Source organism: Arenibacter sp. F20364, assembly GCF_023015905.1.
Classification (GTDB): domain Bacteria; phylum Bacteroidota; class Bacteroidia; order Flavobacteriales; family Flavobacteriaceae; genus Arenibacter.
Genome location: NZ_JALKBD010000009.1, coordinates 115,343 through 197,077 on the forward strand (window position 1 = coordinate 115,343; position 81,735 = coordinate 197,077).

The 81,735-nt window shown below is 39.1% G+C and carries 74 protein-coding genes, 1 other RNA gene and 1 pseudogene; 41 read left to right on the forward strand and 35 right to left on the reverse strand.

The annotated features are described in order from the left end of the window. Positions 1 to 124: 124 nt before the first annotated feature. Positions 125 to 793: a tRNA (5-methylaminomethyl-2-thiouridine)(34)-methyltransferase MnmD gene (mnmD, locus tag MWU84_RS09490; RefSeq protein WP_246901016.1), complete on the reverse strand. Its 669-nt coding sequence runs from the start codon at positions 791 to 793 to the stop codon at positions 125 to 127. Between the two features lies 1 nt (position 794). Then, complete coding sequence (locus MWU84_RS09495) at positions 795 to 1,298, reverse strand: DUF4920 domain-containing protein (protein ID WP_246901018.1); 504 nt, start codon at positions 1,296 to 1,298, stop codon at positions 795 to 797. 105 nt (positions 1,299 to 1,403) lie between these two features. Between MWU84_RS09495 and MWU84_RS09500 the strand changes: the two genes are divergently transcribed. After that, positions 1,404 to 2,477 carry a branched-chain amino acid aminotransferase gene (locus MWU84_RS09500; protein ID WP_246901020.1) on the forward strand — a complete coding sequence of 358 codons (1,074 nt, stop codon included), beginning with the start codon at positions 1,404 to 1,406 and terminating at the stop codon, positions 2,475 to 2,477. A gap of 88 nt (positions 2,478 to 2,565) precedes the next feature. Here the strand turns inward: MWU84_RS09500 and MWU84_RS09505 are convergent, their stop codons facing one another. Beyond that, a complete protein-coding gene (locus MWU84_RS09505; RefSeq protein WP_246901023.1) occupies positions 2,566 to 2,955 on the reverse strand; it encodes a nucleoside triphosphate pyrophosphohydrolase family protein in 390 nt (129 codons plus the stop codon). Between the two features lie 669 nt (positions 2,956 to 3,624). Here MWU84_RS09505 and crcB point away from each other — a divergent pair. The 4 genes from crcB (at position 3,625) to MWU84_RS09530 (ending at position 7,089) form a co-directional block, all read left to right on the forward strand. Continuing rightward, a complete protein-coding gene (gene crcB / locus MWU84_RS09515) occupies positions 3,625 to 3,990 on the forward strand; it encodes a fluoride efflux transporter CrcB (RefSeq protein ID WP_246901025.1) in 366 nt (121 codons plus the stop codon). Positions 3,991 to 4,290: 300 nt separating this feature from the next. Continuing rightward, the gene (locus MWU84_RS09520; RefSeq protein ID WP_246901029.1) at positions 4,291 to 4,629 is read left to right on the forward strand and encodes a P-II family nitrogen regulator; all 339 of its coding nucleotides are present in this window, start codon (positions 4,291 to 4,293) and stop codon (positions 4,627 to 4,629) included. A 30-nt stretch (positions 4,630 to 4,659) separates the two neighbouring features. After that, positions 4,660 to 5,910 (forward strand): ammonium transporter, encoded by a 1,251-nt coding sequence (gene amt / locus MWU84_RS09525; RefSeq protein WP_246901032.1) that lies wholly within the window; start codon positions 4,660 to 4,662, stop codon positions 5,908 to 5,910. Between the two features lie 114 nt (positions 5,911 to 6,024). Continuing rightward, positions 6,025 to 7,089, forward strand: a complete 1,065-nt coding sequence (locus tag MWU84_RS09530) for an outer membrane beta-barrel protein (RefSeq protein WP_246901033.1) — start codon at positions 6,025 to 6,027, stop codon at positions 7,087 to 7,089. A 57-nt stretch (positions 7,090 to 7,146) separates the two neighbouring features. Here MWU84_RS09530 and MWU84_RS09535 read toward each other — a convergent pair whose 3' ends face one another. From MWU84_RS09535 to MWU84_RS09545, 3 genes are all read right to left on the reverse strand, one after another. After that, positions 7,147 to 7,788, reverse strand: coding sequence for a DUF1684 domain-containing protein (locus MWU84_RS09535; RefSeq protein ID WP_246901034.1), 642 nt, complete (start codon positions 7,786 to 7,788; stop codon positions 7,147 to 7,149). 498 nt (positions 7,789 to 8,286) lie between these two features. Beyond that, positions 8,287 to 9,699, reverse strand: coding sequence for an alpha/beta hydrolase (locus MWU84_RS09540; protein WP_246901036.1), 1,413 nt, complete (start codon positions 9,697 to 9,699; stop codon positions 8,287 to 8,289). Between the two features lie 208 nt (positions 9,700 to 9,907). Next, positions 9,908 to 10,360: an Lrp/AsnC family transcriptional regulator gene (locus MWU84_RS09545; protein WP_246901037.1), complete on the reverse strand. Its 453-nt coding sequence runs from the start codon at positions 10,358 to 10,360 to the stop codon at positions 9,908 to 9,910. A 118-nt stretch (positions 10,361 to 10,478) separates the two neighbouring features. Here MWU84_RS09545 and MWU84_RS09550 point away from each other — a divergent pair, with 118 nt between their 5' ends. Then, complete coding sequence (locus MWU84_RS09550) at positions 10,479 to 10,871, forward strand: hypothetical protein (RefSeq protein ID WP_246901038.1); 393 nt, start codon at positions 10,479 to 10,481, stop codon at positions 10,869 to 10,871. A gap of 107 nt (positions 10,872 to 10,978) precedes the next feature. On the opposite strand, the gene MWU84_RS09555 is transcribed toward MWU84_RS09550, so the two are convergent. After that, complete coding sequence (locus MWU84_RS09555; protein WP_246901039.1) at positions 10,979 to 14,437, reverse strand: methylmalonyl-CoA mutase family protein; 3,459 nt, start codon at positions 14,435 to 14,437, stop codon at positions 10,979 to 10,981. A 254-nt stretch (positions 14,438 to 14,691) separates the two neighbouring features. Between MWU84_RS09555 and purU the strand changes: the two genes are divergently transcribed. Continuing rightward, on the forward strand, positions 14,692 to 15,543 hold the full coding sequence (gene purU / locus MWU84_RS09560) for a formyltetrahydrofolate deformylase (protein WP_246901041.1): 852 nt from the start codon (positions 14,692 to 14,694) through the stop codon (positions 15,541 to 15,543). A gap of 55 nt (positions 15,544 to 15,598) precedes the next feature. Continuing rightward, positions 15,599 to 16,300: a DUF4197 domain-containing protein gene (locus MWU84_RS09565; protein ID WP_246901042.1), complete on the forward strand. Its 702-nt coding sequence runs from the start codon at positions 15,599 to 15,601 to the stop codon at positions 16,298 to 16,300. A 263-nt stretch (positions 16,301 to 16,563) separates the two neighbouring features. On the opposite strand, the gene MWU84_RS09570 is transcribed toward MWU84_RS09565, so the two are convergent. Beyond that, a complete protein-coding gene (locus MWU84_RS09570) occupies positions 16,564 to 17,343 on the reverse strand; it encodes an alpha/beta hydrolase (protein ID WP_246901044.1) in 780 nt (259 codons plus the stop codon). A gap of 188 nt (positions 17,344 to 17,531) precedes the next feature. On the opposite strand from MWU84_RS09570, the gene MWU84_RS09575 reads away from it, so the two are divergent. Further along, complete coding sequence (locus MWU84_RS09575) at positions 17,532 to 17,729, forward strand: hypothetical protein (RefSeq protein WP_246901046.1); 198 nt, start codon at positions 17,532 to 17,534, stop codon at positions 17,727 to 17,729. A gap of 5 nt (positions 17,730 to 17,734) precedes the next feature. Here MWU84_RS09575 and pyrF read toward each other — a convergent pair whose 3' ends face one another. After that, positions 17,735 to 18,553 (reverse strand): orotidine-5'-phosphate decarboxylase, encoded by an 819-nt coding sequence (pyrF, locus tag MWU84_RS09580; RefSeq protein WP_246901048.1) that lies wholly within the window; start codon positions 18,551 to 18,553, stop codon positions 17,735 to 17,737. Positions 18,554 to 18,558: 5 nt separating this feature from the next. Continuing rightward, the gene (prfA, locus tag MWU84_RS09585) at positions 18,559 to 19,635 is read right to left on the reverse strand and encodes a peptide chain release factor 1 (RefSeq protein WP_246901050.1); all 1,077 of its coding nucleotides are present in this window, start codon (positions 19,633 to 19,635) and stop codon (positions 18,559 to 18,561) included. 387 nt (positions 19,636 to 20,022) lie between these two features. On the opposite strand from prfA, the gene MWU84_RS09590 reads away from it, so the two are divergent. Then, on the forward strand, positions 20,023 to 20,685 hold the full coding sequence (locus MWU84_RS09590) for an ATP-binding cassette domain-containing protein (protein ID WP_246901052.1): 663 nt from the start codon (positions 20,023 to 20,025) through the stop codon (positions 20,683 to 20,685). Here the strand turns inward: MWU84_RS09590 and MWU84_RS09595 are convergent. The 4 genes from MWU84_RS09595 to MWU84_RS09610 all read right to left on the reverse strand — a co-directional run bounded on the left by MWU84_RS09595 (position 20,674) and on the right by MWU84_RS09610 (position 25,858). Beyond that, positions 20,674 to 21,627 carry an FAD:protein FMN transferase gene (locus tag MWU84_RS09595; protein WP_246901053.1) on the reverse strand — a complete coding sequence of 318 codons (954 nt, stop codon included), beginning with the start codon at positions 21,625 to 21,627 and terminating at the stop codon, positions 20,674 to 20,676. The genes MWU84_RS09590 and MWU84_RS09595 overlap by 12 nt on opposite strands. Positions 21,628 to 21,914: 287 nt before the next feature. Continuing rightward, a complete protein-coding gene (locus MWU84_RS09600; protein ID WP_246901055.1) occupies positions 21,915 to 22,355 on the reverse strand; it encodes a Rieske 2Fe-2S domain-containing protein in 441 nt (146 codons plus the stop codon). A 49-nt stretch (positions 22,356 to 22,404) separates the two neighbouring features. After that, complete coding sequence (locus MWU84_RS09605; protein WP_246901056.1) at positions 22,405 to 23,583, reverse strand: AIR synthase related protein; 1,179 nt, start codon at positions 23,581 to 23,583, stop codon at positions 22,405 to 22,407. 88 nt (positions 23,584 to 23,671) lie between these two features. Continuing rightward, a complete protein-coding gene (locus tag MWU84_RS09610) occupies positions 23,672 to 25,858 on the reverse strand; it encodes a glutamine synthetase III (RefSeq protein WP_246901057.1) in 2,187 nt (728 codons plus the stop codon). 197 nt (positions 25,859 to 26,055) lie between these two features. Here MWU84_RS09610 and MWU84_RS09615 point away from each other — a divergent pair, with 197 nt between their 5' ends. Continuing rightward, positions 26,056 to 27,069, forward strand: coding sequence for a glutamine synthetase beta-grasp domain-containing protein (locus tag MWU84_RS09615; protein ID WP_246901059.1), 1,014 nt, complete (start codon positions 26,056 to 26,058; stop codon positions 27,067 to 27,069). Between the two features lie 75 nt (positions 27,070 to 27,144). Here MWU84_RS09615 and MWU84_RS09620 read toward each other — a convergent pair whose 3' ends face one another. Together MWU84_RS09620 and MWU84_RS09625 are read right to left on the reverse strand one after the other, a co-directional pair. Beyond that, positions 27,145 to 28,758, reverse strand: a complete 1,614-nt coding sequence (locus MWU84_RS09620; protein WP_246901061.1) for a carboxypeptidase-like regulatory domain-containing protein — start codon at positions 28,756 to 28,758, stop codon at positions 27,145 to 27,147. A gap of 22 nt (positions 28,759 to 28,780) precedes the next feature. Beyond that, the gene (locus tag MWU84_RS09625; protein ID WP_246901064.1) at positions 28,781 to 29,719 is read right to left on the reverse strand and encodes a calcium/sodium antiporter; all 939 of its coding nucleotides are present in this window, start codon (positions 29,717 to 29,719) and stop codon (positions 28,781 to 28,783) included. A gap of 361 nt (positions 29,720 to 30,080) precedes the next feature. On the opposite strand from MWU84_RS09625, the gene MWU84_RS09630 reads away from it, so the two are divergent. Genes MWU84_RS09630 through MWU84_RS09640 form a run of 3 tightly spaced genes read left to right on the forward strand, consistent with a single transcriptional unit; the run spans position 30,081 to position 32,757 of the window. After that, positions 30,081 to 31,097: a bifunctional oligoribonuclease/PAP phosphatase NrnA gene (locus MWU84_RS09630; RefSeq protein WP_246901066.1), complete on the forward strand. Its 1,017-nt coding sequence runs from the start codon at positions 30,081 to 30,083 to the stop codon at positions 31,095 to 31,097. Further along, a complete protein-coding gene (gldI, locus tag MWU84_RS09635) occupies positions 31,094 to 31,639 on the forward strand; it encodes a gliding motility-associated peptidyl-prolyl isomerase GldI (protein WP_246901069.1) in 546 nt (181 codons plus the stop codon). Before MWU84_RS09630 ends, gldI begins: the two co-directional genes overlap by 4 nt. Positions 31,640 to 31,650: 11 nt before the next feature. Beyond that, positions 31,651 to 32,757: a peptidylprolyl isomerase gene (locus tag MWU84_RS09640; protein WP_246901071.1), complete on the forward strand. Its 1,107-nt coding sequence runs from the start codon at positions 31,651 to 31,653 to the stop codon at positions 32,755 to 32,757. Between the two features lie 156 nt (positions 32,758 to 32,913). Here MWU84_RS09640 and MWU84_RS09645 read toward each other — a convergent pair whose 3' ends face one another. Beyond that, complete coding sequence (locus MWU84_RS09645; protein ID WP_246901074.1) at positions 32,914 to 33,375, reverse strand: CBS domain-containing protein; 462 nt, start codon at positions 33,373 to 33,375, stop codon at positions 32,914 to 32,916. Positions 33,376 to 33,542: 167 nt separating this feature from the next. Then, complete coding sequence (locus tag MWU84_RS09650; RefSeq protein WP_246901077.1) at positions 33,543 to 35,003, reverse strand: aminoacyl-histidine dipeptidase; 1,461 nt, start codon at positions 35,001 to 35,003, stop codon at positions 33,543 to 33,545. A gap of 72 nt (positions 35,004 to 35,075) precedes the next feature. Between MWU84_RS09650 and MWU84_RS09655 the strand changes: the two genes are divergently transcribed. Continuing rightward, on the forward strand, positions 35,076 to 36,143 hold the full coding sequence (locus MWU84_RS09655) for a DUF3810 domain-containing protein (protein WP_246901078.1): 1,068 nt from the start codon (positions 35,076 to 35,078) through the stop codon (positions 36,141 to 36,143). A 159-nt stretch (positions 36,144 to 36,302) separates the two neighbouring features. On the opposite strand, the gene MWU84_RS09660 is transcribed toward MWU84_RS09655, so the two are convergent. After that, positions 36,303 to 37,106, reverse strand: coding sequence for a DUF6503 family protein (locus MWU84_RS09660; RefSeq protein ID WP_246901079.1), 804 nt, complete (start codon positions 37,104 to 37,106; stop codon positions 36,303 to 36,305). Between the two features lie 75 nt (positions 37,107 to 37,181). On the opposite strand from MWU84_RS09660, the gene MWU84_RS09665 reads away from it, so the two are divergent. From MWU84_RS09665 to MWU84_RS09725, 13 genes and pseudogenes are all read left to right on the forward strand, one after another. Further along, on the forward strand, positions 37,182 to 37,991 hold the full coding sequence (locus MWU84_RS09665) for an RNA methyltransferase (RefSeq protein ID WP_246901080.1): 810 nt from the start codon (positions 37,182 to 37,184) through the stop codon (positions 37,989 to 37,991). Positions 37,992 to 38,058: 67 nt separating this feature from the next. Continuing rightward, positions 38,059 to 39,291 (forward strand): M48 family metallopeptidase, encoded by a 1,233-nt coding sequence (locus tag MWU84_RS09670; RefSeq protein ID WP_246901083.1) that lies wholly within the window; start codon positions 38,059 to 38,061, stop codon positions 39,289 to 39,291. A 44-nt stretch (positions 39,292 to 39,335) separates the two neighbouring features. Then, positions 39,336 to 41,540 (forward strand): RelA/SpoT family protein, encoded by a 2,205-nt coding sequence (locus tag MWU84_RS09675; protein ID WP_246901171.1) that lies wholly within the window; start codon positions 39,336 to 39,338, stop codon positions 41,538 to 41,540. 41 nt (positions 41,541 to 41,581) lie between these two features. Further along, complete coding sequence (locus MWU84_RS09680; protein ID WP_246901085.1) at positions 41,582 to 42,037, forward strand: transcriptional repressor; 456 nt, start codon at positions 41,582 to 41,584, stop codon at positions 42,035 to 42,037. A 16-nt stretch (positions 42,038 to 42,053) separates the two neighbouring features. After that, positions 42,054 to 43,325: an adenylosuccinate synthase gene (locus tag MWU84_RS09685; RefSeq protein WP_246901087.1), complete on the forward strand. Its 1,272-nt coding sequence runs from the start codon at positions 42,054 to 42,056 to the stop codon at positions 43,323 to 43,325. A 147-nt stretch (positions 43,326 to 43,472) separates the two neighbouring features. Further along, a pseudogene (locus MWU84_RS09690) lies at positions 43,473 to 45,035 on the forward strand (OstA-like protein); the annotation flags it as partial. Positions 45,036 to 45,460: 425 nt separating this feature from the next. Then, entirely contained in the window at positions 45,461 to 46,642 is a 1,182-nt protein-coding gene (locus tag MWU84_RS09695) for an aspartate aminotransferase family protein (RefSeq protein WP_246901091.1), read from the forward strand. A 95-nt stretch (positions 46,643 to 46,737) separates the two neighbouring features. Next, positions 46,738 to 48,138, forward strand: a complete 1,401-nt coding sequence (locus MWU84_RS09700; protein ID WP_246901095.1) for a tetratricopeptide repeat protein — start codon at positions 46,738 to 46,740, stop codon at positions 48,136 to 48,138. Between the two features lie 28 nt (positions 48,139 to 48,166). Further along, positions 48,167 to 49,084, forward strand: a complete 918-nt coding sequence (locus MWU84_RS09705; RefSeq protein ID WP_246901098.1) for a DUF368 domain-containing protein — start codon at positions 48,167 to 48,169, stop codon at positions 49,082 to 49,084. Between the two features lie 14 nt (positions 49,085 to 49,098). Then, on the forward strand, positions 49,099 to 50,112 hold the full coding sequence (locus MWU84_RS09710) for a DUF368 domain-containing protein (RefSeq protein ID WP_246901100.1): 1,014 nt from the start codon (positions 49,099 to 49,101) through the stop codon (positions 50,110 to 50,112). Beyond that, positions 50,090 to 50,842, forward strand: coding sequence for a shikimate dehydrogenase (locus MWU84_RS09715; protein ID WP_246901103.1), 753 nt, complete (start codon positions 50,090 to 50,092; stop codon positions 50,840 to 50,842). Before MWU84_RS09710 ends, MWU84_RS09715 begins: the two co-directional genes overlap by 23 nt. 151 nt (positions 50,843 to 50,993) lie before the next feature. Next, complete coding sequence (locus MWU84_RS09720; RefSeq protein WP_246901105.1) at positions 50,994 to 53,192, forward strand: DUF349 domain-containing protein; 2,199 nt, start codon at positions 50,994 to 50,996, stop codon at positions 53,190 to 53,192. A 61-nt stretch (positions 53,193 to 53,253) separates the two neighbouring features. After that, positions 53,254 to 54,108, forward strand: a complete 855-nt coding sequence (locus tag MWU84_RS09725; protein ID WP_246901108.1) for a hypothetical protein — start codon at positions 53,254 to 53,256, stop codon at positions 54,106 to 54,108. A gap of 129 nt (positions 54,109 to 54,237) precedes the next feature. On the opposite strand, the gene rny is transcribed toward MWU84_RS09725, so the two are convergent. The 4 genes from rny to MWU84_RS09745 form a co-directional block, all read right to left on the reverse strand. Beyond that, positions 54,238 to 55,803 carry a ribonuclease Y gene (gene rny / locus MWU84_RS09730; protein WP_246901110.1) on the reverse strand — a complete coding sequence of 522 codons (1,566 nt, stop codon included), beginning with the start codon at positions 55,801 to 55,803 and terminating at the stop codon, positions 54,238 to 54,240. Between the two features lie 54 nt (positions 55,804 to 55,857). Then, positions 55,858 to 55,967: non-coding RNA, 6S RNA (gene ssrS / locus MWU84_RS09735), on the reverse strand. Between the two features lie 54 nt (positions 55,968 to 56,021). Continuing rightward, a complete protein-coding gene (locus MWU84_RS09740) occupies positions 56,022 to 56,318 on the reverse strand; it encodes a cell division protein ZapA (RefSeq protein WP_246901114.1) in 297 nt (98 codons plus the stop codon). Between the two features lie 14 nt (positions 56,319 to 56,332). Further along, positions 56,333 to 56,623 carry a hypothetical protein gene (locus tag MWU84_RS09745; protein WP_246901117.1) on the reverse strand — a complete coding sequence of 97 codons (291 nt, stop codon included), beginning with the start codon at positions 56,621 to 56,623 and terminating at the stop codon, positions 56,333 to 56,335. Positions 56,624 to 56,818: 195 nt separating this feature from the next. Here MWU84_RS09745 and MWU84_RS09750 point away from each other — a divergent pair, with 195 nt between their 5' ends. The 3 genes from MWU84_RS09750 (at position 56,819) to MWU84_RS09760 (ending at position 61,755) form a co-directional block, all read left to right on the forward strand. Next, a complete protein-coding gene (locus tag MWU84_RS09750; RefSeq protein WP_246901119.1) occupies positions 56,819 to 58,507 on the forward strand; it encodes a M23 family metallopeptidase in 1,689 nt (562 codons plus the stop codon). After that, on the forward strand, positions 58,461 to 60,980 hold the full coding sequence (locus tag MWU84_RS09755; RefSeq protein WP_246901121.1) for a carboxypeptidase-like regulatory domain-containing protein: 2,520 nt from the start codon (positions 58,461 to 58,463) through the stop codon (positions 60,978 to 60,980). The genes MWU84_RS09750 and MWU84_RS09755 overlap by 47 nt, the downstream gene beginning before the upstream one ends. Before the next feature lie 121 nt (positions 60,981 to 61,101). Continuing rightward, positions 61,102 to 61,755, forward strand: a complete 654-nt coding sequence (locus tag MWU84_RS09760; RefSeq protein WP_246901124.1) for a hypothetical protein — start codon at positions 61,102 to 61,104, stop codon at positions 61,753 to 61,755. On the opposite strand, the gene MWU84_RS09765 is transcribed toward MWU84_RS09760, so the two are convergent. Further along, complete coding sequence (locus tag MWU84_RS09765) at positions 61,752 to 62,900, reverse strand: cysteine desulfurase family protein (RefSeq protein WP_246901128.1); 1,149 nt, start codon at positions 62,898 to 62,900, stop codon at positions 61,752 to 61,754. The genes MWU84_RS09760 and MWU84_RS09765 overlap by 4 nt on opposite strands. Positions 62,901 to 63,033: 133 nt before the next feature. Between MWU84_RS09765 and MWU84_RS09770 the strand changes: the two genes are divergently transcribed. After that, entirely contained in the window at positions 63,034 to 63,543 is a 510-nt protein-coding gene (locus MWU84_RS09770) for a hypothetical protein (RefSeq protein ID WP_246901130.1), read from the forward strand. Here the strand turns inward: MWU84_RS09770 and MWU84_RS09775 are convergent, their stop codons facing one another. Together MWU84_RS09775 and MWU84_RS09780 are read right to left on the reverse strand one after the other, a co-directional pair. Then, a complete protein-coding gene (locus MWU84_RS09775; protein WP_246901132.1) occupies positions 63,544 to 64,092 on the reverse strand; it encodes a Smr/MutS family protein in 549 nt (182 codons plus the stop codon). Continuing rightward, positions 64,092 to 64,289, reverse strand: a complete 198-nt coding sequence (locus tag MWU84_RS09780; RefSeq protein WP_246901133.1) for a hypothetical protein — start codon at positions 64,287 to 64,289, stop codon at positions 64,092 to 64,094. The genes MWU84_RS09775 and MWU84_RS09780 overlap by 1 nt, the downstream gene beginning before the upstream one ends. 101 nt (positions 64,290 to 64,390) lie before the next feature. Between MWU84_RS09780 and MWU84_RS09785 the strand changes: the two genes are divergently transcribed. Genes MWU84_RS09785 through MWU84_RS09800 form a run of 4 tightly spaced genes read left to right on the forward strand, consistent with a single transcriptional unit; the run spans position 64,391 to position 65,722 of the window. Beyond that, the gene (locus MWU84_RS09785; RefSeq protein WP_246901173.1) at positions 64,391 to 64,651 is read left to right on the forward strand and encodes a DUF2752 domain-containing protein; all 261 of its coding nucleotides are present in this window, start codon (positions 64,391 to 64,393) and stop codon (positions 64,649 to 64,651) included. Positions 64,652 to 64,660: 9 nt separating this feature from the next. Beyond that, positions 64,661 to 64,999 carry a CCC motif membrane protein gene (locus MWU84_RS09790; protein WP_246901135.1) on the forward strand — a complete coding sequence of 113 codons (339 nt, stop codon included), beginning with the start codon at positions 64,661 to 64,663 and terminating at the stop codon, positions 64,997 to 64,999. A 35-nt stretch (positions 65,000 to 65,034) separates the two neighbouring features. Next, positions 65,035 to 65,319: a CD225/dispanin family protein gene (locus MWU84_RS09795; RefSeq protein WP_246901136.1), complete on the forward strand. Its 285-nt coding sequence runs from the start codon at positions 65,035 to 65,037 to the stop codon at positions 65,317 to 65,319. Continuing rightward, positions 65,309 to 65,722 (forward strand): DUF2752 domain-containing protein, encoded by a 414-nt coding sequence (locus MWU84_RS09800; RefSeq protein WP_246901137.1) that lies wholly within the window; start codon positions 65,309 to 65,311, stop codon positions 65,720 to 65,722. Before MWU84_RS09795 ends, MWU84_RS09800 begins: the two co-directional genes overlap by 11 nt. 190 nt (positions 65,723 to 65,912) lie before the next feature. On the opposite strand, the gene rocD is transcribed toward MWU84_RS09800, so the two are convergent. From rocD to MWU84_RS09820, 4 genes are all read right to left on the reverse strand, one after another. Then, the gene (gene rocD, locus MWU84_RS09805; RefSeq protein WP_246901139.1) at positions 65,913 to 67,193 is read right to left on the reverse strand and encodes an ornithine--oxo-acid transaminase; all 1,281 of its coding nucleotides are present in this window, start codon (positions 67,191 to 67,193) and stop codon (positions 65,913 to 65,915) included. A gap of 145 nt (positions 67,194 to 67,338) precedes the next feature. Then, positions 67,339 to 68,262 carry an endonuclease/exonuclease/phosphatase family protein gene (locus MWU84_RS09810; RefSeq protein WP_246901141.1) on the reverse strand — a complete coding sequence of 308 codons (924 nt, stop codon included), beginning with the start codon at positions 68,260 to 68,262 and terminating at the stop codon, positions 67,339 to 67,341. Between the two features lie 13 nt (positions 68,263 to 68,275). Continuing rightward, positions 68,276 to 69,562: a glycoside hydrolase family protein gene (locus MWU84_RS09815; RefSeq protein ID WP_246901142.1), complete on the reverse strand. Its 1,287-nt coding sequence runs from the start codon at positions 69,560 to 69,562 to the stop codon at positions 68,276 to 68,278. Between the two features lie 16 nt (positions 69,563 to 69,578). Then, a complete protein-coding gene (locus tag MWU84_RS09820) occupies positions 69,579 to 71,045 on the reverse strand; it encodes a sulfatase (protein WP_246901144.1) in 1,467 nt (488 codons plus the stop codon). 224 nt (positions 71,046 to 71,269) lie between these two features. Between MWU84_RS09820 and rlmD the strand changes: the two genes are divergently transcribed. From rlmD to MWU84_RS09835, 3 genes are read left to right on the forward strand one after another with little or no spacing between them, the layout of a single operon-like run. Continuing rightward, complete coding sequence (gene rlmD, locus MWU84_RS09825; protein WP_246901145.1) at positions 71,270 to 72,685, forward strand: 23S rRNA (uracil(1939)-C(5))-methyltransferase RlmD; 1,416 nt, start codon at positions 71,270 to 71,272, stop codon at positions 72,683 to 72,685. An 11-nt stretch (positions 72,686 to 72,696) separates the two neighbouring features. After that, the gene (locus MWU84_RS09830; RefSeq protein ID WP_246901146.1) at positions 72,697 to 73,227 is read left to right on the forward strand and encodes a DUF6452 family protein; all 531 of its coding nucleotides are present in this window, start codon (positions 72,697 to 72,699) and stop codon (positions 73,225 to 73,227) included. Then, the gene (locus MWU84_RS09835; protein WP_246901148.1) at positions 73,208 to 74,029 is read left to right on the forward strand and encodes a DUF6048 family protein; all 822 of its coding nucleotides are present in this window, start codon (positions 73,208 to 73,210) and stop codon (positions 74,027 to 74,029) included. Before MWU84_RS09830 ends, MWU84_RS09835 begins: the two co-directional genes overlap by 20 nt. On the opposite strand, the gene MWU84_RS09840 is transcribed toward MWU84_RS09835, so the two are convergent. Further along, complete coding sequence (locus MWU84_RS09840) at positions 74,007 to 74,237, reverse strand: hypothetical protein (RefSeq protein ID WP_246901151.1); 231 nt, start codon at positions 74,235 to 74,237, stop codon at positions 74,007 to 74,009. The two genes, MWU84_RS09835 and MWU84_RS09840, sit on opposite strands and share 23 nt — an antisense overlap. 32 nt (positions 74,238 to 74,269) lie before the next feature. Continuing rightward, the gene (locus MWU84_RS09845) at positions 74,270 to 75,433 is read right to left on the reverse strand and encodes a THUMP domain-containing protein (protein WP_246901153.1); all 1,164 of its coding nucleotides are present in this window, start codon (positions 75,431 to 75,433) and stop codon (positions 74,270 to 74,272) included. A 90-nt stretch (positions 75,434 to 75,523) separates the two neighbouring features. On the opposite strand from MWU84_RS09845, the gene MWU84_RS09850 reads away from it, so the two are divergent. Continuing rightward, entirely contained in the window at positions 75,524 to 76,195 is a 672-nt protein-coding gene (locus MWU84_RS09850; RefSeq protein WP_246901155.1) for a ZIP family metal transporter, read from the forward strand. A 1-nt stretch (position 76,196) separates the two neighbouring features. Continuing rightward, positions 76,197 to 76,625 (forward strand): DUF4268 domain-containing protein, encoded by a 429-nt coding sequence (locus MWU84_RS09855; RefSeq protein WP_246901158.1) that lies wholly within the window; start codon positions 76,197 to 76,199, stop codon positions 76,623 to 76,625. Here the strand turns inward: MWU84_RS09855 and MWU84_RS09860 are convergent. The 3 genes from MWU84_RS09860 to MWU84_RS09870 form a co-directional block, all read right to left on the reverse strand. Beyond that, positions 76,622 to 77,239, reverse strand: coding sequence for a hemolysin III family protein (locus tag MWU84_RS09860; RefSeq protein WP_246901160.1), 618 nt, complete (start codon positions 77,237 to 77,239; stop codon positions 76,622 to 76,624). The two genes, MWU84_RS09855 and MWU84_RS09860, sit on opposite strands and share 4 nt — an antisense overlap. A gap of 81 nt (positions 77,240 to 77,320) precedes the next feature. Then, positions 77,321 to 79,279, reverse strand: a complete 1,959-nt coding sequence (locus tag MWU84_RS09865; RefSeq protein ID WP_246901161.1) for a plastocyanin/azurin family copper-binding protein — start codon at positions 79,277 to 79,279, stop codon at positions 77,321 to 77,323. A 16-nt stretch (positions 79,280 to 79,295) separates the two neighbouring features. After that, positions 79,296 to 81,197, reverse strand: coding sequence for a DUF1080 domain-containing protein (locus MWU84_RS09870; protein WP_246901162.1), 1,902 nt, complete (start codon positions 81,195 to 81,197; stop codon positions 79,296 to 79,298). Between the last annotated feature and the right edge of the window lie 538 nt (positions 81,198 to 81,735).

Below are 81,735 nucleotides of genomic sequence, written 5' to 3' on the forward strand. Positions count from 1 at the left end.
CTTGCTATCTTTCTATCAACTTTTATATAAATATATGGGTTTTTAAAATTTCTAAGGTTGAATTTAATTTAGGTTTAACAGTCCAAGCCCCCTAGGTGTTAAGTGATCCATAATAATAGTGTCATTATTGGGAAACCTTTATAGCTCGGAGCATTTCCCTTTTCCCTGGAGGCCCTGGCAAACGTTCCACAACAAATCCTACAGCCTGCATAGCTCTCCTTACGCTTCCCTTTGCAGAATAGGTAACCAGCACACCATCTTTTTTCAATGACCTGTACATTATGGCAAAAACCTCTTCCGTCCATAGTTCTGGTTGGACCCTGGCACCAAAGGCGTCAAAATAGATTAGATCAAACACATTAATATCTGCAATTTCCCTAAAATCACTCTGTTGCTTTATTAAAGAAAAATTTGTCGCTATTGCATGTAATTCCTCCCAAGAAGTTTGGTGCATCTTTATAAAATATTGTTCTAAATCCCCTGCTTCCAATGCTTCAGCATATTCCAATTGCTCCAGTTCCTCCGGGACAACTGGGTAGGCTTCTACACCTTTATAACTTATATCCAATCCTCGTTTCTCCGACTCCAACAAAGTTATAAGGGCATTCAATCCTGTTCCAAAGCCAATTTCCAAAATAGATAATTGTCGGTCATCGAATAACGACAACCCGTTCTTTATAAAAACGTGATAGGCCTCTTGGATAGCGCCATGTGTGGAGTGGTATTGCTCGTTCCAATCTTCGATCTGAATCGTCTTGGAACCATCTGCCGTAGTTATAATTTTTCTTTTCAATTTAGTTTTTTATCAATACCCCATCTGCCTCAAAGGCATATTTCTTCCTTACCTGCTTTATACGGGCAATCTCCTCTTCCGATCTCCCTCCATCACTGGCAAAATGTCTTTGGTCCTTAACGCTCATTTCCTCTACAAAGGCCAAACCATTGACAATTACTTCCTTACCAACAAGTTCCTGGGGCACAAAAAATCCATAATCCTTAAATTTAACCATGGTCTCCTCTCCATTCCCCATTCTCAATTTCATCCAACATCCTTTTGCCATGCAGACTTCCGTTACCAGGCCGGAAAATTTGGATACAAGTGTATCCGTCCTTGACATTTTTTCATAATTCTCAAGCATCTTCCCACTGTTTATGGCGTTGGAATCAGCAAATTGGGTGCCAAAATACTCATATCTTTCCTTTGTTAGTGGCGTTTTTGTTCCATCCAAGGGTTTATTCTGAGCTAAACAAGTCGAAAACACCATAAAAGTCACAATCAAAATGTTAAAAAGTTTCATAATAGCCAAAATTTAAATCCCTTTACAAAACTGGGTATTTTTAGACGAAAAAAGAAGAACTACTAATGATATTTGCTTAATTTTATTGCTTTAAATAAGATTTCTATGCAAACTGTTTCAAATTCAATAATAGTTGAGAAAGTTAAAAACTCGAAAATTGATAAAGTAGATTTTAATAATTTATCTTTTGGAAAATATTTTACAGACCATATGATGGTCTGCGATTATAAGAATGGCGCCTGGGAAGTACCGAAAATAGTTCCTTATCAGCCCATTACGCTTGACCCATCCGCAAAAATCTTTCATTACGGACAATCTGTTTTTGAAGGAATGAAAGCCTATAAGGACAAGGACAAAAATGTTTGGCTGTTCCGTCCCTTGGAAAACCAAAAGCGGATCAACATATCATCCAAAAGATTGGCTATGCCAGAATTTCCAGAGGATTACTTTATGAATGGCTTAAAAGCGCTTTTAAAATTGGACCATAAATGGATTCCCACCGCGGAAGGAAGTTCCTTGTACATTAGACCTTTTGTATTCGCCTCAGGAGGCGGATTCCATGCTTCCCCCTCGGAAGAATACAAGTTTATAATTGCCTGCTCCCCATCCGCATCTTATTTTGCAGGTAAGGTAAAGGTTTTGATTGAAGAGAAATATTCACGATCGGCCAATGGTGGTGTGGGTTTTGCAAAGGCCGGCGGTAATTACGCAGGACAATTTTACCCTACCCAATTGGCAGTTGAAAAAGGTTACAATCAAGTAATTTGGACTGACGACAATAAGCACGAATATATAGAGGAGGCCGGTGCAATGAACATATTTGTAAGGATAAACGACACTCTGATCACCAGTCCTACAAGTGACAGAATATTGGACGGAATAACCAGAAAGAGCATTATAGACATTGCCAAAGATGAAAACATAACTGTGGAGGTTAGAAAAATCACGGTAAAGGAAGTGGTCGAAGCTTCAAAAAATGGCAGTCTCAAAGAAATGTTCGGAGCAGGGACCGCGGCGGTAATTTCACCTATTGCCACTTTTGGCTACCAAGAAAAGGATTATGACCTACCGGAACTAAAAGAGAGTTATGCAGCCCTATTAAAGAAGCGCATTACGGACATACAATATAACAAGGCCGAAGATAAATTTGGCTGGAGATATAAGGTGGATGTAGAATAATGACCAGAAACAATGATTTAAAAGCCCCTCTTTTTCAAGAAAACAGGGGCTTTTTTATTGTTTAAAGTGATTTCTAAAAAAAAAGGCCCTACTTTTTATCCAAAATATCCACAATGTTAGGCTTAAAATAATTAGGCCCCTTGAGGACTTTTCCATCTTCACGATAGATAGGTTTACCGTCTTCCCCCAATTTGCTCATATTACTTCTCTGTATTTCCTCAAAAACCTCCTCTATTTTGTATTGCATACCGTGTTCCAATATCGTTCCACACAATATATACAGCATATCGCCAAGTGCATCTGTAACTTCCACCAAATCATCATTGTTTGCCGCCTCAAGATATTCCCTATTCTCTTCATCCATCAAATTAAAGCGAAGTAAATTCTTGGCTTCGCCCAAATTGGCTTTGATTTCTTTGGAAACTCCCAACCCAAATGAATTATGGAACAATTCTACAGCACTAAGTTTACTTTTCATAATTGTAATTATTTAAGTTAGATTTGCGTAAAAATAGAAATATGTTCAGTACGGGACAATTAATTTTTGCCGGCCTTTTTTTTGTTGCTTTTGTAGTAATAACCATATTTTCCTATCGAAAAGATAAAAAAACGCACAAAAAAAACTATAAAGGCGTTAAATGGGTAGGACTTTTCTTCACATTATTCATAGTAATATTATTTCTTATTAAATTTTTCCTTAAAAATTAACAGTATTTTCCCTTAGACCATAAAAAGTACCCTTGCTCACAACATTCCGGTTTTTTACAACGTTTAAGATACGAAAAGGCGTAATTTTGCGTTAGGTAACTAAATCATTTAGTTGTATGGTAACTTTTTTTAGTATTTTATCAGTTCTTATTGCTATAAATGTTCTATTATTTTTAGTCAGTTTTAACAGTAGCCCAAAAAAGAAAGAAAAGTCCGTCAAAAATATTTCAGAATCTACAGCAGTAATCTTCCCCCTAGATTTAATTAACTCGAAATATAAAAAGGCTGTTTAATTCTAGTCTATTAGGAAATATGTGCATATTTGTATTGTTCCAATACTCATGATAGTATTGGTAATACATTAGTGCAAATTATTAACTACCTTATAGATAGGGTAATTTTTATTTGCTTTAATAAAAGGAATAAAAATTAATAAACGATGAAGCAGTTTTTATTGGTCTTTTTAGGAGGAGGCATTGGAAGTGTCCTTCGCTTCCTAATCAGCAAAACCTTTAACAACGCTTTCTCGAATTTCTTTCTTGGGACCTTTATTGTGAATATAATAGGTTGTCTCCTCATTGGCATTATTATAGGACTTTCGTTTAAAAACAATTTACTCACACCAAATCAATCCCTATTGCTAACCACTGGCTTCTGTGGTGGCTTTACCACTTTTTCAACCTTTGCCCTGGAACAGCACTCCTTTTTAAAAACTGGGGATCTTATCAATTTCATCATTTACACACTTGCCAGTCTTATCATTGGAGTCCTTGCCGTAGCTGCAGGATTCTGGTTATCCAAGTAACAAAAATCCAATTACCCAACTTCAACTCATTTTTAGCGTTTCTATCTATTCAGGTAGATTTTGCTGTTTTTCTGCATTATCAACAGCAAATTACTAAAAAAGACACGATTAATTCAGTTTTTCGCCAAAACAGATGTTAAAAGCTTTAACATATTAATATAATATTAAATTTTAATCACTATACCCATAAAATATTTGGGTCATTTTTATATAAAGTGTAATTCTGACGTATATACCCCCCAAAAAATAGGGGGGTATTGTTTTAATACATATTTTTGCTTCATAAATAATAAATCAATTATGAAAAAAATCGAGGCAATTATTAGGAAATCAAAATTTGATGACGTAAAAAAAGCGTTACATCAAGTTGAAGTAAACTTTTTTAGTTACTGGGACGTAACTGGAGTCGGCAATGAGAAAGAAGGTCATGTCTATAGGGGCATTTCCTATAGCACATCCGACATTCAACGCAGGTATCTTTCCATTGTAATATCGGATGAGTACTTGGAGCGCACCGTCAACACTATTTTGGAAACCGCATATTCCGGCAATGTAGGTGACGGTAAAATTTTCGTTTCCGAAGTATTGGAGGCCTACCGTATTAGAACTAAGGAAAGCGGAAAAGCAGGCATTAACTAAAAATTTAATAACCAACAAACAATTTACAACATGGACGTAGGATTATTTACAGCAAATAACGTTTGGATGATGATATGTACGGCTCTCGTATTCTTCATGCATTTAGGGTTTTCACTTTTGGAAATCGGACTTACCAGACAAAAAAACACGATTAATATCTTATTTAAGAACGTATTCATCATCTGTACAGGATTACTTATCTATTATATAGGAGGATTTAACCTAATGTACCCAGGTGATTTTAACGGCTATCTTGGTTTTGCAGGTTTCGGCCTTGAAGCCCCCATACTACCCGATGGTAGCTTAGACCTTACCTATAGCGAAGGGTATACGTATTGGACAGATTTTCTTTTTCAAGGAATGTTTGCCGCAACAGCTGCTACCATAGTTTCTGGAGCTGTGGCAGAACGTATTAAATTAGGTGGATTCATGATTTTCACCGTAATTTATGTAGGCTTGGTCTATCCAATAGTTGGATCTTGGCAATGGGGAGGTGGATTCCTTTCAACACTAGGTGGCGATGCCGGTGGTTTTCACGATTTTGCAGGATCTACCTTGGTACATTCCGTTGGAGGATGGGCCGCTTTGATTGCAATCTACATCTTAGGCCCTAGAATTGGCAAGTTTGGAGAAGATGGCAAACCTAATGCGATTCCAGGACACAATATTCCAATGGCAGCAGCAGGGGTACTTATTCTTTGGTTAGGCTGGTTTGGCTTTAATGGTGGATCAGTATTGTCCGCAGATCCAGCAGGGACTTCAATTGTCTTGGTTACTACATGTTTGGCAGCAGCCGCAGGTGGAATTGGATCTTTTATTTTCTCCACAATACTTTACAAAAACTATGACCTTACCATGATGTTGAACGGTGTCTTGGGTGGATTGGTAGGTATTACCGCTGGAGCCGATTTAATGTCTCCTTTCGAGTCTATTGTGATAGGTCTAATTGCCGGGGTAATCATTGTTCTGGGTGTTGCACTGATTGATAAATTAAAAATGGACGATCCAGTAGGAGCAGTTGCAGTGCATCTTATCTGCGGTATATGGGGTACTTTAGCTGTAGGCATCTTTGGCGTTAAAGCCGGTGTATCTCAGTTTTTATATCAGTTATCCGGAGTAGCCGCAGTTGGAGTATTCTGTTGTCTAACAGCATTTATTATCCTTTTCGCAATCAAGAAAACTTCAGGAATCAGAGTTTCAAAAGAAGAAGAACTGGAAGGCTTGGATCTACATGAGCACGGAATGGATGCTTATGCAGATTTCAGGATGAACCAACATTAATAAATACCCCAAAAGGTAACGGAGCGTTTTGCAGAACGCTCCGTTAATAACCTTCTCATTAGAACAACTCAATAAATACTTAACATCCTGATAAAGGATATAAACAATTGAATTATGAAAACGATTATTTATACAAAATACGTAAAAAATTTACTTTTACTTGCATTTGCACTAGCTTCTACATTGACTTTTGCCCAAGAGGAAGAAGAAAGTAAAAAATTCACCATTAGCGGAAGTGTAGATGCCTATTACAGAACCAACTTAAATGGAGACAATGGTTTTGACGATGGTTCCGGTTTGCCAAATGCCGCTCCTGGATCTTCATTTGCCAATTTACCAGGTTTTGCTTTGGGAATGGCCAATGTGATTGCCGCTTACGAAGGTGAAGATGTTGGGTTTGTTGCCGACCTTGTATTTGGACCTAGGGGAACAGATGCTATTTTTGCTTCTCCTTTATATTCGGCTACGGGAAACATAGTAAACCAGTTGTATGTATACTGGAATTTAAGCGAATCGGTGAAATTGACCTTTGGTAACTTTAATACCTTTTTGGGTTATGAAGTAATTTCTCCTGTAGCCAACTTTAACTATAGTACGTCCTACTTATTTTCTTATGGTCCTTTTTCCCACACAGGTTTGAAGGCAGATTTCACCCTATCTGACGATTTCAGCTTAATGTTGGCGATCATGAACCCAACCGATCAAACTGAATTGAACCCTACCGAAAAATATGCATTCGGAGCTCAATTGGGCTATAGTGGTCAATTCCTAAATTTCCTTGCGGATGACGGGGCATTCGAAATTGACTTTACAGGTGGTTTTGATTTATCCGATGACTTCTTCCTAGGAATCAATGCAGCGCTTTACGATAATGACGACATTGGTTTTGCAGGTGCAGCCCTTTATCCACAATACGCTACTTCCGATAACTTTACCTTGGGATTAAGAGGTGAATATTTTGTAGAAACAGGAGACTATGGCGCCATTGGAACCGGAGTTGAAGATTCCAGTGTTTTTGCAGTAACCCTTACCGGAAGTGCTACAATTGGAAACTTAATAATAAAGCCTGAATTGCGCTTGGACAGTGCATCAGATGATTCTTTTAGCTTCCTAGATTCGGATTTGGCAGCACAAAAGAGTTTATCCTCATTTGTTCTTGCAGCCGTGTACTCTTTCTAAACAAAATTGAGTTTATTATTTATAGCCCCGCTTAATTAAAGCGGGGCTTTTATATTTTTATCCCTTTTTAAAGGCTTTCACCCCAGCCGGGATCGCAACATCCAACCTATTCTGTTTGGGAACCAAGGGACAGGAATATTTTGGATTGTAAGCACAATAAGGATTATAGGACTTATTAAAATCCAAAAGAATTGTATCTCCCTTGGGAATGGTTAAGTCCAAATATCTACCCCCACCATAGGTATCTTCCCCATTGGTAAGGTCTGCAAAGGGTAAAAACAGATAATCTATATATTTCTCCTGTTGCATCAATTCCTGATTTTGGTAGACTTCCAACTGATGGGTACGTCCATTTAGATTAAAAGTCAATATCCCATAAACGACTTCCTCCGTTTCTCTTTCCGTGGTTGTTGGCATCAAGAAAGGTAAAGCCTCTGGCGTACGAGTGAATTTCGCGGTTATCCTATAAGTAGTATCGGGTTCATAAAAATCCAAAGCTGTAAAATCCTTTCTATACCTATCTGGCAAGGGCGACGTTTCAGGATCCTTGAATTCCTCGTTCATTTTTTTCTGAAATCGCATAATATCCTCCAAGGCCCCCGACTCCAGTTTCACCATATTCTCTTGCTCCTGATCATGGTACCTTTTCTCCTTACAGCCTAATGTCAATAAGAATAAAACCAAAAATAAATACTTCATTTTCCTTCTTTTGGCATAAAAATACAACATCCTTTTCTCTGAATAAAAGAATTTAGGAAACCAACGCTACCTAAGCTCGCCCTTATGAAGCAAATCCAAAACCATTTATGGAAGTGTTTTGAAAGAAAAGATTTATGGAGACATATTATCCCTAATTGCAGCAACCAGTTTTAAATGGAAGCAAGGGCGGAATTTTAAGATTAAAAGAATTTAGAAATAAAATACAAGGAACTTTTTCCGTTTCCTGAAATAGAAACTAAATATATGTTTTGGAATCTACCAAAGGGTCAATAGCCTCAACAAAGTCAATTACCTCGGGGCAAGCCCATGAGGCATCAAAAGGAAACTACCAATAACATTTCGACGTCCGTCTTCTGAACGGGGAACGGGCAGGCCCGCCTGAATGGAACGGGCAGGCCCGCCTGAATGGAACGGGCAGGCAAGCTTCTGAGCATTTTAATCTCGATTATGGAGTAAAAAAACCATTTATACGGCACTTTATTCTTCAATGGTTTCGTAACGGGCGTCTTTTAAATATTTGGCTACAATTTCATTGAACTCGGGCGTTATCCGAAGTAAGGCAGTATTTTCCAAGCTATATAATTCCGCTTTGTTTGTAAAGCCGTTCTTCAATAATTCCTCCAAATAAAACAGAGAGGTCCCATAATCTTCCATTTTAGCACTATTGGCTATTATTTTAAGGTAATAACTATGATCCGTTGGATCCGTTATTGTCTTTAGCATCCACAGAAGGCTCAAGACATCCTGATCTGTTTGGTTTCCACTTAATACTAAATCTATATTATCCTCAATTAGCGCATTTACATAGCCCAAAAGGCGTTTTCCCATTTCTCTTTCTGCTTCTATTTTACTTTTATCATACTTTTTCAACTCCCCCATTTGGTAAATCCACCACCCCAAATTATTGTAATTATAGGTAGCCAAATCCTCCTCTAAGTAATACACATAGTCCTCCTTAATAAATGACTCCTTCAACAGGGTATTGTTCTCATTGCGCGTCATAGTCTTAAAAAGCTTACTCCTTTTAAGCTCACGTTTTATCTTCTTGAGGGAATCGGTATCCTTAAAGACCCTATATACGGACATAACTTCATCCAATAAATTATCGGCTTGAATTAAGCTACTGGAACCGATTAAAAGATTTATTTCTTGTAAATTTTTGGCAAAAGTTCCATTTATATAGGCCTCATCCTTCCCTATTTGCCCCTTGGCCATAGCCGACAGAGTAAAAATCTCCATGGCCTTTTCAAGGTATTGGGGGTTGGGCCATTCATGCCCCCCGTTAAAGATTAATAATTGATTGGGAAATTTTAAACGTCCCATCAGGGATTTCCCCACCAACATTTCAGGGTATGCGTAATCTTCCTTTCCTACGATTCCGATAAAATGAAACAAGTTGTTCGCATCCAATATCTCTATATTGGGATATCCTGCACCACAGGAAATTACTCCAGCTATTCCTTTTACAAAAATTGGCAAAACAGATGCAAATCTGGCACCGCTATCAAACCCCGCACTATAGGTTCTATTCTTTTGAACAGGTAACATCTTAATGATATCATTGAACATTCTTCCAGTTATCAGAATATTCTTGGAGGTAGTCAAAGAGTCGTTCACATTGTTCGATGCCGCGAGAATATACCCTTCCTTTTCAGCAGCTTCCGTAAACATTCGCATAGCTTGCCTACCCCTTCCTGCCATATCAAAAACAAACAGGATAGGCCAATTTTTATCCATCTCAAAACTGGTAGGTAGATACAGCGAATAACTTTCAGCTATGGAATCCTTTACGACAATTGAATCGATTACAACACCTTTCTTCAAGGTTATCTCTTGCGCACTACCCAAAAAACCTGCCCCAAGGAATAGAAATAAAATAATTTTTTTCATAGAATTATTGTCATCAAATATCTAGCCAAATTAAAATAGTGTTCCTAGCGTTACGCAACAAAACAGATGTGGGAAACAATTTTAAAAGCGATATACTCTGTTTGTTCTTTCGTCTGGCCGTTACAACACATTAAATTAAATAATAAATTACTCAGCGCCAAAGTGGGCAACCACTTTTAATTGCAAACCTCTTAACACATCGACTCCCTTAGACCTCTCTTTTTTTAATGGGAGCATTGGACACCACATCCGATAGAATAATATGGGTCCGGGTCTCCCCGTACTGTATAAGCTTGTCTATAAATTTTTCTAAATGAAATTGATCCTTCAGGACCACCAACATAATAATATTTTCATTTCCTGTAATCCTATAACAATTAACGACTTCTTCATATGTGTTTACAATTTCTAAAAATGGCCGTAACTTTCCCATAAAAGCGCGCAGGGTAATTATGGCTTTTAATTGATATCCCGTATGCGAATGGGACACGACAGCCTTGTACCCGGAAATGACCCCCATATCTTCCATTTTCTTCACCCTTTCGGCAACAGCAGGGGGCGTAAGCCCCACTTGCCTACCAATATTGGCAAAAGATTCCCGGGCATTTTCCTGAAGTAATTTTAAAATCTTCCAATTAAGGACATCTAACTTTGCATTCAAAATATAATATATTAAAAAAATTAACTTTTAATAGCTAAAGTACAATTTTACTTTGTTATATAAACTCAAATTTGCTAATTTCTACGTAATTTTATATATAAGAAGTTGCTATAAAAAAATGCCTTATAAAAATTTAAATACGATTCCCATTTATCGCAAATCCTTGGATCTTTTACAGATGAGCAGGGAAATTGCGTCGTACCTGTCTTATAACAAGGATTTACTTAAGCTTTACCAATCCAACAGCCTTAGGGATATTATGGTAGATTCCCTATTAACAGATTCTATTTTAATTCCTCAGCAAATTGAAGCAGCGGAGCGCTCCGAGTGCTATGCCGCAAGAATGAGGAGTGCCACTTTTATCAATGTTATTATAAGAAATATAAGCTCATATTGTACAGGTTTGGAAAAAGATGGGGTCAAGGAAAAAGAATACTTAAATCTTTTGAGGAGCGAAATAAAAAGTTTCAGAAGGTTGTACAAAGTATGGAGGCGATCCATTCGCAGTTAAGTCTTATCAATCATAACACCCTGATTTCCAACCTTAATTATACTCGCATTTACCCAATAGTTGTCTTAAGAATAGATCTTAAAAGTAATTAGGTCCAATCCTTTCTTCTACATATTTCTCCTGTACTGCCCCCCTACTGCAAACAGTGCATCCGTAATTTGCCCTAAGGAACACACCTTGGTAACTTCCATTAACTTTTCAAAAATATTCCCGTTTTTAACGGCTATCTCCTGTAATTCCATTAATTGAACCTTGGCAGATTCCCCCATTACGGCATGTAAATTCTTCAGAGTTTCAATTTGAGTTTGTTTTTCCTTATCTGTCGCCCTAATAACTTCCGTTGGTAGCATTGTTGGAGAACCTTTTGAACTTAGAAAAGTATTTACGCCAATAATTGGAAAATCCCCACTGTGCTTTAGGGTCTCGTAATAAAGACTTTCCTCTTGAATTTTAGATCTCTGATACATTGTTTCCATTGCTCCCAGAACACCTCCACGTTCCGAAATACGGTCAAACTCCAATAATACGGCCTCTTCAACGAGATCGGTGAGCTCTTCTATTATAAAGGAGCCCTGTAATGGATTTTCGTTTTTTGCCAAGCCCAATTCTTTGTTTATTATCAATTGAATAGCCATGGCCCTACGAACGGACTCTTCTGTTGGGGTGGTTATCGCCTCATCATAGGCATTGGTATGTAAGGAATTGCAATTATCATAAATGGCATAAAGGGCCTGTAAAGTTGTACGGATATCATTAAAGTCTATTTCTTGGGCATGCAGACTGCGCCCTGAGGTTTGGATATGGTACTTTAACATTTGTGCCCGGGGATCTGCACCGTATTTGGAATGCATTGCCTTGGCCCATATCCTACGCGCTACCCTTCCTATAACGGCGTATTCCGGATCAATTCCATTTGAGAAGAAAAAGGATAGATTGGGACCAAACTTATTGATATCCATCCCCTTGCTTAAATAATATTCCACATAGGTAAAACCATTGGATAAGGTAAATGCCAATTGGGTAATTGGATTGGCTCCCGCCTCGGCAATGTGATATCCCGAAATGGAGACTGAGTAAAAATTACGTACGTCGTTCTTTATAAAATATTCCTGTACATCCCCCATTAGACGCAGTGAAAATTCCGTGGAAAAAATACAGGTATTTTGGGCCTGATCTTCTTTAAGGATGTCCGCCTGCACAGTTCCCCTTACCTTATTTAGGGTATTATTTTTTATTTCATTATAAATACCTTTTGACAATACCAGATCGCCTGTAATCCCCAAAAGCATCAACCCCAACCCATTATGACCTTCAGGTAATTCTCCCCTGTATTTTGGTCGCTCAATACCCCTCTCCTTGTAAATGGCAGCTATTTTCTGTTCCACCTCATTCCCCAAGCCATTTTTCAGAATATATTTTTCACAATTCTGATCAATAGCGGCATTCATAAAATAACCCAACAACATGGGGGCCGGACCATTGATAGTCATACTAACTGAAGTGGAGGGGCTAGATAGATCGAAGCCCGAATATAATTTTTTCGCATCGTCCAAACAACAGATCGAAACCCCTGCATTTCCAATTTTTCCATAAATATCAGGCCTATAATCCGGATTATGACCGTATAGGGTAACGGAATCAAAGGCAGTGGACAAACGCTTGGCAGGCAATCCCAAGCTAACATAGTGAAAGCGCCTGTTGGTACGTTCCGGACCACCTTCTCCCGCAAACATCCTTGTGGGGTCTTCTTCGGTCCTTTTAAAAGGATAAAGTCCGGCAGTATAAGGAAACTCTCCGGGTACATTCTCTTGAAGAGTCCAGGTCAAAATATCGCCCCATGCCCCGTATTTTGGAAGTGCCACTTTAGGAATATTGGTTTGAGCCAAAGATTTTGTACGGGTCTCCATTTCAATTTCCTTCCCCCTTACCTTAAAACAAAAGGTTGGGGATTTATAAAGTTGTACCTTCTTTTCCCAATTCAGTATCAACTCCCAGTTATGGGAATCCAAATTCATTTTTAGTCTATCGAATTCCCTGAACAACAGCTTTATCAAGGACTTTTTATCCTCAGGCAATGACAATTCCAAAATTGCCTCTGTATTTAATCCGTTTTTTTGAAGAAAAGAATTAAAACCTTGCTTGACATCTACCTGGGATACGGCCTGAATAGCCTTAAAAACACCAAATAATCTTTGGGCCAACTCAGCTTGATGAAGGACCTTTTTATCATATGCCCGGTTGTTTTCTGCTATTTCGGATAAATAGCGCGTGCGCGAAGGGGGAATTATAAAAACCTTCTCTTCATCCGCATTCCCAATTTGGAAATGGGAATTCAAGGTTGCTCCAGTTTCGGAAACCAACTTATCCATGACAGATTTATACAAACGATTCATTCCCGGGTCGTTGAACTGCGAGGCTATGGTCCCAAAAACGGGTAGTTCTTCATTCTTAACCTCCCACAGGCCATGATTGCGCACATATTGCTTTTTAACATCCCTCAGAGCATCCTGAGCCCCTCTTTTATCGAACTTATTAATAGCCACTATGTCTGCGAAATCTAGCATATCTATTTTTTCCAACTGGGTGGCAGCCCCAAATTCGGGGGTCATCACATAAAGGGACACATCACTATGTTCTACTATCTCCGTATCCGATTGCCCTATTCCCGAAGTTTCCAAAATAATTAAGTGGAACCCTGCCGCCTTTAGGACTTGAATTGCTTCATCCACATTTTTGGACAAAGCCAAATTGGATTGTCGGGTAGCCAGTGATCGCATATAGACGCGGGAATCGTTAATGGAGTTCATGCGAATACGGTCTCCCAACAATGCACCGCCCGTTTTCCTTTTAGATGGATCAACAGAAATGATTCCGATGGTTTTAGCTGGGAAATCCAGTAAAAACCTTCTGACCAATTCATCTACCAAACTGGATTTTCCAGCACCGCCGGTCCCTGTAATTCCAAGTACGGGCACCGTATTATCCGATGGAACCAGACCACTAAAGTCCTTTTCAAATTCCTCATTCCTATTTTCCGCCAAGGTAATAAGCCGTGCTATGGCATTTACATTCCTTTCCTTTAATAATTGAAACATTGACCGGCCCTCGGGAATTTTGAAATTTGGAATGGAAAAATCACTTTGCCGCACCAAATCATTTATCATTCCCTGCAGCCCCATAGTCCTGCCATCATCAGGGGAATATATCCTGGTTATACCATAATCCATTAATTCTTTTATCTCTGCAGGAAGAATTACCCCTCCACCACCGCCAAAAATTTTGATGTGATCCGCACCTCTTTCCGACAAAAGGTCGTGCATATACTTAAAATACTCCGTGTGCCCACCTTGATATGAAGTTATGGCAATGGCATTTACATCTTCCTGAATAGCACAATCCACTACCTCCGAGACGCTGCGGTCGTGACCTAAGTGAATTACTTCCACACCGGTAGCTTGAATAATACGACGCATCATGTTAATGGCCGCATCATGACCATCAAACAAGGATGCAGCCGTAACTATGCGAACTTTATTTTTGGGAACATATGGCGGTTTCTGCTTCATAAGAACAATACTATTCGCCTTTTATCGATTAAAACAATACCCCTTTCCATATTCGCTCTCCACAGCTGATAGTATTAGGAATTGAATGAACAAGGCGGGCCCATTTTAATAGACAAAAAAAGGACAATTAATAGGGTGCAATTTAACAAAAACGCAAAAAATATAGTGATAAAATTAGAATTTTATAAAAATGTAGCTCAACCAGAGTACTTCATTCCTAAAATCCTAATTTTGCGACCTAAAACGATTAAACTTTGAAAACAACTATCCTCATTAATTGCCCCGACCAATCCGGAATTATCAGTTCGGTAACCGGATTTATACATAAAAAAGGCGGCAATATTATCTATATTGATCAACACGTGGATAAAGAAGCCGGGATATTTTTCATGAGACTGGAAAGCGATTTTGAAAAGAACATTCCAGCCGTTAAAAATCTGAAACAAGAATTTGAAAAAGAATTGGCGCAACCCTACCAAATGGAGTGGAGCTTACATTTGGGTTCTGTAAAACCCAAAATGGCACTATTTGTTTCCAAATACAATCATTGTTTGTACGACTTACTAAGTAGGTACAATATAGGGGAACTGGAGGTTGACATACCTTTTATCCTAAGCAATCACAGTGATTTGGAATATGTGGCCAAACAATTCGATATTCCCTTTTTTCATGTACCGGTAACAAAAAACACAAAAAGTGAGGCCGAAAACAGACAATTGGAACTTTTGAAAGAGTATCAAATAGATTTTATTGTATTGGCACGATATATGCAAATTGTCACCAGCAAGATCATTGACAACTATCCCAACAAAATTATCAATATACACCATTCCTTTCTTCCTGCCTTTGCAGGTGCCAAGCCATACCATGCAGCCTTTGAGAGGGGTGTTAAAATCATTGGTGCCACAAGTCATTACGTTACCGAGGAATTGGATGCCGGACCTATCATTGAGCAGGATGTTACAACCGTAACGCACGCCCATAGCATCAAGGATTTTATAACCAAAGGCCGGGATTTGGAAAAAATTGTACTATCCAGGGCGGTAAAGCTTCACATTGGAAGGAAAACAATGGTCTATAACAACAAAACCGTGATTTTCTCTTAATCCAGGTACTAAATCGCAATAGCTTAAGTTATAGTTATAACTCTAAAACTTTAAAATGAAAAAAATCTTATTAGCGGTAATCCTATTTCAATTTATTGGTTGTTCGGAATTACAACAAGTGGTAAATCAATTGCCTCAAGGAGGTGCCATTGGCAATGAAGAAATTGCAAATGGATTAAAGGAGGCCCTAAATATGGGAATCGAAAAACAGGTAAGCAAACTTACCCAAACCGATGGTTTTTTTGGTAACGAACTGGTAAAGATTATGCTGCCGGAGGAACTGCAAAAAGTAGACAAGACCCTCAGGGACATAGGATTGTCCAGCCTAGCAGATGAAGGCCTTAAAATCCTCAACAGGGCCGCAGAGGATGCCGTAAGTGAAGCAACACCCATATTTGTGAATGCGGTAAAGGGAATGAGCTTTAACGACGCCAAAAACATTCTTTTGGGATCGGACACTGCGGCAACAGTGTACCTTACCAATGCCACACAAACAGATCTATACAATAAATTTAACCCCGTTATTAAAAGTTCCTTTGAAAAGGTGGGGGCAGATAAAATATGGAACAACCTAATTACCAGATATAACAATATTCCCCTTACCAATAATGTAAATCCAGACCTTACGGATTACGTTACACAAGAGGCCCTGAACGGCGTATTTACGATGATTGCTATTGAAGAAAAGGAAATAAGGACCAAAGTTTCCTCAAGAACCACAGATGTGTTGAGAAAAGTTTTTGCCCTACAGGATTAAAAATGAACAATTTATGGCATTTTACACAATAAATCCAAAAGCGCTTCGTTACAATTATACAAGCACACATCACAACCTATAATTTACCTGAAATAACAATACAGTTTACATAAAGAATTTGAGTTAGTATTTTTTGAGTTAGTTAGTTTAAAACCGGTGGGAGCACCGGTTTTTTTATTTGTGCAGTAGACGAATTGCATTCCACCCAAGATTGATTTTGATGCAAAATCAATGTCCGCCATGATCGAAAAAAATTGTTTGGATTACTTCACCAAAAGATATCCTATGACGGTATCATTAAAAAACTGCGGCTGTTCCACATTCACTACATGCCCACAGTTCTGGACCACAATAAGCTCAGCACTTTTATGATCCAATACAATTTGCTTAATAGTAGGCAGGAACAAATAATCCTCGGCCCCCATTACGTAAAGCGTAGGAATCTTTATATCTACTGTCCTAAAAAAACGAAGCAAAGGATTAATCTCCGAGGTCAACTTAAACCAACGAATAAATTCCTTTTGGTATAATTTCTTTGCCTCCCTAACAAAGAGTGATCGTGATTCCCTATGATTTTTATTTGGCATAATTACAAAGGCAAAAAATTTATAAAGCCATAAATAAGGCACTATGGATTTTAAAATAACCCCAAGTCTCATCAATATTTGTGACCTTAGGTTCAATTTCATAATAGCCCCTCCCATAATCATGCTCTCCACTCTATGGGGATGCTTCTCTGCCAAATTTCGAATCAAGATAGTACCCAGGGAAATTCCAATAAAATGAGATCTATCTATCTTTTCAAAATTGATCACCTCCAATATATCCTCGGTTATATTGTCAAAAGTATACTTATTCTTAAAGGCATCCTTGAAATGCACCTTAGAGTTCCCGTGCCCCCTAAGATCCAAAAGAAGTACATTAAAATGTTCTTTAAATTCCCTAAGCTGCTTATACCAAATAGTGGAGCTACCTCCTGCACCATGTACAAAAGTCACCCAGGTGGAAGAGGAATTGTGGCTATGTATATTATAACTGATCAATATTCATTTTTTATAAATGTAGTGTTTAATACAATACACTTGATAGCGTTCAAAAAAACCAAAAAATACTTTCTAACATTTCCATAAAGTCAATTAATAGACAAACAACCTGATTACTAGATAAATGCACTGTCAGAAAGCCGGCCGAAAACTCCGTTTCTATTTATATTTGTAAAAAAAAAAAGAATATGGAAAATCAATATTGCAAAGTTGGTTCGGTATCCCCAAGGAGCCAAGTTACCCAAGAAATAAGCCTCTTGGAGTACCAATACCAAAGTTTCATGGACATGGCCACTAGTAAAAAACACGTGGATTCAAAACTTGCAGAATTTTTTGAACTAAAAGCTGTAAAAATTCAAAAAATTATTCAAACCTTGACCCAATAGGAACTTTAGCGCTTTTTAAGTTCCAAACTCATTTCCTGCTGTAATTCTTTTGCCTTTTCGGCAGAGGCCTGCGCAAAATTTTCTTTGTCCGAGGCATAAATAATTCCCCTGGATGAGTTTACCAAAAGGCCTACATTTTCGCTCATTCCGTATTTGCACACTTCAGCCAGACTACCTCCTTGGGCGCCAACCCCTGGTACCAACAGAAAACTATTTGAAACAATATTCCTTATTTCCGTCAAAAAAGTCGCTTTGGTGGCACCTACAACGTACATTAAATTTTCCGAATTTTTATATGATTTTGAAATCTCCAGTACCTCTTTGTACAACTCCTGACCGTCTACCATTTTTGTTTGAAAATCAAACGCCCCCATATTCGAAGTAAGTGCCAGCAATATGGTATGCTTATCCTTAAAAGCTAAAAACGGCTCCACGGAATCCCTTCCCATATAAGGTGCAATGGTTACAGAATCGAATCCCAAATCCTCAAAAAAGGCCTTGGCATAACGCGAGGAAGTATTGCCAATATCGCCACGTTTGGCATCTGCAATAGTAAATATTTCAGGATAATTTCTATTTAAGTAATCGATGGTTTTTTCCAAAGCCTGCCATCCCTTTATCCCATAAGCCTCATAAAAAGCTGTATTGGGTTTGTAGGCTACACATAAGTGGTGGGTTGCATCAATAATGGCCTTGTTAAAAGCAAAAATAGGATCTTCCTCTTTCAATAGATGTTTTGGAACCTTATCCAAATCCGTGTCCAACCCAATACAAAGAAAGGATTCTTTTTTTCGAATCTGTTCAACTAAAAACTGAGTGGTCATAGGAATTAAAATATCTCGGAGGCCTCCTTAAGTTTCTCCGTATTCTCAACCAAACTTAATTCGTCTATAATACGTTGAATATCCCCATTAATAATGTTTTGCAAGTCGTATAGTGTTAAACCGATCCTATGATCCGTAACCCTTCCCTGCGGGTAGTTATAGGTCCTAATTTTAGCCGAACGGTCACCGCTACTAACTTGGGAGTTTCGCTTGGCAGCATCTTCCTCCTGTTTTTTCGCTAATTCCATGTCATAAAGACGTGAGCGCAGTACCCTAAATGCCTTTTCCTTGTTTTTGTGCTGTGATTTTTGATCTTGACACTGTGCCACCAATCCAGTTGGAATATGGGTTAAACGTACCGCTGAATAAGTCGTGTTAACGGACTGACCTCCAGGCCCTGAGGAACAGAAAAAATCTATACGAACGTCCTTGGGATCGATCTGAACATCAAAATCCTCGGCCTCTGGAAGCACCATCACCGTAGCGGCACTGGTATGTACCCTACCTTGGGTTTCGGTCTGGGGAACACGCTGAACACGATGCACTCCGGCTTCAAATTTAAGGGTTCCATACACATCCTCGCCTGTGACCTCGAACTGAATCTCCTTGTATCCGCCACTGGTACCCTCACTTAAGTCAATGACATTAGTTTTCCATCCTTTGGATTCACAGTATTTGGTATACATTCTGAAAAGATCGCCAGCAAAAATACTTGCTTCATCTCCCCCTGTACCTGCTCTTACCTCAACTACTACGTTTTTGGAATCTTCCGGATCTTTGGGAATCAACATCAATTTAATCTCCTCCTCCAATTTTGGTAATTTTTCCTTGGCCTCCTCCAACTGCATTTTGGCCATATCTACCATTTCCGGATCACTGCCATCGGCCAGAATCTCCTCTGCCTCGGATATATTATTAGTTAGCTCCAAATAAAGATCCCTCTTATCTACAAGTTGCTTTAAATCCTTATATTCCTTGTTTAGCGCCACATAACGCTTCTGATCAGCTATAATCCCAGGCTGGATTATAAGGTCTGAAACCTCATCAAAACGTTGCTTTACTATGTTTAATTTATCTATCATATACAATCTACACTTGGACTGCGAATTTACGATAATTTTGTACATTTAAGCATATCCTATTCAATAGATGAATTCAATTTTCAATTTTAGAACCTATCAATTGAGTTTCCTCTTTGCCAAGCCTTATCTTTGGATATCCTTTCTTATTACAGTTTTTATGGTTTTTAGCGGGAGTGTTGTATTTAAAATATCCAACCTAAATGCAATGATCCTGAGTTCCAAGATATTGTTCTACCTAGGGGTCTTCCTTTTCTATTTTGACATTGCACTGCGAAAACGTTTAACGTTTTATCAAAATTTCGGCTTGTCCAAAACAGTCCTTATCCTTATTTCATTGCTCTTCGACACCTTAATCACCCTAGTATTCATTAAACTCATCCGATTATTTTGACCTTGGAAATAGACAGCGTTGATTTGGAGTTTGATGGAAATAAAATCCTGTACGGCATTTATTTAAAATCGGAGCTTGGAAAAGTTACAGGGATCCTCGGAAGAAATGGCAGTGGTAAAACTTCCCTTTTGAGGATATTGTTTGGGGATCTACGACCTAAATACAAGAACATCCGGATTAATGGAAAGTGCCTTCCAAAGCCCTTATACCGAACTGGAAAAATAGGTTACCTACCACAACACCCACTTTTACCCAAACACCTGAGGGTAAAACGGGTTTTTGAGCTGTTCAACCTTTCTTGGGAACAATTCATTATCCATTTCGAAAGTTTTATAGAATACTCCCAAACAAGGATCAAAGATTTATCCAGCGGGGAAGTTAGGGTTATTGAAACATACGTAATACTCTTGTCCAATAAAGAAATTATTCTCTTGGACGAACCTTTTTCATTTATTGCACCAGTCTATGTCGAGAAATTCAAATCGCTTATAAATTCTGTAAGAAAAAGGAGCATTATAATCCTGACAGATCATTTCTACAAGGATATTTTGACCGTTAGCGATACGGTCTATCTTCTAAAAAATGGGTGTTCTAAAAAAATAGAAGACGAAAAAGAATTAAAAAGAGAAGGCTATACCAATCAGGACTTAATTGAATAGGATGCCGCTACTTTTATGCATTTTATTGTTACCGTCCACAATAATCGCTTCGGTTCCTTTTATTTGATTGATCAGTGCCATTCCCGAATCTACCCCTAGCACAAAAATAGCCGTAGCCAAAGCATCTGACCATTCAGCGGTTTGGGAAAAAACCGAAACACTATTTATTCCTGAAATAGGATTACCGGTACGGGGATCAAGAATATGGGAATATTTCTTTCCTTCAAAAGTGATATATTTATCGTAACTCTCTGAAGTAGCAACAGAAGATTCCAGAACGGGCAACCACGAAAATATTTTGTCCTTGCTCAATGGATTTGCAATTCCGATCAACCACTTTTCCCCGGTAGCCTTTGTACCCCATGTGGTTAGGTCACCAGAGGCATTGATAACACCAGCGTGAACCTGCTTCCCTACCAACAGTTCTTTTGCCTTATCAGCAGCATAGCCCTTCGCTATACCTCCTAGACCTATCTTCATTCCTTTTAATTGTAAGAAAACTGTATGATCTTCCTCATTCAGTATAATTTTCCTATACCCTACCTTGCTTACGGATTGTTTAATTTCGTCCGCGGTAGGCTTGTATTTCATGGAACCATCAAACTTCCATATTTTGTCCAACCCGGCAAAGGTAATATCGAATGCACCATTGGTAATTTCAGAAATCTGATTGGCCCTTTCAATTAGCTTGAATAACTCAACACTTACCTTAACAGGTTTAATTCCTGCATTTTTATTAATTTTTGACGTCTCCGATTCCTCGTCCCATGAAGATATCAGTTTTTCTATTCTTTTAATTTCAAATATTGCCTCTTCTATATTTATATAACCTATTTCCTCGTTATCGGCCACAACGGTAATATCAAATTTATCGCCCATCAGGTTCACCGATCGCTGAACGGTAACATATTTATGCTCCTGGGCATGTCCGATAAATACCATGCAACATATTAAAAGAGAAAATAAGACCTTCACCCTAGAACAAAATTAAAAATTGAACTTTTTCCCCTGTTTTCTAGAATAAGTGTATCGTCTTGGAAGGGTATAAATCTCGACAAAGCAAACCCAAAAAAATTAGCTCTAACAGTACTACCTGAACCAAGAATTTGCAACGACTCCTTTATTCCCGTACATAAAATAGGCAATGTAGAAAAGACGTAAATTGGTAGTACGAAGAACGATTTTAGTAAAAATCCCATGTATGCAAGTAGGTTAAAAATCAGATTTGATTATTCAAATACACGAAGGATCTGTCCGTCCAGCTCTGTATTAAATATTTTAAGCTGTTTTGCCGGAGTACTATCAACTTGATTCAAAGGTGCGCCGTCTAGGTCAAAACGGGACCCGTGTACATCACAATAAAAAATACCTCCATCATTGGTGGTAAACCGTACTTGGTCATAAGACTCATGACTACAAACTTGGCTGGCTGCCACGAAGTTGCCATTTAAATCCTTAACGACCACAATTAAGTTCTTTAAAATAAAGCTACCATTATCAGCTAACTTAGCCCCCTCAGATGAATTTAAATCTATTGTGAAGTCAACGCCGCTAGGGATTTCCTCAATATCTCCGTTGTCGCTATCTTTAGAACATCCCTGCAAGCAGGGAAAAGTGAGGGCAAATGCTGCGCCGGTACCTAAGGTCCTTAAAAATTGCTTTCTTTCCATAACGTAATTTCTTTATAAAACAACGTTGAAAAAAGGGTAATCGTATACCTCAATACACAAAGGTGCCGTACTCGCTTTCAATTGTGAGTTTTTTAACAGAATTTGCCTCCACCCTACCCACAATTTGGGCGGAAACCCCGAAGCTTTCCGAAATGCCAATAAGGTCTTCGGCAATAGCGGGATTTACATACAATTCCAATCTGTGGCCACAGTTAAAAACCTGGTACATCTCTTTCCAATCGGTCCCCGATTGTTCTTGAATTAATTGGAACAATGGGGGTACAGGAAATAAGTTGTCCTTAACAATATGGAGCTGGTCTATAAAATGAAGAATTTTGGTCTGCGCCCCTCCACTACAGTGCACCATTCCATGGATGTCATTCGCCGTATATTTTTCTAAAATCTTTTTTACAATCGGGGCGTAGGTGCGGGTTGGGGATAGCACCAATTTTCCCGCATCCAATGGGGTGTCAGGGACCCCATCGGTCAACTTCACATTTCCAGAATACACCAGATCTTCGGGCACTGCCGCATCATAACTTTCAGGATATTTTTCTGCCAAATACTTGGAAAAAACATCATGTCTGGCAGAGGTAAGCCCGTTGCTCCCCATACCCCCGTTATATTCCTTTTCATAACTGGCCTGCCCGGAAGATGACAATCCAACGATTACATCCCCTGCCTCAATATTGGCATTATTTATTACGTCACTTCTTTTCAATCTTGCTGTAACCGTGGAATCTACGATTATGGTACGTACCAAATCACCAACATCTGCCGTTTCCCCGCCGGTTGATCTAATCGTAATCCCGTGTTTTTCCAAATCCTCTATCAACTCTTCCGTTCCGTTGATTATGGCCGAGATAACCTCAGCTGGAATTAAGTTCTTGTTTCTTCCAATAGTGGAGGACAACATGATATTGTCCGTTGCTCCCACGCATATGAGGTCATCAATATTCATGATCAAGGCATCTTGGGCAATTCCCTTCCATACGGAGACGTCACCGGTCTCCTTCCAGTACATATAGGCCAAGGAAGACTTGGTTCCTGCCCCATCGGCATGCATCACCAAACAGTAGTCCTGATCATTTGTGAGGTAATCAGGTACAATTTTGCAAAATGCCTTGGGGAATAAGCCTTTATCAATATTCTTTATGGCCTTGTGCACGTCTTCCTTGGAAGCGGAAACCCCTCTTTGATCGTATCTTTTGCTGTTGGATGAGCTCATGAATAAAAGTTTGGGGCAAAAATAGTGGAATCCACAAAAAAAGCCCACAAATTGCGGGCTTTTAATCCAATAATTTACAAATGTCCCGTTATTTAATGAATAACAGTTCCCTGTATTTTGTAAGAGGCCAGTATTCATCCCCTACCAATTGCTCCAATTTATCGCAATGGTACCTTATTTCATCAAAATAAGGCCGCACATTATCGCAATAGGCAAAGGCTTTTTTGCTGATATCGGTCATATTGTTAGCTACCTTTCTTTCGTCCACCATAGCGTCGGTCTTAATTTTTATGGCCCGTATATGCTCGGAAATGCGCTCGACAATATCCAACTGGCTTTCGGACATTTTTTTATGGGCGGCACCATAAATTTCTTTTAGTCCTACTACATTTTTTATCAATCTATTCTGATATTCCACTGCGGCAGGAATAATATATCCGTAGGCCAACTCATTAAAGACCCTTCCCTCTATTTGAATATGTAGAATATATTCTTCCAATTCCACCTCTTGCCGAACCTTTACTTCTATCTCGCTCATGACGTTCATGGACTTGAAAAGTGACAAGCTCTCTTTGGAGGTTAGTACCTGTAATGCCTTTGGGGTGTTCTTGTTATTGCTCAGGCCTCGTGATTTTGCTTCATTTTCCCAAGCTTCACTATAACCATCGCCCTCGAACCTAATCCTTTTGGAGGTTTTAATATATTCACGCAACACATTAAAGATAGCCTCATCTTTTTTAAGCCCTTTCTTATCCACCAACAGATCTACTTCCTTTTTGAAGGCCATAAGCTGTTTGGCAACAATAGTATTCAATACCGTCATTGGTTTGGCGCAATTGGATTTGGAACCAACCCCTCGCATTTCAAACTTATTTCCCGTAAAAGCAAAAGGAGAGGTACGGTTGCGGTCGGTATTATCCAGTAATATTTCCGGAATCTTACCAACTACGTTCAACTTTAATTCCGTCTTTTCCTCAGGCGACAATTTCCCCTTGGAAACACCTTCCAATTCATTTAGCACCTCGTTTAACTGTTCCCCAATAAAAATCGACAAGATAGCAGGGGGAGCTTCATTGGCCCCCAGTCTATGATCATTACTTGCCGAAGCAATGGAGGAGCGCAATAATTCCTCATAATTGTCCACCGCTTTTATTGTGTTAACGAAAAAAGTAAGAAACTGAAGGTTCTTCATTGGTGTAGATCCCGGGCTAAGTAAATTTACTCCCGTATCCGTAGACAAAGACCAATTGTTATGTTTTCCAGACCCGTTGACATCCTTGAACGGTTTTTCATGAAAGAGTACTTTAAAAAAGTGTTTGTCCGCAATTTTTTCCATGACATCCATAAGCAATAGATTGTGATCTACCGCTAAATTGGTCTCCTCATAAATTGGCGCCAATTCAAACTGATTGGGAGCTACTTCATTATGTCTTGTTTTAACTGGAATACCTAATTTGGTACACTCCCTTTCCAAATCCTTCATGAAATTCAACACCCGATTTGGAATAACCCCAAAATAATGATCGTCCAATTGCTGGCCTTTTGCCGCTGAATGTCCAATTAAAGTTCGGCCTGCCAAACTGATATCCGGACGTGAAAATGCCAAGGATTTGTCTATCAAAAAATACTCCTGTTCCCAACCTAAGGTAGCGTATACCTTGGTTACGTTTTTATCAAAGAACTTGGCCACTGCGGTTGCTGCCTCGTCCATGGCATTCAGCGCCCTTAATAACGGAGCCTTGTTATCCAAGGCCTCACCTGTATAGGCTACAAACACGGTAGGTATACATAGGGTAGTTCCGTACAAAAATGCTGGTGATGTGGGATCCCAGGCAGTATAGCCCCTGGCTTCAAAAGTATTACGTATGCCTCCATTGGGAAAACTGGAAGCATCGGACTCTTGTTGCACCAATTGACCACCACCAAACTTCTCCATCACCCTTCCCTCCGGGGAAAAGTCAAAAAAAGCATCGTGCTTCTCGGCCGTAGACCCCGTAAGTGGTTGAAACCAATGTGTATAATGTGTGGCCCCCATACCTATGGCCCAAGTCTTCATTCCCTCCGCTACTTGATCGGCAACTTTCCTGTCTATTTTGGCCCCGGACACTACCGCAGCCTTCACCCTGTCATACGCATCCTTGGTCAAGTATTGCAACATGCGCTCCTCATTGAACACATTCACCCCAAAATATTCTGAGCGCCTACCGGTTTCCTCAACATTAATTTTGCTCCTTGTATGACTGCTTGCTATCGCATTAAATCTTTGATTCGACATAAATACATTTTTTGACAAAAATAACAATTCAATAAAATAATCCACATAAAATACATATTTAATAAATTACCCCCTAAAAAATAGGGGTGTCAAAAAAAATAACAACGTTATTGTCATTTAACCCACTAAAAAATGGCATATATGGTGAAAATTATTATTTTTGTCTGCGTTAATAATAAAAATCAACAATACATATTATGAGCAAATCTAAATTAGAATACATTTGGTTGGATGGGTATGAGCCCACACAAAACATGAGGAGTAAAACTAAGGTTGAGGAAGATTTCAGCGGTAAACTGGAAGATTGCCCAATCTGGTCTTTTGATGGAAGTTCAACCCGCCAGGCCGAAGGAGGATCTTCTGACTGTGTATTAAAGCCAGTAGCCATTTATCCTGATCCACATCGTCTTAATGGTTACTTAGTAATGACAGAGGTAATGAATGCCGATGGTACACCACATGTATCCAACGGAAGAGCTACCATTGAAGATGAAGACAATGACTTCTGGTTTGGATTTGAGCAAGAATATTTCATAATGGATACTAGAACAGAACTTCCATTAGGTTTCCCTAGAGGAGGGTATCCAAAACCTCAAGGTATGTACTACTGCTCCGTTGGTGGCCTAAACACACATGGACGTGATTTGGTTGAAGAGCATGCCGATGCTTGTATCGCAGCAGGTCTAAACTTCGAAGGAATTAACCAAGAAGTGGCATGTGGACAGTGGGAATTCCAATTATTCGCCAAAGGTGCCAAAAAAGCAGGTGATGAAATTTGGATTGCAAGATATTTATTGGATAGACTAACCGAAAGACATGGTTACTATATTGAATACCACCCAAAACCTCTTGGTGATACCGATTGGAATGGTTCAGGTATGCACGCCAACTTCTCCAACACTACTTTAAGAACATGTGGTTCAAAAGAAGTTTACGAAAAAATATGTGAGGCCTTCCGTCCGGTTGTTGAAGAACACATTGCAGTTTACGGCGAGTTCAACGAACAACGTTTAACAGGAAAGCATGAAACAGCTTCTATTCACGACTTTAGCTATGGTATTTCCGATAGGGGTGCCTCTATTAGAATTCCGATCATTACAGTACAAAAAGGCTGGAAAGGTTGGTTGGAAGATAGAAGACCAGCTTCTAACGGTGATCCATACAAAATAGCAGGTAGAATCGTTAAGACGGTTAAATCTGTTAAAATATAAAGAGTAAAAAAATAATTGTTGATTATTTTTACCGACCGTTCCTTTTGAGAAAGAGGGGCGGTTTTTTTGTAGGTTTTATTTTATGATTGCCCCCTCGTTACGCAGTGGCGAATTCATCCAAAAATCACTGTAATTATCAGGTTTAACAATAGGTTGATCCTGAAATATTGGCCAATTTTTGTCCATATAAAGATGCTTGCCCGGATATTGACGAACCGGTTTTCGTTGCTGTACAAAAAATTCCCGGAATTGCATTAAAGAATAGGTTTCAGAGAAATCCAACTTGTTCCCATCCATATCTATAATGTTATCCATTACTACACGAAAATCATCTTTCCCTATATCCTCCGGTTTTGCAAGAAAAATCTCCAAGGCCTGATCTCCAAGGTTCATCTTGGGATACAGGTGAACAGTTACACTATCGGCAAGAACAACATTCTCGACATCTATACCCCTGCCTTTATAACTAATATTGTAATTTTTATCCTTAAGCACCTTAAAATGCAAGGGTACCTTATTAAATACAATTTCAAATAGCTTTTTTTCAAAGTCCACGAACACGTTCTTGACCGTAAAAACCGGTGGCACTTTTACCTCAAATTTATTACTAAAGGAAATATAACTTGGAAACATTTTATTGTCCTCCTTCTTGTATTCCACCACTGTGCGATAAAGTAACCTATCCTCTATTTTCCTACTGGTCTTACTTATTTTCCTGGTCCCCAACAAAGCGTCATAGGTAGCGTATTCCAATTTAACGATTTCAAAATTATCCTTGGAAATATAAATCTTTCCCCGTACCATAAACTTTCTATTGTGCTTATAAATATCTATTACAAACAGCGGCATTCCGTCCAATGAGGTATCGTCCTCAATTGAAAAATCATGGTTCTTGACAAAATCCGTATCCAAATGATCCACATAGGAATAGGAGAAGGTATTATAATTCCTAATGGCATCCATGATGCGCAATATTACAAACTCATTGCCCCCATAACTTTTTAAATAAGCCTTGGGTATGGTCTTGGTCTTGTACTCGCCATAATCATATAGCCTTTCACTTAAGGAATCTGTTGGAAAATTAGCATTTCTGGAGTATTCATATATTCTTGTATTGGAATCCGCATAATCCAATGTTCCGAAACCCTTATCAAAAACCTCTACAATTGCTTCATTCAAATTGGTATAACCTCCAGATTTCCATTGGTAATCCCTGTAATAGCCAACGTATGACTGCGGGTTAAAGGGATAATTTAGCGGGATTTTTTCTATGGCCTTGGAAATAATCTCTTCGGCAGTAACGGGCCTATCTGCATCACTTCGCACTCTTCGCCTCTTCTTGGACGCGCTCAAGGTAACCTCATCCAATTGGATAAGCATAGGTTTTAAATATATCTGATTGATTTGATCCGTTAATAACCCGCCAATTATAATTTCTCTAGAATCATAACCCATTGAGGTGACCTCCAAAGTATCATTAAGTTCCCGAAACTTGATGGGTATCCTAAAACTACCATCATTATTGGAAATAACCCCCACTGCCCTATTCTTCACCCGAATGCTTGCAAAAGGTATTGGCTCTGTGTTTACAGTATCGGTTAGCGTTCCACTTATAAATTCGCTTTCTTGGCCATGACCAACGGTACAAAACAATATTAAGAAAGTTACAAGGTTGACTCTTACTCCCATAAGCCAAATTAATTACTTTCTTTTAGGTTATTGTTAAATATACAAATAGCACGTAAATCGCTAATAACAACAATCCGTCCCTCCACCCCAACCTAAGTCCTTTGGGCAAAAACACCAAGGGAAGTATGGAAAAGGATATGCCCAACATCCAAAAAATATCGTTGGTCAGCAAGCGTTGATCCAATACTTTAATTGTCGAGATCATTGATGTAATTCCCAAAACAGCCAACAGATTAAAAATATTGGAGCCTATTAGGTTTCCCAGGGAAATCGCCTTTTCCTTTTTAATCACTGCAATTACGGAAGCAGCCAATTCGGGGATACTGGTCCCTATAGACACCACGGTTACCGCAATTACACGCTCACTTACACCATAAAAAGTAGCCATACCCACAGCCCCCTTGATCAAAAGCTCAGAACCTCCCCATAGACCAAGCCCCCCCAAACCCAGAAATAGCAACATTTTATACAATGGCAACGGAACATCATCTTCAGGCAATTCATCTAAAACTGCGGTTTTCTGAAAGCGCAATAGATAGACCAAAAATACAAAGAGCACAACTACCATTACCAAACCCTCATATCTTTGTAATTCTCCGTCAAAATAAATGAAACCAAAAAACAAGAGGGAGGCCAGCATCATAACCGGCCAATCCGTAGTATAAAAACTCTTTCTAACTTCTATGCTGCCCAGAATAACGGTAATTGCCAGCACCAATCCCAAATTAGCAATATTGGAACCTACCACATTGCCCAGCGCCAAATCGGGAAAGCCCTCCAAAGCTGCGTTTACACTTACTATCAGCTCGGGTGCAGAGGTTGCAAAGGAAACTACCGTCATCCCTATAACGATCTTTGGAATATTGAGTTTTAAGGACATGGCCACAGCCGCTTTCAGAAGCCAATTACCTCCCAAAATCAACAATACAAGTCCTAAAACAATAAAAAGTATATTCAGCATCAAAAAGTTTTCTCACAAATATAACCAAGAATCCGACTATTTTTTCCACCAATCCAGCTTCGTCCCTGAAATATCAAGAAATACAATATCCCTTTTTAAAAAGACAACTATTGATCAACAAAATTAATACTAGGAGGTCTTTTTTTTATCGAACCCTTGGTAATTTGATAAGTTTAATAATTTCCAAGAAGAGAAACACATTTACGAATACCTGAAAAAGTAACAAAGAGCGTTCATTTTGCATCCGCTCCACAATTAATATAGCAGCTTTCACTTTATAAGGAATATGCATGTTTAAGCTTATTGCAAAAATAGATTTCTGAAACAATGCCATATATTATTAAATTGTATCTTTGCGCGCATGAATTTAGAGTTTATAAAGGCAATTAAGGGGTTATTGGAAGTTCCCCAAAAAATTGTAATTATACCGCACAAAAATCCAGATGGAGATGCCGTTGGTTCCACTTTGGGGCTATGGCACTACCTAAAGGGCCAAGGTCAGGAAGCTACCATCATTGTTCCAAATGATTTTCCCAAATTCTTAAAATGGATGCCGGGAAACGAGCAGATAGTCAATTTTGAAAGAGATTCCTCAGCATCTAAATCCCTCATTAACAACGCTACTGTAATATTTACTTTGGATTTTAACCACTTGGGAAGGATTGGACAATTACAACCTTTGCTGGAGGATTCATCGGCCACATTTGTAATGATAGACCACCATCAGGAACCTGACAATTATGCTAAAATAATGTACTCCGACGTTAGCATGAGTTCTACCTGTGAAATGGTTTTCAATGTAATTGAAGGATTAAAGAAAGTAGAAAGCATTACTCCAGAACTTGCAATATCCTTATATACCGGCATCATGACCGATACCGGATCTTTTAAATATTCCTCCACCACAAGCCGGACGCATTCGGTGGTTGCCAAATTAATAGAAAAAGGTGCCAAAAATACGGAAGCGCATAACAAAGTATATGATACCAACACACCAAGTAGATTGCACCTTTTAGGTTGTGCTTTAAAAAACATGGTCATCCTAGAGGAATTTAATACGGCCTTTATCACCTTATCACAAGACGAATTGGACACTTACGATTATAAAAAGGGAGATACTGAAGGCTTCGTGAATTACGGTCTAACCTTGGAAGGAATTGTTTTTGCAATCATCTTCATTGAAAACAAGGAGGAAGGGATCATCAAAATTTCCTTTAGATCGGAAGGTGATTTTTCTGTAAATGAATTCGCTAGAGCCCATTTTAATGGAGGCGGACATACCAATGCTGCGGGAGGGCGCAGCGAAATACCCATGGAAGAAACCATAAGCCGTTTTAAGTCCCTACTACCCCAATACAAAGATGATTTAAACGCATGAAACACTTAATTTTTTTATTGCTTATTATCGCTTTTTCAAGTTGTAACGGACCAGAACCGCGAAAACCGGTTAAAGTTAAAACAGGGAGTATATTACAAAAATCCGTGAAACGTAATAAGGACCTTTTGGCGAAGGAAGAAAAACAAATAATGGAAATCATTAAAAATGACTCCCTGAACACCTATTTTTCAAGTGGCATAGGCTCTTGGTATCACTATATGAAAAAGAACGACCAGGCTGATTATTATCCTAAAACAGATGATCTGGTAACTTTGGAATACAATATTCTAACTCTTGCCAACGATACCATTTATTCCAAGGAAAGTATTGGTCCCATAACCTACAAGGTTGACAAGCAAGACCTTTTTCCCGGTTTGAGAAATAGTATAAAACTTTTAAAAGAGAACGAAAGCGCAACGTTTTTGTTTCCCTCTTCTCTATCCTACGGTTATCACGGGGACAATAATAAAATTGGGGTAAACGTCCCCATTAAATCCACCATTACCATTTTAAAGATCGACAAACAAAAAGACAACAATTAAAATTAATTAAAATGAAGAAAATTTATTTACTATTGGCAATCGTATCCATAGCATTTTCCAGCTGCAAGTCTAGCAAGCATGCCGATTTGGGAGATGGTATTTTTGCGGATATTACCACCACCAAAGGTGAAATCCTCCTGAAATTGGAGTACCAAAAAACTCCTTTGACCGTTGCCAATTTTATATCCTTAGCGGAAGGTAAAAATCCTTTTGTGACCGACAGCCTAAAAGGTAAAAAATACTACGATGGCATTATCTTCCATAGGATTATAAAAGACTTTATGATTCAGGGAGGAGATCCCACTGGTACGGGAATGGGCAATCCTGGATATAAATTTAAGGATGAATTCAATGATTCACTTACCCACAATAAAGCGGGTATCCTTTCTATGGCAAATTCAGGACCCACTACCAACGGAAGCCAATTCTTTATAACCCATAAGGAAACCCCCTTTTTAGACGGTAGACACACCGTATTTGGCGAAGTCGTTGAAGGAATGGATATTGTTGATTCCATCGCCAATGTTAAAACTGGAGAAGGGGACAGACCCGTTACGGATGTGGTTATGAACAGCGTTGAAATTATCAGAAATGGTAAGGAAGCCAAAAAATTTGATGCTGTAAAAGTGATGAGCAATTACTTTGCCGAGGCAGAGGAAAAAGCCAAGGCCATGGCGAAAATGAAAACCGACTTCGTTGCTCAAATTACTGCAGAGGAAGGCACTGCAGAAGAACTCCCATCCGGACTTAAAATACTTACCCTTGCAGAGGGTAGCGGAGAAAAACCCAAAGTGGGACAGAAAGTTAAAGTGCTTTATGCCGGATATTTATCCGACGGTTCTTTATTTGATAGCAACTTTGAAGAGGTTGCCAAAAAATACGGAGTGTACGACGAGGCTAGAAAACAAGGTCGTGGTTATGAAGCGATTCCAATGGACTACAGCCCGGAAGCAAGAATAATCCCTGGCTTCAAGGAGGGCCTAATGCAAATGAAGGTAGGTGACAAGGTTCGTTTATTCATCCCTTCCCATTTAGGCTATGGTGAGGCTGGATATGGCCCTATCCCACCCAATGCAAAGTTGATCTTTGATTTGGAAATTACGGGAATAGCCCAATAATTATATACCAAAAACTAAAAAATCCTTGCTGGTCTTGTGTAGAGAGACCGACAAGGGTTTTTTTTATTACTTATTTCTATAAACCCTACAATTCAAATCCAAATGGCTGGAAGGATTAAAAAAAGTTACCCTTTCAACCACATCCCGGAGAAAAACCTATTTCCAGTTTTGAGATTTGAGCTTTAAGGTAGCCTTTAATATATCTTTTTGGGAAATTTGTCCGACCAATTTTCCATGTTCCACTATAGGGAAACGTCTGCGCTTTTCATTCAAAAACTTATTGGCCGCATCAAAAATATTCATGTTCCCGTCAATGGTTTCAACATTTTTTATCATGTGTCCCTCAACGTTCAAATTGGAGCTTGGCAGATTGTGGTATCGGTTTTCGCTTATATGCTTAATACAATCTCCTTCAGAAATCATCCCTATCAATTCATTCTTGTCATTCACTACTGGTCCCCCTGAAATTTTATACTTCAATAGGGCCACGATTACTTCTTCAACAGATTGCTCAGGTCTAAAAGTAATCAGTTTTTTGGTCATATAATCACTAACCCTCAGTGGTGCTTCTTCACTGGGTGGTTGAACTCTAGGACCCTGAAAACTTTTTATTCCCATGTCAAATTAATTTTGATTCTCTTAAATATAAGAAATTTAATCATACCAACCTAAAATAAATTACTCCCCCGTACTTGTAAAACCGAACTGTTTTTTGGAAAGCTATATCATTGTTACAAACCCTTTGTAAATGGTACGCTCCGTACATCTTTTAGGTCGTGATAAACCTATATTTTTGGGGTTTCCCTCAGTATTTCCAAAATAAACATCCAAAATTTTTGCAATGAAGATATACTGGCACGTTCATCGGGAGAATGGGCCCCTTTGATAGTAGGTCCAAAACTTATCATATCTACCTCTGGGTAATTCTTTCCCAATATACCACATTCCAAACCGGCGTGACAGGCAACTACTTTGGGCCGCTCATTAAAAAGCTCTATATATTTAGCCTGCAATAGTTTTAGGATAGCGGAATCGGGATTTGGATCCCAGCCAGGGTAATCTCCGCTTAAAGTCACTTCATACCCTGACTTTTCAAAATTATCCTGCAGTTTTTTGGCCAATTCCATTTTACCGGCCTCCACGGATGACCTAGTTAGGCATGCTATTTTTATTTGACCCTCTCCGACCTCTACTCTTGCAATATTATTGGATGTCTCTACCAAGTCCTTCATACTCTTACTCATGGCGTAGACTCCATTATGGGCATTTCTTATCGCCTCAGATAAAGCCAACTGGTCTTTGGATTCCATTGCCATTTTTGGAAGACTTGCAGGTTCATAGACCATTTTGAGATTGGGCTCTGTAGCCGCAAATTCTTTCTTTAAACTATTGGCCCAATCTTTAAACAAGGCATCGAATTCATTTGAATCCAATGATTTCATTGCTACCAAAGCCGTGCTTTCCCTAGGGATTGCATTTCTTAATCCCCCACCGTCAATTTTAGTAACCCTTAAACCGAGTCGCTCCTGCCCCAACATCAATAAAGTATTCATTATCTTATTGGCATTACCGAGCCCCAGATGAATATCCATTCCACTATGACCTCCCGAAAGTCCTTTTACCTCTATTTTAAAGGCTGTGTATTCCTCGTTCACAGGCACCTCCCTATAAATCCCTTTCGCCGTAACATCTACGCCTCCAGCGCACCCAATATCAATTTCATCATCATCCTCTGTATCCAGATTCAACAAAATATCCCCTTGCAACAATCCTCCCTTTAACCCTTCGGCCCCAGTCATTCCAGTTTCTTCATCTATAGTAAAAAGTGCTTCCAAAGGCGGAAGAGGAATATCCTTGCTTTCCAAAAGTGCCATTATGGTGGCCACTCCCAGACCGTTGTCGGCCCCCAAGGTGGTACCCTTTGCCTTTACCCAATCTCCATCGACATACATTTCTATACCTTGGGTCTTAAAATCGAAATCGGTATCGGCATTTTTTTGATGTACCATATCCAAATGCGACTGCAGGATTACGGTCTTCCTATCTTCCATACCCACCGTCGCAGGCTTCTTTATTATCACGTTCCCAACGGCATCCTCGAAGGTCTCTAGTCCAAGGGCCTTTCCAAAGTCCATCATAAACTCTATAACCCGCTCCTCATGTTTGGAGGGTCTTGGAACCGCATTCAGATCGGCAAATTTATTCCAGATATTTTTTGGCTCTAAAACTCTTATTTCCTCATTCATATTTTTAGATTATAAAATCAAAAATAAAGATAGAAAAACAACCATGCTACTTTATTGGTTATTTTTGACTTCATGAATACCAAAATTAAAAATCTTATCGTCATTTTATTTGTTCCTCAAATAATCTTGGTAAAATGGCTAGGGCAATATCCTGAATTTATAGAAACCTATTACAGTAGGGGGATATATCCCGTTATATCCTGGTTTTGGCGTACCATAATGGGATGGATTCCTTTCTCTGTTGGAGATTTATTATATGCGCTCCTGATTATTCTGGGAGTTAGATATATTGTCGTAAACAGAATGGCCATAAAAAAAAAACCGCTTGGATTTCTACGCGATATTACAATGGTACTATCCATAGCTTATTTTACCTTTCATCTCCTATGGGGTCTAAATTATTATAGGGAACCCCTTTCCAAAACATTGGGATTGGGTGCAAAACACAGTCAGCAAGACTTGGTGAATTTTATAGACCAACTTGTACTAAAAACCAATGAATTGCAATTTAGTATTACCGCAGACACCAGTAAAATGGTTCAGGTTCCTTATAGCAAAAAAGAAATAATGGCCCGTACCATAGAAGGTTACCAATCCTTGGAAAATAAAATCCCACTTTTCGCCTACCGTCAGCCCAGTTTAAAAAAATCCGTTTTCAGCATCCCTCTAAGCTATATGGGTTATGGCGGCTATTTAAATCCGTTTACCAACGAGGCCCAAGCCAATAGTGCCCTTCCAAATTTTAGATTTCCCGTTATTTGCGGCCATGAGATAGGACATCAATTGGGGTTTTCTGCAGAAAATGAAACCAATTTTATTGGTTATATGGCAACTGTGAGCAACGAGGATATCTATTTTAAGTATTCCGCATATGCCTACGCCCTAAGTTATTGCCTTAACGAACTTGTAAGTTGGGATCAAGATGAGTTTAATAGCCAATACAACAAACTAAATCCCGGCGTAAAAAAGAACTATAAAGAATTGGCCGAATTTTGGGAGGCACATGAAAATCCCATGGAGCCTGTTTTTAAATCCATATTCAACACGTTTCTAAAAGCCAACAATCAGAAAGATGGCATAAGAAGCTACAATGCCGTAGTGACCCTTTTAGTAAGCTATTACCAGAAAAATCCATTATAACACAAAAACGCTACCTTAAACCCAATTGGCGTTTCATAGGGTTGAAAAGAAAATAAATCCCTTATAGTCAGAAATACTTGGAAAGTTACCCCTAGTATTTCTGACTACTAAGCTCCTCTTTTTGAATGCCCCAATCTGCCAAAGAATGATAGTAATTTTTTATTCTTGCACTTTCCCCTCCACAAATATCCCCATTTCGGGTTTCTGAAAAAAGTTTGCCGGTTTGGCCTGTTCACCAAACTTAATCTGTTCAAATACGACTGGTTCTCTAGGCTCCTTAATTATGCGCCCTTCGGTGCTGTACCAAGTCAACGCCTTTGGGACCATGAGTCCATCTACTTCCGTCCAGTCGTGATATCCTATCCAATTTACATTATTTGAACGTTCACCACTTCTATAACTTACCGTATACCCAAGCCAGGCCATTTTATAAGTCTGGGGGTCATAGTGTAAAAAGTACTCATCCTTAAAGGAGGTACCTACTCCCGTATTGAAGCTAACGGCAATACCTGGATAATTTACCCCTTGATAAACCAAATCTTCCGTTTCATCATAAACAATACCCTTATCCCCCAATACAAAGGGCATATTAAAAAAATAAGACATAAGGTTGTGATAAAATACAGGATCACCGTTATATGCATTTCCCTCGTTCAGAAGCCAAACCTTATCTCCATCAAATCCAAGGGAATAAGCCGGACCGTCCACCCTATCCATCCTGTTTTGAAGATCTATCGTATGCAGCTCCTCCCCTAGTTTAAAAGCCAAAGTCTTTTTGCCCTTCCAATTGGTTATTCCCCCATGGGTTTCAAAAATTTTTTTCAATGCATCCGGATATTTCACCATATTCAAGGCTTTTTCTTTCTTAGGCACTGCCAGTTCCACATCAACTTCCTTTGTTTTGTTTTCCGTCTTACAGGATAACACACTAACCAATACCAACACTGTAATTACAAACTTCATAAAACTTGTTTTTTTGTCTTCCTAATTGTCGCACAACTTCAATCAACTTAACGATAATATATTATTTTTGCACCAATGAGCTACATAAAAGAGATTAACAGTATTCACAACCCATTGGTAAAGAGTACAATATCACTAAAAGAAAAATCGAGGGAACGAAAAAAAAATGGCCTCTTTGTCATTGAGGGCGTCAAGGAACTTGAGCTTGCCATTAAGGGGCAATACACCCTAAAGACCATTCTTTTCTATCCAGAGCTCATCAGCAGTGATACTACTTTGGAATTAATAAAGGGTATATCGCCTGTGCCCGAAATAATAGCCATTTCAAAGGATATATTTCAAAAATTAGCGCATAGGGATACCACTGAGGGTTTATTGGCCATAGCTTCAACAAAGGAACATGCTTTGGAATCTCTAAAATTCAAAAACAATAGCCCACTTGTTTTGGTAGCGGAAGCACCTGAAAAACCGGGCAATATCGGTGCCCTTCTACGTACCGCGGATGCAGCCGGTTTGGATGCCGTAATTATTGCCAACCCAAAAAGCGACCTGTACAACCCAAATATAATCCGTTCGAGTGTTGGATGTGTATTTACTACCAATATAGCATTAGGATCCACTGAAGAAATTATCCAGTTCCTGATTGGCCACAATATTACCATCAACTGTGCGGCATTAAGCGCATCCATACCTTATACCGAAGTAGATTATACTCAAGGTACGGCAATCGTCGTTGGCACAGAGGCAACGGGCCTATCCGAGCAATGGCTGAACAAGGCATCCCAAAATATAATAATTCCCATGCAGGGAGAAATAGACTCCATGAATGTTTCGGTATCGGCAGCAATACTTATCTTTGAGGCAAGGAGACAAAGGGGGGTTTAGAAAAAGGTACCTGAACCCAAAAAAGACTACACCATAAATTAATATAGAAATCCATTAATTTTTTTAAATGAGCAGTAACACCCTATTTTATATCATAATAGTCATTTTGTTGATTCAATTTTCTATTGAGGCCGTTCTCGAATATTTAAATGCCAAGCGTTATTCGGATGTTGTCCCCAATGAACTGAATGACGTCTTCGACAAGGAGGAATACAGAAAAGCACAAGAGTATAAAAAAACCAACTACCGTTTTGGGTTGATAAGTTCTGTCTTCTCCCTATGCCTGACCTTAATATTTCTGATTTTTGGGGGATTTGATTGGATAGATACCATTGCAAGGAGCTTCAGCGAGAACCCTATTCTGATTGCACTTATCTTTTTCGGAATCATTATGATCGGGAATGATATTGTTACCACCCCCTTTTCCTATTACCACACCTTTGTAATTGAAGAAAAATTCGGCTTTAACAAGAGTACTATAAAGTTATTCTGGATGGATAAAATTAAGGGGTGGGTTATGATGATTATTCTTGGTGGTGGAATTTTGGCAATGATCATCTGGTTTTTTCAATGGGCGGGCACCAACTTTTGGATTTATGCCTGGGCGCTCATTGCCGTTTTTTCACTATTTATGAACCTGTTTTACAGCAAACTGATCGTACCCCTTTTCAACAAACAAACTCCTCTATCGGATGGGACTTTAAAAAATAAGATTGAAGCCTACGCCAAAAATGTGGGTTTTGAACTAAAAAATATATTTGTGATAGACGGATCAAAGAGATCTACCAAGGCCAATGCCTATTTTTCGGGATTTGACAAAGAAAAGAGAATAACACTGTACGATACCTTGATCAACGATCTTGAGGAGGACGAAATTGTGGCAGTTCTGGCGCATGAAGTGGGACATTACAAAAGAAAACACATCCTTTTTAATCTATCGGCCTCTATTTTACTAACTGGCCTTACTCTATTTATACTTTCCATTTTTATAAATAACCCTGAGGTATCTTTGGCTATTGGTGTTTCCCAACCCAGTTTCCATGCGGCGCTTATTGGTTTTGGAATATTGTACAGCCCCATTTCCGAAATTACCGGATTGGTCATGAACGCCATGTCCAGGAAATTTGAATATCAGGCCGACGATTTTGCAAAAAAAACATTTGCCCCCAAACCCCTGATTACTTCCTTGAAAAAACTATCCAAGAATAACCTAAGTAATCTCACTCCTCACCCAGCTTACGTTTTTATGCACTATTCACACCCAACCTTAATGTCCAGAATTCAAAATTTAAAGGCATAATATTTGTTGTCTACTATTATAGTTTGTTCTATTTTTAATATATGATGACCGAAGCTGCAATAGAAAAAGAAAATAAGGAAATAGCAAAGCAGTATAAAGAACTGCTCCGTATAAGCTATCAAAATCTTACCGATGAGGATAAGAAATTGATACGCTCCGCCTTTGATATTGCTGTTGACGCGCATAAAAACCAAAGACGCAAATCGGGTGAAGCCTACATATTTCATCCAATAGCAGTGGCCAAAATAGTAGCCTCCGAAATTGGCTTGGATGCCGTTTCTATAGCCTCTGCCCTACTTCATGATGTTGTTGAGGACACTGAATACACCTTGGCGGACATAGAACGCATGTTTGGCGACACTGTGGCACGTATTGTAGACGGACTTACTAAAATAGCTCACCTGAAAAAGGACATGAACATTTCCCAACAGGCAGAGAACTTTAGAAAAATGCTACTTACCCTTAATGATGATGTAAGGGTAATCATTATAAAAATAGCCGACAGGTATCACAATATGCTCACTATGGATTCCATGCCGGAGCATAAACAAGTAAAGATAGCATCGGAAACCTTGTACATTTATGCTCCATTAGCGCATAGAATAGGGCTGTACAATATTAAAACGGAACTTGAAGACCTTAGTCTTAAATACACTGAACCGGATGTTTACGAAGATATTCTAGGAAAGATTGAAGAGTCCAAAGAAGAACAACAAGCCTATATCGATGCTTTTTCCGGGGTGATCAGTGACTCATTGGATAAGGAAAATCTGAATTACTATATAAAAGGGCGGATGAAATCCATATTTTCCATTCGCCGAAAAATGAAGGTACAGAATGTAGCCTTCGATGAAATATATGACAAATTTGCGATTCGCATAATATACAAATCGGACCGGCACAACGAAAAGTTTCTGGCCTGGAAAATATATTCCATTGTTACCGATCACTTTACCCCCAACCCTGTCCGTTTGCGAGATTGGATCTCTTCTCCAAAATCTACGGGTTATGAGGCCTTGCACATTACAGTAATGGGGCCAAAGGGCAAATGGGTAGAAGTTCAGATCCGTAGCGAACGAATGCATGAAATTGCCGAAAAGGGTTATGCCGCGCATTTTAAATACAAACACGGCAATCAGAAAGAACAGGGAATTGAGGAATGGCTGAACAAGCTACAGGAGGCCCTAGAAAATGCAAATACCAATGCAGTTGATTTTGTAGAGGAATTTAAACTCAACCTTTATTCCAAAGAGATTTTTGTATTTACGCCCAAAGGTGAATTAAAATCCCTTCCAAAAGGGGCCACCCCTTTGGATTTTGCATTCAATATTCACACCGAAGTGGGCATGCACACCCGGGGGGCCAAAGTAAATGGTAAACTGGTACCCTTGAATACCACATTGCAAAGTGGAGACCAAGTGGATATTCTCACCTCCGACACCGCCAAACCCAGTCAAAGCTGGTTGGATTACGCTACAACGGCAAGGGCAAGGGCCAAAATAAAATCCTCACTAAGGGAAGAAAAGAAGTCTACGGCCATGGAAGGCAAGGAAGTCCTTAGGCGTAAATTAAAATCCCAAAAAATTTCCCTTAACGAGGATACCATAAATAAATTGGTCATCTTTTTTAAGCTCAAGACCAGCTTGGATTTGTTCTATAGAGTGGGCATAGGGGCTATTGACAATCAGATGCTTAAAGAATTTGCAGCCTCTTATAGCAATGCATTTATAACTTTCTTTAAAAACAAGATAAAGAGAACTCCAGTTCCGGAGGATATTCACAAAGAAGAAATAACCTCAAAATATGACACCCTTGTTTTTGGAAAGGAAGAAGACAAGTTGGAGTATAAATTATCCCAATGCTGCAATCCCATTCCGGGGGACGAGGTATTTGGATTTGTTAGCGTAAACGATGGAATCAAGGTACACAAGAAAAACTGTCCCAATGCCATTTCCCTACAGTCCAATTACGCCTATAGAATTATTTCGGCTAAATGGATCGATTCTTCCCAGGAAGAATTTACGGTAGAAATAATGCTAACCGGAATAGATAATCTAGGCTTGATCAGTGAAATTAGTGAAGTAATCTCCGGAAATTTACATGTTAATATGAGAAATATTAATTTTAGTACAGATGGCGGAACATTCTCGGGAAGAATCACACTTGTTGTAAAAAACAATGCTATCCTTAAAAAAGTTATAGATAATCTAAAGCGCATTAACGGTATCGATAAAGTATCCAGAATTTAAATTTTAACTGTACATTTGTACCCTAATGCTGGGTAAATGTTATGGCCGAAAACAAGAATCAAGAAATAGTTAAAAATGTCTTCACCACTTTTCTGGAGGAAAATGGTCACAGAAAAACTCCGGAGCGCTACGCAATTTTACAGGAGATCTACGATAGCGAAGAACATTTTGATATAGAATCGCTCTATATCACTATGAAAAACAAAAATTATCGTGTAAGCAGGGCTACACTATATAACACCATTGAGCTTCTATTGGAATGCAAGTTGGTAAGAAAACACCAATTTGGAAAAAATCAGGCCCAATACGAAAAATCCTATTTTGACAGACAGCACGATCATGTTATCCTTACGGATACCGGTGAGGTCATGGAATTTTGCGATCCCCGTATTCAGAGTATAAAAAAGACGATTGAGGAAGTTTTCAATATTAAGATCAACACCCACTCCCTCTATTTTTACGGAACACGAAACAAAGAAGAGAACACGAATAATTAATCCAATTACATAAAGAATGGCAGTAGATTTACTACTAGGACTCCAATGGGGAGATGAAGGAAAAGGGAAAATAGTTGATGTTTTAACTAAAAACTATGACATTATTGCACGTTTCCAAGGTGGACCCAATGCGGGCCACACTCTAGAATTCGATGGTATAAAACATGTTTTACATACCATTCCTTCAGGAATTTTCCACGAAACCGCTATTAACATTGTAGGCAACGGTGTGGTGATAGACCCTGTTATCTTTAAAAAGGAACTAGATAATCTTAAAAAGTTCAATCTAGATATAAAATCCAAACTATTTATCTCTAGAAAGGCCCATTTAATTTTACCCACACATCGTTTGCTGGATGCTGCTTCAGAAACCGCCAAAGGCAAGGCCAAAATTGGATCTACACTAAAAGGTATTGGCCCCACCTATATGGATAAAACGGGAAGGAACGGAATGAGAATAGGCGATTTGGAATTCTCGGACTGGAAAGAAAAATACAGGGCATTGGCCAACAAACATGAGGCTATGATAAGCTTTTACAATGTTGAGATTCAATATGACCTAAAGGAATTGGAGGCCGATTTCTTTATGGCGGTCGAAGAGCTTAAAAAATTGACTTTCATAGATAGCGAGGAATACATTTTCAATGCACAGCGGGAAGGCAAAAAAATATTGGCAGAAGGCGCACAAGGATCGCTATTGGATATCGATTTTGGAACCTATCCGTTTGTAACCTCATCCAATACCACAGCAGCGGGAGCATGTACAGGATTAGGTGTGGCACCCAATAAAATTGGAAGCGTTTTGGGTATTTTCAAAGCATACACCACCCGTGTGGGCAGCGGACCATTCCCTACGGAGCTTTTTGATGAGGACGGAGCAACCATGGGCAGGGTAGGTAACGAATTCGGGGCAACTACAGGTAGACCAAGACGATGCGGATGGTTAGACCTGGTAGCTCTAAAATACGCCGTTGAAATTAATGGCGTTACTGAATTGATGATGATGAAAGCCGATGTTCTCAGCGGTTTTAAAACCCTAAAAGTATGTACGGCATACAATTACAAAGGAACACAGATAAAACATTTACCCTATAATATAGAACCGGAATATGTAACCCCGGTCTACACTGAAATGAAGGGCTGGGCCAAGGATTTGACCAAAATGAGCAAGTCGGATGAACTTCCGGACACCTTGTTGGAATATATTAAGTTCTTGGAAAAAGAATTGGAAGTACCTATTAAGATTGTTTCGGTAGGACCGGATAGGACCCAGACCATATATCGATAAACAAAAGCCATCTTAAAAGATGGCTTTTTCCTTATTTGGGTTTTACTAAAACTATCCCAAACTATATTGTCCTCCCTCAAAATATACTATTTTTGACCAAAATTTAAAACTTTGCTTAAGTCCGTATTTTTATTATTAACCGTATTCATTTGTTGGAGTGGTTGTGCACAACAGCCCCAGGCAGAGGTTAAACAAATAAACATTGTTTATGGAGCCAACTTTACCAAAGATGAAAAACAATATCCTGGGGCTGCCATCTTTAGCAAGGATGACCGACAGGTACAATTTGAACACGAAGGAGCGGATTTATGGTGTGATATTGCCATCTATTACCAAAAAGAAAATAGGCTCAAGGCCATAGGGAACATTAAACTTCAACAGGGTGATTCCGTACAATTGACCAGCGGCAAAATTGATTATGATGGCAATTTAAACCTTGCCAAGGCTTGGGAAAATGTGGTTTTGAACCATACCAGCATGACCCTCACCACGGATACCTTGCGGTTTGACCGGGAAAAACAAGAGGCTTTTTATGAACACAACGGAACCGTAGTAGATTCCTCCAACACCCTTACCAGTAAAATAGGACGCTACTTTACACAACTTAAAAAATCCCAGTTCTTGCAAAGTGTTAACCTTGTAAACCCCGAATTTAAACTGGTTTCCAAACAATTGGATTACTATACGGAGTCTAAAAATGCCTATTTGTACGGTCCGTCCACCATCACTGGGGAAGCCTATAAAATGTACTGCGAACGTGGGTTTTACGATACTAAAATTGAAAACGGATACGGAATAAAGAACACCCGTATTGACTATAATAACCGCATTATTACCGGGGACAGCCTATATTTCGACAAAAAGACCGAATTTGCCTCCGCAACGAATAATATTACCATAAGGGATACCGTAAACAACGGACTGATCAGGGCTCATTACGCGGAAGTATATAAGGCCAAGGATTCCGTTTTTGCCACCAAAAGGGCCGTATCTATTAATCTAGTGGAGCAGGATTCATTATATATGCACGGTGACACCCTGATGATTACAGGAAAACCGGAACAACGTATCCTTAGGGCTTTCAGAAATGCAAAATTCTACAAGACCGATTTGAGTGGCAAATGCGATTCCATCCATTTTAACCAAAAGACCGGTATTACGGAATTAATTACCGAACCCATTATTTGGAACGGCGAAAACCAAATGACCGGAGACAGTATCCATTTACTATCCAATTTGGAAACCGAAAAACTGGACTCCCTAAAAGTTATCAATAATGCCTTTATAATTTCTATAGATACCATTAGCAAGGTTGGCTATAATCAGGCCAAGGGCATGAATCTTTTTGGAAAATTCATAGACAACAAACTTAACATCATCGATCTGGTAAAAAATACGGAAGTCATTTATTATATGTACAATGACAATCAGGAACTCATAGGAATAGATAAAACCATATGTAGTGCCATAAGAATGACCCTGGCCAATAACGAGATTGAGGATATTACTTTTATCACCAATCCAGATGGGGATATTTTCCCGGAGAAGGAACTCCCGGAGAATAGCAGGCTACTAAAGGGTTTTATTTGGCGTGGGGATGAACGTATTCTTACTAAGGACGACATATTTGATGAGGACGACAACAATATTAAACTAGTTACCATTCGAGGCGTGGAAAATCCAATTGATTTGGACGTGGAGCCGGAGGAAGCCATAGAGGATCAAAAAAAGCGTGATTCCATAAATTCTACCAAATTACTGCCGACCATTCCCGCGAAGAAAAAATCGGAAATCGACAAAAAGGATCAACAACAAGAAGATCCTACGCCCAGCGTTACAGCATCAAAAACAAAAGAACGTTACGAAGAAGGTGACAAAGAGGACGGTTTGGACCCCGGCTATTATTTAATTGCAAACGTATTTGAAGTGAAGGAGAATTATGAAAATTTCATAGAAAGCCTTACAAAAAAAGGTTTGGAGCCTAAATATTTCTTCCGTAATTTCAACCAATACCACTACGTCTATTTAGAACGATTTAATACTTGGGAAGAAGCTCTCCAATCGCGAGACAGTAATTTCAACGGCAATTACTTGGATGAAACCTGGATTTTTAGGGTCCTTGACAATTAGAGCAAATGAAAGAGGATTATTTTAAATACCAGGCCCAAACTTCGGCCCACCCTTTGGCTTTGGAAATTTCACATGCGAAAGGAAGTTATATCTTCGACACTGACGGAAAGGCCCATCTCGATTTTGTTGCCGGAGTTTCCGCTTGTAGCTTGGGGCATTGCCACCCAAGAGTGGTAGCTGCCATTCAGGAGCAAGCGCAAAAGTATATGCACGTTATGGTCTATGGCGAGTACATCCAAGAACCGGCTGTTGCCTATACCAAGCTCCTGGCAAGTCTTCTCCCTGCTCCCTTAGAAACCACTTATTTGGTAAATTCAGGAACAGAGGCTATTGAGGGCGCTTTAAAATTAGCTAGACGCTTTACGGGAAGAAGCCAAATTATTGCAGCTCGGCATGCATACCACGGTAATACTATGGGAAGTCTAAGCATAATGGGCTTTGAGGAGCGGAAAAGCGCCTTTAGACCCCTTATACCAGACGTTGGTTTTATTCGCTTTAATTCAGAGGAGGATTTACTGTCAATAACCGATAAAACGGCTGCTGTTGTTTTGGAAACCATCCAGGGAGGTGCTGGTTTTATATTACCGGAGAACGGGTATTTAAAAAAGGTCCGTGAAAGGTGCACGGCTGTGGGTGCCATGTTAATTTTGGACGAGATCCAACCTGGATTTGGACGAACGGGAAAATTATTTGCTTTTGAACATTTTGATTGTATTCCGGATATTTTGGTAATCGGAAAGGGCATGGCCGGTGGAATGCCGGTAGGGGCATTTGTGGCTTCCAACCAAATGATGCAAGCACTTATAGAAAATCCAAAACTTGGCCATATTACCACCTTTGGAGGCAATCCTGTAATTGCAGCGGCCTGTCTGGCCACTTTGCAGGAAATAACAGAAAGCAGCCTTATCCAAGAATCCTTGGAAAAGGAAACTCTTTTTAGAAAACATTTGCAGCACCCATTGATAAAAGAAATTAGAGGTAAAGGACTGATGTTGGCTTTAATGATGGAAAAACCTGAAGTAGCCAATGAAGTAATCCTTAAATGTGCGGAGAAAGGACTTATATTATTCTGGCTGCTTTTTGAACCAAATGCAATTCGCATATCACCGCCATTGACCATTAGCAATCAGGAAATTAGCCATGGCTGTGCTCAAATTTTAGAGGTATTAAATGACCTTAAACAATAAATTGTTAACTAATTTGTTAATATAATAGACCAAATCTGTCGGAATTAAGAGCCTCAAAAGACTACTTTAGTTCCAATGAATAACTAGAAGTTCCTATGGCATTAGAACCAAACGAGAGACCAGGGCAACCAATTGCTAAGTTTGAATCCATGCTCAAGACAGATGATGTCTATTTCTTTGACGCGGAAGATTTTCAAGATATTATTCACCACTACCTCAATAATGGTAAAATTGCATTGGCCAAAAAAGCCATTAAAATCGGCCTGCAACAGCATCCGGACAGTGTAGAACTCAAATTGTTATCCATAGAAGTACTTGTTTTTGAAAATAATCTGGAACTAGCAGAGAAAATGTTGGATGAGCTACAGGTTATAGATAGCAATAATGAGGAAATATATATTCAAAGAGCCAATATTTATTCCAAGAAGGATAATCACGAAGCAGCCGTATCTCTTTTGACCCATGCATTAAATTTAACTGATGACAGTTTTGACATCCATTCCTTGCTTGGAATGGAATATTTGTTCATGGATAATTTTGAGGATGCCAAACAGAATTTCATGATGTGCGTATCCTTCGATGAAGAGGATTACTCATCCCTGTACAATGTTATTTACTGTTTTGAATTTCTTGAGGATTTTGACGGTGCCATCGTGTACCTTAATGATTATCTGGAACGAAATCCTTATTGCGAAGTAGCGTGGCACCAATTGGGCAAAATGTATTTCACAAAGAAGATGTACAAGGAAGCCATAACGGCTTTTGACTTTGCCATTATTTCTGATGACACTTTTATCGGTGCTTATTTTGAGAAAGGCAAAGTATTGGAAAAATTGGGCAAGTACAACGAAGCCATTGAAAATTATGAGACCACAATTGCCATTGAGGATCCAACTTCACATGCCTATTTAAGGATTGGAAGATGCCATGAAAAATTGAAAAATGATGAATTGGCAAAATCCTATTATTACAGAACTGTTCACGAAGATCCTTTGTTGGATAAGGGCTGGTTGGCAATAACCGATTACTACATTAGACAGAATGATCATAAAAAAGCGCTGTATTACATCAATAAAGCTATAAATATTGATGGGGAAAATTCCAAGTACTGGAAAAAATGTGGAAAGATACATGCGGCCTTAAAAAATAACGACGAGGCCTACTATGCGTATCAGATGGCTGTAGACCTTGGCAATTACGAATTTGACACATGGTTTCATTGGGCAGATGTAGCGGTACAAAACCTGGACGTTCATGCCGCCATAGAAATATTGCTTCAAGGCCATGAATTTTACCCTCAGCGATGTGAAATGCAATATAAGATGGCTGGATTCTATCTGCTTATCAGTGATTTTCCCAGAGCCCAATATAGGTTGATCAACGCCCTGAAAATAGACCTCGACCAACTACACTTATTTGAGGACGAGTTTCCCCAATTCTTCAAGACGGATTGGGCCCAAAACTTAATTGAAGATGTAAAAAAAGCTTCCAGATAAATAAACTATTTTTGTTTTTTTATCATTTATGGAAAATCGCAATCTTTTACAATACATTTTTATATCATTAAAGGGAATGGCTATGGGTGCCGCGGACGTTGTGCCTGGTGTATCAGGAGGGACCATTGCTTTTATATCCGGTATTTACGAAGAACTCATCACCAGTATTAACAACGTAAACATATCTCTTTTAAACACTTTAAGAAAGGAAGGTTTTTGGGCTTTTTGGACCAAACTTAATGGTAATTTTCTACTTGCCCTTCTTTTAGGTATCGCTATTAGCGTCCTCTCCCTGGCCAAACTTATTAGTTGGTTAATGGAGAACGAACCCATTCCCCTATGGTCCTTTTTCTTTGGTCTGGTAGTAGCAAGTATAATATTGGTGGGCAAGGAAATAAAAAATTGGAATTTGGCCGCAATATTAATATTGATCCTGGGTGCTTCCATTGCTTTTTACGTTACACAGTTGCCCCCTTCCGAAAATTCGGCCTCCCTCCCCTATTTGTTCTTTTCAGGGGCGTTGGCCATATGCGCTATGATTCTACCTGGTATATCCGGAGCTTTCATCCTTGTACTCTTAGGTTCCTACAAAACCGTACTGGATGCAGTTCACGAACGCGATCTTAAGATTGTAATCACTGTAGGACTAGGAGCCATTTTTGGACTATTGAGTTTTGCAAAACTTCTAAAATGGATGTTCACCAATTATAAAAATCTAACCTTGGCATTGCTTACCGGATTTATCTTGGGTTCCTTGAATAAAATTTGGCCCTGGAAAGAAGTCCTGGAGACCAAAATGTTCGGGGACAAAATAATTACGATTAAAGATAGGAACATATCACCCTTTTCTTTTGACGGAGACTCCCAATTAATAAGTGCAATTATTCTCTCATTACTTGGTTTTTCCCTTATTTTTATACTGGAAAAATTGGCCGCTAAAAAATAAACGCCCAACCCCAAATGAGAAACCCCAGAACATTCACGGATAAATTTTTCCTTGTCATCAAGGGCTTATTTATGGGTGCAGCTAATAAAGTTCCTGGCGTATCCGGAGGTATTGTCGCTTTTGTAGGGGGATTTTATGAAGAGTTCATTTATTCGCTTCAAAAAATAAACGGAAAAGCCTTTAAACTCCTGATCAGTGGAAGGTTAAAAAGTTTCTACCGCTATACCAACGGTCAGTTTTTAACACTCCTTATTTTTGGTATGTTGGTGAGTTATTTCAGTGTATCCAAAATTTTGGATTATTTTTTGGAACGAAATGAGCTCTTTGTGTGGTCAGCTTTTTTTGGAATGATATTGGGCTCCATTTACTTCATAGGAAAGGACTTTGGACATTGGGGAAAAAAGACCATCCCGGCAGGAATAATCGGTTTAATCATTGGTATTTCCATTAGCTTCCTTAATCCTGCTACACAAAACGACAATTTAATCTTCATATTCTTTTGTGGCATTATCAGTGTCTCGGGCATGACCTTGCCCGGACTTTCTGGATCGTTTATATTGATCCTTTTGGGTAATTATGTGCTGCTTTTGGTAGACTCCGTAAACGCACTTTATGATACCTTCTCTGAAATCATAAGGGGCGACTACAGTTTTATCAGCAATCCAACACGGCTGGACACCTTGAAAATTTTGGCGGTTTTCACCACGGGATCTGCCGCAGGACTCGTAACCCTTTCCCACCTTTTGTCCTACGTACTAAAACATTTCAGACATTTAACCACAGCGGTAATAATAGGTTTTATAACAGGCTCGTTAGGAGTGGTATGGCCATGGAAACGGACATTATTTAAAACGGACGTCAATGGTAATTTACTCTTGGACACGAACAACAACCCGATAATCAAGAATTATGAAAGGTATCTGCCACATTTGGGATCTTCTGAGACTTGGTGGGCCATTTTTTTTATATTTTTCGGGATATTAATTTTATTAGGATTAGACTGGTATGGAAAAAACAGAAAGAGATAAAATTAGATTTGGTTTAATCGGAAAAAATATTTCCTATTCGTTTTCAAGGGGTTATTTTACCAAAAAGTTTTCTGAAATGGGGTTGAAAAGGCATTCATACGAAAATTTTGACATGGAGCGTATTGATATGTTCAAGGATCTATTGGAACCAAACGGCAACATAAAAGGTTTTAACGTTACCATTCCGTACAAAGAACAGATTATGCCCTTTTTGTCCAAAATAGACCCGGAAGCCCAGGCCATTGGCGCTGTAAATACCATTAAGATCAATGGGAATAAGACCGAAGGTTTTAACACGGACGCCTATGGTTTTCAAAAATCCATAGAACCCTATCTTAAGGAGCACCATAAAAAGGCCCTCATCCTTGGCACCGGTGGGGCCTCCAAGGCTGTGGCTTTTGTACTTAATAAATTGGGTATATCCCATAAATTTGTTTCAAGAAATCCCAAGGACAACCAGCTCAATTACACAGATCTCAACCAAGAAGTATTGTTGCAGCATACGGTAATCATCAATTGCACTCCCCTTGGCACCTACCCCAACATTCAAGACAAACCCGACATTCCCTACAACTTTATCACCAGCCATCATTTGCTTTTCGACCTTATTTACAATCCGGAAAAAACTGCTTTTTTATTGGCTGGTGAGCAGCATGGCGGTAAAATAAGTAATGGTTCCAAAATGCTTCAATTTCAGGCCGAAAAATCCTGGGAGATATGGAATTCATAGCATATTAAGCGTCTAGGTTACCTAAAACCAAAAAAACACCTAAATCCCCTACCCAAAAAACCTTAAAAAGAAGTTTCATTACCTTTGATATATCTACGGATGTAATTTTATTTCCGTACATTACATTTAGAAAGCTATAAACATTCATAAAATGTTAGAAGATAAAGAAGATAAACTACAGAATAACGTAGATACAAAGGAAACCTCGGAAAACACCGAACCAATAAATAATTCGGATGCCGGGAATGCATCAAAATCCAATCCCGCCCCTGAGACCAATGAAACGGATTCTGGAAATAGTACAGAGGATTTGGCTATAGAACAAAGTTCATCTTCTGAATCCGAAACTAATGACGAAGGTCAGGCCCAAGAAACTTCGACCCAAACGGTCAAGGAAAAAGTAGAATCCATTGAAGAAAACGATACTGCCAAAGGTACGGTTGAAGATGCTACTACCAGCGAAAAGTCCGACGAGCGAACTGAGAAAAAAGAGGAAGATGTTCAGGAGGAAATAGATGAATCCAACGCAGAGGATGCGGAGGATTCCGACAACCTCCAGAGACACCATATCCCTATGCCGGATTACCACGCTATGTCCATGGAAAATTTGGTTGGTGAACTTCAACGATTGGTAAGGAATGAAAAGGTACAAGCCATTAAAAAGCATGTTGATGGAATCAAATATGAATTCGATCAGAAATTTCAGGAGTTTATAGATGAAAAGAAGGAGGACTTTGTTAATAGTGGTGGAAACGAAATAGATTTTCGATACAATTCTGTTACCAAAAGACAATTCAACGAGGTCTATTCAGATTACCGGGAAAAAAGAAATAGTTATTATAAAAACCTGGAGCAGGGCCTTAAATCCAATCTTACCCAAAGACTGGAAATAATCAACGAACTTAAGGCATTGGTGAACGTTGAAGAAGATATAAACACAACTTATAAAAATTTTAAAGATCTTCAGGAGCGCTGGAAAAATGCGGGCCCTATTCCACGTGCCAATTACAACGATGTTTGGCGAACATACCACCACCATATTGAAATATTTTATGACTTCCTTCATTTAAACAGGGAGCTGAGGGATCTGGACTTTAAGCACAACTACGAGGAGAAACTAAAGATTGTAGAGCGGGCCGAAGAGTTGGTCCAAATAGAGGATTTAAACAAGGCTTTTCAAGAACTACAGACCCTGCATAAAATCTGGAAGGAAGATATAGGCCCCGTTGGCAAAGAACACAGGGAAGAGATATGGGAACGTTTTAGCAATGCCACCAAATTACTGCACCAAAGAAGACAGGAGTATTACAAAGACCTAGAGAAGGTCTACGAACAAAACCTGGAAAAGAAAAACGAAATCATCCAGTCCATAAGCTCAATAGCCACCCATATAGCCTCAAGTCACAAGGAGTTACAACAACAAATAAGGGAAGTTGAAAAATTACGTGATTCTTTCTTTAAGGCGGGGAAAGTGCCCCAGAAAGTTAATGAGAAGACCTGGGCAAGTTTTAAGGATGCGGTACGTGAGTTTAATAGGAACAAGAACAACTACTACAAAAATCTAAAGAAGGACCAACAGGCTAATCTAGATAAAAAAAGGGCTTTGTTAGAGGTTGCGGTTTCCTTGAAGGATAGTGAAGAATGGGATACTACCACCCAGGAAATGAAAAGAATTCAGAACGAATGGAAGAAAATCGGGCATGTCCCCAGAAAATACTCCGACAAAATTTGGAAGGAGTTCAAATCTGCATGCAATCACTACTTTGACCGTTTACACGCACTAAAAAATGAAGCCCACAAGGAAGAGATCGAGAATTTAGACCGGAAAAATGCATGTCTGGAAAATTTAAAGAGTTTCGAACTAAGCGGTGATAAGAATAAGGATCTGGCTACTATCAAAGAGTTTATTTCAGAATGGAAAGAGGCCGGTAGGGTTCCTTTCAATAAAAAAAGTATAAATGCCAAGTTCAACAAAATTCTCGATGCACTTTTCAAGAAATTGAATGTCAACAGACAAGAGGCGGAATTGCTGAAATACGGAAATAAAATACAGCAGCTAGCCAATAATGACAACGACTACGCAATATCCAATGAACGTACTTTTATCAGAAGAAAAATAGATGAAAGTAAAAGTGAAATTAGGCAATTGGAAAACAATCTTCAATTCTTTTCCAATGCTTCCGAGGACAACCCCTTGGTCAAGGAGGTAGTTAAAAACATAAACAACCACAAGGAATCGTTGGCAACATGGAAAGCCAAACTTAAAAAGCTTAACATCCTGGAAAACAATTTGATTAAAGAGGCCGAAGAAGCGGAAAATGAGGAAGATTCCTCCGAGGAAGAAGAATAGACCCCTTCAACCCAAAAGAATTTTAAAATAGAAGCATATTAGTAAAAATAAGGTTAGCGCAATGATGGCTTTATGGTTTGTTATTTCGCTAACAAGCTGTGGGACGCCTAGAATAATTGTAAAAGAAACAGCTAAGGCCATTTCCAACCCCTTACCGTTGCCCAATGTAGTATTTGTTATCACCAAAGAGGATCCAAACCTCAGCGATTCGCTATTGATCGGTACAATAGCCACCAAACATAATACTTTCACGGGAGATTGCAATCTTCGACAGGTTAAACAGGCATCAGAAAAAGAGGCGAAAGAAATTGGTGGTAATTTACTGTTCATCACAAAGCATAAGCTTCCTAACAAGCTATTAAACCCTTGCCATAGAATAAGGGGGAATATCTATTCCGTGCCCAATCCTGAAGCCTTTGAAAAAGAAATTCTTTGGAATTCTGTTAGAAAACTCAAAGTGTCAGACTTCAAGGGATCAACAGAGAACAGGCCTTTTGTTGCGGCCACCAACGCCTATTTTGGCTATAGCACTAGAATAGATTCTGAAGAAAACATGGTCATTATAGAGGTTAACACCTATTTCGATTGCCATTCATCTTATTTCAAAAATGGGCACAACCACGCCCTGATATTAAATCACGAACAAATCCATTTTGACATTACCGAAATATACGCCAGGAAATTTATTCAAAGGTTGCACTATGAGATAAAAAATTTCAATGACCTTGTAAAGAAAGCGGAGCTGATAGGCGATGAAGTCAACCAAGAACTCCAATTAAAACAGGATGCATATGATGCTGCAGTATATAGCAATCTATCAAAACAATCCTATTGGGATAAATGGACAGAAACGGCCTTGAAAGAACTGGTTATGTATAAAACAAAAACTATTAGCAGACCATATAAGGGAGATTAATAGAATTATCTTAAAACCTACAAAGGCTGTTCACAAATAATCAAATCCCTGGTGGGTATTTCATAAAATAAGCCTCCCCAAAAAAGAACTATAGTTCTTTTTTGGGGAGGCTTATAAAAATTATATCTTTTACTTAGCTACGTTTACCGCTCTAGTTTCTCTAATAACGGTAACTTTCACCTGCCCAGGATAAGTCATATCCGTTTGGATTTTTTGGGAAATTTCAAAAGAAAGTTCAGCAGCCTTGTCATCGCTTACTTTTTCACTTTCCACAATAACCCTTAATTCCCTTCCTGCCTGAATGGCGTAAGCTTTTTGTACCCCACCAAATCCGAAGGCGATATCTTCCAAATCCTTTAGACGCTGAATATAGGAATCCAACACCTGTCTTCTGGCTCCTGGTCTTGCTCCACTAATGGCATCGCACACCTGCACTATGGGTGCAATAAGCGTTTTCATTTCTATCTCGTCATGGTGGGCACCAATGGCATTACACACATCCGGTTTCTCACCAAATTTTTCAGCCCATTGCATCCCAAGAATAGCATGTGGAGTTTCTACCTCGGCCTCAGTATTTGGTACCTTTCCAATATCATGTAATAAACCGGCACGCTTGGCCAATTTTGGGTTTATCCCCAACTCGGCAGCCATAACTCCACATAATTTGGCAACTTCCCTAGAGTGTTGCAATAGGTTCTGGCCGTATGAAGAACGATATTTCATTCTACCCACTGCCTTGATCAATTCTGGATGTAGACCGTGTATACCTAGATCGATTACAGTGCGTTTACCTATTTCAACTATTTCCTCCTCTATCTGTTTTTCTGTCTTTTTAACAATTTCCTCAATTCTCGCGGGATGTATCCTACCATCGGTCACCAACTTGTGCAGCGACAAACGGGCCACTTCCCTACGTACAGAATCGAAACAGGAAAGAATAATTGCCTCCGGAGTATCATCTACAATTATTTCAACCCCTGTAGCTGCCTCCAATGCCCTAATATTTCTTCCTTCACGGCCTATAATCCTTCCCTTTACATCATCGGATTCCAAATTAAAGACAGAAACACAATTTTCCACCGCTTCTTCGGTACCAATACGCTGAATGGTATTGATAATGATTTTCTTGGCTTCTTGCTGTGCCGTAAGCTTAGCTTCTTCTACTGTGGCCTGTATATAGGTCATAGCATCGGATTTTGCCGTATCCTTTAAGGATTCCAACAATTGAGATTTTGCTTCCTCGGCAGATAATCCGGAAATAACCTCCAACTGTTGTACCTGACTTTTATGCAATTTTTCCAGCTCGGATTGTTTCTTTTCCAAAAATTCACTCTTATAATCTACCTCCTTTAGCTTACTCTCTAGTTGCTCTCCTAATTTCTTTCCTTTTGCAAGTTCGCTACTAACCTGTGATTCCTTATCCCTTGTCCGCTTTTCTGCTTCTGAAATTTTCTTATCCTTATGTATGATAACCTTCTCGTGCTCTGCTTTGAGCTCTAAAAACTTTTCCTTGGCCTGAAATATTTTATCCTTCTTAATATTCTCTCCTTCAATATTGGCTTCCTTAACGATATTGGCCGCCTCTTTTTTTGCGCTGGCAATGGTTTTTGAAGCCTTGCCCTTTTCCATAAATTTTGCAATGGCAAAACCAATTCCCAATCCAACCAATCCTATTATTATTGCTATACTATCCATATTTTTTTTGAAAATTATTTATAAAAAAAGCCCACATTGATGGAAGATTTGTACAAACCCCGATAAACAGGTTTAGGGCTACCAGACTGCTCAAGGATCCTTATACAAGTAAGGCTTGCTTTTACAATCTAAACTCACCCTTTTCAAACAAATTAGTGTTGAGTTTGTCAAAAATTAATTACCAATGTGGGCAGTAACTATATTTATTTTAAAGAACGTTATTTCATCCCTAACTTGGAACTGACCAACATATTCAGTGCTTTTAGTCGCTCTGCAGCTTCTTTCACACCTTCTGACTGGTCTATCCCTTTTTGCTCAATTTTAGAGGCAAACTGAAGTGCGCACATGGCCAGCACATCTTGCTTATCCCTAACGGCATAGTTTTGCTCAAATTTCTTTGCCAGCTGTTCTATATTCTTTGCTGCCTTTCTAAGCCCCTCCTCCTGCAATGGATCAATCGTTAAGGGATATACCCTATCTGCTATAGAAAGCTTAATTTTGAGCTTCTCTGCCATATTGTTTATTTACACTATTCCGAAAGTTGGGCAATGCAATGGTCCAACTCTCTTATCAATGTGTTTATTTTAAGCTTAGCTTCGGTCTTATTTGTATCACTGCCCAGCATAGAACTCGCTAATTTTAGTGAATTGTATTTTTCCTGCCATTCAATCACCGAAGCTCTTGTGGCCTCATGATCGTTTTTTACAGTAACCAATTCTTCTTCCAATTTTATGTTGGTATGGTGCAAAAGCTCCAGCTTATGCAACAACTTACTTATTTTATTTTCTAAAGAATCAACAATATCTACCAATTCACTCATTTGCAAATATCAATGCATTTTACACAAAGTTAACACACCTCTTTATACTTAGCAATTCTTTTTTCATTTATTCTCAAAGTAAAATTTCCTACCTCAAGTTAAGAAAAATAATTGAGCCTTTTTATATATTTTATAACACAGACTTTTTTTTGATTTAGGACGGTATTAATTACATTCGTACCAATTATTACTTATATGAAAGGCTTTTTCTTAGGATTTTCTCTAATTACCTCAATATTTTATGGACAAGCTCCGTATCCAAAGGATTTTTTCCGTCCCCCCTTGGATATTCCAATAGTTTTATCAGGAACATTTGGGGAACTGCGCTCCAATCATTTTCATGCGGGAATCGATATAAAAACGCAACAGCGACAAGGATTGCAGGTCTATGCCATAGGCGAAGGTACTGTTGCCAGGATAAAAGTTTCGGAATGGGGCTATGGAAAAGGACTGTATATTGCCCACCCCAATGGTTATACATCGGTCTATGGCCACCTTCAAAAATTTTCACCCGAAATAGAAGCATACGTAAAGAAAATTCAATACCAAAAAAAGTCATTTGAAGTAGAAATTTTTCCGAAATTTTCAGAACTCAAGGTTCAGAAAGGAGATCTTATTGCCTATACGGGAAATACTGGTGGGTCTGCTGGACCCCACCTGCATTTCGAAATTAGGAACAGTGCGTCCGAAATGCCTACAAACCCGCTTCTTTATGGAATAGAAGTGAGGGATGCCACAGACCCTACCTTGTTGGGTGTTTACGCCTATCCTCTTTCGGATAACTCCCAGGTAAATCAGAGTCAGGAAAAAATAAAACTAAGATACCACAGACAGAGTGATGGCAGCTATCTTGCCGACAAGGTAACCGCTCTAGGTACCATTGGGTTTGGAGTAAATACATTTGACCGCCAGGATCTTGCCGCCAATCAAAACGGAGTTTATTCGGTGAAGCAAATAGTGAATGGAAAATTATATACCGATTACGATTTTGAAACATTTTCATTTACAGAAAGTAGATATATAAACACTTTGATAGATTACGACCACTATAGCACCCATAGGGAAAGGGTTCAAAAGTGCTTTAAGGACGAAAGCAATCTCTTGGGTATTTACAGAACCATATACAATGATGGAAAAATAGAGGTGAGCGAAGGTTTATCCTATAATGTCGAAATTCTTATTAATGATCTTGCCGGCAACCTTACCAAATTGATTATTCCGGTGGAAGGAAAAAATGAAGAAATTAAAATTCCAAAAACGGAAGAGAAATCTGATCACTATATTATTGCAAAAAAACCCAACAATTTTGATTTGGGCGGGGCAAAAGTATACTTCCCGGCAAATACCTTTTATGACAATTTTTATATCGATTTAAAAAATGGACAGGACACCATTACCATTCACAACAGTAAGGTACCCGCACATCGAAACTTTACAATAACCTTTGATGTTTCAAAATATTCGGAGGAGGAACGGAAACAGCTATTTATTGGAAGACTGGACAACAATAGATCCGCAAATTACGCCTCTACCTATAAACGGGGTACTACTTTTACCACAAGAACCAGGAATCTGGGAACCTACACCTTGGCGAAAGACACCGTTGCACCAAAGATTAGACCGAAAAATTTTAAAAACAAACAGTGGCTTACCAACTACAGTTATTTAAGCTTAAAGATAACGGATGACCTAAGTGGAATTGACTCTTATGACGCAACCCTTAACGGTGAATGGATACTTTTGGAATATGAGCCTAAGACCAATACCATTACCTATAATTTTGATGATCTTATATTGGATAAAAAACAATGTGATTTGAAAGTCGTTGTTACCGATAATGTTGGTAATAGCAGTACTTTCACGAGTACTTTTTACAGAAAATGAAACATTGAGACTTCTTAAACTATTTTTTCTTGTCGTTATAGCATCTTCGGCAACCAATCTAAAGGCACAAACAGCGACCATAACCGGTGTGGTTTTTGACGAAAACCATACCCCTTTGCCAAACGTTAATATTACATCCAACAACAAAGGAGCTTTTTCCGATGTGAACGGGTTTTATATATTGGAAATAATAGCAGACCAGGAAACAACCATAACTTTTACCCATCTAGGGAACGAAAAGCTAATAATCCAAGATTTAATTCTGAATACCAATGAGAATTATGAATTTAACCCAATTCTGAAAAATGAAGCAATACTTATCGCCGAGGTTGTCGTAACCCCTTCAGGCAATAGGTACGCTGAGGGGATCACCACTATTTCAGCCGATGTTGTTCGCAATATTCCGGGAGCGAATGCTGGCGTGGAAAATATACTGAAGCTTCTACCTGGTGTTTCCTCCAACAATGAGCTCAGTACCCAGTATATGGTACGAGGGGGCAATTTTGATGAAAATTTGGTGTATGTCAATGACATAGAAATCTACAGGCCCTTTCTAATTCGCTCCGGGCAACAGGAAGGCTTGAGTTTTATAAATAGTGATATGGTGGGAAATCTACAATTTTCCGCAGGGGGCTTTCAAGCCAAATATGGCGATAAGCTTTCTTCCGTTTTGGATATCAGCTATAAAACACCGGTTTCTTTTGGACTTAAAATTAGCGCCACCCGCCTAGGGACTGCGACTACTCTGGAAAGCGTATCAAAAAACAAGAAATTATCCTCCTTGACAAGCATCAGGTCCAGGGACAACCGCCTCCTTGTCAATAGCCAGAATACCAATGGCAACTACGACCCTTCATTTTTTGATATTCAACAATATACCACCTATATATTTTCCAATAAATTCCGGATAAGCTATCTGGGAAATATTTCAATCAATAACTACAGAAACCAACCATTTACCAGACAGACCAATTTTGGAACGCTTAACGATATTAAAACCTTGACGGTCTACTATTCCGGAAGTGAAAAAAACCAATATCAGACCTACCTAAATGCCCTGAAAGCGGAATACCAGTTAAACGACAATACCAGCCTGAAATTTATTTCCTCCCTTTATTTTAATAGGGAGCAAGAATATTCCGATGTAATATCACAATACCGGCTTAGCGAAATAAACACAAATCTTGAGGAAAGTGATTTAGGGGAGCCTAGCCCAATAAATGGATTGGCCACGCAATACAATCGTGCCCGAAATGACCTGGATGCAAAAATCTTCAATTTGGAGCATAAAGGAGTCCATACCATGGATGGCAAAGCCATTTCATGGGGACTAAAATACGAGCACACCGATATTAGAGACCAAATTAGGGAGTCGGAATTCATAGACTCATTAGGATATATGGTCCGACCTCCAAACTCTGGTCTTGATCGCAACGAACCGGAAATACCCTTTGAGGCGCCGCTGGTGCCCTACGAGGGTATAATTGCCAGAAATTCGGTAAGCACCAATAAACTTTCCGGATTTGTGCAATATAGCCATCGCACTCTATGGAACGAACATAGCATTTACTATAACATTGGGGCCAGGGCTGGCCATTGGATCGTGAACGGTAAAAACCTTAAAAGCAGCTCGCATACTATATTTAGTCCCAGGGCCCAATTTTCCATTAAACCCAATTGGGCAAAAGATATGTTGTTCAGACTTTCCGGGGGGGTATACCAACAGCCCCCATTATATAGGGAATTAAGAGATAACAATGGCATCGTCCACCCTGAAGTGGAGGCCCAAAAATCATATCATATTGTATTTGGAAACCAGTACAGTTTTAAATTGTGGCAAAGGCCTTTTACATTGATCGGTGAGGCCTACTGGAAAAAAATGACCCATGTTAATCCTTATACCTTAGAGGATGTCCGTATACGATATGCAGCCCAGAACAATGCAAAAGCTTACGCATATGGGGCAGAATTTAGGTTAAACGGTGCCTTTGTTCCAGGCACGGAGTCATGGTTTAGTTTAGGCTACCTTAAAACCGGGGAAAACATTGATGAACGAGGATATATTTCCAGACCAACAGATCAGCGCTTAAAGGTCGGTATTCTCTTTCAGGACTACATGCCAGAGGTCCCGGACGTTAAAATGTACTTAAACCTTGTTTACAATACAGGATTGCCCGGAGGTTCTCCCAGCTATACCGACCCTTATCTTTATCAAAATAGATTAAGGGCATATAAACGTGCAGATTTAGGAATTTCCTATATTTTTGTGGGAGCTAATAAATCCAATGACAAAAATTCGTTTTTGCGGCTTTTTAAGGATTTAAACGTAGGCTTTGAAATATTTAATTTATTTAACAACCAAAATTCCATAACCAACACATGGGTAAGGGATTTGGTAAATCAACAACAATTTGCCGTACCCAATTTTATGACCGGTCGAATTTTAAATATAAAGATAGAAATGCGGTTTTAAATCTGGAAATAAGGTTTAATAACAAAATTGATAAGCACAATGGGGCAACAACCTTAATAAGGCCCATGTTGAAGGACCAACCTAGTTAAACGAGTTGTACAAAAAGAACAAATATCTATAGATGAAAAATATTCTTGTAACTATATTTACCTTTATTTGCTTAGGGTTATCCGCTCAAAAAAACATTTATGAGAGTGATAAGTTTGATGAATTAAGCAATAATCATAATAATTTGGCCATTATCCCATTCTTGACCAACTTGGAATTGAAGGATGAAATATCCAGTGTAGAATTAAAAGATTTGGAAAAGAAGGAGGGATATGCCGTACAGGACGCCTTAGAAACCTATTTTTCCCAAAGAAAAAGGAAAAAGAAATTTTCTGTCGAGTTCCAGAATATCAAGAACACCAATGCCATCCTAATACAAAATGGTATTTCGTATGATAATATTGATATTTACAGTGTAAAGGAACTAGCAGAAATTCTAGAGGTCGATGGCATCATAAGTGGCACTTTAGACTTAAACGTACTTTTGTCCAAAGGTGTCCCCACAGAATTTAGCCTTCTAGATTACATTAACGGCGATGCCAATTATGGCCGAATAGGAGTAAAAATAAGTGACGGTATAACTGGCAAATTGCTGTGGAAATACGAAAAGCAAATCAACAAGAAATCGGGAAAAAACACTACTGACCTCATCGATCTGATGATGAAACTGGCTTCCAGAAAATTTCCATACGACAGGGAACGTCCAAGAGATCGAAAAAAGAACTAGTTTGCACCGAATTCCCTTAAGACCTCAATAACGTAATCCAATTCCTCTTTGGTATTATATTTTGAGAACGAAAATCGTAAAGAAGGTTTTTCCATGTCTTCAGGGGAAAGGATTTCCGCAAGAACATGGGAACCAATATCGCTACCGGACTGACATGCGCTGCCCTTGGAACACGCAATCCCCTTTAAATCCAAATGAAACAATAACATCAGTGCCTTTTCGGGATCAAAAGGGAGGCGCACATTGACAAGGGTGTAGGTACTGCGCTCCATGTCCCCGGAAAGACCATTAAAAGCTACATCGGGAATTGCTTTGGATATTTTTTCTATAAAATATCTTTTTAACACAGTTACATAATTTCTTTCCTCCTCCAAGTGATCATATGCTGCTTTAAAAGCCTCTTCCAATCCTACAATATTATGATACGGTTCAGTTCCCGCCCTAAAGCCGCGTTCCTGTGATCCGCCTAAAATCAATGGCTTTAAACCAGTATTTCTTTTTATATAAGCAAATCCGACCCCCTTGGGGCCATGAAATTTATGGGCCGCAGCAGTTAAAAAATGGGCATTGGTTTTTTGTACATCCCATGGAAAATGTCCAATGGACTGTACCGTATCTGAATGAAACAAGGTGTCATTCTCCATGCAAAGTTTACCCACTGCCGTTATATCTATGATATTCCCTATTTCATTGTTTACATGCATCAAGCTCACTAATTTTTTACTTCCATCCCTCTTCAACAGCGACTCCAAATGGGCAAGATCCGGATTGCCATCGCTATCCAATTCAACGAACAACAGCTCAATGCCATATTCCTCGGCCAGCGCCTGGGCTGTATGTAATACTGCATGATGTTCAATTTTGGAAGTAATTAAGGTTCTGACCCTTAGATCCCTTACACTGCACCTAAGAATCATATTGTCTGCTTCGGTACCTCCCGAAGTGAAGATTATCTCAGCCGGATGGGCATTTAAGTATTTGGCGATGGTTTTTCTCGCCTTCTCGATAGCTGTTTTTGCGGTCCTTCCAAAGCCATGGGAAGAAGACGGATTGCCATAGCAATCTGCCAAGGCATCTTGCATTTTTGAGATGACTTCCGGTCTGACCTGAGTGGTTGCGGCACTATCCAAATAAACCTTTTTCATTAAAAACTGTTCAAATTAAAAGCTTTCCCAACTCCAGGAAAGTTCGTCAAAATTACTTGAAATAAAGTTAATTTCCTGCAAATTGCCCATAAACCTCTAGGTTTATATCTTATATTTCAATTAAATTTGAGGCATGAAAAATCTCTTGACTTTCCTCTTGTGTTTGGCCCTGTATTCATGTGATGATGGGGATCTGCAAATTGAAACTATAAATTTTGACGATAGCGACATTCAATATTGTGGCAGTACAGTTACTACCGGCACCACTTTATTTTTTAAAATGGTGGACAGTGAAGCTTTAATTCTCACCTTGGCCAGTGGGACCCTTAAGAACGAAGCATCGGACGGGGAGGTGGCGTATCCCATTTCCGGCAGCACTATCATCACCTATCGTATTTTTTCGGAGAATGTTACCACAAACTATTTTTGTGATGTAATTCCTGTGACGGAGCCTACTGTTATCGAAGAAATTGAGGCAGAAGGTGGTTCTGTATTAATAACCACTACAGAAATAGTTGATGGTGAAAATACTTCTTATGAACACACCATAAGGTTAAGTGAGATTACCCTGATCAACAATTCCAATGGCCAGCGAATCACCGACCTAAGTATTAACGATTTTGGGACAGTGACCACCAATTAATTATGGGGTATTCTGAAAAAAATATACTTCCGTTGCCCCCATACCGTATTTCTGGTAGTCAGCATCATAAAACTTTGCATTTTCGTACCGTTTAAAAAGAAAATACAGTTCTTCCTTTAATATACCCTCCCCTACACCGTGAATGAATACAACCTTTTGTATCTTTTTACGTAAAGCAAAATCCAGTTGGCGTTTCGCCGTATCCAGTTGAAGGTTCAACATTTCAAAATTGGTCATTCCTTTTGTGGAGGGTGTTAACTTATCTATATGCAGGTCAACTTCCATTTGTGGGGCATATCGTTCCTTGGACCTTAATTTCTTACTATGCCTTTTTTTTGGTATTTCTTTCTCAGCCTTTACTTTGGCCACCTCAAAATTGGACACTTTAATGGCATTGGAGCCGGCTATTTTCAATAATTCGGCCTCCGTATATTGCAGCAAGAACCCGTCCTTGCTTTCCACGGTAATTTGCCCACCATTTATTTTAACCACAACCCCTTGAACAATATCATCAATGGCCTCAACCTGATCCCCAACCTTAAAATCCATTAGTTATTTTCTTTGTCTTTCTCTTCTTCATTATATTGGCCTATACTCCACAACTGTGTAGTCTTGTGCAAACCAAGCATTAAAAGGACAATTCCAATGCTCAACGCATATTCCTCTTGCATAATATGGTCTCCCAACCCAGCAATTCCCGCTCCTAGTAGGATCAGTACCAAATAAAAAGTGCGTTTTGTTTTCATTGCCCAAAAATAATGGTAATTTTCGGTAAAGAATTATATTAGCACTTTAAATAATCCTGATGGCAATTCTGTTGGAACTCGAAAACTATATGCTGCCTTGCATGAACAAGCAGCTTTTCGGTATTGAGTGCCCTGGATGTGGCTTTCAACGGTCTATTTCCTTTTTGTTGGAAGGCAATTTTATTGATGCCCTAAAGATATATCCAGCCATATATACTCTTATTTTTCTAGTAGGTTTTATTGGTGCCTCCCTAGTATTCAATATTAAGAATTCCTTCAAAATAAAAATCTACCTTCTATACTTAAACGCCGGAATCATCATTGTAAGTTATGTTTACAAAATGGTTCATCTAATACATTAAAACACAATTATGGAACAACAAAAACTACCTAACGCAACACTAATTTTAGTTTTCGGGATTATTTCAATCGTAACTTGCTGCTGCTATGGGGTTATTGGATTGATATTTGGTATAATAGGCCTAATTCTAGCTAACAAGGCCACCAGTCTATACGCTTTAAACCCGAGTATATATGAAGGATACAACAATGTTAAGTTAGGCAAGACTTTATCGATTATAGGCATTGTCCTAAATATACTGGTATTTATCTTCTTCATTTGGATCATCTCCATTATTGGTTGGGATGCCTTACAGAACGAAGAACTGATGAGGGAAAGAATGGAAGATTATTTCCAAAACCTTCAATAAGCTTAAATACGACCAAACAATTTTATAACAATTTTATGGAAAATAATCAAACCAGACCAAAACCCAACAACTATTTGGTTTTGGCCATCCTAAGTACTGTATTTTGTTGCCTGATCCCTGGTATAGTCAGTATCGTAAATGCAGCCAAGGTAAATGAGGCTTATGCCCTTGGCAATTATGAACAGGCCGAAAGAGCATCCAAAAATGCCAAAACATGGGCTATTGTTGGTATTGCCATCGCCGGCTTATTTTGGCTAATATATATAGCATTCTTCGGCTTGGCCCTTTTTGGAGGATTAATGAGCGCAGGTGATTTCTAGCAGAAAGAACATAATCGGAGTTATCCTATTGGGAATTGTATTCTTTGGAATACTGCTCCTTTATTTTTTTTACAATCCCAGTAAATCCCATTTATTTCCAAAATGTCCATTTTTAACGGCCACAGGCTATTACTGCACGGGATGTGGAAGCCAGAGGGCCTTACATGATCTACTACATTTTGATATCAAAGGCGTTGCCCGTCATAATTTGCTCTTTCTTCCAGCCTTTTTATTGATTGCCTATCATTGGATCCGAAATTATGCCCCACTAAGGAACAGAACAACTTTGCCCGATCTTATTTATCATCCCAAAACTCCGATAGTGCTATTTGTAATAATCGCCTTGTTTACAATTCTAAGGAATATAAGGATGTATCCTTTTATCCTTTTGGCTCCAGGATAAAAATAGCCCGTTATATATACAATAACGGACTATTCATTTTAATTATTAGTCAAATACCTAAGTGCAAACAAAGGCAGGCCCTCAAGGCTTCGGAAGGAAAGTACCAATAACATTTCTACGCCCGCCTGAACGAATCGGGAAGGCCGGCCTAAACGGAACAGGCAGGTTTTGATCTCGATTATCGAGTACATTATTTTTCAAACTTCTTAAGTGTTTTTATAATAATCCCCACACACTCCAAAAGTTGTTCCTTTTTCATCACCAGAGGAGGAGCAAATCTTATAATATTTCCGTGTGTAGGTTTGGCCAGGAGACCGTTATCCCTTAAAGCCAAACAAATATCCCAAGCTGTGGTACTATCTTCGGTATCATTTATCAAAATAGCATTTAACAAGCCCTTGCCCCTAACGGCATTGACAATATTACAACTAGGAATAAACTTATTGAGTTCTTCCCTAAAGAGTTCGCCAAGTTGAAAGGCATTTTCTGCCAGCCCCTCTTCCTTTACAACTTCCAAGGCTGCAATGCCTACAGCAGCAGCCACCGGATTACCGCCAAAAGTACTGCCATGGCTACCGGGTCGGATAACTTCCATAATTTCATCATTGGCCAGAACCCCGGAAATAGGATAAACCCCTCCTGAAAGAGCCTTTCCCAAAATTAATACATCCGGTTTCACCTCGGGTGTACCACTGCAATGCCTGTCAGGACAACTACAATTACCACAGGTAGCTAATAATTTTCCAGTACGTGCGATTCCTGTCTGCACCTCATCGGCTATAAAAAGTACGTTATGCTTTTTGCACAATTCCTTTGCCCCGTACAGATATCCTTCCGTTGGCACATATACCCCGGCCTCCCCTTGTATGGGCTCTACCAAGAATCCAGCTATATTTGTATTACTCTCCAGAACCTCTTCCAAGGCCTTTAGGTTGTCGTACTCAATTTTAAGGAAGCCTTCTGTGTAGGGTCCATAGTTTTTACGGGCAACCAGATCATTTGAAAAAGAGATAATAGTGGTTGTACGACCATGAAAATTATTTTCACAGACTACAATTTCTGCTTGGTTTTCAGGAATACCTTTTTTTTCATAAGCCCATTTTCTACAAATTTTAAGTGCCGTTTCAACGGCCTCCGCACCAGTATTCATGGGTAGTAACTTGTCATACCCAAATGTATCGGCCGCCAACCTCTCAAACTTGCCGAGCATGTCATTGTAAAAGGCTCTGGATGTAAGAGTGAGCGTTTGAGCTTGACCAATCAAGGCGTTGATAATTTTAGGGTGACAATGGCCTTGATTTACTGCCGAATAGGCCGATAAAAAATCGTAATATTTCTTTCCTTCAACATCCCAAACAAAAACTCCTTCCCCCCTACTTATAACTACGGGCAATGGATGATAGTTGTGTGCTCCGAATTTTTCCTCCAATGCAATTGCATCCTTAGAAGTTAATTTTTCTAAAACCGACATGATATGATAATTTAAAATAAAACTTTAGCAATTCCTTCTTGGGGAGAGAAATCATCCATTTATTGTAGTAGGGGCAATTTACGAATTGTAATTTGCTTCTTAAAACAATTTATGAATTGATTTTCATTACGGAAAAACCTACTGTTCAATCCTTTAGTTCAAACCTGGCGCTCACGGGATAATGGTCGGACAAATACCAATTCCCTGCCGCATTATGAACTTTTGCTTGCAAACATTTTTTATTTAAATCAGGTGAAACCATAATATAATCTATACGTTCCAGACGCGAGGCCAATTTTTCCTCGGATTCCTTGTTTATTTTCGCCAAAACCCGTCCCGGAAAGCTGCCCCTTTCACTAATACCCGCTGAAAATTTTTGGACTACATCGTACAAAGGGATTGAAAGGAATTTAGACATTACGGCATAATCAAAGTTGCCGTTTATAATATTGCCTTTCAACCCCTTTTCCGCATTGGATTCCCGCAATCTCTTTAATAGATAACCATTGGGATCGTACAAATCGGCATCAAAAGGTGAATGGTCGTTAAAATCTCCCAAAACCACATATTTGGAACTAGTTTCGATGATGGCCTCCAATTTTCTTGAAAGTATATTGGTCTCTTCACGTCTTCTTCCAATGCTTCCGGGATGCAGATGAATTACCAAAAAATCGATTCCGTTGGTTTTGCAATGCAAAGCACCATGATGCATACCTTCTACAATTCTTTCTTTGAGCTCTATTGGGTATTTGGAGGTAAAACCAACGGAATATCCTGTAGTCTTTAACAAAACGGAATAGGGATGCCCCCAAGCTGTTGCATCTTCCTGCAACTTTTCAGGGGTATAGGCACATAATTCCTGAAGTGCCACGACATCTGGAGTTTGAGTACTTATCCAATTGCGCACTTTTTCCCTTCTTTCCTGATCTTTGCCCCAATCATAACCATTCCAAATATTATAGGTGATAATTCCAAAATCGCCTTTCGTTTCCTGTGATACCATCAATAATGGGAACAGGAGAAAAATCAATAGAATATTTTGAGTGCATTTTTTCAATCTGTGCTTCATTTCATTCTTAATTTTATTCGACAATAACTTCCAAGGGAATCTGCACATTAAAAGAACTGCCATCGTTTTTAGCGTTTACATTTCCCAAGGCAGATGCTGCATACAAATATTGGGGTATACCCTCATCATTCAACAACAATTGCGGACGTTCCAATCTGTCAACCTCAATGATAGAACCATCCGTCAAAAGTAATTTTCGCTCCATAAAGAGAGGGTTTTTTGTCAAATCCCATACTATTCCATCAGAGGAAGATAAAAGGGCCAAAGTTTTTTTATGCCCGGTCAGCCTACCGGAAAAGTCCTTCACTATGGCCAAAAATTTTTGAATTTTATGGGAGTACCAAACAAAGGGGTCTTCTGTGCTTGCCAAGGTACCGTTGGGCATTCTCACATCAAAAACAAAACTATCCAAAGGCCGGAATGGACCATTAGGATTGTTACCTATAGCTACTCCATGTACCCCCTTCCACTCTGGCTCGTAAACATTGCCCTTAAAATACAGCATATACTTTTGGTTTATGGGATTATAATCCACAGAAGGGTTCACTACAATTATGTTGTCGGGCTTTGCCTTTGTACCAATTGGGGAACCATTTAGAATATGATCCGATTTCACCCTTGTTCTAGGTATTAATAATGGCCGTTTTGGACGATCAAAATTACCCGAAAGCAAATTTTCAAAACTCTCAAACTCCAACACCCCAATACAAAGGGACTGTTGCACCCTTGAACGTTGGTCCAAATTTTCGCCTTTGGACCCCTTGGGCTGTTCTCCAGGATCTTTGGACCCTATATAATAGAGATAATACTTTCCATTAAATTTTTTAATATGTGGATTGTGTACCATTTGGGCATCCCATGATGAGTAATCCCCATGGTAACGCGTACCCTTCAATACTATTTTTTGAAACTCAAAATCCCTATCCGGATAGTCTGAAACAGCATAGCCAATTTTGGATTGCAACACCCAATCCCGCGCAAAGCTTCCTCCTTCCTTCCCGCTTTCCCACAGTGAAAAAAGCATATGATATTTACCATCGTCCCCTTTAACCACACTTGCGCCCCAAACAAAATAATTGGGAATTTGAAATATGGATGCCCCTATTATTTCATTTGGAGATTCCATTACATCTACCATTTTGGAATCAATTCTTCCAGCTGTGACCCTTATATTTTGGGCCCTGCAAAAAAAGCTATTGTGTGTGCCCAATAACAGGATTGCCAATATTAAGTAAGATAAAGTACCGTTCAATTTCAATTTGTAGTTTTCCTTGGCACCATGACACATTTTTACTTTCAAAGATCTGTCAGTTTTGCTAATTTGATCCATATTGGATCCCTAAATCATTAGTCCTAATTTCCCTTAATTTCCCTGCCAATATCTTTTGCATGTCCTGGACCACATCTGAATAAGCAGGATTATGTGCCAAATTATTGTACTGTTTGGCATCGTGCTCCATATCAAAAAGTTCCATTCCAGCTCCGGCATCTTCATCGTATTGAATATATGCCCATTTATGGTTGCGCAGTAAAAAGGACTTTCCTCCTTGGGTTACGGAAAAAGCATAATCCCGTACGGTGGTCTTAGGATCGTCCAAGGTTTTAACCAGACTTTTTCCCTGTAAGTGTTCCGATGCCTTTAGCCCTGCCAATTCTGCCAAAGTAGGATATAGGTCCAAGAGTTCCGAAAAGGAGTTGCAAACGGCCGGAGCCTTACCGGGAACCTTTATAATCAGGGGAACCCTAACCGATTCCTCATGTAGACTTACTTTCATCCAAAACCGATGCTCCCCCAGATGAAATCCGTGGTCCGAAGTAAAAACAACAATGGTATTTTCCTCCAAGCCTTCCTCCTTTAAGGTTTTTAATATCTTTCCTACCTGGGTATCCATATAGGCGACGGATGCATAGTAGCCTGCTACGGCCTTTTTTTCCTGCTCTTCGGACATTTCACCATTTACACTGGTTACGTAATTAATTCCACGGGCTGGAATATCGTCCCAATCATTTTCTACTTTGGGCGGTAAAACCATTTGCTGGTGTGGATAAGGTTCAAAATACTTTTTGGGAGCAACAAAGGGCACATGCGGCCGTACCAGACCCACCGCCAAAAAGAAGGGGTTATTCCTATTCTCTTTAATAAGTTGAACAGCTTTTTCAGCAGTTTTTCCATCTGAATGCACCAAATCATCCCCATCTGCCTTTACAATGGTCATGACATTACCCCCTTTTCTGGGCTTTAGACCATAGGGGTTATTCTGCACCAATTCGGCTTCTCCTTCAGCGGTCCATTCCGGTCCTTGACTATTGAACCGTTCGGTCCAAGAGGCCTCGTCATCCTGGCCGTTAGAACCTGTTTCAATATCTATGGGAACTCCCATATGATATATTTTACTAACCCGGGCAGTGTAGTACCCATTGTCTTTAAACAATTGAGAAAGGGACTTACGCGAAGGGCCCACATTTTCCCTACCACTTACATATCCATAAGTAGTAGTTGCGTTGGGATAATAGCCAAACATTAAGGATGCTCTTGAAGGGCCACAAACTGGATATTGGGTATATGCCCTTGTATACTGGACGCCTTTGGCCGCCAATTGATCAATATTGGGAGTGTACGACGCCCTATTTTCATAAGATGAAATGGCAGTGGCGGTTAAATCATCAGCAATTATGAAAAGTATATTTGGTTTATTGCCCCTAATTCCTTTTGCTGTTCTGCCCTGCTGAGCCTGTCCAGAAAAAAAGCTGATCATGAAAAGGCAAAAAAAGAATTTTATCATTATAATTAATTTATAGGGTTTAAAGATTAATGTTCATTACGATCAGACGACTAATATTCTGTGCCCTTAAATTTATCATATGCCGCCAATTCAAACAAATCGAAACAATTCTTGGCCCCGATTTGTATTTTATTTCTGCTAATGCCAAAACGAATCTAACAAATACAAATAAGACTCTGTTAAAAAGCTAGATAAATCCTAAAAAAATCTCCTATTTTTGCGCCATGCGCAGAAAGAATAGAAGACAAGTTTTTGAAAACGTAGAGGTAGTAGATGCAGGAGCCAAAGGAAAAACCATTGGAAAAGCACCCGATGGAAGAGTAATTTTCTTAACCAATACAGTACCTGGTGATGTGGTAGATGTTATGACCACAAAAAAAAGAAAGGCCTATTTTGAAGGCGTTGCCACTAATTTCCATACCTATTCGGACAAAAGAACCACGCCTGTTTGTGAACACTTCGGGGTTTGCGGGGGGTGTAAATGGCAGGATATGGGTTACGAGCACCAGCTATTTTATAAGCAAAAAGAGGTGGAAAACAATCTTCGCAGAATTGGTCATTTGGAATTGCCCAAAACCAATGCCATTTTGGGATCCAAAAAGCAATATTTTTACAGGAACAAGATGGAGTTTTCTTTTTCGGACAGTAGGTGGCTTACCCTGGAGGAAATAAACTCCGGTAAAGAAATTGATGACAAAAATGCGTTGGGATTTCATATTCCAGGAATGTGGGACAAAATATTGGACATAAAAAAATGTCATTTGCAGGAAGATCCTTCCAATGCGATCAGGTTGGAAATAAAAGATTTTGCCATTAAGAACAACCTGTCCTTCTTTAATCCCCGAAACCAATGGGGCATGCTGCGGACGGTGATGATACGCACTTCCTCTACAGGTGAAATAATGGTAATGATTCAGTTTTACGAGGACCATTTAGAGAAGCGGGAATTGCTGTTGAACCATTTAGCATCGATCTTTCCAGAGATAACCTCCTTGTTATATGTTATCAACCAAAAACAAAATGACACTATATATGACCAAGAAATCATATGTTATTCTGGACGGGACCATATATTTGAGGAAATGGAAGGCCTTCAGTTTAAAATAAATGCCAAATCATTTTATCAAACAAACTCGGACCAAGCCTTTGAACTATACAAAGTAACCCGTGATTTTGCCGGACTTACCGGAAATGAATTGGTTTACGACCTCTATACCGGTACAGGGACCATTGCCCAGTTTGTAGCAAAAAAAGCCAAAAAGGTGATAGGCATTGAGGCCGTTCCAGAGGCCATTGCAGATGCTAAGGCCAATGCAGAAAGAAATAAAATAGATAATGTAGATTTCTTTGCAGGGGATATGAAGAATGTCTTTAATCCGGCATTCATCAAAGAGCACGGCAGGCCCGACCTTATTATTACGGATCCTCCTAGAGATGGTATGCATGCTGCCGTTGTTCAGCAAATATTGTCTATTGCCCCTGAAAAGGTTGTATATGTTAGCTGTAATAGTGCTACACAAGCCAGGGATCTTGAAATGATGAAGGAGGATTATGAAATACTGAAAGTGCAGCCCGTGGATATGTTTCCACAAACCCATCATGTTGAAAATGTTGTACTTTTGAAAAAACGGACCAAATAGTCCATCGAAGCATGAAAAAAATCTATATTCCAATACTCTTTATAATTACATTTATTGGCTTCGTAGCCTGCGAGAAAGATGATATTTGTATAGACGGAAACACCCCCTTGCTGGTTATTAGATTTTATGACGTGGACAACCCCACTGAATTAAAAAAGGTTAGCAAATTTAGAATTGTGGGAATTGGTCAAAATACCACGGTTACCACCGTATCCGATAGAACCGATTCGGATTCCATTGCCATTCCATTAAAGGTTGCAGAAAACAGAACAGGTTTTTATTTTATCAACAACTCTTCAGACGTTGAAGCTACCAATTCCGAGGGAGAGACAATAACCGTAGAAGGAGGGGATTTAGATACCTTGTACTTAAATTATACCAGAATAGATAAGTTTGTTTCCAGAGCATGTGGATATATTGCCAATTATGAAGATGTAAGTAGCGATCTAAAAATGGAAACGGACAACTGGATAAAGGATATAGAAATTGTAACCCCATTGGTAGAAAATTCAACAGCGGCCCATGTTAAGATATTTCATTAGTAGTTTTTTATTTCTCGCCTTTCTTTTAGGTTACTCACAAAGTAAGCCTATTGACTTGCAGCCAAAAGACACTGTGGCCCACACCGACCCTTACGGCATTAGGGTAGGGATAGATCTTAGCCGCCTGTTAATATCATTTCTAAATGATGACTATCAAGGACTTGAAATAGTTGGGGATTATAGAATTACGAATAAACTTTATGTGGCTACAGAACTGGGTAATGAAAAGAATACCAAACAAGAAGACCTATACAATTTTACCACTTCTGGAAGCTACTTAAAACTGGGGGTAGATTATAACACCTATGGAAATTGGTATGGTATGAACAACTCTGTACACGTAGGGGGACGCTATGCCTATAGTACTTTTAGCCAAACTTTGAACAACTATCAAATATATGACACCGACCGATATTGGAACGACCCCGATTATCAAATCAATCCGGACCCCAATGCCATCAACGATTTTCCATTGGGTTCAGATATCGCCAAAGAATTTAGTGGATTAAATGCCAGTTGGCTGGAGGCCGTGCTAGGTGTTAAGGCGGAACTTTTTGCCAATATTTATTTGGGGGCCAGTGTTCGTATTGGGTTCCTGGTCAGCAACAAGGACCCGGACAATTTTAGAAATCTATGGATCCCAGGATTCAATAAAGTAACAGACGGGAGTAAATTTGGTGTTGGCTACAATTATTCCATTACTTATTTTTTACCGCTTTACAAAAAAGCCAAAAAAATTAAGGAAAAGGAAGAAAAAGAACCGCCAATCCCAGAAAAACCTAGAGCTCCCGGAAACCCTTAATAAATATCCATTTCATCATCAATTTTTCTCCGGATTTTGATTTTATAGCACTAAATTTAGGTGCCAAAAAACTTGCTGCTACCGCAGCTATAAAGGCCAGCACCAAAGTGTTGAGAGATAAGAACATACCCAATAACAATCTACCTGCCACAAATAAAATGGCGAAGCCTAGAAAATTAAAGAGAAGAGCTTTGTATTTCGGTTTCAAGATTACTATACTTTTAAATTATCAATTACAGGCTATTCCGCTTTATTAAATTTGGCCTTCTTACTCCCCTCGTACATTACGTATTTTACCAGGCGCGACTCCAAATGGCTATTAAAGACCTTGATCTTTCTGGAAGGACGAAGCCCTACAAACTTTAAGGCCTCCAAATTGGATGTAATGAACCAGGCATCGGTACCAGGGTAATTTCGTTTTAAGGTATTACCTATATCAGTATAAAAATCCTCCATTTCTATATCCAAACGCTCCCCATAGGGCGGATTGAATACCATGTGCAAATGGTTGTCCGTGAATTTCTCGGTATCAAAAAAGTTTTTCCTCTCCACCATTATATAATCGGATAAATTGGCATTAACAATATTATCCTGGGCCTTTCTAATAGCGGAAGGTGCCTTGTCATATCCAATGATCTTATGATTAAACTCCCTTGTTCTTTTAAGGCTACTATCCACAATTTTTTCAAAAAGATCGGCATCAAAATCGTGCCATTTCTCAAAGGCAAATTCCTTCCTATTAATGTTGGCTGGAATATTACAGGCAATCATGGCCGCTTCTGTCAATAAAGTGCCACTACCGCACATCGGATCCAAAAAATCACATTGTCCGTCCCATCCACTTAACAACAACAGACCGGCTGCCAATACCTCATTTATGGGTGCAATATTGGTAGCAGTCCTATACCCCCTTTGGTGCAACGACCTTCCCGAGGAATCCAAGGCCACATTGCATTGATCATTTTGAATATGGATATTGATCCTTACATCCGGGAATTTAATATCCACATCCGGCCTACTGCCGTCCGTATCCCTAAACTTATCCACTATGGCATCCTTGGTTTTTTGGGATACATATAAGGAATGGGAAAAGTTTTCACTATTTACTGTTGCGTCTATAGCAAAAGTAGTGGAGGTTGATAGATAATCAAACCAATCCATAGCATAGATCCTTTTGTAAAGTTCATTCTCATCCCGAACCCGAAACGAATGGATAGGTTTAACAATTTTTATTGCAGTTCGCAAACAAAGGTTCGCCTTGTACATAAAACCTGTATCGCCCTCAAAAAAAACACTCCTAACCCCTTCTTCAACATTCCCAGCACCTAGATTACGCAGTTCCTTGGCTAAAATTTCTTCAAAACCAAACATGGTCTTGGCCACCATTTTAAAATTATTGTTCATATCTACCATTAAGATTACCGCAAAAATACGTTAATTTTAGCCCTTATTAGATTATATGGTAATTTTGTACCAATCCAGAATTAATCCTTAATGAAATATTTATTACCCATTCTTGGCGTATTGCTAAGTTTTATCTTTGTATACTTCACCAAACCAAAAAATAAGGAAGTATTTAAACTTTTCCTCGCTTTTAGCGGAGCTTTTTTACTGGCGCTTACTGTTTTTGAATTGTTCCCAGAAGTTTATGGTAGTGCGGAGCCAAAAACTGTTGGGGTATTTATTATGCTGGGAATCCTACTGCAGATTTTTCTTGAATTTTTTTCCAAGGGGGCCGAACACGGGCATGTTCATTTAGATCCCGAAAAATCCGATTTTCCGTGGATGCTTTTCATAAGCCTATGCATTCATTCACTACTAGAAGGATTGCCTATAGAAAACCACGGCACTATTCTTTACGGAATTTTGATACACAAAATTCCCATTGCCATCATCCTTAGCATATTTTTATTAAGCTCTAAGATCAAGTTACCGTCCGCAATATTTTTTATTGTGCTTTTCTCATTAATGACACCCATAGGCACCTACATTGCTGCCAATTATGAGTTTGTCCACACCTATGCCGTCTTGCTGAACGCTTTGGTCATTGGTGTTTTCCTTCATATTTCCACTGTAATTCTATTTGAAAGTTCGGAAGCGCACAAATTCAACCTACGTAAATTGGTAGTCATTATACTAGGTATCGTAATTGCTTATTCCCTATAGGATGTTTAGTAAGGAAGAAGCTAAAAAGTTAAGACAAGAGTTCTGGATTTCATTCGGAAAATCTTTTCCCAGAAAATGGATTCTTTACAACACCGGAATTAAGGATTTCTCCTTTAAGTTTCATTTTGATCTGTCAACCGCAATGGTCTCTATGGATATTGAAAACCAAAATCTAGAGAAACGTCTGGAATTATGGGAAAAATTGATTTCACTTCAGTCGATTTTTAAAAAGGAATTTCTGCCAAATGCCCTGTTCGAGGATACGGTTTTCCTAGAAAATGGGAAAGAAATTTCAAGGGTGTCCGTTAGTTTAATAAATGTTTCCATACACAACAAAAACACTTGGCAGGAGACCATGGTATTCCTGAAGGAAAATATGGCCAAAATTGAAGAATTCTTCAGCGAATATGAAGATATAATTAGACCTTAAAGCACATCGATCAAAATAAAACACCAATGGCTTATGGCACCTCCCAAAACAAACAAATGCCAGATGAAGTGATTATAAGGGATTCTCTCAATAGCATAAAAAAGAATCCCTAGAGTGTAAAAAGCGCCCCCAAGAAAAAGCGCCCCTAGCCCCACGGTGGTGGTATTAATCAGTAAGTTATCCAAATCCAATACGATCAACCAGCCCATTATCAAATAAAGCAAAAGCGAAATAAATTCATATTTTCCTGTGTAAAATATCTTCATAAGCGTCCCAACGGCAGCTATACCCCAGACAGTATAAAAAAGTAACCACCCATTACCTTTTTCCAACAATATTAATGCTACCGGTGTGTAGGTGCCAGCAATTAAAAAATAAATACTGATGTGATCCAATATTCTTAATTTGTTTTTCAAATTGGGATCCTTGACACGATGGTATATGGTTGATGCCGTAAATAATAGTACAAGGGTAAAACTGTAAACAATAATGGAAAAAGTACCATAGGAGGATTCATGCCCACTATTCGTATATAGAACAACAAAACCTAACAGCGAAAGAATGATACCGAGGGCATGTGAGCGGCTATTTAGTATTTCCTCATTAGAAACCATACCGTAAAATTAAGCATTTGCTTCTATTGAAGATTAAAAATATAATTACGAGTTCATTCGGTTATTAAATCAGCCCATATTTTATTTTACAACAAGTTTAGCCCGCATCACTGAAGAGTGTCCTGGAAAGGTACAAACTATCCAATATTCACCAGGTTCCTCGGGCATTTGTACGAATATTTTTTCTGATGTTTCCGGTTGTAGAATAGCGGTATGGTACAATACTAAATCGGTATCTGGAACATAATTGTAATCAGGACCTTCCAGTCCCAGCATCAAGGCCATTTGACCCACCTTATCCACCGACTCCTTACCCTTCCGGGTAATTACCAGGTTGTGCATCATATCGTCGTTATTATTAAAGGTGAGCTCTACCCTAGCACCCCTTTTGACTTGCACTTCCTCAACGTCATATTTCAGTCCCGGTTTGGTTCCGATCATCAATTTTTGATCGGATTTATTATTCCAATCACTGGGCATTTTTATAATTCTTTTAGGCTGAATAATATTTTTGCCCGATTTGGCCGTTACTGTCATTTGTGGAGACTTCAATACCCCACCTGGGACCTCGTTTAGGGTATAGTAACCAGTGTTATGAAGCAGTTTCTTTCCAGTAACAGAGGTGAGCTCAGGAATTTTCAGCTCGTGAATAAATCCTAAACGCATGCCGTGCAAGGTCAATTTAACGGATAGTCCATCTGGAGAAACCTCTGCCTTGTGGACCATTACTGGTTGTTCTTCGGTGATTGGGCTTCCATAGGTATTGTGATATTTATAGGTGAAATTTTTCATTTCATAGCTAGTTATATCACTTGCCAAATTTTTATTGACAGGTTGAGTAAATTCCAGTTGAAATCCGTCATCCAAGGCTTTCATAGTTTTTATTTCAAAGGGTATTTTCCCGGTCCAGGCAAGCCGTTGCAAACCATATGGAGCTTTCCCAGTAGAAGACCAGCCCCTACTGGTCATACCAACAAACATACTATGATCACTTCCCCAGATCATCCGTAATATTCCAGAGGAAAATCCTTCACGAAACAAAAAGGAGGCACCTTGGTATACCCCGTTGACTTTTTCCATATATACCCGCATAATCTTGCTATGTCCCTGGTCCCCAATAAATATCTGGCCATCAAAAGGTCCAAATTTTCCTTTGGTAGTATCGTATAAAATGTCCGATGTGGAAATTCCTTGTATCGTATGGGGGAACCATATTGCCGGAGCTTTAAGTTCGGGTACCTTTTTGGCATATTCATAGAGGCTTAAACCAGATTGTTTTTCAATTTCCTCCTGTTTCAATTTTAAAGGCGATTGTGGATCATCTATCCAACGTAAACCTTCTGGGTTACCTGCGAAATCGCCTACTTCCAAATGGGTCATCCTTCCTGAACCTACCCAGTCCCCTTGATTTTCCGTGTAGAAAAAATCCCCTTCAGGACTAATCTGAAAACCTGCTGGCGATCTTAAGCCCGTGGCTATTGGCGTCATGTCCCCTTCTGGAGTTATTTTTAGCATCCATCCCCGCCACTTGACCAAACTGGCTCCATGGCCGATCCAGGATAAATTTAAGGTAACCAACATGTCCCCATTGGGCAAGATTTTAGGTCCATAGGAATAATCGTGATAATTCCCGGAAAGTGGCCAAGAGTAAATAGTCCTATAACTATCTGCCTTTCCATCCCCATTCTTATCATCCAACCTGGTCAATTCTCCCCTTTGGGAAAGATAAAAGCCATTATCCTTATAGGCCAAGCCCAAAGCTTCGTGCATCCCATGTGCATATCTTTTATACTTTGGATTTAGGCTATATGGCTTATCTATTAACCACACCTCGCCCCTTCTGGTGGAAACTCCTAATTTATCCCCATCAGTAAAGGCCAAACCTCCTACTTCCAATACAATATCATCTGGAATGGGCACATCCACTATTTTATAATATTCCGACTCGATTTTGGCTAGCTCCGAACCGTTCTGACCATAGGCCAACTGTAATGTACCTAATAAAAAGATTAAGGAAACTACCTTATTAAAATGCTGCATAATTGGTTGTTTTGGGTTACCAAATAATATTGTAATTAATGTTATTATCGCCTGCGGGTATCTTTAGAAGTAATTCATCCCGCCCATTCGAATGCCGGATCACAGGAACCAATCCGTCGTTTCCGGAAAAATCTATGAAATAACTCTCATCATTCACAATAAAGGTATCATCCTGGAGCTGTTGGATTGATTCCCCTTCGGCCATTTTATGCCAGATATCTTCTTTTCCATTGATGGTAATAGAACGATTTAGTCCACGACCACTTTCAGAAGATTTAAATGAATTTTTAATAGCTGTTCCTTCAACTTGATACAAGAATACTGGTAGACCATTTTTTTCTATTTCATACCCCAGTTGCCTGTACTTTATATTTGAAGGAATACTATCTGGCCAAACAGTATCCCTGTCTTCCAAAATCATAAAATCCGGATTACCGTGAAAGGAGACTGAAAATCCCTTTGGTTCCGCAAGTTGGTCGATACCTCGGGCATGCCACATTTGGGTTACATCAAGAAAATTGCCCTGCCATACTTTTAATATGGACCCCCTATTTAAATCGTAGGAAAAATTTATATGCTCCGGGGTGCCTACGGCAATACAATGAGTTCTTTTTTCTCCCTTATGCATCATATAACCACGCTGGATAGCAACTTCGTCCCTTACGTCAATGACAATATTATCATCGGACCCCCGTTTTGCACTGCTCAGAGAACCCGTAGCCGCCAAGGACAATTTTTGAATTTCAGGGCCCTCTACCTCTAGTCCAAAGCCTGTATTCCAAGGGTTGTGCTTATTGTAAATAAAAGTGAACGGAACTATCCCCTTTAACAATTCTACCTTTGCTATACCGGGTTCTTTTAAGGAATAACTTCCATTTAAATTGACTATCGTATCATTGTCTATTAGTAATAATCCACCTCCATTATTTACTTTATAATCAAAAAGATATGTACCTGAATTGGGAATGTTCATATTACCCTGATACTTCAATACTCTCTTAACCCTGTCTCCCGTGACCATTTTTGCAGAAATACTATCTGTATTTATTTCCCGTACCACTGTAAGGGTGTCCAAACGAGCAATGGTATTGGAATTACTTTCATATTCCGTCATCATCATATCGGATAGGGATATGGTTTTATCCTCGTATAGCTTATACTTAATATTCCTAAGCGCAACAGGGCCATGATCTCCTTGTATCATTAATGGGCCTCGTAGTTTTTCATCCTCAAATGATGCCGCCCGGGTTGGACCTGTGACCTCCACATTCTCTTGGATCAAGACACCGTTCAACCATACCTCCTGAAAAATAGCATTCTTAATTTTGGAACCAGACTTGTCGAACCTAGGGGCGTGAAATATAATTTTATAGTGTTGCCATAATCCAGGGGATTTTGAAGCGTTGATCTTTGGAGAATGTCCTTCGAACTTCTCATTTCCCTTACCACGGGCATCATCCCATCTCTGATAAATTCCGCCCATATCACCGGATGTTGGTTCCTTTACTCCCCAACTATCCAATAATTGCACTTCATATCTGCCCTGAAAATAAATTCCGGAATTAGAGTTGACCGGCATCATTACATCCACTTCAATTTCGATATCCCCATGCTCAAAAGAAGTGAAAATATGACCGTTTTTACCATTTTGATTAGGCTGATTGACAAGAGCACCTACACCAGGCGTTGTTTCAATTGTCCTTTCCAAAGACCTGTCAACATAAACCTCCTTTACAATTTGCCAATTGTCAGTTTCCGCCTTAAAAGCAGACAAATCATCTAGAGTTATTGCTGTAAATGGTAAGTAATCTTTGATTTTCAAAGGTTTCTCAGGGGTGATGTCCACTTCTTGGGTTTTACGTTCACCGCATGAAATAAGCACTAATAATAGCCCACCAAAAAGTATAGGAATTTTCATAAAATAAAAGCTTAGGTTGATCGAAACTGTGGTTACAGATACTAAATATATAACTTTAAGTTATAAAACTACAATAAAGCTGGGTTCTAGCAACAAATCTCGTTTGCCCCAACTCCCGTAACAGTGGTCATTTGCACTACGAAAAGGTTTTCGTAAAATTGAGTATTAGCAGATAGCCATTCCAATTAATTGAATGATGTGGTTGGAACTAATTTTGGTAGCTAGATGAATATATCTATATGGACAATCAATCATCCAATGTAGCAATGGGTCAATTTGATAATGTGACAATGTAACAATTATTTAATGTGAAAATTGGTCAATTCGTCAATGTGACAATTTGCAGATCTATCAATGACGGTCCCCGGGTGCAAACGAAGTGCCGCACGAAGGGCTATGGGAATCTACCGCGTCAGGGGCGTTCATTTATGAAAGTTTAGTGCAAAAAAAAGTCCCCTCATCTGATGATGAAGGGACTTCAAAAAAAGGCGGCGGCCTACTCTCCCACTTGGTGTAGCAGTACCATCGGCGCAGACGG

Excerpts from the sequence above, each read along its gene's own strand:
- rny (WP_246901110.1), bottom strand. The coding sequence starts at position 55,803 with ATGGATAGTATAGCAATAATAATAGGATTGGTTGGATTGGGAATTGGT.
- rocD (WP_246901139.1), bottom strand. The coding sequence starts at position 67,193 with ATGTCGGTTTTAGAAAAATTAACTTCTAAGGATGCAATTGCATTGGAG.
- MWU84_RS09700 (WP_246901095.1), top strand. The coding sequence starts at position 46,738 with ATGGCATTAGAACCAAACGAGAGACCAGGGCAACCAATTGCTAAGTTT.
- MWU84_RS09605 (WP_246901056.1), bottom strand. The coding sequence starts at position 23,583 with ATGAGCTCATCCAACAGCAAAAGATACGATCAAAGAGGGGTTTCCGCT.
- MWU84_RS09640 (WP_246901071.1), top strand. The coding sequence starts at position 31,651 with ATGAAGAAAATTTATTTACTATTGGCAATCGTATCCATAGCATTTTCC.
- MWU84_RS09505 (WP_246901023.1), bottom strand. The coding sequence starts at position 2,955 with ATGAAAAGTAAACTTAGTGCTGTAGAATTGTTCCATAATTCATTTGGG.
- MWU84_RS09550 (WP_246901038.1), top strand. The coding sequence starts at position 10,479 with ATGCCTTATAAAAATTTAAATACGATTCCCATTTATCGCAAATCCTTG.
- MWU84_RS09750 (WP_246901119.1), top strand. The coding sequence starts at position 56,819 with ATGAAAGGCTTTTTCTTAGGATTTTCTCTAATTACCTCAATATTTTAT.
- MWU84_RS09850 (WP_246901155.1), top strand. The coding sequence starts at position 75,524 with ATGAAATATTTATTACCCATTCTTGGCGTATTGCTAAGTTTTATCTTT.
- MWU84_RS09620 (WP_246901061.1), bottom strand. The coding sequence starts at position 28,758 with ATGGGAGTAAGAGTCAACCTTGTAACTTTCTTAATATTGTTTTGTACC.
- MWU84_RS09870 (WP_246901162.1), bottom strand. The coding sequence starts at position 81,197 with ATGAAAATTCCTATACTTTTTGGTGGGCTATTATTAGTGCTTATTTCA.
- MWU84_RS09745 (WP_246901117.1), bottom strand. The coding sequence starts at position 56,623 with ATGAGTGAATTGGTAGATATTGTTGATTCTTTAGAAAATAAAATAAGT.
- crcB (WP_246901025.1), top strand. The coding sequence starts at position 3,625 with ATGAAGCAGTTTTTATTGGTCTTTTTAGGAGGAGGCATTGGAAGTGTC.
- MWU84_RS09615 (WP_246901059.1), top strand. The coding sequence starts at position 26,056 with ATGAGCAAATCTAAATTAGAATACATTTGGTTGGATGGGTATGAGCCC.
- MWU84_RS09685 (WP_246901087.1), top strand. The coding sequence starts at position 42,054 with ATGGCAGTAGATTTACTACTAGGACTCCAATGGGGAGATGAAGGAAAA.
- gldI (WP_246901069.1), top strand. The coding sequence starts at position 31,094 with ATGAAACACTTAATTTTTTTATTGCTTATTATCGCTTTTTCAAGTTGT.
- MWU84_RS09645 (WP_246901074.1), bottom strand. The coding sequence starts at position 33,375 with ATGGGAATAAAAAGTTTTCAGGGTCCTAGAGTTCAACCACCCAGTGAA.
- MWU84_RS09780 (WP_246901133.1), bottom strand. The coding sequence starts at position 64,289 with ATGAAAACAAAACGCACTTTTTATTTGGTACTGATCCTACTAGGAGCG.
- MWU84_RS09845 (WP_246901153.1), bottom strand. The coding sequence starts at position 75,433 with ATGAACAATAATTTTAAAATGGTGGCCAAGACCATGTTTGGTTTTGAA.
- MWU84_RS09530 (WP_246901033.1), top strand. The coding sequence starts at position 6,025 with ATGAAAACGATTATTTATACAAAATACGTAAAAAATTTACTTTTACTT.
- MWU84_RS09795 (WP_246901136.1), top strand. The coding sequence starts at position 65,035 with ATGGAAAATAATCAAACCAGACCAAAACCCAACAACTATTTGGTTTTG.
- MWU84_RS09865 (WP_246901161.1), bottom strand. The coding sequence starts at position 79,279 with ATGCAGCATTTTAATAAGGTAGTTTCCTTAATCTTTTTATTAGGTACA.
- MWU84_RS09755 (WP_246901121.1), top strand. The coding sequence starts at position 58,461 with ATGTTGGTAATAGCAGTACTTTCACGAGTACTTTTTACAGAAAATGAA.
- MWU84_RS09740 (WP_246901114.1), bottom strand. The coding sequence starts at position 56,318 with ATGGCAGAGAAGCTCAAAATTAAGCTTTCTATAGCAGATAGGGTATAT.
- MWU84_RS09630 (WP_246901066.1), top strand. The coding sequence starts at position 30,081 with ATGAATTTAGAGTTTATAAAGGCAATTAAGGGGTTATTGGAAGTTCCC.
- MWU84_RS09785 (WP_246901173.1), top strand. The coding sequence starts at position 64,391 with ATGAACAAGCAGCTTTTCGGTATTGAGTGCCCTGGATGTGGCTTTCAA.
- MWU84_RS09705 (WP_246901098.1), top strand. The coding sequence starts at position 48,167 with ATGGAAAATCGCAATCTTTTACAATACATTTTTATATCATTAAAGGGA.
- MWU84_RS09695 (WP_246901091.1), top strand. The coding sequence starts at position 45,461 with ATGAAAGAGGATTATTTTAAATACCAGGCCCAAACTTCGGCCCACCCT.
- MWU84_RS09595 (WP_246901053.1), bottom strand. The coding sequence starts at position 21,627 with ATGGTATTTATCGGACATGCCCAGGAGCATAAATATGTTACCGTTCAG.
- MWU84_RS09710 (WP_246901100.1), top strand. The coding sequence starts at position 49,099 with ATGAGAAACCCCAGAACATTCACGGATAAATTTTTCCTTGTCATCAAG.
- MWU84_RS09720 (WP_246901105.1), top strand. The coding sequence starts at position 50,994 with ATGTTAGAAGATAAAGAAGATAAACTACAGAATAACGTAGATACAAAG.
- MWU84_RS09830 (WP_246901146.1), top strand. The coding sequence starts at position 72,697 with ATGAAAAAAATCTATATTCCAATACTCTTTATAATTACATTTATTGGC.
- MWU84_RS09725 (WP_246901108.1), top strand. The coding sequence starts at position 53,254 with ATGATGGCTTTATGGTTTGTTATTTCGCTAACAAGCTGTGGGACGCCT.
- prfA (WP_246901050.1), bottom strand. The coding sequence starts at position 19,635 with ATGATAGATAAATTAAACATAGTAAAGCAACGTTTTGATGAGGTTTCA.
- amt (WP_246901032.1), top strand. The coding sequence starts at position 4,660 with ATGGACGTAGGATTATTTACAGCAAATAACGTTTGGATGATGATATGT.
- MWU84_RS09835 (WP_246901148.1), top strand. The coding sequence starts at position 73,208 with ATGTTAAGATATTTCATTAGTAGTTTTTTATTTCTCGCCTTTCTTTTA.
- MWU84_RS09770 (WP_246901130.1), top strand. The coding sequence starts at position 63,034 with ATGAAAAATCTCTTGACTTTCCTCTTGTGTTTGGCCCTGTATTCATGT.
- MWU84_RS09675 (WP_246901171.1), top strand. The coding sequence starts at position 39,336 with ATGACCGAAGCTGCAATAGAAAAAGAAAATAAGGAAATAGCAAAGCAG.
- MWU84_RS09760 (WP_246901124.1), top strand. The coding sequence starts at position 61,102 with ATGAAAAATATTCTTGTAACTATATTTACCTTTATTTGCTTAGGGTTA.
- pyrF (WP_246901048.1), bottom strand. The coding sequence starts at position 18,553 with ATGACCACTCAGTTTTTAGTTGAACAGATTCGAAAAAAAGAATCCTTT.
- MWU84_RS09650 (WP_246901077.1), bottom strand. The coding sequence starts at position 35,003 with ATGAATGAGGAAATAAGAGTTTTAGAGCCAAAAAATATCTGGAATAAA.
- MWU84_RS09655 (WP_246901078.1), top strand. The coding sequence starts at position 35,076 with ATGAATACCAAAATTAAAAATCTTATCGTCATTTTATTTGTTCCTCAA.
- MWU84_RS09625 (WP_246901064.1), bottom strand. The coding sequence starts at position 29,719 with ATGCTGAATATACTTTTTATTGTTTTAGGACTTGTATTGTTGATTTTG.
- MWU84_RS09555 (WP_246901039.1), bottom strand. The coding sequence starts at position 14,437 with ATGAAGCAGAAACCGCCATATGTTCCCAAAAATAAAGTTCGCATAGTT.
- MWU84_RS09855 (WP_246901158.1), top strand. The coding sequence starts at position 76,197 with ATGTTTAGTAAGGAAGAAGCTAAAAAGTTAAGACAAGAGTTCTGGATT.
- MWU84_RS09775 (WP_246901132.1), bottom strand. The coding sequence starts at position 64,092 with ATGGATTTTAAGGTTGGGGATCAGGTTGAGGCCATTGATGATATTGTT.
- MWU84_RS09860 (WP_246901160.1), bottom strand. The coding sequence starts at position 77,239 with ATGGTTTCTAATGAGGAAATACTAAATAGCCGCTCACATGCCCTCGGT.
- MWU84_RS09715 (WP_246901103.1), top strand. The coding sequence starts at position 50,090 with ATGGAAAAAACAGAAAGAGATAAAATTAGATTTGGTTTAATCGGAAAA.
- MWU84_RS09540 (WP_246901036.1), bottom strand. The coding sequence starts at position 9,699 with ATGAAAAAAATTATTTTATTTCTATTCCTTGGGGCAGGTTTTTTGGGT.
- MWU84_RS09520 (WP_246901029.1), top strand. The coding sequence starts at position 4,291 with ATGAAAAAAATCGAGGCAATTATTAGGAAATCAAAATTTGATGACGTA.
- MWU84_RS09600 (WP_246901055.1), bottom strand. The coding sequence starts at position 22,355 with ATGGAAAGAAAGCAATTTTTAAGGACCTTAGGTACCGGCGCAGCATTT.
- MWU84_RS09565 (WP_246901042.1), top strand. The coding sequence starts at position 15,599 with ATGAAAAAAATCTTATTAGCGGTAATCCTATTTCAATTTATTGGTTGT.
- rlmD (WP_246901145.1), top strand. The coding sequence starts at position 71,270 with ATGCGCAGAAAGAATAGAAGACAAGTTTTTGAAAACGTAGAGGTAGTA.
- MWU84_RS09765 (WP_246901128.1), bottom strand. The coding sequence starts at position 62,900 with ATGAAAAAGGTTTATTTGGATAGTGCCGCAACCACTCAGGTCAGACCG.
- MWU84_RS09535 (WP_246901034.1), bottom strand. The coding sequence starts at position 7,788 with ATGAAGTATTTATTTTTGGTTTTATTCTTATTGACATTAGGCTGTAAG.
- MWU84_RS09790 (WP_246901135.1), top strand. The coding sequence starts at position 64,661 with ATGGAACAACAAAAACTACCTAACGCAACACTAATTTTAGTTTTCGGG.
- MWU84_RS09575 (WP_246901046.1), top strand. The coding sequence starts at position 17,532 with ATGGAAAATCAATATTGCAAAGTTGGTTCGGTATCCCCAAGGAGCCAA.
- MWU84_RS09660 (WP_246901079.1), bottom strand. The coding sequence starts at position 37,106 with ATGAAGTTTGTAATTACAGTGTTGGTATTGGTTAGTGTGTTATCCTGT.
- MWU84_RS09495 (WP_246901018.1), bottom strand. The coding sequence starts at position 1,298 with ATGAAACTTTTTAACATTTTGATTGTGACTTTTATGGTGTTTTCGACT.
- MWU84_RS09810 (WP_246901141.1), bottom strand. The coding sequence starts at position 68,262 with ATGAAGCACAGATTGAAAAAATGCACTCAAAATATTCTATTGATTTTT.
- MWU84_RS09820 (WP_246901144.1), bottom strand. The coding sequence starts at position 71,045 with ATGATAAAATTCTTTTTTTGCCTTTTCATGATCAGCTTTTTTTCTGGA.
- MWU84_RS09680 (WP_246901085.1), top strand. The coding sequence starts at position 41,582 with ATGGCCGAAAACAAGAATCAAGAAATAGTTAAAAATGTCTTCACCACT.
- MWU84_RS09500 (WP_246901020.1), top strand. The coding sequence starts at position 1,404 with ATGCAAACTGTTTCAAATTCAATAATAGTTGAGAAAGTTAAAAACTCG.
- MWU84_RS09610 (WP_246901057.1), bottom strand. The coding sequence starts at position 25,858 with ATGTCGAATCAAAGATTTAATGCGATAGCAAGCAGTCATACAAGGAGC.
- MWU84_RS09670 (WP_246901083.1), top strand. The coding sequence starts at position 38,059 with ATGAGCAGTAACACCCTATTTTATATCATAATAGTCATTTTGTTGATT.
- MWU84_RS09665 (WP_246901080.1), top strand. The coding sequence starts at position 37,182 with ATGAGCTACATAAAAGAGATTAACAGTATTCACAACCCATTGGTAAAG.